The organism is Faecalibacterium sp. AF10-46 (genome assembly GCF_003604105.1).
Taxonomy (GTDB): Bacteria; Bacillota; Clostridia; order Oscillospirales; family Ruminococcaceae; genus Faecalibacterium; species Faecalibacterium taiwanense.
In genome coordinates, this window is sequence record NZ_QVGY01000007.1 from 1 (window position 1) to 114,202 (window position 114,202).

The 114,202-nt window shown below is 53.1% G+C and carries 115 protein-coding genes, 2 tRNA genes, 3 pseudogenes and 2 riboswitches (1 of these 122 cut by a window edge); of the genes and pseudogenes, 33 read left to right on the forward strand and 87 right to left on the reverse strand.

Annotated elements, in window-relative coordinates:
* The 4 genes from mobQ to DWV57_RS08585 all read right to left on the reverse strand — a co-directional run.
* Positions 1-1,417: MobQ family relaxase (gene mobQ, locus DWV57_RS08570; protein WP_243112325.1), on the reverse strand; the 1,417-nt coding region annotated here is incomplete at its 3' end.
* Between the two features lie 269 nt (positions 1,418-1,686).
* Positions 1,687-2,004: a DUF3847 domain-containing protein gene (locus tag DWV57_RS08575; protein WP_117472336.1), complete on the reverse strand. Its 318-nt coding sequence runs from the start codon at positions 2,002-2,004 to the stop codon at positions 1,687-1,689.
* 75 nt (positions 2,005-2,079) lie between these two features.
* Positions 2,080-3,348, reverse strand: a complete 1,269-nt coding sequence (locus DWV57_RS08580; protein WP_117472334.1) for a GHKL domain-containing protein — start codon at positions 3,346-3,348, stop codon at positions 2,080-2,082.
* Positions 3,345-4,043 (reverse strand): LytTR family DNA-binding domain-containing protein, encoded by a 699-nt coding sequence (locus DWV57_RS08585; RefSeq protein ID WP_117472332.1) that lies wholly within the window; start codon positions 4,041-4,043, stop codon positions 3,345-3,347. The genes DWV57_RS08580 and DWV57_RS08585 overlap by 4 nt, the downstream gene beginning before the upstream one ends.
* 179 nt (positions 4,044-4,222) lie before the next feature.
* Here DWV57_RS08585 and DWV57_RS08590 point away from each other — a divergent pair, with 179 nt between their 5' ends.
* From DWV57_RS08590 to DWV57_RS08625, 8 genes and pseudogenes are all read left to right on the forward strand, one after another.
* Positions 4,223-4,780: an accessory gene regulator B family protein gene (locus DWV57_RS08590; protein WP_117472330.1), complete on the forward strand. Its 558-nt coding sequence runs from the start codon at positions 4,223-4,225 to the stop codon at positions 4,778-4,780.
* A gap of 42 nt (positions 4,781-4,822) precedes the next feature.
* Positions 4,823-4,993, forward strand: a complete 171-nt coding sequence (locus DWV57_RS14525; RefSeq protein WP_165853685.1) for a hypothetical protein — start codon at positions 4,823-4,825, stop codon at positions 4,991-4,993.
* Positions 4,994-5,023: 30 nt separating this feature from the next.
* Positions 5,024-5,521 carry a hypothetical protein gene (locus DWV57_RS14345; RefSeq protein ID WP_117472328.1) on the forward strand — a complete coding sequence of 166 codons (498 nt, stop codon included), beginning with the start codon at positions 5,024-5,026 and terminating at the stop codon, positions 5,519-5,521.
* A 28-nt stretch (positions 5,522-5,549) separates the two neighbouring features.
* On the forward strand, positions 5,550-5,873 hold the full coding sequence (locus tag DWV57_RS08595; protein WP_117472326.1) for a hypothetical protein: 324 nt from the start codon (positions 5,550-5,552) through the stop codon (positions 5,871-5,873).
* Between the two features lie 765 nt (positions 5,874-6,638).
* A complete protein-coding gene (locus tag DWV57_RS14795; RefSeq protein ID WP_242985277.1) occupies positions 6,639-6,821 on the forward strand; it encodes a hypothetical protein in 183 nt (60 codons plus the stop codon).
* Between the two features lie 48 nt (positions 6,822-6,869).
* On the forward strand, positions 6,870-6,953 hold the full coding sequence (locus tag DWV57_RS08610) for a 23S rRNA methyltransferase attenuation leader peptide (RefSeq protein ID WP_001814874.1): 84 nt from the start codon (positions 6,870-6,872) through the stop codon (positions 6,951-6,953).
* 124 nt (positions 6,954-7,077) lie between these two features.
* Positions 7,078-7,815, forward strand: a complete 738-nt coding sequence (gene erm(B), locus DWV57_RS08615; protein WP_001038795.1) for a 23S rRNA (adenine(2058)-N(6))-methyltransferase Erm(B) — start codon at positions 7,078-7,080, stop codon at positions 7,813-7,815.
* A 169-nt stretch (positions 7,816-7,984) separates the two neighbouring features.
* A pseudogene (locus DWV57_RS08625) lies at positions 7,985-8,167 on the forward strand (topoisomerase DNA-binding C4 zinc finger domain-containing protein); the annotation flags it as partial.
* A 70-nt stretch (positions 8,168-8,237) separates the two neighbouring features.
* Here the strand turns inward: DWV57_RS08625 and DWV57_RS08630 are convergent.
* The 21 genes and pseudogenes from DWV57_RS08630 to DWV57_RS08725 form a co-directional block, all read right to left on the reverse strand.
* Positions 8,238-9,836: an IS66 family transposase gene (locus DWV57_RS08630; protein WP_165852602.1), complete on the reverse strand. Its 1,599-nt coding sequence runs from the start codon at positions 9,834-9,836 to the stop codon at positions 8,238-8,240.
* A gap of 69 nt (positions 9,837-9,905) precedes the next feature.
* Entirely contained in the window at positions 9,906-10,262 is a 357-nt protein-coding gene (tnpB, locus tag DWV57_RS08635) for an IS66 family insertion sequence element accessory protein TnpB (RefSeq protein ID WP_117472324.1), read from the reverse strand.
* Positions 10,256-10,600 carry a hypothetical protein gene (locus DWV57_RS08640; protein WP_117472322.1) on the reverse strand — a complete coding sequence of 115 codons (345 nt, stop codon included), beginning with the start codon at positions 10,598-10,600 and terminating at the stop codon, positions 10,256-10,258. Before DWV57_RS08640 ends, tnpB begins: the two co-directional genes overlap by 7 nt.
* A 54-nt stretch (positions 10,601-10,654) precedes the next feature.
* Positions 10,655-10,969, reverse strand: coding sequence for a DUF6061 family protein (locus tag DWV57_RS08645; protein WP_117472319.1), 315 nt, complete (start codon positions 10,967-10,969; stop codon positions 10,655-10,657).
* An 85-nt stretch (positions 10,970-11,054) separates the two neighbouring features.
* On the reverse strand, positions 11,055-11,375 hold the full coding sequence (locus tag DWV57_RS08650) for a toprim domain-containing protein (protein WP_112091634.1): 321 nt from the start codon (positions 11,373-11,375) through the stop codon (positions 11,055-11,057).
* A gap of 70 nt (positions 11,376-11,445) precedes the next feature.
* Positions 11,446-12,102 carry a DUF4366 domain-containing protein gene (locus DWV57_RS08655; RefSeq protein ID WP_120020538.1) on the reverse strand — a complete coding sequence of 219 codons (657 nt, stop codon included), beginning with the start codon at positions 12,100-12,102 and terminating at the stop codon, positions 11,446-11,448.
* On the reverse strand, positions 12,095-12,367 hold the full coding sequence (locus DWV57_RS08660; RefSeq protein WP_055187021.1) for a DUF4315 family protein: 273 nt from the start codon (positions 12,365-12,367) through the stop codon (positions 12,095-12,097). The genes DWV57_RS08655 and DWV57_RS08660 overlap by 8 nt, the downstream gene beginning before the upstream one ends.
* 11 nt (positions 12,368-12,378) lie before the next feature.
* Positions 12,379-14,334 carry a C40 family peptidase gene (locus DWV57_RS08665; RefSeq protein WP_120020539.1) on the reverse strand — a complete coding sequence of 652 codons (1,956 nt, stop codon included), beginning with the start codon at positions 14,332-14,334 and terminating at the stop codon, positions 12,379-12,381.
* 73 nt (positions 14,335-14,407) lie between these two features.
* Positions 14,408-14,728 carry a hypothetical protein gene (locus DWV57_RS08670; protein ID WP_120020540.1) on the reverse strand — a complete coding sequence of 107 codons (321 nt, stop codon included), beginning with the start codon at positions 14,726-14,728 and terminating at the stop codon, positions 14,408-14,410.
* Complete coding sequence (locus DWV57_RS08675) at positions 14,725-17,181, reverse strand: VirB4-like conjugal transfer ATPase, CD1110 family (protein WP_120020541.1); 2,457 nt, start codon at positions 17,179-17,181, stop codon at positions 14,725-14,727. The genes DWV57_RS08670 and DWV57_RS08675 overlap by 4 nt, the downstream gene beginning before the upstream one ends.
* Complete coding sequence (locus tag DWV57_RS08680; RefSeq protein WP_120020542.1) at positions 17,117-17,485, reverse strand: PrgI family protein; 369 nt, start codon at positions 17,483-17,485, stop codon at positions 17,117-17,119. Before DWV57_RS08680 ends, DWV57_RS08675 begins: the two co-directional genes overlap by 65 nt.
* 78 nt (positions 17,486-17,563) lie before the next feature.
* Complete coding sequence (locus DWV57_RS08685; RefSeq protein WP_330577007.1) at positions 17,564-18,400, reverse strand: VirB6/TrbL-like conjugal transfer protein, CD1112 family; 837 nt, start codon at positions 18,398-18,400, stop codon at positions 17,564-17,566.
* A gap of 65 nt (positions 18,401-18,465) precedes the next feature.
* Complete coding sequence (locus DWV57_RS08690) at positions 18,466-18,681, reverse strand: Maff2 family protein (RefSeq protein ID WP_113998658.1); 216 nt, start codon at positions 18,679-18,681, stop codon at positions 18,466-18,468.
* Between the two features lie 235 nt (positions 18,682-18,916).
* Positions 18,917-20,708: pseudogene (locus tag DWV57_RS08695) on the reverse strand (type IV secretory system conjugative DNA transfer family protein).
* Between the two features lie 98 nt (positions 20,709-20,806).
* A complete protein-coding gene (locus tag DWV57_RS08700; protein ID WP_120020543.1) occupies positions 20,807-21,304 on the reverse strand; it encodes a PcfB family protein in 498 nt (165 codons plus the stop codon).
* Between the two features lie 31 nt (positions 21,305-21,335).
* Positions 21,336-21,521: a hypothetical protein gene (locus DWV57_RS08705; RefSeq protein ID WP_055185257.1), complete on the reverse strand. Its 186-nt coding sequence runs from the start codon at positions 21,519-21,521 to the stop codon at positions 21,336-21,338.
* Positions 21,522-21,525: 4 nt separating this feature from the next.
* Positions 21,526-22,188 carry a phage antirepressor KilAC domain-containing protein gene (locus tag DWV57_RS08710; RefSeq protein ID WP_120020544.1) on the reverse strand — a complete coding sequence of 221 codons (663 nt, stop codon included), beginning with the start codon at positions 22,186-22,188 and terminating at the stop codon, positions 21,526-21,528.
* Between the two features lie 11 nt (positions 22,189-22,199).
* Positions 22,200-23,081 carry a DUF6017 domain-containing protein gene (locus DWV57_RS08715; protein WP_120020545.1) on the reverse strand — a complete coding sequence of 294 codons (882 nt, stop codon included), beginning with the start codon at positions 23,079-23,081 and terminating at the stop codon, positions 22,200-22,202.
* A gap of 388 nt (positions 23,082-23,469) precedes the next feature.
* Positions 23,470-23,643, reverse strand: coding sequence for a hypothetical protein (locus tag DWV57_RS14530; RefSeq protein WP_165853686.1), 174 nt, complete (start codon positions 23,641-23,643; stop codon positions 23,470-23,472).
* Entirely contained in the window at positions 23,640-24,302 is a 663-nt protein-coding gene (locus DWV57_RS08720) for a sigma-70 family RNA polymerase sigma factor (protein ID WP_120020546.1), read from the reverse strand. The genes DWV57_RS14530 and DWV57_RS08720 overlap by 4 nt, the downstream gene beginning before the upstream one ends.
* A gap of 410 nt (positions 24,303-24,712) precedes the next feature.
* A complete protein-coding gene (locus tag DWV57_RS08725) occupies positions 24,713-24,919 on the reverse strand; it encodes a hypothetical protein (RefSeq protein ID WP_097776605.1) in 207 nt (68 codons plus the stop codon).
* 284 nt (positions 24,920-25,203) lie between these two features.
* On the opposite strand from DWV57_RS08725, the gene DWV57_RS08730 reads away from it, so the two are divergent.
* Together DWV57_RS08730 and DWV57_RS08735 are read left to right on the forward strand one after the other, a co-directional pair.
* The gene (locus tag DWV57_RS08730; protein WP_055185268.1) at positions 25,204-25,605 is read left to right on the forward strand and encodes a helix-turn-helix transcriptional regulator; all 402 of its coding nucleotides are present in this window, start codon (positions 25,204-25,206) and stop codon (positions 25,603-25,605) included.
* A 45-nt stretch (positions 25,606-25,650) separates the two neighbouring features.
* Positions 25,651-26,205 (forward strand): hypothetical protein, encoded by a 555-nt coding sequence (locus tag DWV57_RS08735; RefSeq protein ID WP_133303645.1) that lies wholly within the window; start codon positions 25,651-25,653, stop codon positions 26,203-26,205.
* 71 nt (positions 26,206-26,276) lie between these two features.
* Here DWV57_RS08735 and DWV57_RS08740 read toward each other — a convergent pair whose 3' ends face one another.
* From DWV57_RS08740 to DWV57_RS08875, 26 genes and pseudogenes are all read right to left on the reverse strand, one after another.
* Positions 26,277-26,606 (reverse strand): hypothetical protein, encoded by a 330-nt coding sequence (locus DWV57_RS08740; RefSeq protein ID WP_120020548.1) that lies wholly within the window; start codon positions 26,604-26,606, stop codon positions 26,277-26,279.
* 315 nt (positions 26,607-26,921) lie between these two features.
* Positions 26,922-27,899 (reverse strand): alpha/beta hydrolase, encoded by a 978-nt coding sequence (locus tag DWV57_RS08750; protein WP_165852881.1) that lies wholly within the window; start codon positions 27,897-27,899, stop codon positions 26,922-26,924.
* Positions 27,900-28,226: 327 nt separating this feature from the next.
* Positions 28,227-29,612 carry a phosphoglucosamine mutase gene (gene glmM / locus DWV57_RS08755; RefSeq protein ID WP_120020550.1) on the reverse strand — a complete coding sequence of 462 codons (1,386 nt, stop codon included), beginning with the start codon at positions 29,610-29,612 and terminating at the stop codon, positions 28,227-28,229.
* 144 nt (positions 29,613-29,756) lie between these two features.
* The gene (locus DWV57_RS08760; RefSeq protein ID WP_120020551.1) at positions 29,757-30,452 is read right to left on the reverse strand and encodes an L-ribulose-5-phosphate 4-epimerase; all 696 of its coding nucleotides are present in this window, start codon (positions 30,450-30,452) and stop codon (positions 29,757-29,759) included.
* A 3-nt stretch (positions 30,453-30,455) separates the two neighbouring features.
* The gene (locus DWV57_RS08765; RefSeq protein ID WP_120020552.1) at positions 30,456-31,499 is read right to left on the reverse strand and encodes an NAD-dependent epimerase/dehydratase family protein; all 1,044 of its coding nucleotides are present in this window, start codon (positions 31,497-31,499) and stop codon (positions 30,456-30,458) included.
* An 11-nt stretch (positions 31,500-31,510) separates the two neighbouring features.
* Positions 31,511-32,221: an IspD/TarI family cytidylyltransferase gene (locus DWV57_RS08770; protein WP_120020553.1), complete on the reverse strand. Its 711-nt coding sequence runs from the start codon at positions 32,219-32,221 to the stop codon at positions 31,511-31,513.
* Between the two features lie 39 nt (positions 32,222-32,260).
* Positions 32,261-32,965 carry a LicD family protein gene (locus tag DWV57_RS08775; protein ID WP_165852882.1) on the reverse strand — a complete coding sequence of 235 codons (705 nt, stop codon included), beginning with the start codon at positions 32,963-32,965 and terminating at the stop codon, positions 32,261-32,263.
* 13 nt (positions 32,966-32,978) lie between these two features.
* Positions 32,979-34,379: an oligosaccharide flippase family protein gene (locus DWV57_RS08780; RefSeq protein ID WP_120020555.1), complete on the reverse strand. Its 1,401-nt coding sequence runs from the start codon at positions 34,377-34,379 to the stop codon at positions 32,979-32,981.
* Between the two features lie 10 nt (positions 34,380-34,389).
* Positions 34,390-35,088 (reverse strand): acyltransferase, encoded by a 699-nt coding sequence (locus DWV57_RS14945; protein WP_120020556.1) that lies wholly within the window; start codon positions 35,086-35,088, stop codon positions 34,390-34,392.
* Positions 35,078-36,340 (reverse strand): O-antigen ligase family protein, encoded by a 1,263-nt coding sequence (locus DWV57_RS08790; protein WP_120020557.1) that lies wholly within the window; start codon positions 36,338-36,340, stop codon positions 35,078-35,080. The genes DWV57_RS14945 and DWV57_RS08790 overlap by 11 nt, the downstream gene beginning before the upstream one ends.
* Before the next feature lie 16 nt (positions 36,341-36,356).
* Positions 36,357-37,388 carry a glycosyltransferase family 2 protein gene (locus tag DWV57_RS08795; RefSeq protein WP_120020558.1) on the reverse strand — a complete coding sequence of 344 codons (1,032 nt, stop codon included), beginning with the start codon at positions 37,386-37,388 and terminating at the stop codon, positions 36,357-36,359.
* Between the two features lie 19 nt (positions 37,389-37,407).
* Entirely contained in the window at positions 37,408-37,758 is a 351-nt protein-coding gene (locus DWV57_RS08800) for an acyltransferase (RefSeq protein ID WP_165852890.1), read from the reverse strand.
* A 184-nt stretch (positions 37,759-37,942) separates the two neighbouring features.
* On the reverse strand, positions 37,943-38,383 hold the full coding sequence (locus DWV57_RS08805) for a hypothetical protein (RefSeq protein ID WP_347562387.1): 441 nt from the start codon (positions 38,381-38,383) through the stop codon (positions 37,943-37,945).
* Complete coding sequence (locus DWV57_RS08810; RefSeq protein ID WP_120020561.1) at positions 38,355-38,954, reverse strand: acyltransferase; 600 nt, start codon at positions 38,952-38,954, stop codon at positions 38,355-38,357. The genes DWV57_RS08805 and DWV57_RS08810 overlap by 29 nt, the downstream gene beginning before the upstream one ends.
* Positions 38,954-40,135 carry a radical SAM protein gene (locus DWV57_RS08815; RefSeq protein WP_120020562.1) on the reverse strand — a complete coding sequence of 394 codons (1,182 nt, stop codon included), beginning with the start codon at positions 40,133-40,135 and terminating at the stop codon, positions 38,954-38,956. The genes DWV57_RS08810 and DWV57_RS08815 overlap by 1 nt, the downstream gene beginning before the upstream one ends.
* A 174-nt stretch (positions 40,136-40,309) precedes the next feature.
* Complete coding sequence (locus DWV57_RS08820; RefSeq protein ID WP_243112326.1) at positions 40,310-41,176, reverse strand: acyltransferase family protein; 867 nt, start codon at positions 41,174-41,176, stop codon at positions 40,310-40,312.
* Complete coding sequence (locus tag DWV57_RS08825; RefSeq protein WP_120020563.1) at positions 41,173-42,141, reverse strand: glycosyltransferase; 969 nt, start codon at positions 42,139-42,141, stop codon at positions 41,173-41,175. Before DWV57_RS08825 ends, DWV57_RS08820 begins: the two co-directional genes overlap by 4 nt.
* The gene (locus tag DWV57_RS08835; RefSeq protein ID WP_347562388.1) at positions 42,138-43,871 is read right to left on the reverse strand and encodes a glycosyltransferase; all 1,734 of its coding nucleotides are present in this window, start codon (positions 43,869-43,871) and stop codon (positions 42,138-42,140) included. The genes DWV57_RS08825 and DWV57_RS08835 overlap by 4 nt, the downstream gene beginning before the upstream one ends.
* A complete protein-coding gene (locus DWV57_RS08840; protein ID WP_120020564.1) occupies positions 43,868-44,998 on the reverse strand; it encodes a glycosyltransferase family 4 protein in 1,131 nt (376 codons plus the stop codon). Before DWV57_RS08840 ends, DWV57_RS08835 begins: the two co-directional genes overlap by 4 nt.
* 378 nt (positions 44,999-45,376) lie before the next feature.
* Positions 45,377-46,144 (reverse strand): annotated as a pseudogene (locus tag DWV57_RS08845) (nucleotide sugar dehydrogenase); the annotation flags it as partial.
* Between the two features lie 46 nt (positions 46,145-46,190).
* Positions 46,191-46,601 (reverse strand): sugar phosphate nucleotidyltransferase, encoded by a 411-nt coding sequence (locus tag DWV57_RS08850; protein ID WP_120020565.1) that lies wholly within the window; start codon positions 46,599-46,601, stop codon positions 46,191-46,193.
* 151 nt (positions 46,602-46,752) lie between these two features.
* Positions 46,753-47,193, reverse strand: a complete 441-nt coding sequence (locus DWV57_RS08855; RefSeq protein ID WP_347562389.1) for a glycosyltransferase family 4 protein — start codon at positions 47,191-47,193, stop codon at positions 46,753-46,755.
* An 89-nt stretch (positions 47,194-47,282) separates the two neighbouring features.
* Positions 47,283-47,681, reverse strand: a complete 399-nt coding sequence (locus DWV57_RS14980; RefSeq protein WP_207666248.1) for a hypothetical protein — start codon at positions 47,679-47,681, stop codon at positions 47,283-47,285.
* Between the two features lie 502 nt (positions 47,682-48,183).
* On the reverse strand, positions 48,184-49,215 hold the full coding sequence (gene gap, locus DWV57_RS08865) for a type I glyceraldehyde-3-phosphate dehydrogenase (RefSeq protein ID WP_005945602.1): 1,032 nt from the start codon (positions 49,213-49,215) through the stop codon (positions 48,184-48,186).
* A 198-nt stretch (positions 49,216-49,413) separates the two neighbouring features.
* Positions 49,414-50,199 carry a hypothetical protein gene (locus DWV57_RS08870; protein ID WP_120020566.1) on the reverse strand — a complete coding sequence of 262 codons (786 nt, stop codon included), beginning with the start codon at positions 50,197-50,199 and terminating at the stop codon, positions 49,414-49,416.
* Positions 50,199-51,569 carry a citrate synthase gene (locus DWV57_RS08875; protein WP_118526256.1) on the reverse strand — a complete coding sequence of 457 codons (1,371 nt, stop codon included), beginning with the start codon at positions 51,567-51,569 and terminating at the stop codon, positions 50,199-50,201. The genes DWV57_RS08870 and DWV57_RS08875 overlap by 1 nt, the downstream gene beginning before the upstream one ends.
* Positions 51,570-51,815: 246 nt before the next feature.
* Between DWV57_RS08875 and spoIID the strand changes: the two genes are divergently transcribed.
* The gene (gene spoIID, locus DWV57_RS08880; protein WP_120020567.1) at positions 51,816-52,820 is read left to right on the forward strand and encodes a stage II sporulation protein D; all 1,005 of its coding nucleotides are present in this window, start codon (positions 51,816-51,818) and stop codon (positions 52,818-52,820) included.
* Positions 52,821-52,873: 53 nt separating this feature from the next.
* Here spoIID and DWV57_RS08885 read toward each other — a convergent pair whose 3' ends face one another.
* Complete coding sequence (locus tag DWV57_RS08885) at positions 52,874-53,893, reverse strand: alpha-hydroxy-acid oxidizing protein (RefSeq protein ID WP_120020568.1); 1,020 nt, start codon at positions 53,891-53,893, stop codon at positions 52,874-52,876.
* 247 nt (positions 53,894-54,140) lie between these two features.
* Here DWV57_RS08885 and DWV57_RS08890 point away from each other — a divergent pair.
* The 3 genes from DWV57_RS08890 (at position 54,141) to DWV57_RS08900 (ending at position 55,443) form a co-directional block, all read left to right on the forward strand.
* Positions 54,141-54,232, forward strand: a tRNA-Ser gene (locus tag DWV57_RS08890).
* Positions 54,233-54,359: 127 nt separating this feature from the next.
* A tRNA-Ser gene (locus tag DWV57_RS08895) sits at positions 54,360-54,451 on the forward strand.
* 116 nt (positions 54,452-54,567) lie between these two features.
* Positions 54,568-55,443 carry a hypothetical protein gene (locus DWV57_RS08900; protein ID WP_165853687.1) on the forward strand — a complete coding sequence of 292 codons (876 nt, stop codon included), beginning with the start codon at positions 54,568-54,570 and terminating at the stop codon, positions 55,441-55,443.
* A gap of 63 nt (positions 55,444-55,506) precedes the next feature.
* Here the strand turns inward: DWV57_RS08900 and DWV57_RS08905 are convergent, their stop codons facing one another.
* Positions 55,507-56,235 carry a 4Fe-4S dicluster domain-containing protein gene (locus tag DWV57_RS08905; RefSeq protein ID WP_120020569.1) on the reverse strand — a complete coding sequence of 243 codons (729 nt, stop codon included), beginning with the start codon at positions 56,233-56,235 and terminating at the stop codon, positions 55,507-55,509.
* 86 nt (positions 56,236-56,321) lie between these two features.
* Here DWV57_RS08905 and DWV57_RS08910 point away from each other — a divergent pair, with 86 nt between their 5' ends.
* A complete protein-coding gene (locus tag DWV57_RS08910) occupies positions 56,322-56,972 on the forward strand; it encodes a Crp/Fnr family transcriptional regulator (protein WP_120020570.1) in 651 nt (216 codons plus the stop codon).
* A 71-nt stretch (positions 56,973-57,043) separates the two neighbouring features.
* Here the strand turns inward: DWV57_RS08910 and DWV57_RS08915 are convergent, their stop codons facing one another.
* Entirely contained in the window at positions 57,044-57,853 is an 810-nt protein-coding gene (locus DWV57_RS08915) for an RICIN domain-containing protein (protein ID WP_120020571.1), read from the reverse strand.
* 373 nt (positions 57,854-58,226) lie between these two features.
* Between DWV57_RS08915 and DWV57_RS08920 the strand changes: the two genes are divergently transcribed.
* The 4 genes from DWV57_RS08920 to DWV57_RS08935 all read left to right on the forward strand — a co-directional run bounded on the left by DWV57_RS08920 (position 58,227) and on the right by DWV57_RS08935 (position 63,093).
* Entirely contained in the window at positions 58,227-59,609 is a 1,383-nt protein-coding gene (locus DWV57_RS08920; RefSeq protein WP_120020572.1) for an MATE family efflux transporter, read from the forward strand.
* A gap of 141 nt (positions 59,610-59,750) precedes the next feature.
* The gene (locus tag DWV57_RS08925; RefSeq protein WP_120020573.1) at positions 59,751-61,370 is read left to right on the forward strand and encodes a DUF5046 domain-containing protein; all 1,620 of its coding nucleotides are present in this window, start codon (positions 59,751-59,753) and stop codon (positions 61,368-61,370) included.
* A gap of 23 nt (positions 61,371-61,393) precedes the next feature.
* On the forward strand, positions 61,394-62,392 hold the full coding sequence (locus tag DWV57_RS08930; RefSeq protein WP_120020574.1) for a substrate-binding domain-containing protein: 999 nt from the start codon (positions 61,394-61,396) through the stop codon (positions 62,390-62,392).
* A 95-nt stretch (positions 62,393-62,487) separates the two neighbouring features.
* Positions 62,488-63,093 (forward strand): transporter, encoded by a 606-nt coding sequence (locus tag DWV57_RS08935; RefSeq protein WP_243112327.1) that lies wholly within the window; start codon positions 62,488-62,490, stop codon positions 63,091-63,093.
* 66 nt (positions 63,094-63,159) lie between these two features.
* On the opposite strand, the gene plsY is transcribed toward DWV57_RS08935, so the two are convergent.
* The 8 genes from plsY to DWV57_RS08975 form a co-directional block, all read right to left on the reverse strand.
* Positions 63,160-63,822, reverse strand: coding sequence for a glycerol-3-phosphate 1-O-acyltransferase PlsY (plsY, locus tag DWV57_RS08940; RefSeq protein WP_005944253.1), 663 nt, complete (start codon positions 63,820-63,822; stop codon positions 63,160-63,162).
* Between the two features lie 27 nt (positions 63,823-63,849).
* Positions 63,850-65,193 (reverse strand): ribosome biogenesis GTPase Der, encoded by a 1,344-nt coding sequence (der, locus tag DWV57_RS08945; RefSeq protein ID WP_005944256.1) that lies wholly within the window; start codon positions 65,191-65,193, stop codon positions 63,850-63,852.
* Positions 65,194-65,223: 30 nt separating this feature from the next.
* Complete coding sequence (locus DWV57_RS08950) at positions 65,224-66,555, reverse strand: DUF512 domain-containing protein (protein ID WP_165852562.1); 1,332 nt, start codon at positions 66,553-66,555, stop codon at positions 65,224-65,226.
* Positions 66,556-66,648: 93 nt separating this feature from the next.
* Complete coding sequence (gene rpmF, locus DWV57_RS08955; RefSeq protein ID WP_005920250.1) at positions 66,649-66,828, reverse strand: 50S ribosomal protein L32; 180 nt, start codon at positions 66,826-66,828, stop codon at positions 66,649-66,651.
* Between the two features lie 26 nt (positions 66,829-66,854).
* A complete protein-coding gene (locus DWV57_RS08960) occupies positions 66,855-67,355 on the reverse strand; it encodes a YceD family protein (protein ID WP_097781644.1) in 501 nt (166 codons plus the stop codon).
* A gap of 141 nt (positions 67,356-67,496) precedes the next feature.
* Positions 67,497-67,901: a hypothetical protein gene (locus tag DWV57_RS08965; protein ID WP_005944262.1), complete on the reverse strand. Its 405-nt coding sequence runs from the start codon at positions 67,899-67,901 to the stop codon at positions 67,497-67,499.
* Between the two features lie 51 nt (positions 67,902-67,952).
* Positions 67,953-69,284: a glucose-6-phosphate isomerase gene (locus DWV57_RS08970; RefSeq protein ID WP_097775285.1), complete on the reverse strand. Its 1,332-nt coding sequence runs from the start codon at positions 69,282-69,284 to the stop codon at positions 67,953-67,955.
* A gap of 213 nt (positions 69,285-69,497) precedes the next feature.
* Positions 69,498-70,736, reverse strand: a complete 1,239-nt coding sequence (locus tag DWV57_RS08975; protein ID WP_120020575.1) for a D-alanyl-D-alanine carboxypeptidase family protein — start codon at positions 70,734-70,736, stop codon at positions 69,498-69,500.
* 215 nt (positions 70,737-70,951) lie between these two features.
* Here DWV57_RS08975 and DWV57_RS08980 point away from each other — a divergent pair, with 215 nt between their 5' ends.
* From DWV57_RS08980 to DWV57_RS09000, 5 genes are all read left to right on the forward strand, one after another.
* The gene (locus DWV57_RS08980) at positions 70,952-71,323 is read left to right on the forward strand and encodes a twin-arginine translocation signal domain-containing protein (protein WP_120020576.1); all 372 of its coding nucleotides are present in this window, start codon (positions 70,952-70,954) and stop codon (positions 71,321-71,323) included.
* Positions 71,324-71,500: 177 nt separating this feature from the next.
* Positions 71,501-71,854: a twin-arginine translocation signal domain-containing protein gene (locus tag DWV57_RS08985; protein ID WP_120020577.1), complete on the forward strand. Its 354-nt coding sequence runs from the start codon at positions 71,501-71,503 to the stop codon at positions 71,852-71,854.
* A 177-nt stretch (positions 71,855-72,031) separates the two neighbouring features.
* On the forward strand, positions 72,032-73,327 hold the full coding sequence (gene mtaB, locus DWV57_RS08990; protein ID WP_120020578.1) for a tRNA (N(6)-L-threonylcarbamoyladenosine(37)-C(2))-methylthiotransferase MtaB: 1,296 nt from the start codon (positions 72,032-72,034) through the stop codon (positions 73,325-73,327).
* A 250-nt stretch (positions 73,328-73,577) separates the two neighbouring features.
* On the forward strand, positions 73,578-75,128 hold the full coding sequence (locus DWV57_RS08995) for a 4Fe-4S dicluster domain-containing protein (protein ID WP_005944276.1): 1,551 nt from the start codon (positions 73,578-73,580) through the stop codon (positions 75,126-75,128).
* 208 nt (positions 75,129-75,336) lie between these two features.
* Positions 75,337-75,810: a pilin gene (locus tag DWV57_RS09000; protein WP_120020579.1), complete on the forward strand. Its 474-nt coding sequence runs from the start codon at positions 75,337-75,339 to the stop codon at positions 75,808-75,810.
* Between the two features lie 54 nt (positions 75,811-75,864).
* On the opposite strand, the gene DWV57_RS09005 is transcribed toward DWV57_RS09000, so the two are convergent.
* On the reverse strand, positions 75,865-76,068 hold the full coding sequence (locus DWV57_RS09005; protein WP_044954007.1) for a hypothetical protein: 204 nt from the start codon (positions 76,066-76,068) through the stop codon (positions 75,865-75,867).
* A 183-nt stretch (positions 76,069-76,251) separates the two neighbouring features.
* Here DWV57_RS09005 and DWV57_RS09010 point away from each other — a divergent pair, with 183 nt between their 5' ends.
* The 7 genes from DWV57_RS09010 to DWV57_RS09040 all read left to right on the forward strand — a co-directional run bounded on the left by DWV57_RS09010 (position 76,252) and on the right by DWV57_RS09040 (position 84,550).
* Entirely contained in the window at positions 76,252-77,088 is an 837-nt protein-coding gene (locus DWV57_RS09010) for a bifunctional hydroxymethylpyrimidine kinase/phosphomethylpyrimidine kinase (RefSeq protein ID WP_243112328.1), read from the forward strand.
* 14 nt (positions 77,089-77,102) lie between these two features.
* Entirely contained in the window at positions 77,103-77,609 is a 507-nt protein-coding gene (locus DWV57_RS09015; protein ID WP_005944287.1) for a tRNA (cytidine(34)-2'-O)-methyltransferase, read from the forward strand.
* Positions 77,600-78,490: a DegV family protein gene (locus tag DWV57_RS09020; RefSeq protein ID WP_118526286.1), complete on the forward strand. Its 891-nt coding sequence runs from the start codon at positions 77,600-77,602 to the stop codon at positions 78,488-78,490. The genes DWV57_RS09015 and DWV57_RS09020 overlap by 10 nt, the downstream gene beginning before the upstream one ends.
* A gap of 225 nt (positions 78,491-78,715) precedes the next feature.
* Positions 78,716-78,816, forward strand: a riboswitch (PreQ1-III riboswitch).
* 7 nt (positions 78,817-78,823) lie between these two features.
* Entirely contained in the window at positions 78,824-79,348 is a 525-nt protein-coding gene (locus tag DWV57_RS09025; RefSeq protein ID WP_120020581.1) for a QueT transporter family protein, read from the forward strand.
* Between the two features lie 19 nt (positions 79,349-79,367).
* The gene (locus DWV57_RS09030; RefSeq protein ID WP_120020582.1) at positions 79,368-80,018 is read left to right on the forward strand and encodes an HAD family hydrolase; all 651 of its coding nucleotides are present in this window, start codon (positions 79,368-79,370) and stop codon (positions 80,016-80,018) included.
* Between the two features lie 396 nt (positions 80,019-80,414).
* Positions 80,415-83,255, forward strand: a complete 2,841-nt coding sequence (gene secA, locus DWV57_RS09035; RefSeq protein WP_120020583.1) for a preprotein translocase subunit SecA — start codon at positions 80,415-80,417, stop codon at positions 83,253-83,255.
* Between the two features lie 77 nt (positions 83,256-83,332).
* Positions 83,333-84,550: a M20 family metallopeptidase gene (locus DWV57_RS09040; RefSeq protein WP_120020584.1), complete on the forward strand. Its 1,218-nt coding sequence runs from the start codon at positions 83,333-83,335 to the stop codon at positions 84,548-84,550.
* 62 nt (positions 84,551-84,612) lie between these two features.
* Here the strand turns inward: DWV57_RS09040 and DWV57_RS09045 are convergent, their stop codons facing one another.
* From DWV57_RS09045 to DWV57_RS09060, 4 genes are read right to left on the reverse strand one after another with little or no spacing between them, the layout of a single operon-like run.
* On the reverse strand, positions 84,613-85,527 hold the full coding sequence (locus tag DWV57_RS09045) for a hypothetical protein (protein ID WP_120020585.1): 915 nt from the start codon (positions 85,525-85,527) through the stop codon (positions 84,613-84,615).
* Positions 85,528-85,560: 33 nt separating this feature from the next.
* Complete coding sequence (locus tag DWV57_RS09050) at positions 85,561-86,880, reverse strand: competence/damage-inducible protein A (RefSeq protein WP_120020586.1); 1,320 nt, start codon at positions 86,878-86,880, stop codon at positions 85,561-85,563.
* Positions 86,881-86,887: 7 nt separating this feature from the next.
* Positions 86,888-88,087: a tRNA uracil 4-sulfurtransferase ThiI gene (gene thiI, locus DWV57_RS09055; protein ID WP_120020587.1), complete on the reverse strand. Its 1,200-nt coding sequence runs from the start codon at positions 88,085-88,087 to the stop codon at positions 86,888-86,890.
* 37 nt (positions 88,088-88,124) lie between these two features.
* Positions 88,125-89,276, reverse strand: coding sequence for a cysteine desulfurase family protein (locus DWV57_RS09060; protein ID WP_120020588.1), 1,152 nt, complete (start codon positions 89,274-89,276; stop codon positions 88,125-88,127).
* A gap of 134 nt (positions 89,277-89,410) precedes the next feature.
* A riboswitch (ZMP/ZTP riboswitch) is annotated at positions 89,411-89,497 on the forward strand.
* A 166-nt stretch (positions 89,498-89,663) separates the two neighbouring features.
* Here DWV57_RS09060 and DWV57_RS09065 point away from each other — a divergent pair.
* Positions 89,664-91,325, forward strand: coding sequence for a formate--tetrahydrofolate ligase (locus tag DWV57_RS09065; protein WP_120020589.1), 1,662 nt, complete (start codon positions 89,664-89,666; stop codon positions 91,323-91,325).
* Positions 91,326-91,376: 51 nt separating this feature from the next.
* Here DWV57_RS09065 and DWV57_RS09070 read toward each other — a convergent pair whose 3' ends face one another.
* On the reverse strand, positions 91,377-92,279 hold the full coding sequence (locus DWV57_RS09070) for a GDSL-type esterase/lipase family protein (protein WP_120020590.1): 903 nt from the start codon (positions 92,277-92,279) through the stop codon (positions 91,377-91,379).
* A gap of 240 nt (positions 92,280-92,519) precedes the next feature.
* Between DWV57_RS09070 and DWV57_RS09075 the strand changes: the two genes are divergently transcribed.
* Complete coding sequence (locus DWV57_RS09075; protein ID WP_118526302.1) at positions 92,520-92,804, forward strand: hypothetical protein; 285 nt, start codon at positions 92,520-92,522, stop codon at positions 92,802-92,804.
* A 42-nt stretch (positions 92,805-92,846) separates the two neighbouring features.
* Here the strand turns inward: DWV57_RS09075 and DWV57_RS09080 are convergent, their stop codons facing one another.
* The 19 genes from DWV57_RS09080 to dprA form a co-directional block, all read right to left on the reverse strand.
* Positions 92,847-93,437, reverse strand: coding sequence for a CD1247 N-terminal domain-containing protein (locus DWV57_RS09080; protein WP_118526304.1), 591 nt, complete (start codon positions 93,435-93,437; stop codon positions 92,847-92,849).
* 87 nt (positions 93,438-93,524) lie between these two features.
* Positions 93,525-94,082 carry an elongation factor P gene (gene efp, locus DWV57_RS09085; protein ID WP_005928281.1) on the reverse strand — a complete coding sequence of 186 codons (558 nt, stop codon included), beginning with the start codon at positions 94,080-94,082 and terminating at the stop codon, positions 93,525-93,527.
* Positions 94,083-94,201: 119 nt separating this feature from the next.
* Positions 94,202-95,068, reverse strand: a complete 867-nt coding sequence (locus DWV57_RS09090) for a TIM barrel protein (RefSeq protein ID WP_118526306.1) — start codon at positions 95,066-95,068, stop codon at positions 94,202-94,204.
* Complete coding sequence (locus tag DWV57_RS09095) at positions 95,065-95,568, reverse strand: YqeG family HAD IIIA-type phosphatase (RefSeq protein WP_118526308.1); 504 nt, start codon at positions 95,566-95,568, stop codon at positions 95,065-95,067. The genes DWV57_RS09090 and DWV57_RS09095 overlap by 4 nt, the downstream gene beginning before the upstream one ends.
* Positions 95,569-95,676: 108 nt before the next feature.
* Complete coding sequence (rpsU, locus tag DWV57_RS09100) at positions 95,677-95,853, reverse strand: 30S ribosomal protein S21 (protein WP_005928271.1); 177 nt, start codon at positions 95,851-95,853, stop codon at positions 95,677-95,679.
* Positions 95,854-96,074: 221 nt separating this feature from the next.
* Positions 96,075-98,624, reverse strand: coding sequence for a leucine--tRNA ligase (gene leuS / locus DWV57_RS09105; protein ID WP_120020591.1), 2,550 nt, complete (start codon positions 98,622-98,624; stop codon positions 96,075-96,077).
* Between the two features lie 96 nt (positions 98,625-98,720).
* Positions 98,721-99,104 (reverse strand): ribosome silencing factor, encoded by a 384-nt coding sequence (gene rsfS / locus DWV57_RS09110; RefSeq protein ID WP_118526312.1) that lies wholly within the window; start codon positions 99,102-99,104, stop codon positions 98,721-98,723.
* Positions 99,105-99,126: 22 nt separating this feature from the next.
* Complete coding sequence (locus DWV57_RS09115) at positions 99,127-100,500, reverse strand: LCP family protein (RefSeq protein WP_243112329.1); 1,374 nt, start codon at positions 100,498-100,500, stop codon at positions 99,127-99,129.
* Positions 100,501-100,638: 138 nt separating this feature from the next.
* On the reverse strand, positions 100,639-101,217 hold the full coding sequence (yqeK, locus tag DWV57_RS09120; protein WP_005944360.1) for a bis(5'-nucleosyl)-tetraphosphatase (symmetrical) YqeK: 579 nt from the start codon (positions 101,215-101,217) through the stop codon (positions 100,639-100,641).
* Positions 101,168-101,851 carry a nicotinate (nicotinamide) nucleotide adenylyltransferase gene (gene nadD, locus DWV57_RS09125; RefSeq protein ID WP_120020592.1) on the reverse strand — a complete coding sequence of 228 codons (684 nt, stop codon included), beginning with the start codon at positions 101,849-101,851 and terminating at the stop codon, positions 101,168-101,170. The genes yqeK and nadD overlap by 50 nt, the downstream gene beginning before the upstream one ends.
* 2 nt (positions 101,852-101,853) lie before the next feature.
* Positions 101,854-102,150 (reverse strand): YhbY family RNA-binding protein, encoded by a 297-nt coding sequence (locus DWV57_RS09130; protein WP_005944364.1) that lies wholly within the window; start codon positions 102,148-102,150, stop codon positions 101,854-101,856.
* Positions 102,151-102,472: 322 nt separating this feature from the next.
* Complete coding sequence (gene rdgB / locus DWV57_RS09135) at positions 102,473-103,165, reverse strand: RdgB/HAM1 family non-canonical purine NTP pyrophosphatase (RefSeq protein WP_120020593.1); 693 nt, start codon at positions 103,163-103,165, stop codon at positions 102,473-102,475.
* Positions 103,166-103,178: 13 nt separating this feature from the next.
* Positions 103,179-104,129, reverse strand: coding sequence for a signal recognition particle-docking protein FtsY (ftsY, locus tag DWV57_RS09140; protein ID WP_005944371.1), 951 nt, complete (start codon positions 104,127-104,129; stop codon positions 103,179-103,181).
* Between the two features lie 31 nt (positions 104,130-104,160).
* Positions 104,161-107,718 carry a chromosome segregation protein SMC gene (gene smc, locus DWV57_RS09145; RefSeq protein WP_120020594.1) on the reverse strand — a complete coding sequence of 1,186 codons (3,558 nt, stop codon included), beginning with the start codon at positions 107,716-107,718 and terminating at the stop codon, positions 104,161-104,163.
* On the reverse strand, positions 107,719-108,393 hold the full coding sequence (gene rnc, locus DWV57_RS09150) for a ribonuclease III (RefSeq protein ID WP_097776548.1): 675 nt from the start codon (positions 108,391-108,393) through the stop codon (positions 107,719-107,721).
* Positions 108,394-108,574: 181 nt separating this feature from the next.
* Complete coding sequence (gene plsX / locus DWV57_RS09155) at positions 108,575-109,591, reverse strand: phosphate acyltransferase PlsX (protein ID WP_120020595.1); 1,017 nt, start codon at positions 109,589-109,591, stop codon at positions 108,575-108,577.
* 15 nt (positions 109,592-109,606) lie between these two features.
* Entirely contained in the window at positions 109,607-110,980 is a 1,374-nt protein-coding gene (trmFO, locus tag DWV57_RS09160; RefSeq protein WP_120020596.1) for a methylenetetrahydrofolate--tRNA-(uracil(54)-C(5))-methyltransferase (FADH(2)-oxidizing) TrmFO, read from the reverse strand.
* 12 nt (positions 110,981-110,992) lie between these two features.
* Positions 110,993-113,077 (reverse strand): type I DNA topoisomerase, encoded by a 2,085-nt coding sequence (gene topA, locus DWV57_RS09165; protein ID WP_097776545.1) that lies wholly within the window; start codon positions 113,075-113,077, stop codon positions 110,993-110,995.
* A gap of 128 nt (positions 113,078-113,205) precedes the next feature.
* Positions 113,206-114,202, reverse strand: the 3' portion of a protein-coding gene (dprA, locus tag DWV57_RS09170) for a DNA-processing protein DprA (protein ID WP_118526324.1). 140 nt of this gene lie beyond the right edge of the window; the window shows 997 of its 1,137 coding nt (coding positions 141-1,137); the start codon falls outside the window, past its right edge; its stop codon occupies positions 113,206-113,208.

The following is a 114,202-nucleotide window of genomic DNA, read 5'->3' on the forward strand; positions in this document are numbered from 1 at the left end:
GGATATTTTTTAGTGCGGAGATATCCGGCTGCAAGGTTTCCAGTTGGCTGCGCAGCTCGGCGCTGCCCGATTGCAGCGCCGAAAATTCGGCATCCAATGCCGAAAAATCCACAGTTGTGCTGCCGTTCAGCTTCATCATAGTTCGGACAGCTTTATTGAAAGCGTCCAGTTCTTCCTTGTGCTGGCTGGCATAGGCATCTTTCGTCAGCTTGAAGTTCTTTTTTAGAAAGGTATCGTGGATGGGTTTCAGCTTTGCATGGATGGCAGCAGCATCCTTGATCTGGGCGATTGCCCGCATACGGTTTTCGTTCCGCTTCAACTGCCTGCGGAGAGGGGCGGCGGTCTGGTTTAAACTTTCAATGGCTTGGTTCAAGTCCTCGACAGTGTTCAGGGAATGGGCTTTCAGGTAGTCCACCGCCTGTTTAACTTCCTCAAAGTCCCGGACGGTGCATTTCAATTTTGCCTTGCCAGACCAATCGCTGCGTTGCTCATTGCGGAGGTTGAAGTAGTCCACCAGCAGATCGGACAGCGTGGGTTCCTTTGCTTGTTCCAGTGCATCCAAAAGAATCTGCTTCTTTTCGGTCAGGTCTGCGATCCAGCGTTGCAGCCCACGGATGGTGCTGCGGATGGACTGCATCAGGCTGTTGGCAGTGCGAATATCCCGATTGAGATTTCCGAGAAAGGTTTCGATTCCTCGCTTCTCCATCTGGTGAGCAGCGGGGCCGAGATGGACGGTCGGTATCTGCTGGATGCCCTGCCGCTCAAAGGAGCGCAGGTCAACACGTTCCGGTCTGCCAGCAGCTTCCAGATAGCGGTTGGTGATGGTCTCCCAGCCATGCCGCCAGACCTCGGCGTACTTCTGGTCGTTCCAGTCCACGGTGCTTTCCTTGTGGCATTTCCAGTTGCCGGAAGGGAGCCGGATGCGCTCGCCGTTCTCGTCAAGGTCGTATACCTTTCGGGCTTTCGGGAGCCACTTGCCGTGTTCGTCCATTGCTCGGAGCGTCAGCAGAACGTGGGCGTGTGGGTTGCCATCTCCCTTGTCGTGGATGGCAAAATCGGCTATCATGCCTTTGGAAACGAACTGCTCATTGCAAAATTCTTTGAGCATGGGAAGATACTGCTCTTTCGGAACTTCCACTGGGAGCGCCAGCACGATGCGGCGGGCAAGCTGCGAGTTCCATTGATTCTCCACGGCTTCCACGGCGTTCCAGAGGGTCGCCCGGTCTGCAAATCCGGGCGGCGCATGGGACGGCAGCATAATCTCGGCGTGGACAAGCTCTTTCTTTTTGTTGTAGAATTTTGTTTTCTGGTCGTACTCGCTGAACAGCCGTTCGCCGCTCTGGTAAGCGGCCCCGGCAACAGCGGACTGCCCTTGGCTGCGCTTGACGATGGTGATTTTGAAATGCGGACACGGCATAGGCATCACCCCCAAACAAAAAGACCGCCCAGCAAGATAACTCTTGTTGAACGGTCTGGAATCGTATTCGGTTGTACTCGCCGCCTTGGAACGGAGTGCTGTACGCTTCGGTCTTAGGCGGGAGCTGCAAAAGGATAGCTGCAACGCAGCGCAAGGAAAATGCAGTTTTCCTTGGGATGGAATCGGGCTGGCGCACAAACGCCAGCTTCGATTTCATCGAGCCGTCTGCAAGACCGCAATTTCACCGGAACGGTGTATAATTGCGCCCTTTATTCTAAAGGGTTTTGGACGTTGCTTCGTTCGTGAACGTCATGCACCATCTTTGCAAGCGCCAGCACGACTTCAGGTTGACGGAATGAGATCTTCAAAAGCTCCATCACCTGATCGTCGGTCAGTTCTCCCGGACAGACCAGAAAGCTTTCCAGCATTCCGGCACGAGTACAAAGACGGTGCACACGCTCTCTCCGGTTCAGCTCTGACATCCTGCGTTCAAGGATCTTTTCCCGGTGCTGGCAAGAGCGCAGCTTCTGCTCCGCTTTGGCTTTCTCGCTGCGGAGATAGGCAAGGTTGGTTTTCGGTTGGGTCATGGCATCACGCTCCTTTACAAAATAAAGAGCCAAACAATCAGTATAAAGGCTGATCATTTGGCTGTGGAAACATATTTAATTTTCGCAGTTCAGGCGGACTTGGACGGTAAACACACCGTCTTTCTTTTTCGTATAGAAGTCACCATGATTCTCCTGAACGATACGATTTATGTTCTTTAGTCCGTGACCGTGATACTCTCCGATGCGGATGCTACGGACGGTATCGCTGTATGGATTCTCAAGCCGATAAAAGAGACTGCGATACTGCTTGCGCAGTTGTAGATGAATGATTCTCTGTTCCGCTGGCAAGTCGCAACAGGCTTCAATGGCGTTGTCAAATGTGTTTCCGATAATGATGCTCAAAGACAACGATGAGATCGTCAGAACTTCAGGAATCGTCACATCCAGTTTGACCTTGATGTTATTCTTCTCTGCGATTCGCAGGTAATAATTTAAAAGAGCATCCACAACAGGGTTTCCGACAGCAGAAACATTTGTGGAACGCTCAAAAATATCCGTGGCAGCTTGTGCAATCTTGTGAAGTTCTTCGGTATCGCCGTGTTCTGCAACCGCCTGCATCGCCAGAATATATTTCTTCACATCATGCCGCAGGGAACGGACTTCTTCCTGACGTTCTTTGAGCTGCTGGTAGTATTCCATTTGAAGATTGTACTGCTGCTCGTTGAACTTGACTTTGAATTTTTCCAGTTCATTTTCCCGGAGAGCTTCCACATAGAACACAATCAGGATGTTTATAAGGAGAAGCACAGCCATAAGGCCGACCATATAATCCGGGAAATACTCATCCGCAGCATGATACTGTGCTACATAACAAACCGCGATGCTTGCGACTTGGATTGCAATGATTGGCAACAGCCATAGGATGCGCAGAGCATTTCCTTTTCGGCTGAAAAAATGTGAGACCAGGACTACGAGCAGAATTTGTATCAGGTTTGAAAAAACGACATAAATCAACCGTGCTGCCCCAGCTTGCATCAGAATGTCGGTGTCCGGGATGCGCAGTCCAATCAGGAGCATTGCAAACACTTCCACCAAAGCAGCCAGTGTAAAGAAAGCTCCACTTGCGAAAACCGCCTGCCATGGCCGCACTTCGTAGAATAGCAACGCAAGGAGGAATCCGCCAACCAAAAGATAGACTGTGCGCTGCGTCACCCAATTCGGAAATAAGCTCAAAGCACACTGCCCAGCGATAAAAAGTGCAACATACACATAGAACCATCTTGAAATGGGTTCCTTTTGAGGAAACAGCCGACCGATGAAAAGCAGCAACAGGGCGATGTTGGCAAAACTCCCTGCAAACTCAACGAAATAATAAAGCATCATCTTCCCAAATAAGCGTTGAAATTTTGATTGAACTCCTGACGCTTCCTCCTGCTGATCGGCAGCTGATGTCCGCTGGAAAGAAAAACAGCGGTTCCAGTAGCGTAAACAATGTGTTCCATATTGACAAGATAACTTTTGTGTGGCGACACGAAGCATCGTTTGGGAAGCTGCTCCAAGGCTTCAGGAATGCTCATTCTCAATGTAAGGTCTTGCTCCTTGCAGTGGATCAGAACTTTATGTCCGTGGCTTTCCAGAAAGTAAATGTCCGATGTTTCCAAGGACATGGTGACACCATCGTATTCAATCGTGAAATGTTTGGAGTTCAGTTCCTGAAGGACGGCATCCATCGCCGCAGCGAACAGCGTCTGATCCAAGGGCTTAACAAGATAACGGAATGCAATACCATATCCCTGCACAGCATATTCGTGCCGCTTCGTGACAAATACCACCAAGGGATGCTTCTCCATTTGAATCAGAGATTGTGCCAGCTGAAAGCCGTTGGATGGCATCTCAATGTCGAGCAGCAGCAAATCAAAGGATTTCTTCTGCATCTGCAATTCGCTCAGAAGTTCATTCCCATCCATGTAAGTTTCAATGTCAAAGCAACCTTGCACATCGTACTGCTGAACGCTTTGAACAATGCCATCAAGGTCTGACTTCTCATCATCGCAGACTGCAACATGGTACTTCAGCATTTCGACAACCTCCACAAAATAATGTCCTGCTACTATTATAGACTGTGCAAAGGCTCCTTACAAGTAGCCTGACCTACCACTTTTGTCACCAGAACGACCAGTTTTGCCAAACCTCTTGATTTTGTTGAAATTTATGATACAGTGAAGCAAAAATCAGAAGATAAGGTGGCGCAACTGCAATGTGGGAACGCACGCTGTCTCAGAAATTAGTCCGTCTTTTCTGCGAACAAAAAGTGGTAGACGAATCAAAAGCGGATGCGTATGTCTATGGGTACGAGTTGCTCATATCATCTGTTGTGAGCATTCTGCTTGTCATCCTCATCTCAATTATATGTGGTGATGTTCGGTACTCGCTTTCATTCTTGATCGGCTTTATCCCTCAGAGAATCTACATTGGTGGCTATCATGCAACGTCGCACACCAGATGCTATCTGGCATTTACCGGACTGGCACTTATCTGCATTTTGCTGAGTAAAGTAATTGCAGCAAATAACCTTTTTCGTATTATAACAACAGTAGCTCTTTTGGGTATCTCTATCTTTTTCTCTCCGATAGAAGCAACGAATAAGCCTTTGGGCAAAAAGAAGCGGTTAAGCTATAAGATGATCGTATCTGTTCTTTCGTCAATAGATTTCCTACTTGCCATTTTCAATGTGCTTCCATACACACGTCATGTGGTTTGCTACTATCTCTCCAAATGGGTGTTGATTGTATTCGCAATAATTCCTTTGATTTAACAGAAATTTAATGCCAACTTTTGTAGATAAGGAGGTGATAACATGAAAAAGAACAAATGGATGCTGCTTCTTGTCGCTTTTATTGCATTTTTTGTATTGGTTTATTTTATTGGTGCGCGCCTTAATGCAACGGCAGAGGCATTGACAATTATTTCTCTCTGCATCGGCATACTGGTCATTTATTTAGTCGTAAAAGCAATCAAATCAAAATGAAAATATGATCATTCATTTTGGAGGAATACTATGAAATCGGTGAAACACCTTTGGGCATCGTTACTAATTGTTATGGCGTTTGTAATTATCTGTCCGACAGCATTAGCGGCGACCGGTAACTCTTCGCAGATACATTCAAAAAATCCTGTGGATGCTTATCCTAATTCGACAGTTGGCGTCATTCATTTTTATATTGATGACGGAAAGCTGATTGTTTATGACCCTGACGAACGTACTAGCGTACGGGGCGATACAGGAACCGCAACGATTTACTGGACCATTCCGGGACAGGTTTTTTGGTCAATATCTTCTAATATTTCTGGGCCGATGGTGTTCTCTGGAAGTGTGAGTACAACAGCTGGTGATTATTGCCCGCTTAATGGCATTAGTTTTGATGGTTATGTTAGCGGTCTTGTAGATGTTCAAATGATGCCTGGTAGCAATTATGCAACATTGGAAGGATCAATGTTAGATATTCAAGGTGTTTCCTATGTGTTGCCGGGAGTCGAAGCGTATATGTATCATTGATTATCGGATAGAACACATGGAAAATCATATGGAAGATAATGACATTCCGAAATTTCGCACTTATCGTGGAGAAATCGAATTTGAAGGAACGTTAATACAGGCTGATATTTTTATTGACAATAAAATGCTTGAAGACAGAAACAGCTTTTTAATAAGTTTTTTGTGCAAATCTAATAAGATGTATAAAATGATTTGCAGAAATGTTTTAAAAAAGGAAGGATATTATATAAATCTAAAACTCAATGGTGTAAAATTGAAAACCCGTGTCCTTTCAGTGTCGCAAAGCTTTATTGATAGTAACTCGGAAACATATAGAATTGGCCTTATGTGTTCTAATGATTTGCGCATCTAAATCAAAAGACAGTCGATGGTACGGTTCGGAGCGAAGTATCAACAAATCAACAGCCCTCTATTTGCAACGACTGCAAATAGAGGGCTGTTTTGTTTGTTTTGGATATTTTAATTAAAGGTCAATCTTCTAATATGCGAAACCGTCAAGGCTGAAATGAATGGGCTGACGCCCGGCCTTGACCGTTCCCCGCCGCCCCGCTGGATGGGTGGACAAGGTGGCCAATCCCTAAAAGTGTTTGGCCGCACTCGTTCATTTTGGGGCCTTTCTTCTCCCAAAATTGAAATGGGCGGGAAAGCCCTAAAATGGCTTTCCCGCCTTGATTACCCATTAGCAAAGACGGGCGAGACTGTCAACGGCGGCGCTGAAAGCGCCGTTCATCTTGACCGTTGACTGGCTCGCCTGGCTTTGCTACTGCCCGTAAGAGATGGAAAAACAAGATGGAAAACAAGGTTAAAAATGGTTGACAAGTCTATCGGATGTGTGTTATACTGTGCGACAGTTTGAGATTGGAAGGAGGCTTACGTGTGTTAATTTGTGTACGCTAATAAGCAATAAAAAGTAGAAGTACCTTTCCACATGATGGTGGGCTTTTTTTGCGTGCGTATGCAAAGGAACACGTAGGTTTGACACGAGCAGTCTTTGAACTGTATCGTGGTGTTTTTTCGTGCTTTGTTGTTATGCAGGCGTCTGCCCTCTCTGTGGGACAACGCCTGCTTTTTATTGCAGAAACAAAGGAACAATGCAATAAAAAAGGAGGTTCGCATTATGACCCAAAACAACAATTCATGGAGAAAAACTTATTTTACACTTCTTGCCGGACAAGCAATATCCTTTATTAGCAGCGGTATTTTGGGAAACGTAAAAGAAGTTATGGAAATAAGACTTAGAAGCAAACTTAAGAGTGTGTTGATAGTGCATTATCTTAAAATTTTGTATAATAGGAATTGAAGTTAAATTAGATGCTAAAAATTTGTAATTAAGAAGGAGGGATTCGTCATGTTGGTATTCCAAATGCGTAATGTAGATAAAACATCTACTGTTTTGAAACAGACTAAAAACAGTGATTACGCAGATAAATAAATACGTTAGATTAATTCCTACCAGTGACTAATCTTATGACTTTTTAAACAGATAACTAAAATTACAAACAAATCGTTTAACTTCTGTATTTGTTTATAGATGTAATCACTTCAGGAGAGATTACATGAACAAAAATATAAAATATTCTCAAAACTTTTTAACGAGTGAAAAAGTACTCAACCAAATAATAAAACAATTGAATTTAAAAGAAACCGATACCGTTTACGAAATTGGAACAGGTAAAGGGCATTTAACGACGAAACTGGCTAAAATAAGTAAACAGGTAACGTCTATTGAATTAGACAGTCATCTATTCAACTTATCGTCAGAAAAATTAAAACTGAATACTCGTGTCACTTTAATTCACCAAGATATTCTACAGTTTCAATTCCCTAACAAACAGAGGTATAAAATTGTTGGGAATATTCCTTACCATTTAAGCACACAAATTATTAAAAAAGTGGTTTTTGAAAGCCGTGCGTCTGACATCTATCTGATTGTTGAAGAAGGATTCTACAAGCGTACCTTGGATATTCACCGAACACTAGGGTTGCTCTTGCACACTCAAGTCTCGATTCAGCAATTGCTTAAGCTGCCAGCGGAATGCTTTCATCCTAAACCAAAAGTAAACAGTGTCTTAATAAAACTTACCCGCCATACCACAGATGTTCCAGATAAATATTGGAAGCTATATACGTACTTTGTTTCAAAATGGGTCAATCGAGAATATCGTCAACTGTTTACTAAAAATCAGTTTCATCAAGCAATGAAACACGCCAAAGTAAACAATTTAAGTACCATTACTTATGAGCAAGTATTGTCTATTTTTAATAGTTATCTATTATTTAACGGGAGGAAATAATTCTATGAGTCGCTTTTTTAAATTTGGAAAGTTACACGTTACTAAAGGGAATGGAGATAAATTATTAGATATACTACTGACAGCTTCCAAGAAGCTAAAGAGGTCCCTAGCGCCTACGGGGAATTTGTATCGATAAGGGGTACAAATTCCCACTAAGCGCTCGGGACCCCTTGTAGGAAAATGTCCTAAGTGTGGCAACAATATTGTATTAAAAAAATCGTTTTATGGTTGTTCAAATTATCCTGAATGTAAGTTTACTTTAGCTGAACATTTTAGAAAGAAAAAACTAACCAAAACGAATGTAAAAGAATTACTGGAGGGAAAAGAAACCCTGGTAAAAGGAATCAAAAACGTAACCGTCAAATCTCCCGGCGCATAAAAAAGCATCTCTGGCTTAGCAACCGCAGCTGGGCCAGAGATGTTCATTCTTTTGGTATTCTGCATTCCTGGGGTGCACTGGCAGGCAAGAGTTGTTCGGCCCAAGCCTCGTCCATCTGGCTCATAGCGGGAGCATTCCGCAGAACCCAGAGCAAGTAACGGTACGGATCTAATCCGTTTTCTTTCGCTGTCTCAATCAGGCTGTAGATCACACTGCTGGACTGTGCGCCGCCCGGTGTATTGGCAAACAGCCAATTCTTGCGGCCCATAACAAAAGGCTTTATGCTGCGTTCAGCACGGTTGTTGCTCAGTTCCAGCCGCCCATCCTCCAGATAACGGATCAGGTATGGCCACTGCTCCAGCAGATAGTGCAGCGCCCTACCCAGAGCGGACTTTGGTGCCGCCTTGCCGCTGGCCGCATTTGCCCACGCCAATAGAGCGTCCAGAACCGGTTTTTCCTGTTCCAGCCGCTTAGCATGTCGTTCTTCTGGTGTCAGTTCTGCGAAAGACTTTTCCAACTGGAACAGCCTTGAGCAGTAGCACTCGCCGGCCGCTGCCAGAGAATCTTTTCGCTTTTCCTGCAGTAGCGTCTGCAGCGCCTCATCAAATTTTCGCCGCGCGTGGGCCCAGCAGCCAACCACCCGGATATTCTCCGGCAGCCTGTGGTAACCATGGTATCCATCCGCATGGAGCCAGCCGGAGAAGCCCTTTAAGAACTCCTCCGCGTGCTCTGCCTTCCGGTTCGGCTGGTATTCATACAGGACAATCGGATGCTCCGTACAGCCGCTGGTCCTGTACAGCCACATGTAGGACTTGCTGGTCGCCGCCTTCCCGGGTTCTTTCAGTACCTGCAGCGTCGTCTCATCGCCATGGAGAACTTTCTCCCTGCAGAGCTGCCGGTGCAGCACCTCGTAGATGGGCTGCAGCCAGGTATCAGAGACATTCAGCAGCCAGTTGGACATGGTCTGCCGGGAGAGCTTCAATCCCTGGCGGTGAAACTCCTGCTCCAGCCGGTACAGCGGGGAATACATCACAAACTTCTGTACCGCAATATGCGCTACCGCCTCCGCGGAAGCATAGCTGCCGGGCAGCAGCGCAGGCTCCTTCGGTGTTTTCAGGATGTTGGCCTCGCCGCTGTCCTGCTCGCACTTCCTGCAGGCGTAGGTATAGTAGACATCCTCTCGAATCCAGAACCGGGCAGGCTCCATTTGCAGGCTCCGGCGGACCTCTTTGCCGATCTCCTCCATTTTGCTGCCGCAGGCGGAGCAGATCAGCTCTTCTTCGCTCAGACGGTGCTCCACCACTTCAGTGGGTGTGCCCTCCGGAACGATCTCGGTCACGCTGCCGGACTGCTTCTTGCGCGCATGGGCTTTCACGGCAACCTGCTCCGGCGTAGCGGATTTGGTGCCATAGGCGTAGGCTTCAAGCTCATTGAAGCTTAGCGAAAGCTGATCCATCAGGCCCTCCTGCAACTTCTCGGAGGAGGAGCCGAATTGCCGCTTTTTCGCAAGACCCAACTGCTCCAGAAGCCATTGGTTCTGGAGCTTGAGTTCAGTGAGCTGAGTTTGCTGAGATTCATATTCCGCGCGTGAAATGGTCACCATTTCAGCGTTACTTGTGGCAATTCTCTTCTCGTTTTCCATGTGAAAATTATACCACAAAAAGTGTCAAAAAGCCAGTGTTTTCGATGCTTTTCGGAAATTTAATCTGCCTTATATTATGCTCAGCCCAGATACTGGGCGGTGGGCTTTTGGCTGCTCGATCTGTAAGCCTTCCATCAGCCAGCGGTACTGCTGCGGCGTTAGTGACCGTACTTCAGATTCACTTCTCGGCCACTGGTATGCACCCTGTTCCAGCCGCTTGTAGAGCAGAATAAACCCGTCCTTTTCCCAGTATAGTCCCTTGATCCGGTCTCTGCGCCGCCCACAGAACAGGAACAGCGTGTTGGTGAACGGATCCAATTCAAACTGCTGCTGCACCATCCGGGCCAAACCGTCTATGCCTTTACGCAGATCGGTATAGCCACAGGCGATATAGACCCGATCCGCTCCGGAAAAATCGTTCAGCATGGCCGCAGCGCCTCGACCAGGGCTTTCAGCAGGTCCGGACTCAGCTCTTGATAGAAGTCAATGCTGCTATTGCCGATCCGCAGCGTGGCGGAACATTCTGAAACGTTCCGATCCTGCTGTTTCGGTGCTGGTAACTCTGCAAACGCAGGTGCCCCGGGGAATTCCGGTGCCGCATCTGCGATGGACAGCACTTCCCGTTCCCAACGATAGTATGTAGATGGTGTGATTCCTCTTTGCTTGCACCACTGCCGTACCGGAAGACCGCTGCTTCTGCAATTCTGAATCGCTGCCACCCATTTCTGTTGTCGTGCCTGGTGCTTTAGCTCTGTTGATGTCATGGTGTCCTCCCTGATGTTAATAGTAGTGGAACGTCGCGAAACGTTCCACTACTATTATCCCATGGGTGTCCATCCGCCGGGAGATTTGACGGTTACTAATATGCCATGGTCACAGCCAAGTGAGAGATAATGCTCAATCTCACCACTCAGCACAAGCTGGACGTACTCTAAGGGCTTGTTATATAGTAGCCAGTCCAGTTCTGCTCGCTGCGCAGGGGTGTTGCCGTATTCGTCCTCAATGGAGATACAATCAATGGAAAGGGTGGTGCCATCTTCAAATCGGGCTTCCACCCGGTTGGTGTCCATGTTGTAGTGGCAGGAAAGCACTTTTTGAGAGTGATTATGGTCGAAATTCTGATTTTGTTTCATTTGAATAGCTCCTTTAATGACTTTGAAATTTGATTTTCAACAAAATGAGGTCTCTTTTTTCTTTTTCTTAAGTCACCTATCCGCACTATCCTGCATCGCAGGCGTTCACCACATAATCGAATTTCTTGCTGCGGAGCAGTTTGCGCAGAACATTGAACTGCGGCTTCTTGGTATTGTGTACCAGCAGTTTCCACTCAACAGGGAGAATCGGCAAATCCTCAAAACGCCAGTTTTCATAGCGTTCATCATAGTGTTCCGGGGCTGCATACTCTGCCAAATGCCCCAGACACCAGCTTACCACGCAATCCCCACCCTCCAGATACCCGTCCTCCTGCCGATATGCACCGATCACTTTTGCAATGGATTTCGATACGCTCGGTTTTTCTGCAATCACCAGATATTTCAACGCTTTCTCCTTTTTAAAAAAAGCAGGGATAGCCTTTCGACTACCCCTGCATCCTTATGTTACGGTTTTCTTATGTGCCATTTTCGTTGCCGGACTGATTATCCTCGTTCACAGTCGCAAGGCTCTGGTCGGTTTCCAGATTTTCACTCTGCGGCGTTTCTTCCTTCGGCTTCGGCTTATAAATGTAGAAGTAGAAGAAAGCACCTGCACCGCCCAGTGCCGCCACGAATACCAGCAGCAGAATCTTATTCATGCCACCGCTCGATTCCTCTTTCGGTTCTTCGATTTCCACATCCGGGGTAGGTTCGGGTTCGGGTTTAGTTTCGGGCAGAACTACCGCAGGCGTTTCTTCTTCCTGCTTGCCGTTCCGCTCTTCATCGTCCAGAAACTCCTGCAAATCGTACTCGTCGATCATGGAGAGCATATAGACGTTTTCGCTGTTTCGCGCCCGGTCGATCACCAGAAAGAATGTGTTGCCGCCCTTGGTCTTTACTGTGAAGAATTCCTTGCTGGGGTCATCTACGATATTATCCTCCACCTCGCCGTTGCCTGCGATGGTGAACGGGATTTTTTCTTCCTCGGTCGGTTCCTCTTCCTCGATCACCTGTGTCGGTTCCTCCATCACTTCAGTGGTGTCCACAAAGGCAAAGGCCGGGGTCGAAAAGCCCACTGCCATCAGCAGGGTCAGAATTGTGCTGGGGATAACAACTCCCAGCCGTTTAAGCATCTTTTTCAATCGCTTCCTCCGTTTCTGCTTCCTCCGAAGCGTTGTTTACAGCGGTCAGGAACGTCACGTTGCCCGCCTGAATGTTGTCCAGCAGAGCCAGCAGTTCGCGCCCGCCCATCTTGGTGCTGCGGATGGCACGAATGATCTCGCTGTCCTCTTCCTTTTTCTGTGCTGCCCGGATGGTTCTCAGCCGTTCTTCCAGTTCCGCGATCTGCTGTTCCGTCTTTTCGGCTTCATCCAGATATTTCTGTAATTTTTTGCCCATCGGCCCTCCTTTCAGTTGATGCGGCCAAAGCCTAAAAAGTGGCTCTGCCAGTAGGTCGAGTTGATGCTGGTATAGGAAATGGGGTCGCCGCAGTGGATCATCATGCCATTGCCGACGTAGATTCCAACGTGCGACGCGCCAACGGTGTTATAGGTTTTCTCAAAGAAAATCAAGTCACCAGGCTGTGCATCCGCAGGAGAGACATAGCTGCATTTTCCTCGCAGACCGTTGGCCGTTGTACGCCCAACGCTCCACCCATTGCCGCTGTTATTGATGACCCAGCAAACGAAGCCGGAGCAGTCAAAACTGGTGCTTGGGGAACTGCCGCCCCACACATACGGCATACCTAGATACTTTTCGGCTTCCTCAATCATCCTTGCGAACTTTTCATCCGAAAGGGCTTCCGATGGAATGTCGTACTTGAAGCCACCGCCGGAGCCACCAGCACCACCACCTGTGCCGATACTGCCCGTTGTGCCGCCGCTGTATGTCGGGGAGCCTGCACCGAACAGTTCCGGGCGGTTGCCGTAGGTCAGGTTATAGGCATCGTACCGTCCGGTCTGCTTCCGGTTCATGTTCTTCCGCGCGATGGTATCGAAGCCCTTATTTTTCAGCAGGACATTGAGGATTTTGTACTCATACTCCACTTCTTCCTGATAGGTATAGGTTTCCATGCTGACGTTTCCAAAAGCGTCAATCGTTGGCCGAACCCCTACTCTGGTTTCCATGCGAGTGCGAATCTCAATGGTTTCCCACACTTTCAGGAGATACTGCTGCTTGAACAGTTCCTTGATAACAGGCTTGACCTGTCCTCTGGTGAACTGCTCATAAACCGCAGTCAGATGGGAAATAAGCTGATACGGGTCATGCCCGATCTCGTCCAGCTGATAGCGGTATTCATCATAGCCCGGATGGGTGGATTCCATCTGCCGAATCTGTTTATCCAGTTCCTTTTCCAGTTCCAGATAATCCTCTTCCGCGCCTTTCATGTCGGCATCCTTGCTGGGATATGTCGTTCCCACAAAGGTACTGCCTGTTCCCTGAATCGCTGCACCACAGCTTGAAAAGGTTCCCAACATTACCATCACCAGCAGGATACCCACACCAATACTGACCCACAGGGTTTTATTCTGCAGGACGATCTCCTGCACCGCTGCTTTCGCTTTCTCCGTAATGGTGTTTGTTGCCGCTGCTGCCTGCTTGCTGGCGGCAGTTCCGGCTTTCTGACCGCGCTTGGCGGCTGCATAAGCATCCTTATACTGCTTTTTCTGGTAAAACTTCGCACCGACTGTTTTTGATTCACCTCCTGCGGCAGTCGGCGGTGGCTGGGGCTGTTTCTTTTTCAGCGGCGGTTCTGCTGCATTTTCTGCAGTACCGCCCTCGCTCTCGGAGAATTTCAGGCGGCTGGACTTCTGATCCTCGCCACCTCTTTTCTCTGCTCTGGCAGATTTGTCTTTGGGCTTTTTCCTGCCTTTGACAAAGTGGTGCAGGCGTTCGGCGGCTTCTTCCGACTTGTGAGCAGCTTCCACGCCAGAATTGTCCTTTTCTACCTGATGTACTTTCTGATGGGCGAACCCGGTGGCGGTGTCCACTCCTTTCTTGGCCACCTTCTTAACGCCCATTCCTACGCCACGGACAATGCTGCCTTTTTCATCTTCAAAAGAAAGTCGGCCTTTCTTTGTGGGCGGCTCTGCATCCGATTCCGCAGGCGCATCCTTCGGCTTGCCATCCTCCTGATGGGCTTTATAATAGTCTGTGCTCTGCTTGGCGGTGCTGTGATGCCGGGGCACATCCTCCTCCCCGTCCCCGGCATCCATGCACCGTTCTTCTTCCACGATAGGTTCTTCGTCGGCTTCCTTTTCCGCAGTTTCTTTTGCCGAATCTTCCTGCTCCGGCTTTTCTGCTGCGGTTGCGGACTTCTGTTCCCCGGTGCGGAGGTTTTCATCCACCAGACCATCCTTGGTCATTTTCTGGACGATTTTATCTCTGCCCCGAAACTTTTTGTCTGCTATGGAAATCACCTCCTTCCGGCTGGAGCCGTCATGCGAGCAGGGCTGCGTGGGTTTCCCACTTATCAAGCACCTGCTCCAGCTTCCGGGCAAAGGCGATCAGACGGGCATTCACTTCCTCACGGTCAAGATAACCGTGGGCTTCCATGTGAAAGCCGTCAGTCAGTTCATCGGCCAGTGTGCCAACGGCATAGAAATCTTCCAGCACCGTATGCACCACCGATTCTTCATCGTGGAAGTTGAGCGGCTCCACCTCACCAAAGGGCGGGCCGGAATCGCTTTCGTGCGGCTCCATGTCAGAGTGATGATGAATCTTGCGGCTCAGTCGGTCAAAAATATTCGATGTGTTCATGCTTCTTTTTTCTCCTTATATTTTCCCATCTCATTAGGCTTCGTTGTCATCAGGCTGTACAGTTTCAGCGAAGTATCAAACTTATCCTTGAACGGGATAATCGTATTGCCGTAGAACAGCAGCCCCTCGCCCTCGTTGCTGTTCGTAACATAGGAAAGCTGGAACGGCGAGATATTCAGCTGCTTGGCAAGGATTTGCCGATCGCCGGATGCCTGGTTAAGCATATAAATGAAATCGCTGTTCTCAAAGATGTTCTCGATTTCACGGCTGGCGAGCAAATCCTTGATGTTCTGGGTGATGCCTGTGGGTACGCCGCCCCATTTTCGGAACCGCTTCCAGATCTCGACGCTGTATGCTGCGGTCTGTTCCTCTTTCAGCAGGAGGTGGAACTCGTCTATATAGTACCGGGTGTTCTTTTTGCTGTTGCGGTTGATGGTGACACGGTTCCAGACCTGATCCTGAACAATGAGCATCCCCAGCTTTTTCAGCTGCTTGCCCAACTCTTTGATATCGAAACAGATAATGCGGTTATCCAGTTCCACATTCGTCTGATGGTTGAACACACGCAGCGAACCATTGACGTAGATTTCCAGTGCCGTGGCGATACGCTGCGCCTGCCGTTCCTTCTGCTCCCGCAGACAGTCGTACAGATCACCGAGCGTCGGCATATTCTCCGGCTTCGGATCGTTCAGATACTTCTGATAGACCAGCGGCAGGCAGCGGTCTATGACCGACTTTTCTTCCGGCTCCATGCCATCCCGTGCGCCCATAATCAGTTCGCACAGGGAAAGAATAAAGTCCGATTTCATGCCCAGCGGGTTATCATCGTCCGCATAGTTCAGGTTGATGTCCATCGGGTTGATGTAGTCCTTACTGGTGGACGAAATATGGATAACCTGACCGCCCAATGCTTCCACCAGCGGATAATACTCTCCTTCCGGGTCTGCAACGATAATATCGTCCGTTGTGGTAAAGAATACGTTCGTGATTTCACGCTTTGCACTGAACGACTTACCGCTTCCCGGTGTGCCGAGGATCAGACCGTTCGGGTTTTTCAGCTGCTTCCGGTCTGCCATAATCATGTTGTTAGATACCGCGTTCAGACCATAATAGAGGGAATCGCCCTCCATAAAAAGCTCCTGCGTGGTGAAGGGAACGAAGATGGCGGTGGAAGTGGTGGTCAGTGCGCGCTTGATGGGAACGAGGTTATTTGCCAGCGGCAGGCTGCTCATAAGACCCTGCTCCTGCAGATAATCCAGACGGTTCAGAGTGCAGTTGAACTTTTGAGCGATACCAGCAGTCTGAAACACAGCACTATCCAACTCCTGCTTGGTCTTTGCTGTATTAAGGAACAGCACCGTAACAAGGAACATACGCTCATTGCGGCTTTGCAGATCATCCAGAATCTTCTTGGCCTCGCCGCCATAAGTTGCAAGGTCACTCGGAATAATTTCCATATCATAACCAGACCTCACAGCTTTCTTCTGTTCCTCGATTTTCATACGGTCCAGGTCGGTAATTTTGCCTTTGATCAGTTTGATGGCTTTCAGCTGATCTACCGACTGCACATGAATGCTGACCACCAGATTTTTGTCCATGTCCAGAAATTCGGCCAGCACCTTATCCGTCAGTTCCGGGGCAAGGATGTTCAGATAGGATGCAGCACCATAGGTGTCACCCATCATAAAATCCTTTCCGCTCTTGAACAGGAAACTGGTCGGGGCAATGAAGTCTTTGGTCGTCATGCCGCTCTGCAGGATGCGGTCATAGCTGAAATCGAACTTCTGCTGTTCCTCCTGATGAAAGGTTTCGTACATGATCTGAAGCCGTTCCACGCCGTTCAGCGGGTAGGCTTTCACACCTAGCACCTTAAAATTATTGAGAATATCGGTTTCGATACGCTCTAACCGGGGCTTTGCTTCCCGGACACTTTTCGCTTCAATGCTGAATGTGATGTACTTCGTCCGAACCAGACCGTTGTTGCCCTTGGCAAGCTGCTGTTTCAACATCTGCGCATATTCCATACGCACATCGTCGAACTGGTCGTGCTGCGGCTCGATCTGAATGACCCTGTTGTACTCGCTCATATCGCTCTTGTGGTTGATGAACGACAACTGAAAGCGGATACTGGCATCGAAGTAGTTGAGGAAGTCGCACCAGCTTTCAAAGATAGTGTTCTTATCCTCGTTCTGTGCCAGCTGGTAGTTAATGTCGTAGAATCGGACGGTTTTGGAATACAGATGTTCCTCCACCCGGCAGATACCGTCGCGCCCCATTTCCAGATATGGAATGGAACGCTGCACGGTCAACCGTTGTTCCTTTTCGTTCCTTTCGGGTTTACGAAAGAACTTTTGGAAGAAGCCGCCGAACTGCAGTTTCTTCTTCGGTTCACTTTTTACCAAGGATGCCTCCTTTCTTCTGGATCGGTGCTGCGGTTTCCAGTTCTCTGTCATACAGATTTTCAATCTCGTAGCGGCGTACCGCAGGACGTTTGAAGCGGACGCTGATGAAATTCGTCAGGATGGTTTCAAGGTGCATCCCGTTTTTCTCGTACAGAGCAAAGAAAAACTCCGGCAGCATCAGAAGCACCATGCCTGCCGCCGCATTGCTGGTTCCCAGCGTATCACGCATAAGAAAATAGAACGGAACGCCGATGCCCGCCGCGAACCCCATACACACAAGCTGGCGTTTCGTCAGGTTCAGAAAGACTTTATTCTTCACTTTGGAAAGGTCTTTGGGAATCGTTACATAGGCCATGGATTACCAGAACAGCCAGACCGCCGCCGGGAAACGGCGTTGCCTGCTGTCTTTTCCTTTCATTGGATTTTCCCGGATTTAGTGACTGCCGAAGATCTGTTTGGACAGACTTCCCGTTTTGAGCAGCGAGAAACAAAGAATCACCGTGTAGGCCATTGTGCCGAACAGTGCCGAGTGAATATCCGAGGATACCCGGATGCTGCCGATGAGGGCTGCATAGATCGCCACGCAGACCATCATTAAAAACGCCTGAAATGCCAGAGCGAACAGCCCCCGGAAGTAGTTCGTACCCACATGACCCCATTCACGGTTACTCATGGTTGCAAACGGAATCGGAGCAAGCGAAGTGTAGAGGTAAATCTCAATCATTCTGCCGTACATAATTACCGTGATAACCACGGACAGAATTTTCAGACACCAGCTTACAACAAGGGTTTCCAATGCCAGCGTCACCAGTTCGCCAATCGCCATTGTTGCCATTGCCGCCTGCATCTGCATGGAAAGGGAACTAATATCAATGGCGGTATTGCCACGGATAATGCCGGAGGAAGAATTTACCACCGACTGTCCAATGTCAAATACCGCCATTGCAATATCGAACGTATGGCTGACGAGATAGACCGCGATCCACATCTTCACGAAATACTTGAAGAACATCCAAGTGTCTACATCGTGCAGATTGTTTCGTTCCGTCAGCATCGAGATCAGTTCGTAGCAGAGGATCAGCGTAATGATGATTCCTGCAATGGGGATCACCACCGAATCCGAAATGTTACGGATCATACTGAAAATGCTGCTGTTCCACCCTTGCGGTGTCTGCCCGACCTGAGCAGCGATTTCACTGGTCTGTTGGTTGACCGCTGTGAACATCGTACTCAGGTTGGACTCCACCATGCCGGAAAGAAGTTCCCTCATCCATTTTTCGATTGCTGCGAAAATATTATCGAACAATGGCGGGTTTTCCTCCTATCGCTTGTTGATTAGCCGAACAGACCAGAGAGCAGCGGGATCAGCTGGGTGCCGATGAGGATGACACCGCCGCCGGACATCAGCTGCTTCATGCCCTGCGACTTTGCGCCAGGGTTATCGTTTCCGTACCCTTCCATGAGGTTCACAACGCCCCAAACACCAAGGCCCGCGCCGATGGCAACAACGAGAGTCTGCAGAACGGTAATAGCCTGATTGAAGAATTCCATAGTCGTTTTTCGCCAGATTGCAGCATTGATAAAAAACACGATTCCAAAAGAAAAACAGGCTGGCACATCTTCGGTGCTGCCTGCTCCTGCAATTCTGGCTTCTCCTTTCATTTTCATAAAAAATCAGCCTTTTGGAATCGCAAAATGTAGAGATCAGTCGGGTGAATTTCCTGCCACGGGGTCTGCCCGGACAGGCGGGCGAGCATACTTGTTTCGGATAAGCACCTCCTATTTTTTATGCGGTTGCTTCTTCGGTTGCTGGGGTCAAATCCACCTCATAGCAATCAAATTCTTCATCCATCCGCAGCCTGAGTTCATGCTTCAGGTAGCGTTCCACATCGAAAGCGTTCTTCTTATCAAAGTCCGAAAGCTCCTTGTACCGCTTATGCTTGGTAATGTCGAATTTGTCGCTCAGGAATGGCCTGACTCCGCGCAGCTGCAGGATGCACTTGCTGCCATCCATGACAGAAAGCTCGTCCCGGCTCATAAGCTCCTTTCCGGTCTTTTGGTAGGTTGTACCAAAGGATGGGCTTTGACCGCGTGTGTCGGATGTGTTATATAGATCGATTGTTTCTTTTCCCAGCGTTTCGGAAATTTCTTTGAGGGTCGAACTTTCCTTGCCGCCGAGGAACAGCATGGTATCACAGTTACCGATAATGGTTTCTGCGGCATCCTTGTAGATGGTTTTCAACTGGCTCTGAGATTGCAGGATGATGGATGCCGAAATCTCGCGGCTGCGGATGGTGGCGATCAGTTTGTCGAACTTCGGGATCAGACCGATGTTTGCGAACTCATCGAGCAGTAGCCGCACATGATACTTTAACTGACCTCCGCATTGATCGTCTGCACGGTCACAAAGCAGATTGAAAAGCTGGGTGTACATAATGGACACCACGAAATTGAACGTATCATCCGTGTCGGAGATGATAACGAACAAGGCCGTGCGGCGATCCCCCAGCAAATCCAGTTCCATTTCATCGCAGGCCATCAGGTCACGCAGCTCCGCAATGTCAAATGGGGCTAATCTGGCACCGCAGGAAATGAGGATGGATTTCGCCGTTTTGCCTGCCGCCAGTTTGTATTTCTTGTACTGACGGACTGCAAAGTGCTCCGGTTTCTTCTGTTCCAGTTCCTCAAAAAGCTCATCCACAGGATTCTTAAACTCTTCGTCATCCTCGCGGGCTTCGCTTGCGTTGATGAACTCCAGCAACGTGGAGAAGTTCTGCTCCTCCTCCGGGGCTTCATACCAGATGTAGCCAATCAATGCACAGTAGAGCAGCCGTTCTGCTTTGACCCAGAAATCTTCGCCGGACTTCTCGCCATCCCCCTTTGTGTTGGCGATAATTGTATTGACCAGTTTCAGAATATCCTTCTCACTGCGGATGTAATGGAACGGATTGTATCGCATGGATTTTTTGAAGTTGATGGTATTCAGGACTTTGATCTTATACCCGGCATCCGAGAGCATCTTTCCGCACTCGATAATGATCGTACCCTTGGGGTCCGTTACGACATAGCTGACCTTTTGGGGCATCTGCATCAAGTTGGGCTTGACATAAAATCGGGTCTTACCGCTGCCGCTGCCGCCGATCACAATGACGTTTTTGTTCCGAGCATACTTCGGATGCTTTGGTCTACCACTCATCATCAGCCGTTCGGTCTGTGTGAGTATGACGTTGTTCTCGAATACCGGGTCAATAAAAGGTTCGATGTCCTTCTGGTTGCCCCATCGGGCAGAGCCATATTCTTCGCCTTGCCGATACTTCTTCGCGTTCTTCCCTTTGAAGTAGATTACTGCTTTCAGCGCAGCTGCGCCGACCAGCCCCACCATCAGGTCGAACGGGTGAAAACTGGGCAAGACACTTTTGTAGGCCAGACCAAATCATAAAAAGAACCATAAGCCTGTCCACCACGGAATCGCCATTGCAATGGCGGTAGAGCCATGCGGCCTTTTCCACCATGTAAAAGGCGATGATGTACGGAAAATTCAGCAGGATCAGCTTTTTCATGTCTGCTGCCTGCGCCATCCGGCTTATCTCTGCAGCCAGTTTTTTGCCCCATGCCGTACCGCCCGTCTGGTTGGACGGTGCTTTGCGCGGCAGGCGGGCAGGTGTTTTCGGATTTTTCATCGTATCGGTTCCTGCTCCCTCTTCTTTTCTTTCTTAAACTGACGGTGATTGGAAAGTTCCTCTTTCACCTTTTCCAGCTTCTGACGCACCGATTCACGCTTCTGCTTTTTCAGCGTTTCGCTGGTGTATTCCTTAAAGGCGGCAGTCATAACATCCACATCCTTGGCCTTAAAAAAGACCATGTACTCTGTTTTGCCATCCTGCTCCACCTTTTTCAGACTGTAATCAATGCCATACTTCCGGGCCACCCGATCGAAAGACTTGATATTATTGTCCGTAACCACGATGTTCGTGATCTGTGCGCCGCTCTTTTGCAGGCTCTTAATGCTCTGCCGACCTGTTTTCTTACATTGCCTTTTTTCTCCTTTCCCTCGCTGCTTTTTCTTATCCATCTCTGCCAGCAGCTTTATCAGGGCTGCTTTCAAAATCTGTGCCGTGATTTTCCCTCCTTTGATGCACAGCGAAATGGTTTTCTCGTTGACTTCTTCCTGCACGGCTGTTCACCTCCCATCTATCGCCACTGCATCAGGGGCGGACTGCCCCGGCTGCAGGCGGCGCGGTGTCGCCCAGAACCGAACGGAACTTCTTGCGACACTGGTGCAGCAGATAGCCGCACTCCCATTTGTGGCGGCAGTGCTTGCAGGGATGGCCGCTGTCCGTTCCCGGACGCTGGCGCATCATGCGTTCAAACGGATTGTCGGTAAAATTCATAGGCTCAACCTCCCTGTTCAGCCAGCGGCAGCACACCGCGCCGCTTTAAAGTGTGGTAAAGGAACTTCCGACCTTTCTGCGTCCATGCCGTGTGCAGCTTTTCCACTTCGGAACCATCGCTGCGCTGCAACTGGAACGTCAGGCTGGACGTATAGCCTTTGCCGTGATGTTCCGAATACAGCACCCACTGGCCGTTGACCCGGTACTGGATGCCGTGCAGATGCAGCAGCCGATTGAACACCTTGGCTCCGCAGCCGTACTCTTTGGCGATTTGCGTGGTTGTCACCAGCGAATCGGAATCGCTCAGCTGCGCTTCGTAGTTGCTTCGGCGTGGCGGCTTCTTATGCAGCAGGCCAAGCAGTGTATCCCAGTCAAACGGCTGCGGACGATACGCCGCGCCGACTGCCGTATGGTGCAGTTTGCAGAGCTTCTTTGCCATGTCCTGCGTAATACGGTAGTCTTTCACATACCGCTGGACCGTGCGCCCACCTTCATCCTGGAGCCGAACACGGGGCATATACTCGTAGTCGCGGCCCTCGATGAAACCATACTGGCACATACGCGGGAACCACTTGCGGAAATCGCTGCGAATGTGCATCTGGTCATACAGATCACGCGCCCACAGCGTAGAGGGCAGCGTGTCCATACTCATGAATACGATGTTCATGGGTTGTCCTCCTAGTTCTTATCTACTCTGCTGCCCCACCCAAATTCATGCCGAACCTGTGCGGAATAATAGCTATCCACGGTCACAGGTGCGTTATAGAGTGTTGCCAGCAGGTATTGCTTGATGTTCCGAATCTGAGTGCTGTTTTCTTTTAAGCACTCCAATATGTACTGGATATGCGAGGAATCCAGCTTCATCAGGCGGCTTTTCACCACCTCCTTCGGCTTATCCTCCCCGCAAATGCGCAGGAACTTCTTTCTGCTGGTGACGGTTTCCACCAGCAGTTCCAGAATCTCATACAGGACTGCTTTATCTGCCGGATAGCCCTGTTCCAGAATTTCCAGTTCCAGAGCTTTCTTGAAATAGCGGCGGTACTGTTCTTCTTCCTGCAGTTCAGCCGGATAGATAAGATCAGTTTCACTATTATCTGTCTTATTTATCTTCTCAGTATTACTTCCGTTTGATTTTGGAACTCCCGGAAGTTCGGTTTTCAAACCGCCGGAAGTATGATTTTCATACTTCCAGTAGTTCGATTGCGAAAGCCCCGCATAAAGGTCTTTCACATACAGCAGATTGGGTTTGCCAAGTCCCTGCCTGCGCCGCTCGATAAGCTGAAACTCCTGTTCCAGTTCATCCAGCAGTTTGACCGCCTTTTGTCTGGCACAATGAATAGAGTCCATGACTTCCTCTATCGTACAGATAATGTAGGCGTTGCCGTGCTTGTCCTGCCAGCCGTTCTTAATGGAAAGGCTCATACGATCCAGCAGCACAGCATACAGCAGCTTAGCGTCCCCGGACATCTTCTGGAATGGATCAGCCTTGACCAGTGCCTTCGGCACACGGTAAAAGCTGTATCGGTCTGCTTCCAGACCTTTGAAATACGGGTACTCCATGTAAATTCATCACCCCCTGTCGGATTGGATTTGCACTATTAGAAATAACAGTACATTCCTGCGGTGGAACACGTTTCCTTGCTCCACCGCAGTGTATCTGCTGTTATTTGAGCTTTGCCATTCTGCCCCAGCCCGTTCCTGCCCCATATTTCAGCGGCGTTTTCTCTGGTAAGACGCGCAGGATGCACATTCAGTGCCAGAAGTATCTCTCTGGGATGGCTTATTCAGTTGTCAAAGAACTTTTGTAAGATGTTCCTTTTGTGTACCCCTTACACTAATAGGAATCCGCAGGGCCGTTTTGGAATACAATTTTCAAAAAAAATTTTTAGAAATTTTTGATTTTTTCTCCAGATTATCAACTTTTTACGTAAAATCGAAAGTTTCGTTTTTATGTAATTTGATATTTTTCATTGAGATAGACCGCAATGCAGCTTTCCAGAGAACTGCTACCAGCAAATTCGACCTCGATGGTATACTCGCCACACCTATTTATATAAGGAGAACCGCTTGCACCGTCCTCTAACCGCTGTGAGTTCTTGTTCATCTGACGTTCCCCTCTCATGCCAAACCTCCTGCTGCCAATTCATAATGTGCTTCAAAATCAAATTTCCGGCGAATCCGTTCAAGAGCCTGATTGACCGCCCTCGTCACCGATCCACGCGACATTCCCATGTCGTCTGCAATTTCCTGATGGGTCTTGCCAAGAACAAAATGCTGATGGATGAGGTCACGCTGTTTATCTGTCAGAACAGCCAGCATCGCATGAACAGCTTCATTCTCAATAATCTTTTCCAACATATTGATCGTGCGGTCAGCAATCTCACTCCAGTCCTCCGATAATGCGTGGTAGGAAACGCACACATTACTTCGCCCTGCATCCTCGCACTTTGCCTGATTATCTTCCATCTTCCGCTCACCCTCAAACAAAGCACGGATATGCCACTCGCAGTTTTCAAAATACTCTTCCTCGATCACATCGCCCTTTCCCTCTGCTGCATCGTAGGCATAGTCGCCCTGGCAGTCATGGATATGGAACACAGTGTTTCGCTTCCCTGCAGAAAACAAAACATAGCCGCTGTTGTAGACCGTTAGATGACTGCCCTGATCAAAATCCCTGCGAAGCAGCACGATACCTTCCTCGAAAAGCATTTTGGGAGAAGGAGTGCGCTTTGCATGGGAAGGTGCTTCTACCAGTTCCTTGACCTTTTTCAATGTAAGCATTTTGTCCACCTTTCTGCCTTTCGGCTTCGGGTGAACTGAAAAAAGCAGCAAAAATCGTCTCAGATTCACCCGTTTTTTTTGAACGGGAATCTAAGATTCCTCTTGCTGCTTTCTATTTGTTGGGAAGTCCCTATACTAATAGGAATCCGCAAAGCAATTTTGGAATACAGTTTTTCAAAAAATTTTGAAAAATAAAAAAAGCCGGAACAGGATGAACTACTTGCAGGCGCACTACTGCGCTGCATTCGCTCATTCTGTTCCGGCCTATATCACATATTGCTACGGTATCGCTCTAACAAACAGATATTATGTTGTAGACCCAAAAGAACGTCTGGTGGAGCTGGTCGGCTAACCAGGTGCCGCCTAAGATTCCACCTCTGCGCTTTCAGTGTCCGATGAAGCACTCTGCTTCAGGCTTCTTTCCGTTGGTTCTCTGCTGTGAAAAATTCGATGCTCTTCACGGGAAGGCCGTGAATGCACTCCACCAGAGATTCAGCAGAAATATAATCTTCACAGCCACCACGCTTGATCTGAAGCATATTCTTTCCATCAACGACACTGCGATTCCCAATCCGCAGCCCCTTTGGGGTGCGGATTTCATGTTCTCCGTTGCTCATCTTCTCACGGCCTCCTTTGTGTTGGTTTAAGTTTCTTTTTTTCTTCTATTCAATTTCACCTTTTGAACTTCCGCTCTTTTTTCACTTTTTTCGGCTTGCATATTTACGATTTTTACGGTATAATAATCAAAAAGATGATAGAATATAGCATATATTATAAGCAAGTCGTGCCGCCGTGTCAAGAGGAAAATGTGAAAATTCGTTGCATCTTCCGGATTGAATATTTACAAATCCCGTTGCACATTGTTGCAGCACGATAACTACGCCATAGAAAGGTTGCAAACATGAAATTTGGAGAGAAAGTTCGCGATCTACGAAAGAAACATTCTTTAACACAGGACGAATTGGCACAATGTCTGGGTATCAACAAACGAACAATCATCGGATGGGAACGTGATGGCCGCTACCCTCGCAGTATTGAAATGCTTGAAAAGATGGCCGATATATTCCATGTACCTCTGACCTATTTACAGCCGGATCAGTCTTTATTTATCGAACGTGCCGCCGAAGCCTACGGAAAAAAGGGCAAAATAGAAGCCCAGCATCTCGCATTTGAGCTTACTGAGCTATTTGCCAGCGGAGAGTTGACCCCGCAGGATATGGACGGCATCATGTATGAAATGCACAAAGCCTATTTTAAGTACCGAGAACAAAAACGAGAAAAGGAACGAATAATGAACCTGTGAACCACTGTTCTATTCACTATGCTATCCCCGGAAGGAGATCACATTATGGATTCTGCATTTATTCACCAAGCTGCTAATGAACTTGTCCAAAATGTCGGAACTCGCAACATCAAACAGATCGCGCGCAGTTGCAGTCTGGACATCAGTGAAACATCTCGCATTAGAGATATGTTGGGTTTGCTTTCGCTCTATTTTGATAAGCCACTGATTCTTATCAATCGCCAGCTGGACAAACAGACAAAGCAGATGGTGTGCGGTTATGCGCTGGGACATTATCTGGAGCATCAGTTGCTCATGGACTTGCATACCCTGGACAAGTTTCTGACCATTAAGGACAAGCACATCCTTCTTTACGAGCATAACGCTTTCACATCCCACCTGATGCTGGACAGTGATGAAGTCTATCAAATGACGAAGTGCGGGCTGGATGCTGCTCAGATTGCCGCTGCTAAGGGAATCCACCTCAATCTGGTGCTGGTGAAGCTGCTGGAACTGCATCATCTGGGGTACGATCTGCGTCACTACCACGCCCAGCATCATGCGTTTATCAAGCAGTTCAACCTTCCGGCACATTTTCAGTTTGATGTGGCCGCCGGATGAACTTATGTTCTTATAACTTTAAAACCCGTAATGAACGGCGCGTTATGCCTGTCCATCACGGGTTTTTCGTGTCATTTCAGTTTTGCGAGGATTTCATCGGCACTCATGCCTTCGGCAAGCAGCTTTTTCAGAACGGACTCTGCTTCTATCTTTTTTGCTTCTTCTGCAGCTTTGGCATCTACCTTCGCCTTTTTTGCTTCCAGCTTGACAATCTCCTTGTCGATATCTTTCAGCGATGCTTTCTTCTCTTTCAGGTCAGCTTTCAGAGACTCCATGTTGGTGGTAATAGATGTGATTTCAGCAGAGAGTGCTTCTCTTGCAGACTGCTTCTCTGCAATCTGTGTTGCAAAATCGGCAGTCACCATCTTTGGCTTATTCTTGCTACCTTTTGTTCTGGGCATAGGATACAAACCTCTTTCCAATTATAATAACTAAAGTATATCACTCTGCGGGTCTACGAGCAATATCTATCATACCATCAAATTGGCATTTTCCTTAACCTTATTCAGTACCATATCCGATAAAGCACCTTGGCTATTCAGATGGATTGCTAAAATAATATATTCTGTCAAAAACATATCTGTATACATTTTAAATGTATCTTTGTTTGCATTGATGCTGTTCATTCGAGCCGCAACATTACCATGGAAATTGTTGCAACGAGAAGCATAGAGAACACCAAAAAGAACGAACGACATATTTTGTTCATTTTGCGTTTACGGTTTAGTACCAGGGGTCTGGCACTTTTTTTGTCGGAGCCTTTCTTCAATAAACTTTGTTACAATTTTCTCATATCCTCCCGGGTCTTTTCTATAATTTTCTGTATGATCTGCCCCATGAACTATATATAACTGCTTTTCACCATTACAACTATCGTATAGTTTATAAGCCATAGATAAAGGTGCCTTCATATCTTCGTCACCGTGAATGATTAAAAGAGGAATATCGGTATGTGCTAAAGCCTTACACGCATCTGCGTCTGACAAATCAAAACTCCCCCAAATCTTTGTTCCTACATTAAGCATAGTAGGAACTAGATTTTTGGGTATGTATTTTGATATTTGCTTGTTATTATTCTGCTTTATCACGTCCAATGTAGATGTAAAACCACAGTCATCAATAATTCCATATACTGAATCAGGCAACTCCAAATCACTGCTCATCATCACAATTGATGCTCCCATTGAAACTCCCATAAGAAAAATAGGATTTTTATCTCCAAAGCGATTTTGTGCCCATTCTACCCAATCAAGACAATCATATTTTTCTAGCACTCCTAATGTTGAGAATTCCCCTTCACTATCTCCCTGTGCGCGTAAGTCACATAGTAGAAGATTCCAATTGTGTTTTTGTGTAATTCTATATATTGGCACGCCATCCAAATAACTGTGCCCCCACAATCCATGAAAAAACACAATTAAAGGCGCACCTTTTTCTCTTTCATAATAATGACCTATCAGTTTTGTATTATCAAATGCTTGTATCATAACAGTTTCATTTGATTGATTTTTTATTTTATATGCATCTATGAGAATTCTATATTCATCATCGTCTGCAGTACCTAAATCTGACCATGGAGTAGTTCTTCTTTCGCAGGTTCGCTGAAATACCAATCGGCTTCCAAATATAACTCCGACCATGCATATAGCAAATCCAACAACAACTGTTATGAAGTATACTTTTTTTCTCTTCACTTTTGATTTCATTCCTTTTACATAACATTATTGCTTCATTTTTCGTGTTCAAATAGTTATTTTCGTAACTCAAGTTGGTATTTCTGGCAAATTTACAATTTATAAATACCTCCATCTATCACACAGCAATTTGAACTGTCCAAAATCTTTTTTACGTATATCCTCTATATTCCAGTTTAGACAGTCCATCCAGTAGGATCGGTGCTGCCTGTCGGTTTCCTGTAAAACCAACAATTCCACACATAGGTTTATCCCTCTCTTCTTTGTTTTACTTTCCCTCTATTATGCAAAACGGCTCTGGATTACTGCCCAGAGTCGTCCTTGACTTTACGCCTTATATCCCTTTTCGCAAATCACGTTGACCACTTCGTCAACATACTTCTGGCAGGTGTCGTGGTCAGGTGCTTCCACCATAACACGCACGACTGGCTCAGTGCCGGATTCACGAACCAGAATACGGCCAGTATCGCCCAGTGCCTCAGCAACTTTAGACACGGCTTCCTGCACGGCATGGTCATTCTGTGCAGCCTTCTTATCGGTCACACGGACATTCTCAAGCACCTGCGGATAAATCTTCAACGGTGCTGCCAGTTCGCTCATCGGCTTCTTCTTCGCCAGCATGACTTCCATCATCTTCAGACTGGTCAGAATGCCATCGCCAGTGCTTGCATACTTGGAGAAGATGATATGGCCGCTCTGCTCACCACCGATACGGCAGCCGTTCTTTGCCATGTACTCGTAGACATACTTATCGCCCACAGCGGTCTTGGCATAGCCGATGCCCTGTTCATCGAACGCTTTGTACAGACCAAAATTGGACATAACGGTCGTGACCACAGTGTTAGTCAGCAGCTTGCCGCGCTCCTTCATGTAGCAACCGTAAATGTAAAGGATATGGTCGCCAGTGATGACATTGCCTTTCTCATCCACGCACAAGCAGCGGTCGGCATCGCCATCGTATGCAAAACCGACATCCAAGCCCTTCTCCACAACAAACTTTTGGAGGCCCTCGATATGAGTGGAGCCAGCATTATTGTTGATGTTCAGACCATTCGGATGGTTATTGATGACGTAGGTATCTGCTCCGAGGGCATCGAACACAGACTTGGCGATGTTCCAGGAACTACCGTTGGCGCAGTCCAGACCAACCTTGACGCCCTTGAAAGAGTAGATACCCAGAGAGATCAGGTAGCCCATGTAACGGTTACGGCCAGAGATGTAATCCACAGTACAGCCGATATGCTCACGATGAGCAAAAGGCAGTTCTGGCCAGTCCTTATCGAACACATTGAGCTTGCCATCGATGTAATCCTCCACCAGCAGCAGGGTCTCTTCGGGCATCTTCTCGCCGTAGCAGTCGATGAGCTTGATGCCGTTGTCGTAGAACGGGTTGTGGCTGGCCGAGATCATGATGCCGCAGTCAAAGTCATCCACACGGGCGATATACGCCACAGACGGAGTTGTAGTGACGTGGAGCAGATAGGCATCTGCACCGGAAGCAGTCAAGCCTGCGACCAGACTGTACTCGAACATATAGGAACTGCGGCGAGTGTCTTTGCCGATGACGATACGGGCAGGCTCGTTGTTGCCGTTGCGCTCACGAAGAGCATTGTAGTACCAGCCGAGGAACCGGCCTACCTTGTAGGCGTGGTCGGCTGTCAAGGTAATTCCGGCTTCACCACGGAAGCCATCTGTTCCAAAATATTTTGACATTATTCTTTTCCTCAATTTTTAAGAGCTTGCATACGAATTAGATATGCTATTTTCCAAAGGGCTAATAGGTACATCTCTATTGCCTACAGAGAAATAGCATATTTGAGCAACATATCCATGCGCGTAAACACGGCCTATTTTTTATTATTTCTGCCCATAATAGGCATTCGGGCCATGCTTCCTCATATAATGCTTATCCAGCACATACTGAGCCATCGAGCTATCTGGATTAAGCAACAATGTTTTTAAATCCATTTCCGCTACCTTTTCCATGACAACTGCATTATATACAGCGTTCGCTGGACTTTTTCCCCATGCAAATGGCCCATGGTTTTTCACAACGATTCCGGGAACAGCCATAGGATCATAGTTACCGTTCTCAATGGTTTCTATAATCACCTTTCCTGTATTCGTTTCGTAGTCTTCCATTACTTCTTGTTTCGTAAGTTCTCTCGTGCATGGAATATCTCCATAGAAATAATCCGCATGTGTTGTCCCTAAAGCAGGAATTTTCATTCCTGCCTGTGCGAAAGCGACAGCATTAACTGAATGAGTATGGACAATACCATTTATAGAATTATATTTTCTATAAAGTTCCAAATGGGTTTTTGTATCAGAAGACGGATTCCATTTACCCTCTATACGTTCACCGCTTACAATATCAACAACAACCATGTCCTCAGGACTCATACCATCGTAGTCAACACCAGATGGCTTAATCACCATGTACTTTCTATCTTCAGATATGCCACTTACATTGCCCCACGTGTAGATTACCACGCCCTTAGCTACAAGATCTAGGTTTGCATCGCATACAGCTTTCTTCAATTTCTCCAACATATTTTACAATCCTCTCAAAATATTCAACGTATGACAAATTCCTTCCTCTACATCAAATGTTGGTTTCCAACCAAGCTTTTCAATCTTTGCTGAATTCAAGACCTGCTTCGGGATAGGGGATTGATTTGCTAAATCTACCGCATCAGGGATTTCAAAAACAACTCTACTATGTCCAGCGACAGCTATTTTTTTAGCCAACTCTGCAATAGTCAATTTAGAATGCGGGTTTGCCAAGTTATATGCCTCGCCGGAAATTCCTTGAATAAGCACACTCAATAGTGCCGCCGCACAGTCAGCCACATAGTTGTAGCTACGCATTTGTGTTCCTGCACTTTTCAGGATAATATTTTCTCCGTCAAGTGCATTGCGGAAAAACTGTGCATGAGCACGATTGTCTGTTTCCGTCATGTAAGGTCCATAAGTATGGCACGGGCGCACAATAACGCTTTCTACTCCGTATTGCTTCCAGTAACTACTGCAAAGATTTTCCGTCATTCGCTTACTGAGCGGATAGCATGAACGTGGAGACAAAACATCTAGATATCCTGAGTACAACTCATCAAAGGAATCTAGGGACACATCTCCTTGACCATAAACCTCACCTGACGACACATATAAAAGTCTTTTTCCTTCATGCAATCTTAGATATTCGAGTAATCTAAATGTGCTTTCTATATTTCCCATCGTTGTCCCAACAGGATTTCCATTAAATGCCGCAGGATGAGCATTCCCAGCCGCATGAATTATATAATCCACATGAACATTAAAGCCAATGGGAGCGTTCATATCATACTGTAAAAAATCCACATTCTTTTGAATGCCGAACTGGTGCCTCAGTTTTTCAGCATTTCGCCCGCCCAAATAAATAACGGTGTCGGCATTATTTTTCTGGCTATATCGAATCAGTGCATCAGCCACAAAAGAGCCAATTGTTCCTGTTGCTCCTGTCACCAGGATGCTTTTATTTCGCAGTGCCTCCATATCAACAACATGATCTAAGGCTCTATCTATATCTTCAAAATATAACTTACTCTGATGCAGATTCATCTCTTTCTCCTTTACTTTAGCCAATCGGATCTTTTTGCAATTAGAAGCGCTTTAAATATATCGATATCTTCTACTGTTGTCAGCTTAATGTTCTTTTCTGACCCCGCAGAAAAATACACCTGTTCTCCCATTTCAATCATCAGTGTGCAGGAGGCCACGGAATTTGTAATGCCCGCTTTCAATGCTCTTCTGTGCAAATCGCAAATTTTACCAATAGGAAATCCCTGAGGGGTCTGTGTTCTCTTCAAATTATCGCGTGGATAGCTTCCCGTCGAAACAACGCCGTCCTCAGTCTGCATCATTGCCTCTGCACAAGGGATGACCGTGATGGCATTACCATGTAGCTGAGTTACTCGAATACAATCCGAAATGATTTCTGCTGACACCATAGGGCGAATTGCATCATGGATTAGGACTATATCATCCGGAGAATGATGCTTTTCCAATTCAAAGACACCATTTCGAATAGAATCCTGACCATTCTTTCCACCCGGCACAACATACTTCAACTTCGTAATATTAAACTGGTTTGCATAAGCCCAAAGAACAGATTCCCAACCTTCAATGCAAACAACTGCAATCTCATCGATCTCCGGGTGATGCTGGAACGCTTCAAGCGTATACACAATAACCGGTCGCTCATTCACGGTAAGAAACTGTTTCGGGATATTCTGATGCATCCGTGCTCCAGAGCCACCAGCAATAAGTAAAGCAATATTCATTATTCTTTATCTCCTTTGATTTTATTCACTATTAACGCATCAGTTAATCACCTGATGCCCCACTTTTCCATTCAATAGTGTACTACATTTTCCACTATTGGACTTCCAATTCGGATTAGGAACTCTCCAATCCTCATTATAAATAGATGCTAAAATTTCCTCAGCATTATAAGGAACAGATACTTTTACTCCATCGGCCTCAATATACTTTGTTTTATCTACCCTCGGAAGTGTTACAAGATAAACACTATACTCTGAATTTGAAGAATACTTAACTCCATCCAATTTATCATACGAATACTGGATCATCTTATTTCCATCATAGAACTGACCAAAGAAATCTATTGTCAGCTTATCTACTTGATAAGTCTGCTCAGTAACAAGACCTTCAAATACGAATTCTCTTATTTTTCTAAAACCTGACTTTGCCATTACCTTTTGTAAATCACTCCATGAGAAATCTTCTGTAATGACCACTGCAAAATCAATATCTAAATCCCATTTGATGAGTTTTTTATCTCTTACAATTCCAAGTAATGTCCCAGCGTATGCATAGTACAGTCCACCAGACGTGTTCATTGTGTTTTCAACTAAGTTCAAATACTTAACACCATTATTTTGTATTTCTTCCTGTTGATGCTGCATTTTTCTTTCTATCTTTTTTTGTCCAACCAATTTTTCATAGTTGTCGCCAATAAATGGAATCGCTTTTATTTTATGCCATATCTGTTTTAGTTTCCTCATAACTAACTCCCCCTTAGTGAATAAACACATGCTTTATTTTAAAGAAAATTCTTTTTAACTCTTTTACATTAATAACAATCAGGATTGCCATTATTGCAATTTCAATAGGGACAATAGACAAATAGCTTTCCACAAACGCCTGAACAAATAATAGCATCCACGTTACTATAATTATAAAATAATCTTTAATCCAAATATCTTTACCTACAGCCCTTTTTCTTACCGCATATATAATATACGAGCAAATCACTGTTGCAATTGTAGCTCCTTGAATCCCCATCAAATAAACCAAAATGATGTTCATTACAATATTTGTGGCAGCACCGATTATAGCGGACCACATCATCGCTTTTGAATCTTTCTTTGCTGCCAATATCGGTCCTAACAAACCAGAAGCACAATTAAGCACAGAACTTAGCAGTAGAAAAGGAACGTACTGCCAAGCAACATAAAATTCTTTTGCGTATAATATATGAGCCAATGGTTTTGACAGAATAATCAAAAATGAACATGCTGCACACATTAGCAAATTAATAGATGAGAATGTATTTCCATAAAATTTCGAGGTATCCTCTTCGCCATATTCCTTAACCGCAGATATCTGCCATGCCTGTGTAAATATTCCTTGTAGAGTATTTATAATCTGTGGAATTTTATATGACACGGACAGCAGTCCATTTGAGGCCACTCCTAACATAAAGGCAACTACATATTTATCAGCTGCGCTATTAATCCACCATCCAACAGCAGTTGCAATCAAAGGAACCGAGTACATTAGCATCTCATGTTGAGTTTTTTTATCAATTTCTGTTACATCAATGCACTCCCACACTTTAATACGAATTGCTAAATAAATAGCCGAAATCATCTGAGCCAGAATACTTGAGAAAAAGAATCCAATTAATCCCCACTTTAAAACCAATAAGAATAGAATATTGGTTATTATTGTCACAAAAGTCCCAACTACCCCTGCTATTCCCATGTCTTTAACGCGTTCCAACCCTTTTGAAAATTGGATCAAGAGTTGGTTAACGGCATAGGAGGCATAATATAAGAATATGTATATTTCTAGGCCACTGATCCCGGGCAATAGATTTATACGCTTCAATATCCACATGCATATTCCAAAAAGAATTGCGCTAATAGAAATAAACTTCATTCCTATTGTTGCAATCGTTTTTTTATTGACTGCACAATCCATAGAGAACCGCATTACCGCATCAACGATATTTAAAGTTAAGATTGGGAAAAGAAGTGTAGCCGTTGAAACTGCTAAATCATACGAACCGTATTCAGTAGTAGAAAGAACGCTTGTATATAAAGGTACAAGTAAAAATACCAGTATTTTTGACGAAAAGTTTGCTATCATCAAAACGCCAATATTTTTAAATAAGTATTTGAATTTATTCTCCATCGAAGTTCCTTTAAGTATCTATGCTCCTCTTAAAATCATCAAAGCTTTCATAAATAGGCTTAACATTCTTTAAATCGCTGATAATTTCTGAAATGTTATCTCCATCCACTTTGATTCCAGCATAGATTTGATCCTTTCCTTCAAATTTCCATAGCTGGTTATACCAATTCATATCATTTTCCGTTAGTTCTCTTTGCAAATATGACTTGGTCCGCTTATAATATATTTTCGCATAACTATCAAGTCGTTTTATCTGACGTTCATAATAATCATCCAACGTACAAACAACTTTAGCCGGATTTCCTGCAACAACTACATTGTCAGGAATATTTCCTGATACAACAGCACCTGCCCCGATAATAACATTATTTCCAATTTGACTTCCCATCAAAATAATGGACTTCATCCCAACAAAAACATTATCACCGACTTTTGTAACTCCAGCCTTTCTTGGCATACAATGATATTCCGGACGTAAAACTGCATAACTATAGTCATGTGCTAAGATAATAACTTCTGCTGTAATTCTACAATTCTTTCCAATTTCAATAAATGGAAGGCTAGTTTCATCAACAACAGTATTCATTGGATTATAGAAGATTGTTCCTTCTCCTATCTTTGCCCCCCCCCGACGAAGGAAGTTAACATAAGCCTCAGAACAGTACTTATTAGGGTAAATTAGTTTTTTTATTGCTTCCTTAATTTTCACAATAGACACTCCTATTTTTTTCTTTCAAATATTCGGTTATCGGTATCAATAACAAAGCCACTTGGCAAACAAAGTAACTTTCTGTATTATCTGTTAAGTAGGTAATAAACAGATATAGAATCAACGCCATATATATTGTAGCGGCTTTTTTCCCATATTCATTCATAAATTTAACCGGAAAATAGATCAAATTAAGAGCATACCAAATCAAAGAACCAACAAATCCAAAATTGATATATATTTTAAGGATGTCATTATGAACGCCTCGCACCGCTGCCATATACATAACTTCGCTTCTATCCATATTTTCCACAACTTTTGCAACGCCTGCCATTCCCCATCCCATTTGTGTTGGTGAGAGTTTAGTTCTTCGGACAAAATATGCATAAATCAAATCTCGTCCCATATTGTTGATGCCATGTTCATTCAGTATTGCAAAGAATTCATTATTATATACTATAAACAAATATCCATAGCAGACCAAAACACCAACTATTCCAATTGTAAGCAATTTACGACGAGACAGTCCTTTTTTATGTACAAACAAGGAAAACAATCCCGCCGCCGCAATGCCTGCCATACCTATTCTTTTTGATCCCAAAATGAATGAAATAACAAGAAAGACTAATTTCCCTGTGTTATGTTTTTTTCTCTCGGCAAAAAACAAATAATATATAATGCACAGTCCTATGGCAAAAGTCAATTCATGAACTTCAAAATAATTTGATGCACCCTCACTAAATGCAAAAGCACCTAAAAAGCTCTCAACGATTCCAGCAACTCCTACATGAAAAATAGCACTTATAAAAATAAGAATTTCATCCACGATAAAAGTATTTGTAATACACTCTATCGCTTCATCTCCACACAGTTCCCATATTCCAATAACAACTGCATAAATGCAAAATCGATCCAAGAACGCTGCTAAAGATCTAGTCCAATATCTTATGCCATACATTGCCGGCACAGGACTTGTAAATACAGCAAAGCATTCTACCACTATCATCAACACTACAAGAGGCAAAAGAATTGTCAGAAGTCTTTTTACTTCATAATCGGAAACCTTTCTTGGGCGTGATAATGCATACGCCACTAGAAACAAAGCTGATATATATTTAGAGTAATACAACAATTGATATGCTGCTCCACCTGATATTCCAAACAATTTTGAACTTTGTCCAGAAAATAGGGTAAGTAAAAGCGTTATGGCACATAGCAAATGTGTTTTTTTAACTGTTAATCTACTTTTCATTTACGCTTAAACCCCTCTATGCTTTTAATCTAACCAACAGTTCGCAAACACTATATAATCGGGCCTTTAAAAACCAAATCAACAATCTTCGTGTAAATTTTTCTTTTTTGACTTCCACGCTATTTATTATTTTATGAAGTTGTTCATCCTTACATATAGCTTTGAACGCCGATTTCTTTTTATCATTACTCATATCCGCTTGAATAATCATTTTCATTGCAGCAATTGTATTAGAAATAAATGGACCCGAAAAGCGTTTTTTTACCTCATCGTTATAATTTAGTTCATCACATGCATCTATGCAGGCATTATAGAATCTCTTTATTCTATTGAATCGATCTGCCTTATACGTATGTGTCAATGACGTACTATTCTCACAATAGTAATAGAATGCCTCTGGAATTATAGTAACTTTTTCTACATTTCTGTACAATCGCAACAATGAATATACATCCTCAGATATAATGTCCCGTTCCGAAGTAAATCTCCAGTTGCTTTCTAATATCAACTTCATAGAATACATACAAAAACATGCGCTTAACCATAAATTCGTACTCTTCCCTGTTGCAGGATTATCAGAAACCAAATCAGGTAAAAGCACTTCTTGAACCTCAGAGCTCACATAGCTTTCTTTATCTATTGTAGGTATATACGTTCTGACGATTTTTCCTTGTGCATTAACATCGTAGTGGCCAAACAAAACCATATCACTATTGTTTTTCTGTGCGGTATTATATGCCTTTTCTATTGTACTTGGATCAATATAATCGTCGCTATCAAAAAAGCAAATGTATTCTCCAGAAGCATTTTCTATTCCCGTATTACGGGCATATCCAAGTCCTGCATTAGCCTTATGGATAACTTTTATTCGGCCATCTTTCTTAGCCCACTCTTCGCATTTTTGAGGGCAATCATCCGGTGACCCATCATCTACAAGAAGGATTTCTAGGTTTCTGTATGTCTGATTTATAACGCTCTCAATGCATCTATCAAGATACTTTTCCACATTGTATATTGGTAAGACAATGCTTACTAATCCTGCTTTCATTTATATATTCCTCGCTACATCAATTCTTCATGTTCTTAATCACTTTTGCCGGACTCCCAACTGCCACACAATAATCTGGTACGTCTTTAGTAACCACCGAATTGGCTCCAACCACGCAATGTCTGCCAATCCTCACATTGCCTACAATCACTGCATTGATTCCAATGTAAGAACCTTCTCCAATGGATACTTTCTGTCCTCTTTGTACAATTCCTTGATCAATCACTGGAACATCTACGTCACGGTACTCATGATCACAATCGGTTATGTACACGTTTGGAGAAAGGAGTACTTTTTCTCCAATTTCCAAAGAATTAGCAATAGAGATTCGGCATCGTTCACCAATTTCGGAGCCTTTGCCAATTCTCACTGTACCCCCCCCGACCAGATTTGGGCATATGGACGTACCGTCACACAATCTTCCAAGGTAATATGGTGTTTTCCTTTTAGGCTGCAATGCTTACCAATATAAACGCTCTGCCCAGCGGTTATGCCAAAGATTTTTGCTCGCATCAATCCAAGGATTTCCTTGGCTTTACCTTTAAGTCTCATCCTTAAGATACCTTTCTAATTAATTTATTCGGGTACAAGAAAAACTCCATCCACTTTGTTTTCTTCATAATCCATGCAGCTATAATCGGACCTGCAAAGCTAATTCCAAGTCCCAGCACCACATGTGCCACAGCATTCGTAACGCCAACCTTCAGTAGAACAGATCGCAGCGGTGCGGCAAACAATGTATGCATCAGAAAAATCGGCATTGTGTACTTTGCAAGAAAGTCCATACCCCTACTGAACATTTCCTCAAAATCAGCCACCATCAGGATAACCGCCACACAAGCCAATAATCCCATTATGAAAGAGATCATACTGCCGCTAATTTCCGCCGTATATACCACAATGCTCAGAATTATAAACAGCAACCCGAATATCGTCCCTTGTGCTCTTTTGCCCTTCATCTGCACATTAAACGTGCAAATACCCATACCGAGCACAAACCAGATTTCGTTTGAGAGAACCGTCGATACAGCGTAAATGCTGTACCCCCCCCCCAGTTAAAATCAAGACTTTTGCAGCCAGCGCAACTATCAATCCTACTGCAGATGCTTTCACATCGCTAAAAGTCGGCGTGACCAGAAAGATAAAAAACAATGCGTATAGATACCAATATGGAGCAGTCGGATGGAGGAACAGTGTATCACCGAGACCACCAATCTGGTCGTTAACACTACTTGAGAACACCTTTTTCAGCACCCACGTAGCAGTCGTAAAAGTGGCATAGGGTACGCCGAGTGCCAATGCTTTTTTTGCCACATTCTTGCACCAACTACCCACACTGTTTACCTTGCTGTACTTCTGATACAAGTATCCGCTACAAATAAAGAACAGCGGCACATGGAAGTAATAAATTGTCGTATTGAACCACTGGTATAAACCATTTTCAGGCAGAATATTTGACTTCGTCATGCTCTGGAAGAAATGGCCCAGTACAACCAATATACAGGCAATAACTTTTACATCATCGACCCATTTTTCTCTTGTTCTTGCCGCTGTCTTTTCACTCATTACTTCGTCTCCATCTGCTGTGCGATATCAGCATCCACGATTTCCTCGCCGGTCTTATGCTTCAGCTGTTCTTTGGAAGCCTCACTCAGACCGTTGTTGATCACACAATTCATATCGCAGGTGCTGCACTTGTCCAGTTCTTCCTTAGTGACCTTGCCATCACGGTAGTCACGGCAAATCTTCAGTTCGTACATGCTATACGGATGCTTGGTGAAGAAAGCCTTGAACTTGTGAACCAGAACCCAGGTAGCAGGTTTCCAGATGTACTTATGCATAGCAGGGCTGACAGAGCCAATCATCCAGCAGTCACGGTCGCAGCAACGAACCTTCTTGCGGACTTCCTCAGCCTGCGGACTGTTCCACAGTTCGTCCCAGCTCTGGGTATTCAGGTTGCCCATGACTTCTTTATCCTTGGTACCATTACAAGGCATAACATCGCCATACGGGTCGATGAAGAAGGTATCAAAACTCATGTCGCAAGGCAGCAGACGCTTCTGGCCGTAAATGTAGTTGATCAGACCGTGGTTAAAGTAGGCACGGAACCATTTTTTCGGGCTGTTGCTGCGGAGCAGTTCGTTGACCAGATTCTCGAAATTCTTTGCGACCATCGGACGGTCATGGATGATATTTTTTGCCTCAACAAAGTAGAAACTGTTATGCAGAGAAGCCGTGGCGAACTCCATACCCATCTCGTTGGAAATCTTGTACAGCGGAACCAGGTCAGGAGCATTCTTGTCCTGGACGGTCATACCAAAACCGACATCCTTCATGCCCATCTCACGCAGTTTCTTCAGCGTACCGTATCCACGCTGGTAGCCGTTCTGCAGGCCACGGATCTCGTTGTTGGTCTGCTCCAGACCTTCGATAGAGATACGAATACCAATCTGCGGAAACTCTTTGCACAGATCAACGATACGATCCGTAAAGAAACCATTCGTAGAAATAACGATACGGTCAGATTTCTTATACAGTTCACGCACAATATCCTTCAGGTCAGAGCGGATGAACGGCTCACCGCCGGTGATGTTCGTAAAATACATCTTCGGCAGTTTTTTGATGGTTTCGATGCTGATTTCCTCTTCCGGTTTGGAAGGTGCTTTATAACGGTTACACATAGAGCAACGGGCATTGCAGCGATAAGTGACGATGACCGTACCATTTAACTTCTTTTCTTCAGACATGATTAACTCTCCTAACTCTCTCTTTTAAGAATGTTTCGATTTTATTTAAGAACCACTTGGCACACACCGAGAACACAACCGAGCCACAAATAACTGCAACTGCTGTGAAGATATATGCCAGCAGACCATTTCCAAACAGATGAACAAGGTGTAACTTTTCAAGCACACGATAAATTACCATGTGGCACAGGTAAATCTCGAAGCAGATACCGCCAAGGAACTTGGCGACTGGATTGACCAGTACCCCCCCCCCCGATTGCATCCGATGGTATAGACCAGTGCGGCCACGCAGAAGAACAACATTGTAAGTGTAGAACTACCTATTGCAAAATAAACAACTGTAGCAATCAGCAAAAATATTCCGGCGATAACTTTGTACTTCGATGCAAGCTCGGACAACTCCTTTCGATAGAGGAAGATCAGTCCACCAGCAATGAAATAAACTGCACAATACAGAATGTTTGTCCTTGCACTGAAATTCACTAGCACTCTATCTGCAATGTGGCTTTCATCAAAGAAATATGTGCTGCATACGAAGTTGTAGATTACAGCACAGGCAAGTGCCAACCACGCGCGTTTCTTGTTTTCCAGCAGGAAGCAAAAAAACGGAAACAACAGATAAAATACGAAAATCACTGCCAACGTCCAACTTACACCGATAACCGATATGTTCATATTCGGCAAAAGACCCTGACAAAGTGTCAGGTTTGCAAAGACCTCATACAATGCACTTTTACTGGGTGACATTACAAAGTCCAGCGCACAAAGCAATGCGAAGTACGGCCAAATTTTACTGTATCTTTTGGCGTAGAACTCTCCCACACTGATTTTCTGATCCTTGAATTTCTGGTAATAGCCACAGCACATACCAAAGCCACTGACCATCATAAAAAGGAAAACGAGGTTTGTGAAAGACGGAATAAGCTGCTCAAACACAAATCCTCCTATCCCATATTCTCCATTTGTGAGGATGTGCATCAGCGCAATGCCGATAATGGCATACGCCTTCAAGCCATCTACTCCTTCATACCTTTCTTTCATTCCGCAAGCATCCCCCACAGTGTTTCGGTATACTTTTCCTCAGAGCACTCATTCTCAAGGAAATCCTTAAACTTTGCTGCACAGATATCTGCATCGTTTGTATGCAGAAGATAATACTGAATTTTGTCCACCCAGTCCTCTACGGTATTCTTACATAAGGCTCCGCATCCATCTGACAAATATCCTTCTGTCGTAACCGTATCGGATGTTATAATCATTTTATTATTTGCAGCCGCCTGAAAATAGACGGTCAATCCTGCCGGTGCTTCTGTATCCAGTGGCATGGCAATAAGTTGTGACTCGCACAAAAACTCCATAAATTCGCTTTCCGGGATATCCGTTTTAACGCAGACATTATCCCCCATAGCGCCTAAGAACTGTTCTTTCAGAGCACTCGGCATAACACAATTAAACGTCACCTTTGGAAGCTTTTTCGCAACTTCAAATAGCAGTTTCCAATCCCGGCCATTTCTACCACCACAAAAAACCGTATTTACCTTGGTTTCTACTCGCTTATTCAAAGTATAATTTTGATGATAGACATCATGCAAAAGCGTAAAATTCACTTTTGTATTCAAAATCTCATTAATATAGCGGCCGTACTCCACAGTCGTAACTGTTGCCGCAAAAGAATTTGAACACAACGCCTTTTTATAAAGATACTTTGCCACCTTGTTTTTCGTTGTATTTTTATCTTTCAACAAAATATTGATTGCTATAACTTTAATTTTCTTGTTGGTCAGTTTACTCAACCACCAACACAACACTCCCATAAAGTCATACCAGCATACAATGGTGTCACCTGATTTTGTACGTTTTACGGTTGTACTGCACACTGAGAGCATTTGCTTGATAGAAGTGCAGCGCCACTCGGGATAAATTTCCTTGTACTCTTTTTCAAATGCCGCAGTCAAAAACGACATATCTTCCAATTTCTTGGGTTTATCATATAAAACATAAATCATGCTTCACCTCTATAAACCTTCATAATTTTCTCGTAATACTCATCGATTGTATCGAAGCTGATGTCTTTGCAGTTCTTGCTATACTGCTCACACAGCTTCTTATCACCCCAGAGCTTCTGGACCTTCCTTTTCAGGTCTTCGGCATTGCCGCTCTCAAACAGTTCACCAGTTTTACCGACCTGAATCAGTTCCGGGATACCACCTATCTCAGAGCCTAGCACCGGCGTGCCGTACATTTGGGATTCCATCACGGAGAACGGACAGTTCTCATACCACTCAGACGGATAGATAGAGAACCGTGCCTCACGGATGAGTTTTTCCAGTGCCTCACCCCTCTGGAATTCTACATTCTTGATGTTGCTTACACCATTGATGGTATCTTCCAGCGGTCCAGTACCGGCAAAGACGAACTGCACATCCGGCAACTCCTTGCAGACCTTGATGAGTGTGCCAATGCCTTTCTCCTCGGAGAAGCGGCCAAAGTACAGCGCATAGTCCATTTGCTGATACTTACAAAGGGTTACCCCCCCCCCCAGATAAATCGGGACGAGTTTGTCGCAGTAAGCCTCAAGGTCGTCTCGTTCAAGGTTCAGACACGCCTTTGCATAGTTATCCGTCTCTTCCGGATTGTTCCAAAGTTCCCTGATAATCGAGGCCAGCTGCTTGGAATCTCGGCTTGTGAACAACCGTCCATCCACACCATCTGTGATCAACTCAGGAATACCACCAATATTTGCGCCGATGACAGGCGTGCCGCGCTGCTGACTCTCCATAACGGAGAACGGACAGTTTTCATAGACTTCCGAAGGACAGATAGAGAACTTTGCTTCTCGAATCAATTTGTCCAGTGCGCCACCCGTCTGGAAACCTACATTCTTAACATTTTTCAGCTGATTGACCTTGTTTTCCAGTGGGCCGGAACCAGCAAAAATAAACTGAATATCCGGCAACAGGTTGCAAGTCTCAACCAGTGTGTTGATTCCCTTCTCCTCGGAGAAACGGCCGAAATAGAGGACGTAGTCTTTCTTCTCAACGTCTTTAGGTTCTACCTTCTCCACGAAGTTGTGCATTGCAATCGTCTTGGTTGCAAACAGCGGATTGGTGTCCATCTTAGTTTTCAGGAACTCCGAGCAACAGATGATTTTGTCAATGTACTTGTATGCTCCGTTCCACTTCCAGAACTCTGCCTCCATCATGCCAACGATAGATTTTGCAGTAGAATCGTGAACACATTTTCCCTTTACACAATTCATGAAATGACCGCCGAGGCACTTCTCACAGTTCTCATGTGTGATAGGGTTCTTTAATTGATGGTTCGGGCAGACCAACTGGTAGTCATGTGCCGTGAAGATGATCTTACAATCTCTTCCGGTCTCCTTGCGCCACTTCACGATTTCCAGAATGATGGAAGGTGTCAGCTGGTAGTTGAAGTTGTTCAGGTGACAGACATCCGGCTTGAAGTCGTCCAGCACTTTCCGCAGCTGTACTCTTGCTTCCTTGCTGTAAATCGTCTTGATCGGGTAGGTCAGCTTGCTCAGTTTGCTGCCGCCGTGGAAGTCCATACCAGATGTATAAGCATTGACCCGGTTGCCCACGCAGCGGCCTTCATGCTCCATACCGAAGTACTGAACCTCATGTCCGTGCTGCTCTAGCGCCTCACCCAGCTTAAATATGTAGGTTTCTGATCCACCGTTTGGATATAAAAATTTATTTATTATCAATACTCTCATCTATTATTTCTCCTGTACAGTTTCATCGTTTCCTTTACAACTTCATCCCAGTTATATTTCTCGCAGATAAAATCAGCTGCCTGATTCTTCATTTTCATAACCATTTCTGGATGGTCACAGGCATCTTGCAATTTTTCTCGCAAGTCCTCCACATCTGACTTTTTGAAAATCAATGCCTTATCTTCCACAACCTCTGCGCACTCCGGAATATCCGAAACCAAACAGCAGTTGCCGTAGCTCATTGCCTCCAGCAGACTCAGGGGCATTCCTTCCAGATCAGACGGCAGTGTGTAGATGTAAGCGTTGCTGTATAGTTCATCCAGCATTGCTCCCTGCACAAACCCGGTAAAGAGAATCCGATCGTCACCCTTCGCCAGGTCTTTCAATTCCTCCATAAAGGAATCCGTATCGCTGGAGCCACCTGCGATGACCAGTTTTTTATCTGTCTTGACATTCTTGAAGGCCTCAACCAGATATCGAATGCCCTTCTCCGGCACCAGACGACCGAGGAACAATATGTAGGAATCCTTTTCCAATCCAAAATGATCCTTGATCAGATTTGCTTCCCGAACCTCTGGCCGATTGACACCATTAGGGATAAAATGCGTCTCCCTCCCGTACGTATCCATGAAGTACTTCTGAACGCCTTTGCTTAGAACGATGATTTCGTCCGCATATTTCACGGCGTTTTTTTCGCCGCCACGAATGAACTTGGATGCAACGCTTCCGCGCCACTTCTCGCGATCCCAGTCCAAACCGTGGATAGTGTTGACTACACGCTTGCCAAAAAGTTTTGGTATCCAGCAGAAAAAGGCAGGACCTTCTGCATGGATATGCACCACATCGTATCTTCCAAATGCACTATAAAGTGCTGCGAAAAAGGAAGAGCTTACCGCCGCAAGTCCCTTTTTCTCAATGGTCGGAACAACCTTTTGACGGATACCATCATATTCAATTGTTTTGTCATACTCTGCACCGCTCACATGATGACCTGCTCTATTGTAGCAAGTTATATCACAGCCATTCTGTGCCATTCGGGTGCATAGTTCTTTTACAACAATCTCTATCCCGCCTTCACGAGAAAGACGTTTTTGTCCGAAAACCGCAAGTCTGATTTTTCCTTCCATTACTTCTCTCCAACCTCTATTTCATGCTTTTATCTTTGCCTTATGCACAATCCAAGTAGTTCTTATCCTCAAATTGTCATGCTCGTTCTTTCACTATTCACCTTGCATCCTTTATTGCACGACAACAAGCCTGTATACAGATTGCAGTAGCAATCTATACGCAGGCTCGCCTTCGTACCTCCTTATTCTGTTTTCTGCTCTATCAGCTTTCGCTGTGGTGGGTTAAGTATAGAGCGCAACCAGAAGCCATTCGCACCTGAAATCACGCTTGCTGTAACGCACCATGACAGGCAGAAACAGGTTGAGGTGAAAAGGTCAAGCCGCGTAAACCCGCATGAAATCAGGCTTTTCTCTGGTTGCCCATATTATTTCACACTCCCCATAGCCGAAGCTGGGGTTATTGTAATGAGTACCAATGCGCGGATCAAGGCAGACACCGTTGATAATCTGCTGGGTATTCAGTCCCTTCATCTCTGCATAGGTATCCAGTTCGTTGAAGTAAGCAACACGAAGAGCCAGATATGTATTGGCAAACAATTTGACTGCCTCTGCCTCGGTGAAGCCCATGAACAGGGTGTCGATGTTCTCCTTGATGGCACCTTCCTGCAGCAGACCAGCAAACTCGTGTGCCGCCTCAACCAGACGCTCATCGTTCAGATCAGTGCCAACGATGATGCGAGAAGGGTACAGGTTATCATAGAGAGCCTTGGACTCACGCAGGAACTCCGGGCTGAAGATGATGTTCTTGCTGTTGAATTTTTCTCTTACACTTGCTGTGTAGCCTACAGGAATCGTGGACTTAATGACCATGATGGCGCTCGGGTTATATTCAATGACCAGCTTGATCACAGCTTCAACTGCAGATGTGTCGAAGTGCTGCGTGTGGCTGTCGTAGTTGGTAGGAGCTGCAATAACAACAAAATCTGCATCGCTATATGCCGCCTTTGCATCCAGTGTTGCAGTTAAGTTCAGTTCTTTCTCTGCCAGATACTTTTCAATGTATTCGTCCTGAATCGGAGACTTTTTGCTATTGATAAGTTCCACCTTTTCCGGCACAATATCCACTGCCATAACCTTATGATGCTGGCTCAGCAGCGTTGCAATGGAAAGTCCAACGTAGCCAGTTCCGGCCACAGCAATTTTCAAATCCTTAAAATCTCTCATGATTACTTTCTCCTCTCTCTTTGCGTTTTTATTTTGAAAACACACTCTTTACATACTCATAGCTGTTAATATCGCCAATGTCATACCTCTTACCCGGCATGACGTAAGCGTGCATCGGTGTCTGCTTGCTCAACCAAGCCGCAAAGCTACCCGGTGCGTCATAGCCGCAGCCGTTCTCCAGAGCTTCCTGAATCCGCTTTACATCACAGGCATGATAGCAGTAGAACGGCGGCACAGCCAGATTTCCTTTTGGTTCCTTTGGCTTTTCCTCATAGCTCGTAATCAGATCCGAGTTATCAAGCGTGATGATTGCTGTTTTCTGCTGCTTTTTCAGTTCGTTTTCCTCATGGCACATCACACAGGAAGCATTCTTTTCCTTGGCAAAATCAACGAACTTGGAAAGGCTGAAATACAGATTGCAGTAACAATCTATACGCAGGCTTGCCTTCGTACCTCCTTATTCTGTTTTCTGCTCTATCAGCTTTCGCTGTGGTGGGTTAAGTATAGAGCGCAACCAGAAGCCATTAGCACCTAAAATCACACTGGCCGCAACGCATTATGACAGGCAGAAACAGGTTGAGGTGAAAAGGTCAAGCCGCGTAAACCCGCATGAAATCAGGATTTTTTCTGGTTGTCCATATTATTTCACACTCCCCATGGACGGTAACTACAACTCTTTTCCCAAACATCTTCGGCAGCCATGCAAAGAACGCCGGCCCTTCGGCATGGATGTGCACCACATCGTATTTTCCAAATGCACTATAAAGTGCCGCAAATGCGGAGGAGCTGACTGCAGCAAGTCCGCGCCGTTCAATAGTCGGAACAGACTTCTGACGGATTCCCTCGTACTCCGTTTTACCAGCATCGTCATATTCTGCACCACTCACATGATGGCCTGCTCTGTTGTAACAGGTCACGTCACAACCATTCTGTGCCATTCGGGTGCAGAGCTCTTTGACAACGATCTCTACTCCGCCTTCTCTCGATAATCGCTTCTGTCCGAACATCGCAATCGCAAGTTTCTTACTCATAAATCTTTCCCGCAATCCCACTCAATTTCTTCATCAATATCTCAGCCAACACAAAGAGCGGATAGGCTCGCTTGCCTGTCCGCTGGCTGTCACCCCACCCTCATGGTCGAGATTTCTTTCTGGATGGCATTGCTGCCACCCAAAAAGATCAGTCGTTCATTCTTCGGGTAAGAAAATATGAACTTCGGGTTGCGGGGCCTTTCATTCTCTGCCGTACCCTTGTCCCTATTATGACAGCCGCGTATTATATCTCCATCCCCTCTCCGCTGAATGGTCGGAACATATTTCTGGCAGATTCCAGCGTATTCAATTTTACTGGCATCATCATATTCCGCACCGCTCACATGATGTCCCGATCTGTTGTAGCATGTCACCTGACAGCCCTGCTGCGCCATCCGTGTGCACAGCTCTTTTACCACGATCTCCACGCCGCCCTCTCTCGACCACCTTTTGTGGCCAAAAACAGCAAGCCTCAATTTCTCTTTCATTTTCCCTTTCCCGTCGCTTTCCCCATTTAGGGATCTCATCCCCATACCGTGCCAAACTCCGGCCCGGTTTCCTTTACATCACAAAAAGCCCGGACGCATTTACGCCCAGGTTTTTGACTGATTTACGCCGCAATTCATTGACATTTTATTTCCAGAATCATCAATATCAATTTCGTAAATGTATTTATCGACACTAAAAACATTTTACCATTTTTTCCTTTGGGATACAATACTTTTCAGCTGTATCATTGCCTGCTTCATGGCTAAGATTTCCGTACTTTATTCCGTCTTTTTGTTGCAACATATTCATTTTGGAAAGAAACTCGTTCCATTGCTTTTTTCAGCAAAAAAACACCCTTCCCCTCACGGAAACCCGCAAAAGGAAGGGTGTTGAACTCAATATCCTGTTGTCATGCCAATCACAGCATGTTCGTACCGGCAAAGCCGGTATCAACTGTTATTCAGCACGGCACCTCAAGCGCTTTTGAGCGTAGAGCTATGATTAGCAGTTCTCAGCGAAGTACTTAATGGTACGGACCATCTGAGAGGTGTAGGAGTTCTCGTTGTCGTACCAAGACACGACCTGAACCTGATAGGTGTCGTCGTCGATCTTAGCGACCATGGTCTGGGTAGCATCGAACAGAGAGCCGTAACGCATGCCGATGACATCGGAAGAAACGATCTGATCCTCGTTGTAGCCGAAGGACTCAGAAGTAGCAGCCTTCATAGCAGCATTGATGGACTCCTTGGTGACATCCTTGCCCTTGACGACAGCAACCAGAATGGTGGTAGAGCCGGTGGGAACAGGCACACGCTGAGCAGAACCGATCAGCTTGCCGTTCAGCTCGGGGATGACCAGGCCGATAGCCTTAGCAGCGCCGGTGGTGTTGGGAACGATGTTCTGTGCGCCAGCACGAGCACGGCGCAGATCGCCCTTGCGCTGAGGACCATCCAGGATCATCTGGTCGCCGGTGTAAGCATGAACAGTGGTCATGATACCGGAGACGATGGGGTAGGTCTTGTTCAGGGTGTTAGCCATGGGAGCCAGGCAGTTGGTGGTGCAGGAAGCAGCAGAAATGACCTGATCCTCAGCGGTCAGGGTCTTCTCGTTGACGGAGAAGACAATGGTCTTCAGATCGTTGCCTGCGGGAGCAGAGATAACGACCTTCTTTGCGCCAGCCTGAATGTGAGCCATGCTCTTCTCCTTGCTGGTGTAGAAGCCGGTGCACTCCAGAACGACATCAACGTTCAGTTCGCCCCAGGGAGCGTCCTTTGCGTCCTTAACAGCGTAGATCTTGATCTCCTTGCCGTCAACAATGATGGAGTCCTCGGTAGCCTCGACGGTGTGCTTGCCCTCGCCGATCTTGCCGCAGAAAGAACCCTGAGCAGTATCGTACTTCAGCAGGTGAGCCAGCATCTTGGGGCTGGTCAGGTCGTTGATTGCGACGACCTCGTAACCCTCAGCATCAAACATCTGACGGAAAGCCAGACGACCAATACGACCGAAACCATTGATAGCAACTCTAACAGCCATGTTAATAGTACCTCCTAATTATTTTACCCATAATCGGATAAATCACGGTATCTTTATTTTAGACCAAAACGCAGAAAGTTTCAAGTATCTGCCAAAAAATTAACAAGAGATTCACTGCATTTTTTGCTTTTGTACGATTTTAATTCCTTTCATTCCCTGCTTTTCGGCAATTGCGCCAACAGAGTGCCAACATTTTTGTCAGCTCTCCCCGTTCAAGCAGGCTGCAGCGCACGCTCCGCCAATGCCGCCCACGCAGCAAAGGCCCAGTCCGGCAAAGATCTCCGGCCAGACAGCCGGTGTGGCCCAGCTCAGGCCGCTCATCAAAACCAGTACGTAGGGCAGCTGCCAGCACAGGCAAAGTGCAAATGCGGCAAGCCCGGCTGCGCACAGTGTTTTGCCATTGCCCGGCTGCGGGACATGCAGCGCCCGGGCCAGCGCTGCCAAAAACACCAGTGCCGCAAGCGCCTGCCACACCGCCGCTGTAGGGGTCACGCGGTGCCAGCTGGAGCTGTTCTCCATAAAGCGCAGCAGCACGTTCCAGTAGAACAGCAGACTGCCCGCCACGGCCAGATACAGCCCGCCAAAGGGCTTTTTCCACTCGTTGGGGCTGAGCCAGCAGCGGCCCATGGTGCTGAGCCACGCGGAGCACAGGCATTCCAGAATGCACCGCACAAAGCCGCCCAGACCGGAAGCTGCGCCCAGCGCGATCTGTGCACCCGCTGCGGCCAGAAAACATACTGCACCGACAAAAGCCAGAATACCGGCCAGCGGCCTGCGGCTACGCACCGCTTCCGAGCGGGAAGGCTGTGTACGGCCCACAAGCACTGCAGCCAGCACCACGATACCCAGTGCCAGATAGCGCCACCACACCGAGCCGACCACGCACAAACCGGTGACGGCATCGGTGCCAAAGGCAAGGTCTGCCGCGCGCAGCACGCCCAGCAGAATGCTCAGGATAAAAACGAACAAAACAGAAGGATTCATCAGCGTTCCTCGATCGGCTTATATTTCTGGCGCACGCCCAGATACTTGTAAGCGGGACGAATGATACGGTTGGCGAATACCACCTCTTCCACGCGGTGTGCACACCAGCCGGGCACACGGGCAATGGCGAACAGCGGGGTGTAAATATCCTCAGAGATGCCCAGCATGTTGTAGATCAGGCCGCTGAACAGGTCCACGTTGGCGCACACCGGCTTGGTGCTGCCCTTTTCCTCGGCAAAGATGCCGGGGGCCAGCCGTTCGATGCTGCACAGCATATTATACTCTTCCTCAAAGCCTTTGTCGTAGGCCAGATGGCGGGCGCGCTGCTTCAGGATCACCTCACGAGGGTCGCTGATGGTGTACACCGCGTGGCCCATGCCGTAGATCAGGCCGGAGCCATCGCCCGCCTGCTTGCGCAGGATGCGGCGCAGATACTCGCGCACCTCATCGTCGTCCTCGGGGTTTTCCACATGCTTGAGGATATCCTTCAGCTGACGGTTCACCATCAGGTTGGCACCGCCGTGCTTGGGGCCCTTCAGTGCACCGATGGCCGCCGCGATTGCGGAGTAGGTATCGGTGCCGGAGGAGGACAGCACACGGGTGGTAAAGGTGGAGCAGTTGCCGCCGCCGTGGTCGGCGTGCACCAGCAGGCACATATCCAGCAGCTTTGCTTCCTCGTGGGTGAACTTCTGGTCCGGACGGTAGGTGCTGAGGATGTGCTCTGCCGTGCTCTGGCCGGGCTTGGGCAGGTGGAAGAACATGCTCTGCTTATCGTAGTAGCGGCGTTTCATCTGGTAAGCGTTCACCATCATGGTGGGCATGCTGGCGATCAGATTGATGCTCTGGCTCAGGATGTTCTCCAGACTCAGATCCTCGGCGTGCTCATCGTAAGAGTAAAGGCCCAGCACGCAGCGCTGCAGCTTATTCATGATATTGGGCGAGGGGGCGTTCATGGTGTCCATGAAGCCTTCCGGCAGGGCGCGGTGCTCTGCCAGGATCTCACAGAAATCGTCCAGCTGCTCCCGGTTGGGCAGACTGCCGAACAGCAGCAGCCAGATCACCTCTTCAAACACAAAGCGGTCATTGCGGTAGGCCTCGTCTACGATCTCGTTGATGTTCACACCGCGGTAGATCAGCTTGCCGGGAGTGGGGATCACATGGCCTTCCTGATCCTTTTTATAGCCCACAACGTCGCAGACGTTGGTCAGGCCGGCCAGCACACCAGTGCCATCCGGGTTGCGCAGGCCGCGCTTGACCCCCAGACGTTCGCTCGTCTCCGGATCGATGTAGTTGTTGGCAACATATTCCTCACACAAAGTCCGCATTGTGTTCGGGTCCAGCGTTGCCACCTCCGAATGTGCAAAATTCATAAGGGGAATTCTCCTTTCATCCTATTTATATACTTTCCCGCCCACCCTCAATGATGGGTATAATGCTATATTATCGCTTTTGACGAGTAAATTCAAGCATCAACTGCACCGTTCAGCGTACAAAAAGCCGGTTTGGTGCTTTTTTACGCTTGCACCACAAAAGGCTTTTTCCCTGTTTCGCATCTTTTTTCAGGGTATATCCGGTATTCTGATTAAAAAAACACCGCTGTCGGAGGGTTTGGGACTATGAAAAAGTTTTTTCTGCCAATCTTTGCGGTCCTGCTGGTGCTGGGCAGCATTCTGCCGCTGGCTGCCTACCGGATCACACGCGCCGTGCTCAGTGGGGCAGAGCCCGCATCTTCTGCCGTATCTTCGCCTGCAGCATCTGCGCAGCCGCCAAGTGCCGTGCCTTCTGCGGATGCCGAGACCTTTCTGGTGGAGGATCAGGCCACCGGACAGGTGTTGGAGCTTTCCCGTCAGGAATACGTTCTGGGTGCTGTCGCCGCCGAGATGCCGGTGAGCTGGCCGGACGAAGCGCTCAAGGCACAGGCCGTTGCCGCCCACAGCTATGCGCTCTACTGCCGGGATCACACCACCCTGCAAAGCGGCGCCTGGCTCACTGCCGACCCAGCCCGGCGGCAGGGCTACCTGACCGAGCCGGTGCTGCGCAGCTACTGGGGCACCGCCTACGAGCAGAATTACGCCCGCCTCTCCGCCCTTGTGGACGAGGTCTTGGATGAGATACTTTATTATGAGAATGCTCCTGCCTGCGCCAGCTACTTTGCCATTTCCAATGGGCAGACCGAGGCCAGCGAAAATGTATGGGGTTCCGCCCTGCCCTACCTCATTTCAGTGGACAGCAGCACCGACCGTTCCGCTGACAACTACGAATACACCGTCACCTTTTCCGCAGAGCAGGTGCAGCAGGCCCTTGCAGGCCTTGGCATTTCTGCCGACCTCGCCGCGCCGGAGGGCTGGTTCGGCCCGGCAGCGCTGACCAGCGCCGGATACACAAGAACCGTCACGGTCTGCGGGCAGACCGTTTCCGGCACGACCCTGCGCCGGGCGCTGGGCCTGCGCAGCACATGCTTTACGGTACAGTACCAGAGCGGGAATTTCAGCTTTACCACCCGGGGTTACGGCCACGGTGTGGGCCTGAGCCAGTGGGGCACAAAGGCCATGGCGGAGCAGGGCAAAAGCTATGCCGATATTCTGGCACACTACTACCCCGGCACGCAGCTGCAAGGATGAAAAAGCGGCCCGCACCGCAAAGGCACAGACCGCTTTTCTATTCACTCTTTTTCTTATACCCGCACCATATCCGGGGTGATCTCGGCCAGAGAATGCGCACCGCACATCTGCATGGTGTCGGCCAGCTCACCGGCCAGCTTATCAATGTAGCACTTCACGCCTTCCTCGCCGCCGCCATACACAGCCGTGACGAACGGGCGGCAGATCAGCACGCCGTCTGCACCCAGTGCCAGTGCCTTGAACACATCCACACCGGTGCGGATGCCGCCGTCCACCAGGATCTTCACGCCGGTGCCCTTGAGGGCTGCTGCGATCTCCGGCAGCACCTCGGCAGTGGCCGGGCACTGATCCAGCACGCGGCCTCCGTGGTTGGACACCACGATAGCAGCCGCACCGGCTTCCTTTGCCTTCAGTGCGCCCTTAACGGTCATAACGCCCTTGACGATGAAGGGGCGATCGGCCAGCTTGACGATCTCGGCAAGCTCTGCCACGCTCTTGCTGCCTGCGGGCGGAGTCATGTTCTTCAGGAAGGGCAGACCGGCTGCATCCACATCCATGGCCACGGCAAAGCAGCCGCTGGCCTTGGCCTCGGCCATCTTTTCCTTAATGGTATCAATGTTCCAGGGCTTGATGGTGGGCACGCCGCAGCCGCCTGCCGCGCCGATGGCCTTGGTGGCCATCTCCATAACGGTGGGGTTGGTGCCGTCGCCGGTAAAGGCAGCGATGCCGTTCTCTGCACAGGCGCGCACCAGCACATCATTATAGGTCATATCGGTATAGGCTTCAGAGTAGTGCAGGTTTACAGCACCCACCGGGCCTGCAAAGAACGGGTACTTGAAGCTCTTGCCAAACAGCTCAATATGGGTGTCCGGGGTGCCGCCCTCGCACAGGGTATCCATGTTCACGCGGATCTCGGCCCACTTATTATAATTGCGGATGGCGGTATCGCCCACGCCCTTGGCACCGGGGCCCGGGATCTGGTTTTTGCAGGCCACGCCGTTGCACACCGGGCAGGCCTTGCAGTATTTGCCAATGCACTCACGGGCATTGGCCAGCACTTCAGGATAAGTCATAAGAAAGCATCCTCCTTTTTTATTCCACTCTGCGGCCGCAAAGATTTCCCGCCGCAGTACTCTCCTGCTTCATCATAGTCCGGTTCAACCGCTTCGTCAAGGGTTTTTGCTGCATCCCTGAATTTTTTGCCGTTTTTTGCCTGCACAGAGATGTCGTTTTGAAAAAGCCCATTTTTTTCAAAAAATCCTTGACAAAAGCGGTTCTTTCAGGTATTATAGTGTGGCGCTGTGGCGTACAACCGAATATGGAAAGATGGCTGAGTTGGTCTAAGGCGCACGACTGGAAATCGTGTAACGTGTCAAAAGCGTTCTGGGGTTCGAATCCCCATCTTTCCGCCAGAAATCCGGAACCTTTGGGTCCCGGATTTTTTGTTTTATCGGCTCATTTTTCATTTTTAAAAAAGTGCTTGACAAATGCGCACCTTTCAGGTATTATAGTAGAGCGCTGTGACGCACAACTGAATATGGAAAGATGGCTGAGTTGGTCTAAGGCGCACGACTGGAAATCGTGTAACGTGTCAAAAGCGTTCTGGGGTTCGAATCCCCATCTTTCCGCCAGAAATCCGAAACCTTGCGGTTTCGGATTTTTTGTTTTTCCAGCGCTTCTCTGTTCCGCCTTGACTTTTGTCCGCTGTTCCGCTATGCTGAATAAAACATCTGAGGGAGGATTTTTTATGGCATCTTCCAAACGAAAAAAGCACGGCGCGGGCTATGTGGTCCTGATCGCAGTGCTCATTCTTGTACTGCTTGCAGTCGTGGCCGCTGTAACCGGGTACAGTCTGGTAGCCCGCCGGGTGAAAGCGCTGCAGGCAGGCGCGGCCTTTACCTTTGATTATGAGATCACATCCACAGTCGATTCCCCTGCCCTTTACACCATCCTGCAAAAGACAGGCTCCACCAAGGGCACCGTCAACGGCCTGTATGCGCCGGACGCACTGCAGCTGAGCATCTCGGCCCCGGATGCCGTTATCCCGGCAGGCCCGCTCACCCGGGTGTATATCAGCAGCAGCGAGACCTTATACGATGTCGGGCAGCTGTACAAAAATATCCGCTCTTCCATCACCGGCAGCTACCCGCTGGCGAGCCTTCTGCTGCCGGACTGGAGCCTTGGCAGTTATATCTCGCAGGCCCAGCTGGCAAGCCTACTGGGTGTGGACACCACAGCCACCAGCCTGCAGGACATGACCGAGTTTGAGCTGCCGCAGAAAAAGCTGCAGCGCGTACAGCCGGAAAACGCAAAGGATGGCTACCTTTATTTTCAGCTGGATACCGGTGATGCCAGCGCCAATGCACCGGTACTTGTTATCGGGCTGGAAAAGAGCAGGTTCTTTGCGGATGCCATCCCGGTGCACATCCTGCTCACCATCCCGGAACACGGGGTCAGCATCCAGCTCACTGGCACCGTGAGTGCCCAGACCGTGGTGCTCACTGCGCCCACATCCCGCATGAAGGACGAAGACATCCAGACGCTGGTGCAGATCCGCGATACCATCCAGAGCGTGCTGCAGTTCGTGCAGACCGCTGCCAACAGCGTACAGAACGCGGGCTGATCTTTCCGCAAACATCAAAAGCCAGAAACGGCAGCAGTCGTTTCTGGCTTTTGTTCTGTCATTTTACCGGTCGAGGATTCGGCCATCGGTGGAGAAAGTGACTACATTCCACGGGATGAACTTGCCGCTGTTCTTCAGAGCAGTGATGGCAGCGTGCTCCAGCCCGCCGCAGCAGGGCACCTCCATGCGCAGCACGGTCACGCTCTTGATATCATTGCTGCGGATGATCTCGGTCAGCTTTTCGCTGTAATCCACAGCATCCAGCTTCGGGCAGCCGATGATGGTCACATGGCCCCTCATGAACTCCTCGTGGATATTGGCGTAGGCATAGGCGGTGCAGTCGGCGGCGATCAGCAGCTTGGCACCGTCAAAGTAGGGCGCGTTCACCGGCACCAGCTTGATCTGGCAAGGCCACTGTGCCAGCTGGGACTGCATGGGCACTGCGGCTGCGGCAGGTGTGGTCTGCTCACGGTGGAACTGTTTCATCATGCTGCCCGGGCAGCCATGGAACGCCGGTGCAGCGGGCTGCGCCTGCTGCTGGGCGGCAGCGGCCTTTTTCTGCTTGTTTTCCAGCACAGCCTGCTCGTCATAAGCGGCGGCTTCGCGCTCGGTAAAGGTGATGGCACCGGTGGGGCATCCGGGCAGGCAGTCGCCAAAGCCGTCGCAGTAGTCGTCCCGCATCAGCTTAGCCTTGCCGTTCACAAGGCCGATGGCACCCTCATGGCAGGCGGTGACGCAGGCACCGCAGCCGTTGCATTTTTCTTCGTCTATATGAATGATTTTGCGGATCATGGAAAAATCCTCCTTGCTTTGATGTTCTGAGTATACTATAATCAGACCGTGCTTTCGGTTGTTATAACCACAGAAAGAGGATTTTTATGAAAAAGATCGCGTCGCCCCTATTTCAGGATCTTTCAGAAGCCGAGCTGGATACCCTTGCCGCTGCCGGGCACCTGCGCACCCGGCAGTTTGCAAAGCACGAGGTCATCTTCCACGCCGGAAGCTGCGTGCGGGAGATCGGCATTGTGCTGCGTGGTTCCGTGCACATTGAAAATCTGGATCTCTGGGGTACCAAAAGCATCCTGAGCAGCGTAGGTGCCGGGCAGGCCTTTGCCGAGACCTACGCCTTTTGCGGCGAGGCCTTGATGGTGGATGCTGTTGCGGCCGAACATTGCGAAATACTGTTCCTGCACACTGCCGCCTTTACCGATGCGCGGATCGAGCCAGCGCTGCAGGACAAGCTGCTGCGCCGCCTGCTGGCGGTGTCCATGCGCAAGAACCTCAGCCTTTCGCAGCGCATCTTCTGCACAACGCCCAAGACTGTGCGCGGACGGCTGCTGACCTATTTTTCCGCACAGGCAGCACGCTGCGGCAGGATGGAGTTCGAGGTGCCCTTCAACCGCCAGCAGATGGCCGACTACCTCAATCTGGACCGCAGCGCCCTCTCCAAAGAGCTGTGCAAAATGCGAGACGAAGGTTTGCTGGAATTTGATAAAAACCGCTTTGTTTTAAAGCAGCTTCCAGAATAACCAAAAGCGCCCGCCGGGCAGGGCTGGACCTCCGGCGGGCGCTTTCATTTTAACAAATCAACAGAACGAGATCAGACCGTCTCCTTCTTCTTACGGGGTGCGCACTTGCGCTTGGGCTTCTCCGCAGCGGGCTTTTCCTCTGCAGGTGCTTCTGCCTTTGCAGGCTCTGCTTTTTCGGCAGCCTTGGCGGCGGTCTTTTTTGCGGCGGTCTTACGGGCAGGCTTTGCGGGCTTTTCTGCCGGTGCTGCGGTCTCTGCCTTCCCCTCTTCTGCAGCTTCTGCCTTGGCGGCAGCCGCCTTTTTGGTGGTGCGGGGCTTGCGGGCCGCAGTCTTCTTGGCCGGTGCCTTTTCTGCAGCGGGCGCAGCTTCAGCGGCAGCCTCCACAGCAGGTGCCTCGGCCTTCTTGGCGGCACGCTTTGCGCGCTCCTTCACCTCGGCAATGGTCCACAGCTGGTCATCTGCGCCGGACACCTCCTGCCAGATCTGCAGCACGGTGCCAACCGCAGCGCCCATGCCAACGGTGTCCACGCACTTGCCGCCGGCCCAGGAAGAGCGCAGGCGCACAGTTCCTTCCGGGGTGGGCTGAACGGTCCACATCTGAGAGGTACCGCCCACATCCTCCCACAGGTGCAGCCAGGTGCCGTTGGCGGTGCCGGTCATGGTCAGGTCCAGCAGCTTGCCGGATGCGCGGTTGCGGATGCGGTAAACGCCGTCACCCACGCGGATAAAGCTCCACTCCTGCTCAGGCTTATGCTCGTACTTGCCCAGACGGACGGTACCGGCTTCCTTGGTGCCCTCCACGGCCTGAATGACGTTGCCGGTGTGCGCGGCAATGGTGTAAAAGTGATCGGCTTCGATCACGGTCTGTGCAACAGTTTTCATGGTTTGTTCCTCCTATGGATCGCAGTCGCCCGGCTCTGCCCGCGGCTGCCGCTTGTATTTTGTATGCAGCCTGTACAGATGCACAGGCTCTTTTGTTTCCCTTATGGTAAATGATACCACATATCGTGATTTTCTACAAGCAATTCGACCAGCCTTTAGCAAAACAGACAAAAACAGTCAAGCTTTCCGTCCGTTTTTCTCCCACTCCATGGGCATTTCAGGCACCATTCTGTGCCGGTTCAGCTCTCGACTTTTTGCCGCAGCTGCGTTATACTATGGAACGTGCATCCCGTGCACACATTCAAATTATCCGCCGCTCTGCTGCTGGGCGGCTTTTCTTGACCTATTCCTTATGATAAAAGGAGGTTCTTTCATGTCAGCAGACGAGCTCAACATTCAGCAATACAAAAAAATGACCGAGACACCCATTCCAAAGCTGATCCTCGGTCTTGCCGCCCCTACCATTTTAAGTATGCTCATCACCAGCATCTACAACTTGGCCGATACCTTTTTTGTGGGCCAGATCTCCACCAGCGCTTCCGGTGCGGTGGGCATTGTTTCCAGCCTGATGGCCATTATTCAGGCGCTTGGCTTTACACTGGGCCACGGCTCCGGCACCATCATCAGCCGCAGCCTTGGCAGCCGGAACACCGATGCCGCCACCCGCTTTGCTTCCACCAGCTTTTTTACTGCTCTGGCCGCTGGCGTGGTGCTGGCCGTTGTGGGCCTTGCCACTCTGCCCAGTTTCATGATGCTGCTGGGCAGCACCGAGACCATTCTGCCCCACGCCTGCGCTTATGCACGGCCCATCCTCATTGCAGCCCCGCTTATGATCTCCAGCCTTGTGATGAACAAGATCCTGCGCTATGAGGGCAAGGCGAACTTTGCCATGATCGGCCTTGTGACCGGCGGCGTGCTGAACATTGTGCTGGACCCCATCTTGATGTTCGGCTTGAGCCTTGGCACCGCCGGTGCAGGCATTGCTACGGCTCTCAGCCAGAGCATCAGCTTCTGCATCCTGCTGTCCATGTTCCTGCGGGGCAAAACCGTCAGTCAGTTCCGTATTACTGCCGTCACCCGTGAAGCGTGGGAGTTCGCCATGATCCTGGTGGGCGGCGCGCCCAGCTTTGGCCGTCAGGGCCTGCAGAGCATCGGCGGCATGCTGCTGAACATTGCCGCCCGCAGCTACGGCGATGCCGCTGTGGCCGGCATGAGCATCGTTTCCCGCATTTTCATGTTCATCATCTCGGTAGCCATTGGCGTTGGGCAGGGCCTGCAGCCGGTGGCCGCGTTCAACTACGGTGCGCGCAAATTCCGCCGGGTACAAAAAGCTGCAGTTTTTACCATGGGTGCAGCCTTTTGTATGCTGGTGGTGCTGGTGAGCCTGTGCTGGGTCAACAGTGATGCCCTCATCCGCCTGTTCCGCGACGACCCGGAGGTTACCGCCGTGGCTCTGCCCGCCTTCCACTATCAGTGCCTTGCCATTCTGCTGCAGCCGGTCATTGTGGTGGCAAACATGACCTTCCAGAGCGTGGGCAAAGCCGGGCGCGCCACCTTTCTGGCCTGTTGCCGTCAGGGCGTGTTCTTCATTCCGCTCATCCTCATTCTGCCCCGCACTTTCGGCCTTGTGGGCGTAGAGATCTGCCAGCCCATTGCGGATGCGCTCACCTTTATTGTTTCCCTGCCGTTCCTGCTGGCCTTCCTCAAGCAGCTGGACCGGATGGACGATGCTGAAAAAGCCAAAGCACAGTCCTGAACGTCTGTCATAAAACTGTAATCAACAGCCGTGTTTTCCTGCAATGGAATGCGCGGCTGTTTCGTATTATAATTGAACTGGAAAACCTTTCCGGCTTTCTTTTAAACTTTGTTCCCTTCCATACTGTAAGGAGTGATCTTTATGAAGCGTAACGTTTGCCGCATAGGCAGCGCTGCTGTATGCGCTGCCCTGTGCCTTACCCTTGGCTGCAGCTGCAGCGTGCTGCCGCCAGCTTCCGGCAAGCCTGCTGCTCCTGCTTCCTCAGTGCCCACCGATGCACACGGGGATCCGCTTTACGACAGCTCCCGGCTGGACGACGGAAAGCTGCGGATTCTTTACGGTTACGACAATTCCGGCAGTGCCTGCACCGTTCTGTGCGGCAGCAAGGTGCTGTACCAGTCTTTCCGCAGCGAGAACGTGAACCTTTTGCAGGACACCGTGACCGGTGAGACCAACTACTGGTTCCGCACCTGGGCCGACCCGGACGCTTATTGCGGACGGCGCAGCGGCCTGTTTGACAAAAACGGCAATGAAGTCATGACCTTTGAGGGGGAGCAGAACGCCTCCATGCAGAACGGTCTGCTGGTGCTGCAGGAAGCCCACGCCGTGAACGGCAGCTACGAAAACGGCTACGACGATTACGGCACCTGTCAGGTGATCGACCTTTCCACCGGCGAACGTCTGCCCGTGCCGGATGGCGCATACCGCTGCATCGTGTGCGGGGACAGGCTGGTGTTCACCTGCTATGCCCGCCCAGCAGACCTTGCCGAGGACGCATGGGACGATGAACCCGCCCTGCACAGCTGGGTCATTATACAGACGAAGGACGGTACACAGACTTACGGCGCAGATGCCACTACTGCCATAAGCCTTTCCTATGCACCGGACGTTCTGAACGACTGGGTAGAGCTGGACACCTGCCACGCCAGCGGCGAGCCAACGGACGAAACGCTCTATCATCCCGCCACCGGCGAAGGCTTCACCGGCTTCCGGCAGGTATGCGGCAATGGCACCGCCTGCTTTGTTGCCAGCGATGGCCGCTACGAGCTGCGGGATCTCGCCACCGTGGACCGCACCCTCATTGGCACCTTCGACGACCAGCCCAGCAGCTATTTCCCGGGCTATGTGGTCACATGGCGCACGAGCGGCGGCTTCGGCTATGATCTGCACGACCTTGTTACCGGTGAGGTGACACCGCTGTACGCTTCCAGCGTCATGAGCGACACCATCGCCCTTTACTATGAGGACGGACGGTTGAAGGTGTTCGACACCGAAACCGGCGATTTGATCACTGATACCACCGTGGAGCCAGTGGAGGGCCAGCAAAGCGTGATGATGGATAACAAGGGTGACGGCTACGTCTGGCTGGAGCTGCGGGATAACGATAACTTTGAGACCACCGCCACCCGCGTGTACGGCCCCGAGGGCCTTGTCTCCGACCTGACCCATCTGCAGGACAAGTATTATGCCCTGAACTATCTCATCACCACACCGGAGGGCAGGCCGCTGTACTGTGGCAACGCCAATGCGCCCAGCAGCAACGGCTCAATGTGTGACGTGCTGGATGAAAACGGCAACATTGTGTTCTATGGCCTTGGCAGCTGCTACAGCTACTACGACAACAGCCTGAACCAGCTGCCAGAACACGTGTTCGTTGCAAAACGCGGCTTTTACTACGGCTGGATGGATACGAACGGCAAATGGCTTTACTGCCAAAGCATCTTCTCTTCCATTAACGCCGACGATGAAATGGGCTACTGAGCCAGACTTTGGAGGAACGCCTTATGAAAAATGCTAAAATTTCCCGCCGCAGCTTTCTGCTTGGCCTTGCCGCCTGCTCTGCCGCAGGCATTCTCACTGCCTGCAAGGGGGATGACACCCCCGCCAGCAGCGCTTCCACCTCGCCGGAAGCACCCGCTTCTTCCGTGAGCGAGCTTGAACCCATCGGGCTGTTTACCGTGGAAGATTTTCCCAAGCTGGATGGCAGCACTGCCTGCATCCCGCTGATGGCCCAGATGATGGCCGATACCACCGGCATCGATCTGGAAGTAGCCCAGAGCGGCATTTCGGTCAGCACCACGGCCTATGCGTGGGAAAACTTCGGCCTGTACCCGGATGAGGAATACACTGCCAGGATGCTGGTGGTCTACGAAGCGCCGGACTACGTAAAGGAAGAGCTGAAAGAAGCAAACGCCCAGCTGGAACAGAAACCCATTGGCCGGGACGCACTGGTGTTCATCGTGAACGAGAACAATCCGGTCAAGAGCCTGACCCGGCAGCAGCTGAAGGACATCTATGCCGGTAAGATCACCAACTGGAAGGAAGTGGGCGGCGAGGATCTTGCCATCGTGCCCTTCCAGCGGGGCGAAGACTCCGGCAGCCAGACCCTGTTCCGCAAGCTGCTCATTCAGGGCGGCGAACTGATGGACCCGCCCACCGAGCTGGCTCCCGCTGCCATGGGTGAGCTGGTGGACAGCATCGCCGCCTACAACAACAGCGCCAATGCCATCGGCTTCTCGGTCTACTACTACATCGACCAGATGTACTCCCAGCCCGGCCTGCGTCTGCTGGCCGTGGACGGCGTGACCCCTTCCAACGACACCATCGCCAGCGAAAGCTACCCGCTGTGCAACGAGTTCTATGCCGTTCTCCATGCGGACGCTGCCGCCGACAGCCCGGAACGCCAGCTTTACGACTGGCTGGATACCACCGCCGGACAGGACTGCATCAAAAAATCCGGCTATGTAGCGGTGGCACCCGCCACCGGAACCACGGTGGATTGATCCTGCTGAATTGACACCTTTCTGCGTTTCTGCTACAATAAAGAAAAACTTCTGTCAAAAGTTTTGCAGCAGTTTACCGAAAGGAAGACCATTGTATGGAACACCCTGCAGAGCACTCTTCTACCGCAAACCATGTGGAAAGCCACTGGCGCACCCAGCTGCGCAACCGCATCATTCAGGCGTCCAGTCTGCTGGAAATTTTGCTCTCCGGCCTTGTGCTCATCGGCCTGCTGCTCAGCGCTGTGCCGCTCATCAAGTGGATGCCTGGCCTGCTGTTTGACGGTAACGAAGTGGAGATCCGCATTTTTCTGGAGCGGAGCCTTGACATCGTGATCGGCATCGAGTTCATCAAAATGCTGGCCAAGCACAGCCCCGGCAGCAGTCTGGAAGTGCTGCTCTACGCCATTGCCCGTCATCTGGTAGTGGGCCACGACTCCGCACTGGAAAACCTGCTCAGCGTGGGAGCCATCGCCCTGATTTTTATTGTGCGCAAGTTCTTCTTTGTTCCGGCCTTTGGTGCCCACCTGCCGGACGGCCATCCGGCACCGGATCTTTCTCCAAAGCAGAGCGGCATCCCGGCAGAGGAGTTTATCTCCCGTCTGAAAGACCGCGCCAAGGCCGAGGCGGCCGAGGCCATTCCTTCCGAAGAAGAGACTTTTGACGAGTACGATTTTGAGCAGGCCGCCCCGGAACCAAAATAACATAAACAAAAATGCCCCGCAGCACTGCCGGAAAACCAGCAGGCTGCGGGGCATTTTATAATGCTTTTATTTTTTATTGTGCTTTCCGAAGCGGTACTCTTTGCCCTCACGGATGCGCTGGATATTGGCGCGGTGCATATAGATCACCATGCCGGACATAAAGCCGGAGCCAATGGCGCACACTAGCATATCACCGGCGGCATAGCCCTGCAGGGAACCGTAAATGATCGTCAGCACCGGGTAGAGTGCTGCCATGGCCACGCTGCCCAGCGACACCATGCCGGTGGGGATCAGGCACACCAGAAAGATAATGGCCAGAAACGGCAGCAGCACCGGCTGGATGGCCAGAATGGCACCAGCTGCCACCAGCACGCCCTTGCCGCCTTTGAACCCGAAGTACAGCGGGTACAGATGGCCCAGCACTGCAAAGATAGCGGCCAAATAGACACCCAGATACGGCGAAACGCCGGCATCGGCGGGCAGCATGTGGAACAGCCACCGGCCGATGCACACGGCCAGCACGCCCTTGAGCACATCGCCTGTCGCGGTCATGGCGGCAGCCTTCTTGCCAAAGGTGCGCAGCATGTTGGTCATGCCGGCCGCACCGCTGCCATGATTGCGCACATCGTCATGATATACGAATTTGCTGACGAGGATGCCGGTATCCACACTGCCCAGCAGGTACGCCTGCAGGATGGTGGCTGCGGCGATCAGGATCGCTTTCATCATAGAAACGGATGCCTCCTTTGCGGGCGCTTACACGTCCTTTGCGCCCACTTCGCCGGAGCCGCGCTCGCGGATCACCAGACGGATGGGGGTGTGTTCCAGACCAAAGTTCTCGCGGATCTGGTTGATCAGATACCGCTGGTAGCTGAAATGGAACAACTGCTTCGAATTCACAAAGGCCACGAACGTGGGCGGGCGGGTGGATGCCTGAGTCAGATAGAAGATCTTCAGGCGGCGGCCCTTGTCGCTGGGCGGCTGCATCCGGGCTGTGGCGCGGGCCAGCATCTCGTTCAGCACGCCGGTGGGCACGCGGGCACCGTTCTGGCTGTCCACATCGCGGATCAGCTGCATGAGCTTGTTCACGTTGTAGCCGGTCTGAGCCGAGATGAAGATGATAGGAGCATAGCCCATAAAGCTGAAGCACTCGGCATAATCGCGGCGCTGCAGCTCCATGGTGTTGGTCTCCTTGCCTTCCACCGCGTCCCACTTGTTAACGACGATGATGCACGCCTTGCCCTGATCGTGGGCATAACCGGCCACCTTGCTGTCCTGCTCGGTAAAGCCGACGGTGGCATCCACAAGGATCAGCGCCACGCGGCTGCGCTCCACAGCGGCCAGTGCGCGCACTACCATATAACGCTCCAGACCGTCGGTGATGTTACTGCGCTTGCGCAGACCGGCGGTATCGGTAAAGATGAACTTGCCGTAAGCGTTGTCCACCGGGGTGTCAATGGCATCACGGGTGGTGCCCGCCTCGTTTGCCACGATCATGCGGTTCTCGCCCAGAATGCGGTTGGTCAGGCTGGACTTGCCCACGTTGGGGCGGCCGATGATGGCAACCGGGATGCGGTCCTCTTCCACCACCGTCTCGCTGAAGTCCAGATGGGCGCACACAGCGTCCAGCAGGTCGCCGGTGCCGTGGCCGTGCACGGACGAAATGGGCATCACCTCGTCAAAGCCGAGGTTGTAGAACTCGTACATCTCCATGGGGGCATCGCCCACCTTGTCGCACTTGTTCACGGCCAGAATGATGGGCTTGTGGCTGCGGCGCAGCATGTGGGCCACATCCTCGTCCGCGGCGGTCAGGCCGTCGCGCACGTCCACCACCATGATGATGCAGTCTGCAGTGTCAATGGCGATCTGGGCCTGCTCTCGCATGTGGGCCAGAATGCCCTCGGTAGCCTTGGGCTCAATACCGCCGGTGTCCACCAGCAGGAAGTCATGGCCGTTCCACTCGCAGTTGGCAAAAATGCGGTCACGGGTAATGCCCGGCGTGTCCTCCACAATGGCAAGGCGCTGACCGCACAGCTTGTTGAACAGGGTGGATTTGCCCACGTTAGGGCGGCCCACCACTGCTACGATCGGTTTGCTCATAGGGGTTCCTCCTTTCTATAACAAAAGGTTTTATGCTCTTCTTCTCCTTGCAATGTGCAGGCCGCTGCGCAGCAGGGCGCGGGCTTCGTCGCCGCCAGAGGTCGGCAGCACCTCCACCTTCACGCCAAGGCGCTGGGCCAGCTGGTCGGTGGTGATGTCGTCCAGAAAGGTGTCTTTTTCCTCCCGCAGCATCACGGCGGGCACGCCCAGCGTGCCGCTGGTCAGCTTGCCCTCGCACTGAGCAATGATATCGGTCGCCGTTACAAGCCCGGCCACACCCACATTGCCGCCGAAGAATTTGTTCTTGATGGTGTGCACCGTCACCTCAACCATGGGGTACTGGCGGTGCAGCTCGGCCATCATCTGGTGGATGAGCGGCGAAGCCATTTCGCCCGTGACCACGTCCATCTTTTTGGTGCCGTAAATGCGGTGGGGCTTTTCCAGCTCCGCCAGAAATTCCGAGGCATACAGGCGCATCATGCCCACGCCGTTTTCCAGCTGGTCGAAGTCCTCGTAGAACTCTTCCGGCGGGATGGGCCTGCCTGCCTTGAGGTACCATTCATCACTGGGGTAAATGATGCGCTTGCCGTGGCGGCGCTTGCACTCATCGCCGAATTCTTCCATGATGTCGATGACTTCGGCGCTGGTCTTTGCATCATACGGTGTCTGCTTGAACAGCTTCTCGCGGTAGTCCGTCACACCGCAGGGCACCGCCGCAATGCTCTGCACCATAGGGGTCAGCTCCAAAAGGTCGGAGAGGGTACGGCGCAGCTCGTCGCCGTCGTTGATGCCGCGGCACAGCACCAGCTGACAGTTGACGGCGATGCCGCCCTCCACCAGGCGGGGCAGATACTTGAGCACCTCGCCGCCGCGCTTGTTGGCCAGCATCCGCACACGGAGCTGCGGGTTCGTGGTGTGCACTGAAATGTTGATGGGCGAAATGTGCATCTTGATGATGCGGTCGATCTCGTGGTCCTGCATGTTCGTCATAGTGATATAGTTGCCGAACAAAAAGGAAAGTCGCTCGTCATCGTCCTTGAAGTAAAGGCTCTCGCGCATACCGGGGGGCAGCTGGTCGATGAAGCAGAACATGCAGTGGTTGGAGCAGGAGTGCTTCTGATCGCCCAGATAGGTCTGGAAATCGCAGCCAAAGGGGCCGCGCTCCGTGCGCTGCACATCCCACTCGCGGATGCCGTCTGCCACCCTTGCTTTCAGGTGGAAGCTTTTGCTGTCGGTGTAGAAATCGTAGTCCAGACTGTCGTTCAGCTCGTTTTCGTCCACGCTCAAAAGCTCGTCACCCGGGCCAAGGCCCAGCACTTCCGCTTCGCTGCCGGGTTCCACCCGTGCGATTTTCATTGCCACCGCATCCACCTCCTTTCAGACAGAACAAGAAGGGGAAGGCATGCGCCCTCCCCTTCTGTACATAACACCATTATGCCACCAATTACGCGCAAATTAGGCCTTCTTGATGACTTCCTCGCCCTTGTAGTAACCGCAGTTGCCACATGCCTGGTGGGGGAGCTTCAGAGAGCCGCAGTTGCTGCACTTGACCAGTGCGGGGGCCTCCAGCTTCCAAACATTGCTGCGACGCTTGTCGCGGCGGGCCTTGGAAAGATGTCTCTTAGGTACTGCCATATTTTTGCACCTCCTTGATGGGTTTATCAGTTCAGCAGTGATTTAAGGATTGCGAGCCTTGTGTCTACGGGAGCTTCGGCATGCTCTGCCGGCTGGCAAGTGCACTCCGCCTTCTTTTTGCCGCACACGGGGCAAAGCCCGGCGCAGTCGGCACTGCAAAGCAGCACCGTGGGAATCTGGAACATAAACTCCTGATTGAGCCATTCATCTACATCCAGATGTCCTTTTTCGTCCAGCGGAAGGTCAAAATCCGGATCATCCAGATCCCGTTCCTTTACCGTCCACTCCGTATCGACCGTCTCCTCCCGAATGACCGGGTCCAGACAGCGGGCGCACTCTCCGTGCACCGATGCGTTTGCCCGCAGTGTCATCCGGACCTCGTCGCCGTCCGTCTCCGCTTCAAAAACAGCGGTGACCGGCTGCGGGATCCTTGCCCCGGCATAATCATGTGCAGATAAATCACACTGAAACTCTGCATGATAGGGTTGTCTGCCGGTGGCGATAAACTTTCTCAGGTCAAATTGCATAGTACACCTCTAAAAGGCTGCTTTGTTAGTATAGCGCCAACGCAGCCCTTTGTCAACACCAAAACAGGCAGAAAACCGAAAAAATTTAAATTTCCCGGTTCTCTGCCTGTTCAAAGTAGTTCAGATCCCGATTTTCCGGAATTACAGGTACTTCTTCACATCGTGGGGCAGTGCAGCCTCGTCAGCGCTGACGGTAACGGTCACCTTCACGCTGTCGCCTGCAATGGCTGCCATCTCGTCCAGCACAACGCCCAGACGGTTGATGTCATGATCCAGCACCTTCAGGATGCCGTCAATGTACAGGTCGGTGATATCGTAGTTGCTTGCCATCAGGCCGGCAACAAAGCCGTACAGCATTTCGCCGCCGGAGATCTTGTACTCGTCCAAGTCGATCAGACGTGCAGCAGGAGCGATGTCGTAGGTGAGCTTCATGCCCTTTTCAACGACGACCACGTTGCCCTTGGAGGTCTTGACCGCATCATTGATCTGGTCGATCATAGCCTTGGTCTTGCCGGAGCCCTTGGTACCAACAATCAGTTTAATCATAGTTCAGTCCTCCTGTATTTTCCACGCCTTGCGGCGGGAGATCATTTTTATTTACTTCAGCTTTGCTTCCAGCTCGGCGGTCAGGCCTTCGTAGCCCGGCTTGCCCAGCAGAGCAAACATATTCTTTTTATAGCTCTCAACGCCCGGCTGGTTGAAGGGATTAACGCTGAGCAGATAACCGCTGCAGGCACATGCACGCCAGAAGAAGTAGATCAGGTAGCCCACATTGTAAGCGGTCAGGTCGTCCACCTCGATCAGCACTTCGGGCACGCCGCCGTCGGTGTGGGCGAGGATGGTACCCTCCATGGCCTTGCGGTTGACAACGCTCATGTTCTGGTTTGCCAGGAAGTTCAGGCCGTCAAAGTTGCCTTCCAGCGGGTCGATGAACAGATCCTGTGCAGGCTTCTTCACGTCCACGATGGTCTCGAACATGGTGCGGGAGCCTTCCTGAATGAACTGACCCATGGAGTGCAGATCGGTGGAGAAGATGCAGCTTGCGGGGAACAGGCCCTTGTTGTCCTTGCCCTCGCTCTCGCCGAACAGCTGCTTGTACCACTCGTTCATCAGGGCGAAGTCCGGCTCGTAGCACTCCAGAATTTCAACGCTCTTGCCCTTGCGGTACAGGATGTTGCGGATGGCAGCATACTTGTAAGCGTCGTTGTCCTTGCTCAGAACGGAGAAGCGCTCCATGGAATCGGCAGCGCCCTTCATCAGGTCGTCGATGCTGATACCGGCAGCAGCAATGGGCAGCAGGCCCACAGCGCTCAGCACGGAGTAGCGGCCGCCCACGTCGTCGGGGACCACGAAGGTGGGCCAGCCCTGTGCGTCGGCCAGCTGCTTCAGGGTGCCCTTGGCACGGTCGGTGGTGGCGTAGATGCGCTTGTTGGCTTCTTCCACGCCCATCTCCTTTTCCAGCAGTTCACGCAGCACGCGGAATGCCAGAGAAGTCTCGGTGGTAGTGCCGGACTTGGAAATGACGTTGATGGAGAAGCGCTTGCCCTTGCACAGGCTGATGATGTTGTTCAGGTAGGTGGGGCTGATGCTGTTGCCGCAGAAGTAGATCTTGGGGCCATTTTCCAGCTCGTTGTGGAACTGGCCCTTGACGGCCTCGATGACAGCGCGTGCGCCCAGATAGCTGCCGCCGATGCCGGCCACCACCAGCACATCGGAATCCTCGCGGATCTTTGCGGCGGCTTCCTTGATGCGGGCGAACTCTTCCTTATCATAATCACGGGGCAGATACATCCAGCCGAGGAAATCATTGCCCGGGCCGGACTTTGCTTCCAGCTGGTTATGGGCAGCTTCCACCTGCGGATAGATGGCTGCATATTCCTCTTCGCTGATAAAGCTGGAGAGGTGTTTGGTGTTCAGTGCGACACTCATTTTATTATAACCTCCAAACGATTTGCCGGGCCTTTGCCCTGCGAGGAAATATCTTGGTATAAGTGTACCGTTCCCTCCGGGCAAAGTCAAGGTCAAAATCCTTGGATTTCATACAATTTTAATAGTGTTTTTTTGTTTCTTCATCCAGAATTGTTCACACAGACAGTTCCACGCAGCTTACCGCAGCGCGCTTTTGTACGCTGAAGCGTGCATTCAGCTTTCGCAGCCAGTCAAAGCGTCCCACAACAGGCCGAATGCGGTGCCAAAGTCCATTTTTTCAGCATCGGCAGCGGAGCGCACCTCGTACTCGCCCAGCTGGGTCTCCCCGCTCAGGATGCGCACCGTGCCAACGGTCTGGCCCAGCTGCACCGGTGCTTCCAGCTCCTGCGGCAGATCCAGCTGCGCGGTGAGGGCAGCGGCGTTTTCCTTGGGCATCAGCAGCGTTTCGGGCAGAGCGGTGTAGTCCAGCGGTACGCTTTCCTCTGCGCTGCCCTTTACTTTTATAAGAAGAGGCCGGTCCTCCATGGCGGGCAGGGGCACGGCGGCGTAGGCCGCAAAGCCGTAGTCCAGCAGGGTGGTGGCCGCTGTGAACCGCTCCGAGCTGGAGAGCGACCCCAGCACCACGGCGATCAGGTCCAGCCCGTCGCGGGTGGCGCTGGCGCTGATGCACACGCCCGCGCCGCTGGTGGTGCCGGTTTTCAGGCCGGTGATGCCGTTGTAGCGCTTGAGCAGCTTATTGGTGTTCACCAGCTGGGTGGCACCGCCGCGCAGGGTGTCCGTCCAGATGCCGGTATAGTGCAGCACCTCCGGGCAGGTGTTCAAAATCTCGCGGCTCATGATGGCAACATCGTGGGCGGTGGAAAGATGCCCTTCGGTGTCCAGCCCGCAGGCATTGTGGAAGGTGGTGTTCACCATGCCCAGCTCTGCGGCGCGGGCGTTCATCATCTGCACAAAGCCCGGCTCGCTGCCGCCCACCAGCTCTGCCACAGCCACAGCGGCATCATTGGCAGAGGACACACAAATGGCTTTGATCATCTCGTCCAGCGTGAACTGCTCCCCCGGCTCCAGCCAGATCTGACTGCCGCCCATGTGGTAGGCGTGTTCACTTACCGGCACCAGCGTGTCCATGGCAATGCGGCCGTCGTGCACGGCTTCAAAGGTGAGCAGCAGGGTCATTACCTTGGTAATGGATGCAATGGGCATCTGCTGGTCGGCGTTCTTTTCATATAATATAGTGCCCGTCTGCTGGTCGATCAGGCAGGCGGCGCGGCAGGGCAGCTCCAAGGCAGGCTGTGCCGCCGCGGGCTGCACCGGCTGGGTCTGGTCTGCAGTTGCCTGCACCGCCGGGCTTTGCTGCCGCAGCCCATTGCCCTGCGCCGTGCCAAAGGCCAGTGCAAACAGCCAGAAGCACACCACCCCTGCACACAAAAGCGCCAAGTTTTTCCGCTCCATTTCGGTCCCTCCCTGCGCAATGTCTCTTGCTGAGAGAGTATGCAGGGGCCTTTTTGTTTAGAATATCCTGCGCCCGCACCGCAGCCTGCATTTTTTATTTTGTCTTTTTCTACAAAAGGGCTTGACTTTTGCCCTCCCTATCGTGTAAATTGGAGATGGCCCAAAAAGGCCGTATTGCTTTAACTTGTGGAATTATTTTTTAGGAGGATACTATTATGAATATCTCTCGTCGTTCTTTCCTGAAGATGGCTGGCCTGACCACTGTTGCTGCTGCGGGTGCTGCAATGTTCACCGGCTGCTCTCTGTACACCACCGTCAAGATGGAAATTGCCAGCGCTGACGGCTCTGTTGCCACTAATGTTCTGACCAAGATCAACAAAGAAGCTCCCGAAATCACCATTCCTTCCTTCGTTAAGGAGATCAACGGTGTTCTGAAGAATACTGTCAACGACGCTCTGCAGAAGGCATTTAAAGAGGCCAATTACACTCAGAAAGTCACCATCAACAGCATCAAGGTTGCAGATGGCAAGATGACCATTGATGTCACCGCTGATCCTAAGATTACCGAGGAAGAGGGCAAGGAGTAATCTTTGTACTTACGAGAGACGGGCAAACGCCCGTCTCTTTTTGTTTCTGCTTAAGTTTGGTCGTCTTTTGCAAAAACTCTTGACTATTTTTACCAAAAAGGCTACACTAAAGGTGGAATAGCCCTACTTTGGGCTGTATTGCTTCATTTGTGAATTATTTTTTAGGAGGATACTATTATGATTCTGTCTCGTCGTTCTTTCCTGAAGCTCGCTGGTCTGACTACCGTTGCTGCTGCAAGCGCTTCCATGTTCACCGGCTGCGGCAGCCTGAAGCCCGTTACCATCGTTTACATCTATGAGGGCACTGACAACGACATCAAGACCAAGGTCGAGAACCTGAACAAGGACAAGACCAAGACCACCTACATCCCGTTCATGTCCAGCACCGACTACGCAAAGGGCTTTGTTAGCAGCTACCTGAAGGGCACCGGTCTGGTCGTTGATACCGACGAGGGCAAGACCACTTACAAGGTTGCCACCGAGGGCGAAAACAAGGGCAAGCTGGTCATTTACGTCAAGGCTGCTCAGTAATCCCACCGAAGTTCTCTTTGAGAGACGGGCGTTTGCCCGTCTCTTTTTGTTTTGCCCGCTTTCCAGCAAAAAAGTGCCTGCTGCTGTGCATCCGGTCTTGCGCCGCACCGCCGCTGTGATATATAATAAGGAGTAATGCAAACACCACCCCGTTTTTTGTCGAAAGGATATCCCCTCATGCGAGTTTGTTTTTATACCCTTGGCTGCAAGGTCAACCTGAACGAGACCGGCGCGCTGGAACAGATGTTCCGCGCCAACGGCTTTACCATTGCGCAGGAGAACGAGCCTGCGGATGTTTTTGTGGTGAACAGCTGCACCGTGACCAACTTTGGCGACCAGAAAAGCCGCAAGTGGCTGCGCCGCAAAAAGCGCGAGAACCCCGGCGCGGTCACGGTGCTTACCGGCTGCTACCCGCAGGCTTTCCCGGAGGAAGCCGCCCAGTTCACCGAGGCCGACCTTGTGTGCGGCAACGGCGACCGCAAGGCCATTTTAGATAACGTTCTCAAACTGCTGGACGGCCATGAGCGCATTGTGGCCATCACGCCCCACCAGCGCGGCGAAAAATTTGAAGAGCTGCCCGTGGAGCGGTTCGAGACCCACACCCGTGCCTTTATCAAGGTAGAGGACGGCTGCAACCGCCAGTGCGCCTACTGCGTCATCCCACGGGCCCGCGGCCCGGTGCGCAGCCGCGACGAAGCCAGCATCCTTGCCGAGCTGCGCCAGCTGGCGGCTTCCGGCTACCGCGAGGTGGTGCTCAGTGCCATTTCCCTGCCCAGCTATGGTCTGGATACCGGCACCAACCTTGTGGAGCTGGTGGAGCACTGCGCTCAGGTGGAGGGCATCCAGCGCATCCGTCTGGGCAGTCTGGACCCGGATATGCTCACGCCGGAGTTCATCACCCGCCTTGCCGCCGTGGAAAAGCTCTGCCCGCAGTTCCACCTGAGCCTGCAGAGCGGCTGCACTGCCACCCTGCGCCGGATGCGCCGCGTGTACACCGCCGAGCAGTATGCACAGGTGGTGGACCAGCTGCGCGCCGCCTACGGGGAGCGCCCGGTCAGCTTTACCACCGACTGCATCTGCGGCTTCCCCGGCGAGACGCAGGCCGATTTTGAAGAGAGCTGCGAATTTTTGAAAAAAATCGGCTTTCTCAAGGTGCATGTGTTCCCCTACTCCCGCCGCAGCGGCACCCCGGCCTACGATTTTCCGGAGCAGGTGCACGAGCGGGAAAAGCAGGAGCGCAGCCGCGTGATGAACGCCATTGCCGAGGAGGTGCGCCGCGAAGTGCTGGCCGCCTATGTGGGCACCGAGGACGATGTGCTGCTGGAGACCCCGCTTTCCGGCACGCTGTTCACTGGCTACACCCGGCTGTACATTCCGGTGGTGGTGTCCGCCCCCGGCCACGAAAGCGGGCAGATCGTGCATGTACGCTTGGGCGAATACGACGGCGAGCGCGTGCGTGCAGCACTTTGCTAAGTTTCTGCGCTTAAAACTGTTGATTCTGTACACGAGGACGAATACAACAAATTTTTAACAAATTTTGCGTTTTATCCCTTTTCATCCGGCACGCTTTATGCTAAAATGAAAGTGGATCATCCCGGGCACAGCGCTGTTTGCAGCAGTGCGTTACCAATGTGCCCTGTAACGCGCCCGCCCTGCGCGGCAGAACGCTGTCGGCAGCCGGGTGCAGCCCGTTTGTTTTTAGCAAAGCAAGGAGAGAATTGGAATGAGTTTCAGAGGAATCAATACCACGGTCATCCAGATCCGCCGTCAGGTGTTCACCGAGGTGGCACGCATGGCTTACGCCAACGTCAAGGGCGAGCAGGCCAACCACCTGATGCGCAAGATCCCCTACACCATCATCCCCGGCGAGGAAGGCAAGCTGCGCAAGGACATCTTCCTGGAGCGCGCCATCGTTGAGGAGCGTGTGCGTCTGGCCATGGGCCTGCCCACCCGCCGCATGGACGAGCACAACAGCGTCGTCTCCGGTCTGGAGGATGCTTCCATCGCCGATAAGTATTATGATCCCCCGCTGGTGAACGTGATCAAGTTTGCCTGCAACCGCTGCCCGGAAAAGCTGGTCAAGGTCTCCGACCTGTGTCAGGGCTGTCTTGCCCACCCCTGTATGGAAGTGTGCCCCAAGAAGGCCATCACATGGGAGAGCGGCCGTTCCATCATCGATCAGGACAAGTGCATCAAGTGCGGCCGCTGCGTCGGCGTGTGCCCCTACAACGCCATCGTCAAGACCGAGCGTCCCTGCGCTGCAGCCTGCGGCATGGGTGCTATCCACTCCGATGAGCTGGGCCGTGCCGAGATCGATTACAGCAAGTGCGTTTCCTGCGGCCAGTGTCTGGTCAACTGTCCCTTCGGTGCCATTGCCGACAAGGGCCAGATCTATCAGCTGATCCAGGGCTTCAACCGCGGCGACCGCATCTACGCGCTGGTGGCTCCCGCCTTCATCAACCAGTTCCCGGGTCTGGCTTCCACCGGCAAGCTCAAGGCTGCCCTGAAGGCCGTCGGCTTCTACGATGTGGTGGAGGTTGCCATTGGTGCCGACCTGTGCACCGTGGACGAAGCACACGACTTCCTGGAGGAAGTGCCCGGAAAGCTCAACTTCATGGCAACTTCCTGCTGCCCGGCATGGAGCATGATGGCAAAGACCGCTTTCCCGGATCTTGCCAAGAATATCTCCATGACCATGACCCCCATGGTGTTCACCGCCCGCATGATGAAGCAGAAGGACCCCGAGGCCCGTATGTGCTTCATTGGACCCTGCGCCGCAAAGAAGCTGGAAGCTTCCCGCCGCACCGTCCGCTCCGATGTGGACTTCGTGCTCACCTTTGAAGAGCTGGCCGGTATCATCGAGGCCAAGGATGTGGACACCAGCCTGCTGGAAGTGGACGAGGCCGAAGCTCTGCACGCTGCATCCGCAGCAGGCCGCGGCTTTGCACAGTCCGGCGGCGTTGCCAAGGCTGTTGCCGATAAGATCAAGGAATGGCACCCGGATATGGATGTCAAGATCGCATCCGCACAGGGCCTTGCCGAGTGCAAGAAGCTGCTCATGCTGGCCAAGGCCGGCAAGTACAACGGCTACCTGCTGGAAGGCATGGGCTGCCCGGGCGGCTGCATCGGCGGCGCAGGCACCATTGCCGACCCCGCACGCACGGCCATCCAGCTGAACAAGTACGTCAAGGAAGCTCCCTTCGCCGACCCGGAGCAGAGCCCCTTTATGAGCGAGATCCATGTGCTGAAGGACGACCCCGACTTTGAACTTTAAGCGCTGATTTTTCAAGAACCGCTTCTCCTGCCGGAGGGGCGGTTCTTCGTCATCTTCGCCCACTATATTTTATCAATGTGCAACATTTCTGTGAAAGCTTCACGAAGCGGATTGACAATTTTGCACAGCCATGCTATTTTAGCATTGACAAACCGGTATTACCGCAATTGTTCAACGCCGCCTCTGTGGCAGGAAAGGCAGATCATTCATGACGAACACTTATAAGCGCGTAAGCGCCGCCCTGCTCTCAGTGCTGCTGCTGTGCATGTTCACCTTTGGTGCAAGCGCTGCTTCCAGCCTGAACGTAGGCATTAAATTCTGGAAAGAAAGATCCGATAAGGAATCCATGGCCAACACCGGCATCGATGCCAGCCGTGATGTCACCCTCACCCGCCAGTCCAACGGCACCTACACGCTCACCCTGCCCATCCAGCAGGTAAGCAAGATGGGTGTCACCGGCTATCTGTCCGGCCTGACCATTGGTGATGTGACCTATACCGGCACCGTCTCCGGCGATGTTGCCAAAGGCACCGGCGTGCTCACCATTAAGAACATGCCCGCCTCGGTGCTGACCGGCAGCGATGTGAACAAGGCACTCACCGTTACCTGCAACATTCAGATGGATCTGAGCGTGCTGGGCGAGATCAACACCACGGCCCGCATGTGCATCTGGAACAAGTAAGCTTTTTCAAGCAAAGAACGGCGTTCCTCACCGGAACGCCGTTCTTTGCTTTTATCACTCCATGTGCTTTTCCACAAAGTCGCCAACCATTTTGTCCAGCTGCAGCACAGCGTTCTCGGCACCCTTCATCACCTTGCGGGTGGTGCGGCGCAGCTGGCGCTGGTTCTGGGTGGCGGCCATCACGCCCACGGCACCCAGTGCCGCCCCCGCGGCCATGCCAAGCAGCATTCCGGAAGAACTGGTTGATTCATGTTTCATAGTAAAACTCCTTTCGGTGAAAAAGATCCGGTCTCCGGTGTTATTATTTCCTGTAAACTATCTGGTATCCGCTTTTTTTATGCAGAAGTTTGTGGTATACTGTTCTACGATGTTTTAATGGGCGGGTGTGCCCGGCTAAAAAGCGCACTGCTCATTCCGCATACTGGTAAGGAGGTTCCTTATTTGATACACCCTGTTGAACCCAAAAAAGTCCTTTGCATCCACGATCTTTCCGGCATGGGCCGCTGCAGCCTTGCAGTGATCCTGCCGGTGCTGTCGGTCATGGGCGTGCAGCCGGTAGCCCTGCCCACGGTGGTGCTTTCCACCCACACAGGCGGGCTTGGCACACCTGCACGGCTGGACGGCTGCGCCTACGGCGAACAGGCGCTGGAGCATTACCATGCGCTCGGCGTGGAGTTTGACTGCATCTATACCGGCTATCTGGGCGGTGAGGATCAGGTGGCACTGGCTGAAAAAGCCTTTGCCCTCTGGCCCGCAGCCAAAAAGATCGTTGACCCGGTCATGGGCGACAACGGCAAGGCTTACTCCACCGTAACGCCTGCTTTGATCGACCGCATCCGTGCACTGTGCGGTGCTGCCGATCTGATCCTGCCCAACTACACCGAGGCACAGATCCTGCTGCAGCGCCAGCCGCAGACCGAGCTGCTCACCGATGAAGCCGCACAGGCTCTGGCTGACGAGCTGACCGCTCTGGCCCCCGGGGCTGTCGTCACCGGCCTGCCGCTGGGCAAATACATCGGCTGTGCAGGCAGCGGAAAAGACCGCTTCCTCATCAAAAAGCTGCACATCAGCCGCAGCTTTCCCGGCACCGGCGACCTGTACGGTGCGGTGCTCATCGGCTCGCTGCTGCAGGGCAACGCCCTGAGTGCCGCCGCCGACAACGCTGCCGAGTTCGTGGCGCTTTCCATCCAGAACACGCCCGCCGTGCAGGATACCCGCTACGGGGTCTGGTTCGAGCCGCTTCTGCCGCGCCTGTGCCCGGCAAGCTCGGCAGAATAAGGGGAGGTACACCGATGAACGAAAAGCCAACCTTGAACATCGTTCTGGTGGAGCCGCGCATCCCGCAGAACACCGGCAATGTGGCCCGCACCTGTGCCTGCACGGCCTGTCGGCTGCATCTGGTAGGCCCCATGGGCTTTGCCATCGATGATAAAAAGCTCAAGCATGCGGGTCTGGATTACTGGCACTACCTCGACATCAGCTATTACGACAGTCTGGACGAGTTCTTTGCCAAAAACAGCGGCCCCTATTACTATTTTACCACCAAGGCACCGCAGCGCTACACCGATGTGAGCTACCCGGACGGTGCATACCTCGTGTTCGGACGCGAGGATGCCGGCCTGCCCGAAGCCTTGCTTGCCGCCAATCAGGAGCACTGCATCCGAATGCCCATGCGCGACACCTGCCGCAGCCTGAACCTTTCCAACAGCGTGGCCGTGGGCGTGTATGAAGTGCTGCGCCAGTGGGACTTTCCGGAGCTTTTGGACCACGGACACTTACGAGACTACGAATGGAAATGAGGGACATTATGAGCAAGATTGCGATCCTGACCGATTCCTCCTGCGATATCCCACAGGAGATGGCCGAGAAATACGGCATCGACATCATGAGCTTCCACATCCTGCTGGACGATGTGGACTATGTGGAGCGTGAAAGCTGCACCAACACCGAATTTTACGATAAAATGCGTGCCGCTAAGGGCGTGCCCTCCACTGCCGCCATCACCCCCATCCAGTTCTGTGAAAAATACTGCCAGTACGTGGACGAGGGCTATACCGATGTCATTCATGTACCCATCAACAAATCCGGCTCTTCCACCTACAATAACGCCCTCATGGCACAGGGGATGCTGCGGGAAGAGCGCCCGGAGCACCACTTGAAGATTCATCTGCTGGACCCCCACACCTATTCCATGGTGTTCGGCTGGTATCTGTGCGAAATGGCCCGCAAGCTGAAGAACGGTGCAGAGATCAGCCATGTGATCCGGGAGTTTGAAAAGCAGATGGACTGCATGGAGATCGTTCTGGGCCCCTACAGCCTGAAGCAGATGAAAAAGAGCGGACGCATCTCTGCCGCTGCTGCTGTTATGGGCGAGCTGATGGGCATTCGTCCCATCATCACCCTGATCGACGGCAAAACCAAGGTGGAAGCCAAGGTACGCGGCGATGACAAGGTGGTGCCCGCCATGGTGGAGCTGTGCAAACAGCGCAGCGAAGGCGTGGAGAACTTTGATTATATGATCGGCCACACCAACATCCCGCAGGCAGCGGATCTGGAAAAGGCCTGCCGCAAGGCCTTTGGCAAGCCGCCGCTGCTGGTGTTTGAGCTGGGCGGTGTCGTTTCCGCAAACACCGGCCCCGACACGGTGGCTCTGGTATACACCGGACACCCCAGAGGGTAACACACGATTTTAATAGCCTCCGCTTTCGCTCTGGCTATTTCAGCGGTAATTTTATTTTTATTTTGAGGTTCCGAAAAGCCTGCGGGCTTTTCGGAACCTCTTTTTTCACCGGAAGGGTCCAAACCAAAAACTGCATCTGTACCTGATTCTGCGAAAATTCGTTGCAATCTGCCAAAAATTATGCTATACTGCCTTTTGCTGTGCTTTTTGTGCGGCATCCTTTCAGAGCAACTTAGGATTTTAGGCTCCCCGGCGTGTCTCGAACCATGCCGGGCCAAACCCACAGGGGCTGGCGGCCCTGTGCGGTCAAAATCATCCCGCTGGAGTATTATCATGAATCAGAATTCTTCCGTCCGTAAACTGGTGCGCTGCGGCGTGGTCGCAGCCATTTATGTTGTTCTCTGCATGGCTCTGCAGCCGCTCTCCTATGGTGCGGTACAGGTGCGTGTGGCTGAGGCGCTCTGCCTGCTGCCGGTGTTCGGTGCCGAGTACATTGCCGGTGTGGTACTGGGCTGCTTTTTGGCAAACCTGCTGGGCTCCACCATCGTGGATGTCATCTTTGGCACCCTTGCCACCCTGCTGGCCTGCCTTGTCACCTACAAGCTGCGGAACATCCGCTTCAAGGGTCTGGCTGTGGCGGCTTCCCTGCCGCCGGTGCTGTTCAATGCCGTGATCATCGGCATTGAGATTGCCGTCATGTTCCCGGACCCCACCTCCAGCGCTCCCATCTGGCTGGCCTGCATCACCAACGGCATCTCCGTAGGGATCGGCGAGCTCATCAGCTGCACCGTTCTGGGTGTGCTGCTGGTGAAGGTCATCGAGAGCAGCAAGGCCCTGCGCAAAATTTTTGCAGCTTAATGACCGCAAGGAGGTTTCCATGCAGGCAAACGGAATGATCTTCTGGGACTGGAACGGCACTTTGATGGATGATGTTGATTTCACCCACAGCTGTCTCAACTGGATGCTGGAGACCCACGGTTATCCGCAGCGGTACGATCTTGCCGCTTACCGGGAAATTTTCGGTTTTCCCATTGAGGAATACTACACCCGCGCCGGTTTCAACTTTGCAAAGCACCCTTATGCAGAGCTGGCCGAGCGCTTTATGGAACATTATAACGCAGGTGTGGATGCCTGTCCCCCCTCTGCACACTCTGCCGAAACGCTGGCCGAACTTTCGCGCCGGGGCTGGCGGCAGAGCGTGCTTTCCGCCTCCCGCCGGGACTACCTGATCGAGCAGGTAGCCGCACGGGGCCTGCAGGCCTATTTTACTGAGTTGCTCGGCCTTGCAGACATCTATGGCGTAAGCAAAGTGCAGGTGGGCAAACAGTGGCTTGCACAAAGCGGCATCGCCCCTGCTGCCTGCGTGATGGTGGGCGACACCCAGCACGATGCCGAAGTTGCAAAGGCCCTTGGCACAAAATGCGTGCTCTACACCGGCGGCCACCAGTCCCGCGCGCGGCTCGAGGCTGTGTGCCCGAATGTCATCGACGATCTGGCACAGCTGCCGCAGCTGCTGGAAACCTTATAATGTACATCTGACCACTTCTGATTTGCAAAAATCAGAGGTGGTTTTTGTTTTAGCTGGCTCGCCCTCTCAGTCTCGCATTCGCTCGCCAGCTCCCCCAAAGGGGGAGCCTCTGGCGAAACCGGAAACTTTGCGTGGATTGCCAAGGCCTCCCACTTTGGGGGAGGTGGATGCGACCAGCGGGAGCAGACAGAGAGGGCGAGGCTGTTCGCCTCCACCACATATCTTTTCCTTTTATGAACCCTCTTCCAGCGCAAATTTACAGAAAATTCATTCAAAAACCGGCTAAAATAACCTTGCAGGTTTGACGCGTCTGCCGCTTTGGTGTATCATATATGTGTGTATTTATGTCTATCTCCGGGAAGCATTTTCCCGAATTTGATCTATGAGGTGTTACCAATGTCCCTTGTTGAAAAACTCTTTGGCAGCTTCTCGGACCGAGAGCTGAAAAAGATCAACCCCATTGCCAAGCAGGTGCTGGCTCTGGAAGAAAAATATGCCGCCATGCCGGATGCCGACCTGCAGGCACAGACCGCTGTGTTCAAGCAGCAGCTGGCCGACGGCAAGACCACCGATGATATCCTGCCCGATGCCTTTGCCGTCTGCCGCGAAGCCGCATGGCGCGTGCTGGGCATGAAGCACTTCCCTGTGCAGGTCATCGGCGGCATTGCCCTGCACCGCGGCGATATTTCCGAGATGCAGACCGGTGAAGGCAAGACTCTTGTGGCTACCCTGCCCGCCTACCTGAATGCCCTCACCGGTGAGGGCGTGCATGTTGTCACCGTCAACGATTACCTTGCCAAGCGCGACAGCGAGTGGATGGGCAAGCTCTACCGCTGGCTGGGCCTTTCTGTCGGCCTGATCGCACAGGGCATGGACGGCGATGCACGCCGCGCCGCCTATGCTGCCGACATCACCTACGGCACCAACAACGAGTTTGGCTTCGACTACCTGCGCGACAACATGGTGACCTATAAGGCCAACATGGTGCAGCGCGGCCATGCCTATGCCATCGTCGATGAAGTGGACTCCATCCTGATCGATGAAGCCCGCACGCCCCTGATCATTTCCGGCCGCGGCGAGGATTCCTCCAGCCTGTACACACAGGTGGACCGCTTTGTGCGCACCTTGCGCAAGAGCGTGGTGGTAGAGCTGGAAGATAAGGTCTCTACCGACGAGCAGACCGACGGTGATTACGTCGTGGACGAAAAGCACAAGACCTGTACCCTGACTGCCAGCGGCATCAAGAAAGCGGAAGCCTACTTCAAGGTCGAAAACCTTGCCGCCGCCGAGAACATGACCCTTGCCCATCACATCGATCAGGCCATCAAGGCTTACGGCGTGATGCAGCGGGACATCGATTACGTGGTCAAGGATGGTCAGGTCATCATCGTGGACGAGTTCACCGGCCGTCTGATGATCGGCCGCCGCTACAACGAAGGCCTGCATCAGGCCATCGAAGCCAAGGAGGGCGTGAAAATCGCCGCCGAGAGCAAAACGCTGGCTACCATCACCTTCCAGAACTACTTCCGCATGTACAAAAAGCTGTCCGGTATGACCGGTACCGCCAAGACAGAAGCCACCGAGTTCACCGAGATCTACGGCCTGAACATCGTTACGGTGCCCACCAACCGCCCCCGTCAGCGCATCGATTATCCGGATGCCATCTACAAGACGGTCAACGGCAAATACAATGCCGTTATCCAGCAGGTGCTGGAATGCCACCAGAAGGGCCAGCCCGTGCTGGTGGGTACGGTCAGCGTGGAAAAGAGCGAAACCCTTGCCAAGATGCTGCAGAAATACACCCGCGACTTCAACGTGCTGAACGCAAAGAACCACGAGCGTGAAGCCGAGATCGTGGCGCAGGCCGGCAAAAAGGGTGCCATTACCATTGCCACCAACATGGCAGGCCGTGGTACCGATATCATGCTGGGCGGCAACGCCGAGTTCATGGCCAAGGCCCAGATGCGCAAGGAACACTTCTGCGAAAACCTGCTGAACCCGGAAAAGCCCGAGGATGCCGACCCGGCTGCAGTGGAAATGCTGCTGACCGAAGCCAACGGCCACGGCGATACCGAGGATGCCAACATCCTTGCTGCCCGCAAGCGCTTCGATGATCTGTACGCCCAGTGCAAGCCCCAGATCGATGCCGAAGCTGAGCAGGTGCGCGCTGCAGGCGGCCTGTTCATCATCGGCACCGAACGCCACGAGAGCCGCCGCATCGACAACCAGCTGCGCGGCCGTGCCGGCCGTCAGGGCGACCCGGGTGCTTCCCGCTTCTACCTGAGCCTGGAAGATGACCTGATGCGCCTGTTTGGCGGCGACCGCGTCTCCAGCCTGATGGATACCCTCAAGATCGATGAGGACACTCCCATCGAGAACCGCATGATCACCAACACGCTGGAAAGCGCCCAGAAAAAGCTGGAAGGCCGCAACTTCGAGATCCGCAAGAACGTGCTGAAGTACGACGACGTGATGAACCAGCAGCGCGAGATCATCTATGGTCAGCGCCGCAAGGTGCTGGATGGCGAGGATATCAGCACCGAAATGCACAAGATGCTGCGCGAGAACATCGATTCCAGCTGCGACCAGTTCCTGGCCGGTGATGTGAAGGACGACTGGGACTTTGGTGCCCTGCGCCGCCACTATCTGGGCTGGCTGACCACCGAGGAAGACCTCCACTACACCGTGGCCGACTTTGACGATATCTCCCGCAAGGGCATTGCCGACCAGCTCTATGACCGCGGCATGAAGATCCTCGCCGACAAGGAGCAGCGCTACGGTGCTCCCATCATGCGTGAGCTGGAGCGCATCTGCCTGCTCAAGTGCGTGGACCGCATGTGGATGGACCACATCGACAACATGGACCAGCTGCGTCAGGGCATTGCGCTGCGCGGCTACGGCCAGAAGGACCCCGTTGTGGAGTACCGCATCGAGGGCTTTGACATGTTCGACCAGATGGTGGATTCCATCCGTGAGTCCAGTGTGAAGATGCTGCTGACCATCGAGATCCGTCAGGCCGGTGCTGCCCCCAAGCGTGAGCAGGTGGCAAAGCCCACCGGCGAAGGCTTTGTGCCCGGCAACGGTGCACCCGGTGCCAAGGGTGCACCCCACGGCCAGCCTGTGCGTGTCATCAAAATTGGCCGCAACGACCCCTGCCCCTGCGGCAGCGGCCTGAAGTGGAAAAAGTGCACCTGCGCCAAGTACCACCCGGAAGGCACATCGACGAACGAAAACTAAGTAAAAAAACCTCTCAGGCTCTGCCATAAGGCAGGGTCTGGGAGGTTTTTGATAAAATAGAGGGAGTTGATTTTGGAATGATCACACCAGAAAAACTGCTCGAATCCGCAAAGGAGCTGGAAACCCAGCTGCGCACATGGCGGCGCACCCTGCACCGCCACCCGGAGGTAGGCTTTGACCTGCCCGAGACAAAAGCGCTGGTCAAAAAAGCCCTGACTGAGATGGGCTATGCCCCGCAGGACTGCGGCAAATGCGGCGTGCTGGCGCTGGCGGGCGGCAAGCGCCCCGGCAAGACCATCCTGCTGCGCGGTGACATGGATGCTTTGCCCATTCAGGAGGAATCCGGCGAAGAGTTTGCTTCCGAGGTGCCGGGCAAGATGCACGGCTGCGGCCACGATATGCACACCGCCATGATGCTGGGTGCGGCAAAGCTGCTCAAAGAACACGAGGACGAGATCGAGGGCACCATCAAGCTGGAATTCCAGCCTGCAGAGGAGATCTTTCAGGGTTCGCTGGACATGCTGAAAAACGGCCTGCTGGAAAACCCGAAGGTGGATGCCGCGGTCATGTTCCATGTTCTGGCCGGGATGCCCCTGCCCGTGGGCACCGTGCTGGTGCCGGGCGGCGGCATCACCATGGCAAGCTGTGAGCAGTACCACATCACTGTACACGGCAAGGGCGGCCATGGCTCCATGCCCAACGCCTGCATCGACCCCATCACCGCAGCGGCCCACATCCACATTGCCCTGCAGGAGATCAACAGCCGTGAGCTGGACCCCGCCAAGTTTGGCGTGTTCACCACGGGCCGGTTTGAAGCTGGCAAGGCATCCAACGTCATCCCGGATTCTGCCGATATGTGGGGCACTATCCGCACGGTAGACCCCGAAGGTGCCGTGAGCGAGCAGATCCACCAGCGCATGACCGAGATCGCGCAGGGCGTGGCGGCAGCCTATCGCTGCACTGCTGATGTGGAGTTCAGCGACCACTGCCCCTGCATGGTGGTGGATACGCCTCTTGCCAAGAATGCCCTGACCTATATGACTGAACTGCTGGGCCGTGGTGCCATGGATATGACCGTCCTCACCGGCGGCAAGCCCGGCGGCGGCAGCGAGGACTTTGCCTTTGTCAGCCACGAAGTGCCCACCGTGGGCATGTTCCTCTCCGCCGGCAACGCCAAGGAGGGCTATGTTTACGGCCAGCACCACCCCAAGGTACGCTTTGACGACAGTGTGCTGTACACGGGTTCTGCGGCCTATGCCTATATGGGCCTGCGCTGGCTGAGCGAGCATCCGTAAATCTTTATTTAATATAAAAGGGAACGGTTCACTTCATTCAGATGAACCGTTCCCTTTTATTCTTATATCAGTTTTGCGCCGGAGTGCGGCAGGCTGTCGGCCCCAAGGCTTTGCAGCTGCTGCGGCAGGGCGGCGAGGTCGCCGCCGGTGTAATACCACGCAGCGGCAAACGCGGCCAGTGCCAGAATCAGCAGAAAAATCAGGGCATTCCGCACCCTGTGCCGTTTGCGCGGCGCTGCTGTCGGTGCATCCGGCTCCGGCTTGTCCGGCAGGCGCTGCGCCGTCAGGGCATCTGCCGGGATGGCCCTGCCATACTTCTGCCAGATCGTTCCCGCCGCCTGCGGCAGACCGGAGGCCGCCCGGCGGATCATATCCAGCAGCCACAAAGCAGGCGTATCTGCATTGGCCACCGTGCGCACCCAGCAGCCTTTCCGGCTGCCCAGAAACAGCACCGTGTCCTCGGCGCGCTCCAGACACCCGGCTGCAAAGTCTGCACCCACAAGGCGCTGCGCTGCCCGCACACGGGTAAGCTTTGCCGGCACCGGCCCGCCCTTGACCCGGCAGACCTTTGCGCTCAGCTTTTCCCGCACCTTTGCATCAGCATAGCTCATAGCTCCAAAATCAAACACTTTTTCTGCGCCGGCCACCGTTTCCATCCGGGCTTCCAGCAGAGTGCCTGCATCCGCATCACAGCATACCAGCAGCCTGCGGTGCGTTTCCAGCGCCTGCACCGCTGCATGAACAAGGGTCATCTCCCCTTCTCCGTACAGCTCTGCCGCAAAGCGGTCTGCCAGCGTTTTCCGCGCCTTGCTCAATGCCGCGGGCGTTTCTGCCTGCAGCGCAGCCAGTGTTTCTGCACCGCGGCTGCGGCACTGGGCAGCAAGTCCTGTCTGCTGCACTGCCTGTTGTACTGCCCACAGCGGTGCGCCAAACAACCGCAGCACACAGGTGGTCTGCGTTTTTTCTTCGTGTATCAACTGCTTCACCCCCGCGGCCCGGGGCCGCTCGTATTAACCCTTGAGGAAGGTGCTGTCCAGTTCCGTCAGAGCCGCAGCATCATGCCGGGCGCTTTTTGCCAGTGCCTGTGTATCTGCAGGAACTTTGCCCTGAGCCAGACGCAGCGCCAGTTCCAGTGCCGCCTGTGCCGCGCGGGCACGCACCAGCGCACGGTCGGGGCGGGAGACGAAGAGCTTTTTTACATAGACGGTCTCACCGCAGGCCGCACCCAGATACACCGTGCCCACTGGGCGGACGGCATCACCGCCGTTGGGGCCTGCCAGACCGGTGACGCTGACAGCGATATCGGCCCCGGCAGCTTCGGCTGCGCCCAGTGCCATCTGTACCGCCACCGGTGCAGACACCACATTGTACTTTGCGATCACCGCCGGGTCTACGCCGATCATCTTTGCCTTGGCCTGCTCCCAGTAGGTAACAAAGCCGAAGCCGAACACCTCACTTGCACCGGACACATTGGTCAGCCGCTGGGCGATCATGCCGCCTGTGCAGCTTTCTGCCGTGGCAATGGTGAGTCCCTTTTCCTTTAGGGTGTGCACCAGAGTCTCTTCCAGACCGGTCACATCCTCATCATACACCGCATCACCCAGCAGATCATAGAACTTTGTGGCGTATGCGCGGCACATTTTTTCGGCTGAACTGTCGGTTTCTGCCCGGGCAGTAATGCGGATCTCGCACTCGCCGGTCTTGCAGTAGATTGCGGCGGTGGGATTTGCGTTTTCCAGCAGATGCCGCACACGGTATTCGATATCGCTTTCGCCGCCCAGCACCCGCAGCGTTATGGAATGCAGGGTGCAATTCTGGCGGGCCAGCAGCAGGCCGCGCACGCTCTCCTCCCACATGGCCTTCATTTCGTGGGGCACGCCGGGCATCAGCACGGCGCAATGGCTATCCTGCTCGAACCATGCCCCGGGGGCAGTGCCGTGGTTATTGATGATCTTGTGGCCGTTCACCGGCACCATGGCCTGCTTGCGGTTGTTGGGGGTAGTCTTGCGCCCGGTGCGCGTGAAGAAATCTACGATCTTCTGCCATTCTTCCGGGTCAAAGGCCAGCATGTCGCCGTAGCAGCCAGCAACCGTCTCCTTGGTCAGATCGTCTGCAGTAGGGCCAAGGCCTCCGGTGAACACCAGCAGATCGCACCGCTGCTTTGCTTCGTTGACGAAATCCGCCAAACGGCCGTGGTTATCGCCAATGGTGCTCTCGCGCTGGACGGTGATGCCCAGAGCCGCCAGTTCCCGGCTGAGGTACTGGGCGTTAGTGTTCAAAATGTTGCCGAGCAGCAGCTCGGTGCCCACACTGATGATCTCTGCTGTCATGGCTGACTTACCCCTCAAATTCGACCTGATCGGTGATACGGATGCGGATGCGCTCGGCGCTCTCTGCTGCTTCGGCTTCCAGCGCGGCAAGGCCGGGCATGGCGGCTTCGGCTTTCAGAATTTCGGCCAGCTCCGGGCGGATCTTCGGGTGCGGCGGGGTGAAGATGGTGCAGCAGTCCTCATAGGGCAGGATGCTGGTCTCAAAGGTGTTGATGTGACGGGCCGTCTCCACGATCTCGGTCTTGTCCATGCCGATGAGCGGGCGCAGGATGGGCAGATCCTGCGCAGCATCGGTGCACTGCAGGGCCTTGACGGTCTGGCTGGCCACCTGTGCCAGACTCTCTCCGGTGATGAGGGCTTCGCAGCCCTGCTTCTTGGCAATAACGTTGGCAATGCGCATCATGCTGCGGCGCATCAGCACCGTGAACAGCACATCCGGAGCATTATCCCGGATGTACTCCTGCGGCTTGGTGTAGGGCACGACGAACAGATTGGAGCTGCCCGTATAGATGCTGGTGAGCTGCGCCAGTGCCTTCACCTTGAGCTTTGCGCGCTCCGAAGTGTACGGCGGAGACGCAAAGTGGATGTGGTCCAGTGCCAGACCGCGCTTTGCCATGCGGTAAGCTGCCACGGGGCTATCGATGCCGCCAGACAGCATGTTCAATGCACGGCCGCTGGTGCCCACGGGCAGACCGCCCTCACCGGGTATTTTCGGGCCGTGAATATACGCGCCGTAATCACGAATTTCTACGATCACCTTAAAATCCGGGTTATGCACATCCACCTTGAGGTAGTTGTGCTTGCCCAGCAGGTAAGCGCCCAGTTCCCGCATCAGCTCCGGGCTGGTCATGGGGTAGGTCTTGTCGGAGCGGCGGGCTTCCACCTTGAAGGTGCGGATGCCGTGCAGACTGGCACCGAGGTAATCCTCAGCGGTCTGGCAGATGGTGTCAAAGTCCTTGTCGCAGACCACGGCGCGGCTGAGCGCCGCAAGGCCGAACACCTTGCTCGCCCGGTCAAAGGCAAGATCCATGTCCACGTCCTCTTCCTCAGGCTCCATGTAAAAGGTGGACTGGGTGCAGTAGACCTTGAACTTGCCCACGGTCTTGAGCCGGTAGCGCAGAATTTTCATCATCGCCGACTCGAACTGGTTGCGGTTGAGGCCTTTCAGGGACATTTCACCCTGATAGCCCATAATGATTTCATGCATAAATGTTGTATCTCCTGATCGTAGGATTTGTTATTTTTCACTTTCTGATCTTCTGCAGATGCTTCATACCGTCCTCAAAGCGGTTGAGGAAAGCGTCCACATCCTCCGGGGTGTTGTCGCCGCAGAAGGACACGCGGATGGCCGTGTCGATGGCAAGCGGGTCTTTGCCCATGGCTGCCAGCGTGTGGCTGGGCTGGCCGCGGCCGCAGGCACTTGCCGAGGAAACATACACCTGCGCTTCGGCCAGCCATGCCAGCATGGTCTCGCTCTTGATGCACATCTCACTGAAGTTCAGCACCTCGGGCACCGCGTTCTCCGGGCTGTTGAGCTCTACCTCCGGGAAAGCTTTCAGGCCGTCCCGCAGACGCTGGTTCAGAGCCTTCATAGCGGTGTCACGGCTCTTCATGGTCTTGGCAAGACGGGTGGCGGCTGCGGCAAGACCCATGGCGTAGGGCAGGTTTTCGGTGCCCGGGCGCAGGCCGCGCTCCTGCTCACCGCCGAGGTACGGCGGCCGGAACGCCTGCACCAGACGGTCAGAAAGATACAGCGCGCCAATGCCCTTTGGAGCGTGGATCTTGTGGCCGCTCACCGACAGGGTGTCGATGTTCGTCAGCTTGATGGGCACACGCATCCACGCCTGCACTGCGTCCACATGGACAATGGTGCGGCTGTTGCGGCGCTTGACCTCAGCGGCAAGGCGTTCCACATCGTTGCGGGTGCCCACCTCGTTGTTCACCATCATGCAGGCCACGAGGATGGTGTTCTTGTCCACATGCTCCAGCATTTCGTTGATATTCAATGTGCCGTCCGGGCGGGGCTTGACCGCCGTGACATTGTAGCCCTGCTTCGCCAGCTCTTCCAGCGGGCGCTGGACGCTTGGGTGCTCAAAGCCGGACACCACGATGCCCTTGCCGAAAGTGCGGGTGCGCACCGCGCCCAGCAGGGCCAGATTGTTGCTCTCGCTGCCGCAGGAGGTAAAGTACAGCTCCTTTGGCTTGCAGCCCAGTGTACGGGCCACAGCGGCACGGGCGGCGTTCAGCGCTTCTTCACTTCTGGCCCCGGGGCCATACAGGCTGGACGGGTTTGCCCAGTGTTCCCGCATGGCCTTGTCGATGACATCCGCCACCTCGGGAGCCACCATGGTGGTAGCGGCGTTATCCAGATAATGCAATTCAGGGTTTTGCAGCATAAAAGGGATTCCTGCTTTCTAAATTTTCATAGTAAACCATGATAAGTATACCACAACAGGCTGTAGAACGCAAAATATTTGGTGCTGTTTTTCCTTGACAAACACCCCGGCATTGTGCTATCTTTACTGCATAGAGACCGTATCTCTGCTGACGGAACCTTGTGGAGCACCACAGTGCAGGGATGGCGGGAGAGTCAATGCCGACCGTCTGGGCAGCCTTGCGCAATTGCTGCGCAAAGCTGCCCTTTTTTCATTCCTTTCCGTCATCGCTGCGCAACTCCATTTCTCCCGCCGGGCGAGATTTCCGCTGTGAAAAGCTCCCCCTTCGGGGGAGCTGGCTGTGAACGAAGTGAACAGACTGAGAGGGTTTGTCAAGGAGGATGTCTGATGAAAACCGATATCGAGATCGCACAGGAAGCCAAAATGAGACCCATCACCGAGATCGCCGCCCAGCTGGGCCTTTCCGATGAGCACGTGATCCCCTATGGCCGCTACAAGGCCAAGATCGATCACCGCCTGATCCACGATGCCAAAAAGCAGGGCAAGCTGATCCTTGTCACTGCCATCAGCCCCACCCCGGCGGGCGAGGGCAAGACCACCACCAGCGTGGGTCTGGCCGATGCCATGAACGCTCTGGGCAAAAAGACCATGCTCTGCCTGCGTGAGCCGTCCCTCGGCCCCGTATTCGGCATCAAGGGCGGCGCAGCCGGCGGCGGCTACGCACAGGTGGTGCCCATGGAGGATATCAACCTGCACTTCACCGGCGACCTGCACGCCATTGGCACGGCCAACAACCTGCTGGCTGCCATGATCGATAACAGCATCCAGCAGGGCAACCCGCTGAACATCGACCCCCGCCGCATCACATGGAAGCGCTGCATGGACATGAACGACCGCCAGCTGCGGTTCATCGTGGACGGTCTGGGCGGCAAGGTGAACGGCACCCCCCGCGAGGACGGCTTTGATATCACCGTTGCCAGCGAGGTGATGGCAATTTTCTGCCTTGCCACCAGCATTTCCGATCTGAAGGAGCGTCTTTCCAAGATCGTATGCGCCTACACCTACGACGGCAAGCCCGTCACTGCCGGTGAGATCGGTGCTGCCGGTGCCATGACCGCCCTGCTGAAGGACGCGCTGGACCCGAACCTTGTGCAGACGCTGGAAAACAACCCCGCCATCATCCACGGCGGTCCCTTTGCCAACATCGCCCACGGCTGCAACAGCGTGCTGGCTACCAAGCTGAGCCTTTCTCTGGCCGACTATACCATCACCGAAGCAGGCTTTGGTGCCGATCTGGGCGCAGAGAAGTTTTTGGATATCAAGTGCCGCTACGCCGGTATCGCTCCCTCTGCCTGCGTGCTGGTGGCCACTGTGCGTGCCCTCAAGAGCCACGGCGGCGTGGCAAAGGCCGACCTGAGCCAGCCCAACCTCGAAGCCGTCAAGGCCGGTGCATCCAACCTCATCCGCCACATCGACAACCTGAAAAATGGCTTCGGCCTGCCGGTGGTGGTCGCCATCAATGCCTTCCCCACCGATACCGCCGAAGAGCAGGCCTATGTGGAGCAGGTGTGCGCCGAGCAGGGTGTTCCCTGCGTGCTGAGCGAGGTATTCGCCAAGGGCGGCGAGGGCGGCAAAGCTCTGGCCGAGAAGGTGCTGGAGGTGCTGGAGGATCGTCCCATCCAGTACACCTACCCGCTGGAAATGCCCTTGAAGGACAAGATCAACGCCATCGCCACCAAAATTTACCGGGCCGACGGTGTGAACTACAGCGCCGCCGCCAGCAAGACACTGGCCGAGCTGACTGAGATGGGTTACGGGAACCTGCCCGTGTGCATCGCCAAGACCCAGTACAGCTTCAGCGACAATGCCAAGCTCACCGGTGCCCCCACCGGCTTTACCATGGAGGTGCGCGAGGTGCGCCTTGCTGCCGGTGCAGGCTTTGTGGTGGTCATCTGCGGCAATATCATGACCATGCCGGGCCTGCCCAAAAAGCCCGCCGCTGTTGGCATCGATGTGGATGCCGACGGCAAGATCACCGGCCTGTTCTAAGTTTCAAGTAAAAAAATAAGAGGTTCGCTCAGTGAACGAACCTCTTATTTTTTATCCTTCTGTGTGGTTGCACAGATAATCCGTCCATGCGGCATACCCGGCGGGTCTCAGATGGTAGCCGTCCGGCTGGGCGTAGCTTTCGATCAGGTCGCCGTTTTCATCTGCCAGCACTTCCCACAGGTTGAGAAAATAGCAGTTCTTTTCCAGCGCAATGGCTGCCAGCTCATTGTTGATCTGGCACAGGCGGTCGCGGTTCAAGCCCTCATGGCCGGACTTCTGGCATACTTCCGGCCGCACCGGCGTAATGGACTGCACATAGATCTTTGCATTTGGCAGTGTCTGACTCAGCATGTCCAGCATCAGCCGGTAATAGGTCAGAAAGCTGCTATAATCGGTATCGCGGCCCAGCACGTTGGTGCCCAACAGAACATAAATAGTTCTGGGCTGCTGGGCGGTCAACGCTTCCAGCGGCACCTCAGCCACGCCGTCGGCGCGCTTGCAGGTGGTGCCGTTGACGATCACGTTCGGCCCAACACCCTTGTACGCACAGAACATGGCGTTCTGCATTCCTTCTTCGTACAGCTGCATGCCCTGCGTCAGGCTGTCGCCCACAAAGCTCACGTCATTGAACCATTCCTTGCCCACAGCCGTGCTGCTCTTTGGCAGCGCCGCCATACGGAAATCCAGCGCAGTGGCCGCGCTGTCTGCAAGCGTCTGCACCGTGAGCTGCCGCGCCACCGCGTAGGAGGCCGTGTTCCAAGTATTATCCTGTGTTACCTCCTGCAGGATGGTGTTCTGCCCAACGCCGGAGGGCCGCTGTTCCCGGTGCAGGCTCTTCCACAACATCCCGATGGCTCCCACCAGCAAAAGCAGCAGCAGCAGAGCTGCCGCCATGAACCGCCTGCGCCAGCGTTTGCGCAGCACGCGCCGCCGGTATTCCTGATAGTCTGCCATGCTGTCTCCCTCACTTTTCTGCCCGGGCTATGCTGCGGGCTTTCTCGTTCATAGTATACCATATCTGTGCATTCCGGCAAGACCCGTTTTCTGCTAGAGTGCCTAAAATTGCAGATTCTTTTGCACGCAGGCATGCCATTGTGTGCAAAAAGCCCGCCTTCTATCGGGTCAAAAGCTTGCATCCTGTACCATAGATGTGTTATACTGAACTGAACTACTATTGATAGGGAGGCTTTCACGATGGCATTTACTCCAAAACTGACTTATAAAGGCAAGCCCCTCGTCCGCAAGGACAATGAGCTGTACTACGGCAATATGACCGACCCATATGTGCTCTATCTGCAGATCATGACCACCAAGCCTGTGGGCGACCAGCAGGTTGCAGACAAGGTCCACCTGATGCTGCTCTCTACCGACACCACCAAGGCTCCGCAGGAGCGCGTGATGCGTCAGACCACCAAGATCGGCCTGTACAACGCTTTGGACATCGGCAGCATCTGGCTGCAGAAGGCAAACGCACAGTAAACAAAAAAGACCGCTGCACCGGAGTGCAGCGGTCTTTTTTGCTTATTCTTCGGTCACCTCAAAGTCGAGGGGTTTGCCGCAGTTCGGGCACTTGGGTGCGCCGTCCAGCAGTTCGTCTTCCTCAAACACGGCGGTGGTGCCACAGTCCGGGCAGGTCACTTCGTACTGCACGGGGCCATCCTCGGCATCCTCTTCGCCGTCCCCTTCCAGAGCGACCTCAAAGGTCACGCCGCAGTGCGCGCAGTTGGCTTCGCCTGCATCCAGATCATCCTCGCTGACGTAAACGGTCTCGCCGCAGTTGGGGCAGGCCACTTCATAGAACGGCTCGCTGGCGATGTCATCATCCTTGGCATCGTCGTCGCCATCGGTGTCCTCATCCTCAGCGTCCTCGCTTTCGCCGTCTTCGTCCTCCTCCTCGTACAGATCTGCTTCCAGATCTTCCAGCTCATCGCTCAGGTCGTTGATCTGGTCGTAGGCGCGGGAAAGATCTTCGTCCACGCTCTCGATGACCTCAGCCATTTCACCCAGCAGTGCGCTCATGGCCTTGATGATCTTGCCCTCTTTGGTGGTATCATCAATGCCCAGACCATCGACCAGACCCTGCAGATAAGCTGCCTTTTTGTTCAGTTCCATACGAATGCCCTCCTTAAAATAAGAAAAATCGGAGTTTTAAAAAACCGGGCAGACGGTTGCCCGCAGCCCGGTTTGGCGTTAAAGGGATTAGACGCGCTCCATATACTCGCCGGTGCGGGTATCGATGCGGATGTGGTCGCCCTCGTTGATGAACAGAGGCACACGAATCTCAGCACCGGTCTCGACGGTAGCGGGCTTCAGGGTGTTGGTGGCAGTGTTGCCCTTGACACCCGGCTCGGTCTGGGTAACTTCCAGCTCGATGAAGTTGGGGATCTCGACGCTGAACACCTTGCCCTTGTAGCTCAGCAGCTTACACAGCTCGTTCTCCTTGCAGAACTTGAAGTTATCGGGCACATCGGCTGCGTTGACGGGGATGTCATCGTAGGTCTCGTTGTCCATGAAGTGGTACAGATCGCCATCCTCGTAGCTATAGGTCACGTCCTTGCGCTCGATGAAAGCCTGCGGGAACTTTGCGGTCGGGTTGTAGCTGGTCTCAACCACAGAGCCGGTGATTACGTTCTTGGTCTTGGTACGGACAAAGGCAGCGCCCTTGCCGGGCTTCACGTGCTGGAACTCAACGACCTGAAGAACCTGGCCGTCCTGCTCAAAGGTCACGCCATTGCGAAACTCGCCTGCAGAAATCATAGGAATTCCTCCATTAGTTTAATCTCAAATGCTTAACGCATATCTCTATTTATTTTACCCAATCCGTTTGCATTTGGCAAGGGGTTTCGGCAAAAAAGACGATAAAAACACAAAATTTTTTACGTTTTGCACGCTGCATGGTACATCTGCTGCATAGCCCCGGCATCCTCAGCCTGCGTGCCTGCGCTCTCGCAGATGATGACCGGCTGCAGCTTCCGCTCAGCCAGCAGTTCCATCAGCGGCTGCGGCTCAGGGCCGAACTGGGTCTCGGCAAAGGTCCAGTGGCGCTTTTCGCCGCCCGCCGAATACTCGATGCGGGAAAAATGTACATGGAACCGTTCTGCCCGTTGGTCCCCCAGCTTTTCTGCCATGCGGTCAAGGATGGCAGCGTAGTCCTCTTTTGAGCGGATGCCGCCCAGAGTGCGGGCATTCAGGTGGCCGAAGTCGATGCAGGGCGTAATGCGCTTATCCACGCTGCACAGCGCCAGCACCTCGTCCAGTGTGCCCAGCTGGCCGATCTTGCCCATGGTTTCCGGGCAGAGAGTCATATCGGCAAAGCCTGCTTCGTCCAGCGCTTCCACGGCACGGCGCATGGTATCCAGCGCTTTTTCAAGGGCCGCTTCCCGGCTCTGCTTGCCGCAGCTGCCGGAGTGGAAGATGATGCGTCTGCCACCCAGCGCCTTGCACACCGCCGCACTTTGCAGCAGATACTGGATGCTGTTGAGCCGCTTTTCCTCTTCCAGACTGGACATGCTGATATAATACGGTGCATGCACGCTGAACAGGATATCCTTTGGCCCGGCCAGTGCGGCCATTTTTGCAGCCTTGTCCAGCCCCAGACGCACGCCGCGCCCGCACTGGTACTCGAAGGCGTTCAGTCCCATCTTTGCGGTGTACTCCGGCACATCCAAGCTGCTTTTGTAGCCTTGGGCGGCAAAGCTGTCGCTGGTGCCTGCGGTGCCGAACCGGATCTTCCAATCGCTCACAGGGTCTTGCCTCCCCGGTCATAGTATTTCTGCCAGTGTTTTTTCTCCCACTTACGCTTGAGAATGACCTGCGCACCGAGGTCCGGGCCGCGGGGCACCACCATCAGGCCCGGAATGCCGTACAGCGCTGCCGCCATGCGGTCGGCATAGAGCTGGTCGCCCACCATCGCCATCTGACGACGCTTCACGCCCATGCGGTGCTGCGCCGCCATCAGAGCAAAGGGCAGCGGCTTTGCGGAGCGGTACAGACACGCAAGGCCCAGCTTCTGGGCAAAGGGCCGCACCCGCTTTTCCGCACCGTTGGACACGATGGTGAGCCTGACACCCGCCTTGCGCATAGTGTCCAGCCACACGGCCACTTCTTCCGGCAGCTCCTGACTGCGGTCGGCGGTGAGGGTGTTATCGATATCCAGCACCAGCGCAGTGATGCCTTTTTCCGCCAGCCATTCCGGCATGATGTGGGTGACATCCTTGAAAACGTATTCGGGGGTGATGAGCATAGTATTTCTCCCTGCAATGAAAATAGGGGAACCTGCAATACAGGCTCCCCTACATCGGCGTTAGCAACGCGTATGAAATCTAAAGCAACAGCGACTTCAAGTGATCAATTACTTGAACTTGCGCTTGCGGGCTGCTTCGGACTTCTTCTTGCGCTTGACAGACGGCTTCTCGTAAGCCTCGCGCTTACGGACCTCTGCGAGCACACCGCTGCGAGCGGTGCTGCGCTTGAAGCGACGCAGTGCGCTTTCCAGCGACTCGCCCTCTTTAACACGAATTTCCGACATCTTATTCCCTCCCTTGGACCGTGAGGCAGGAATTTCGTTGTTACATGGTAACTAACAGTAGACAGTATAGCGCATTTTCTCCGGTTCGTCAACCTTTTTTTGAAAGTTTTTTGCGCAAAATCTTTGAAAAGATTTTGAATAAACGTTCCCGGGTGTTTTATGCGCCAGTCCGCCTCTGCGGGTAGTTGTATATCCAGCCTTTCGGCAGGGTATCGGTTGGTTTAGCCCTTGACAGCCAGATTGACCAGACGGCCCTTGACGTAGATCTCCTTGACCAGCTGCTTGCCTTCCAGAGCGGCAGCAACAGCGGGGTCAGCCTTGGCGGCGGCGATAGCGGCAGCAGCGTCAATGTCGGCAGCCACCTTCAGGCGGGCCTTCACCTTGCCGTTCACCTGCACAGCGATCTCCACTGTGCTTTCCACGCACTTGGCCTCTTCGTACTTGGGCCAGGGGTAGTAAGCCAGCTGCTCATCGTGGCTGTGGCCCAGCTTCTCCCACAGCTCTTCGGTCATGTGGGGAGCAAACGGGTTCAGCAGCTGAACAACGGTCTCCAGCTCGGCCTTGGTCGCGCCGCCGTTGTCGTACAGGGCATTCACCAGCGTCATGAGCTGGGCAATGGCGGTGTTCATCTTCAGGGTCTCGATGTCAGCGCCCACCTTCTTGATGGTCTGGTGCATCAGGGTCTCGACCTGCGGACGATAGCCCTCGCCCTCCACCAGCTTGTCGGACAGTGCCCACACGCGGTCCAGGAAGCGGTTGCAGCCTGCAATGGCAGAGGTCTGCCACGGTGCAGCCTGCTCAAAGTCGCCCATGAACATCTCGTACAGACGCATGGTGTCGGCACCGTACTGGTCCACCACCTCGTCCGGATTGATGACGTTGCCCAGAGACTTGGACATCTTCACGATGGGGTGGCGTGCCATTTCGCCGTACTTTTCTTCCAGAGCCTTTTCAGCGGCCTTCTGGCTGCCGTACTCCTTCAGCAGCTTATCCTGCTCCTCAGCGGGCAGGTTGACAAAGCTGTGGGGGTTCAGGCCCAGGATCATGCCGTGAGCGGTGCGCTTCTGGTAGGGTTCCGGAGAAGGCACAGCGCCGATATCATACAGGAACTTATGCCAGAAACGGCTGTACAGCAGATGCAGGGTGGTGTGCTCCATGCCGCCGTTGTACCAGTCCACCGGAGACCAGTATTCCAGAGCTTCCTTGGAAGCAATGGCATCCTTGCAGTGGGGGTCCATGTAGCGCAGGAAGTACCAGGAAGAACCGGCCCACTGGGGCATGGTGTCAGTCTCGCGGGTAGCGGGGCCGCCGCAGCAGGGGCAGGTAGTCTTGACCCAGTCCTTGTGGCGGGCCAGCGGAGATTCTCCGTCCGGACCCGGCTCAAAATCGGTGATGTCCGGCAGGGTCAGAGGCAGGCTGCTCTCGGGCAGGGGCTGCCAGCCGCACTTTTCACACTTGACCATGGGGATGGGCTCGCCCCAGTAACGCTGACGGCTGAACACCCAGTCGCGCAGCTTGTAGTTGACCTTATCGCAGCCCTTGCCGTTTGCCTCCAGCCAGTCGATCATCTTTTTCTTTGCATCGGTGACGGACAGGCCGTTCAGGAAGCCGGAGTTGACCAGCGTGCCGGTGGCCACATCGGTAAAAGCGGCTTCGTCCAGATTAGAGGGGGTATTGCCCTTGACCACCTCGATGATGGGCAGGCCGAACTTCTTGGCAAACTCCCAGTCACGGGTATCGTGAGCGGGCACAGCCATGATGGCACCGGTGCCATAGGTGGACAGAACGTAATCCGAAATAAAGATGGGGATCTCGGTATCATTGACCGGGTTGATGCCCATGACGCCTTCCAGCTTGACACCGGTCTTTTCCTTGTTCAGCTCGCTGCGCTCAAAGTCGCTTTTGCGGGCTGCCTCGGCCTGATAGGCCTTGACGGCATCGGCATTCTTGAGGATGCCCTTGTCCAGCCATTCCTTGACCATAGCGTGCTCCGGAGAAACGACCATGTAGGTGGCACCAAACAGGGTGTCACAGCGGGTGGTGTACACGGTCAGGGTATCGCCTGCGGTGGTGCCGAAGTTGACCTCTGCGCCGTGGCTGCGGCCGATCCAGTTCTTCTGCTGGGTGGCAACGCGCTCAATGTAATCCAGACCGTCCAGACCATCGATCAGCTTATCGGCATAAGCGGTGATCTTGAGCATCCACTGGCTCTTGACGCGGTGAACGACCTCGCTGCCGCAGCGCTCACACACGCCGTTGACAACTTCCTCGTTGGCCAGCACGCACTTACAGCCAGTGCACCAGTTGACGTTCATTTCCTTCTTGTAAGCCAGACCATGCTTATACAGCTGCAGGAAGATCCACTGGGTCCACTTGTAGTACTCGGGGTCGGTGGTATTGATCTCGCGGTCCCAGTCAAAGGAGAAGCCCAAAGCCTTCAGCTGGCTGCGGAAGTGGTCCACATTGTTCTTGGTAACAATGGCCGGGTGGATGTGGTTCTTCATGGCAAAGTTCTCAGTGGGCAGGCCAAAAGCGTCCCAGCCCATGGGATACAGCACATTGTAGCCGTTCTGACGGCGCTTGCGGCTGACCACGTCCAGCGCGGTGTAGCTGCGGGGATGGCCTACATGCAGGCCGGCACCCGACGGATACGGGAACTCGACCAGTGCATAGAACTTGGGTTTTTTGTGGTCGATCTCAACATGGAAGGTCTTTTCGTCCTCCCACACCTTCTGCCACTTGGCTTCAACAGCCTTGTAATCGTACTTCATGTTTGTAATCAGCTCCAGACTTTACTTTTGCATATACCGTAATTGGAATGATTTATGCTACAGGCTGCCTGCCGCAAAAGGCAGGGCCGTTCTGCCTTATTCGACAGTGCTATCCGGGGTAAGGTACTCGGAAATATCAATGGGTTCGCCGTCTGCCCACAGGTGCTCCAGATCGTAGTAGGTGCGGGTGTTGGGCACGAATACGTGCACGATGACGTTGGAATAATCCAACAGCACCCAGTTCTTGGAGTCGTAACCCTCCGTGCTGTAGGGCTCCAGACCCTTCTGGGAAAGCTCGTACTCCACCTCATCGGCCAGAGCCGCCACCTGCGTGGTGGAGGTGCCGGACGCGATAACGAAGTAATCTGTGAGCACGGTCAGGCTTTCCACCTTGAGCACGCGCACATCGTGGGCCTTTTTCTTATCCAGGATCTTTGCGATCTCAATGGCAAGCGCCTTGCTGTCGTTGAAGTTCTCCATATGTTTTTCCTTTCTGTCAGTTTCAGTTTGCGGAGCCTGCCGCCTGACCATCGGTGGTAACAGCGCCTTCAAGGTCTGTATCGCCGCTCAGGATGGCATCGTCCGACTCCTTATCGATGCGGCCCATATACTGCACGTTGGCATCGGTGGATGCACTGCCGTGGGGCCACTCGTCGGTGACAAGGTTCATTTCGCTCACATCAATGGGGCCGGTGTAGGTGCAGAAATACTGGTTGAGCAGGTTTGCAATGGAACCCGCATCCGGCACCACGCAGGAGTAACCGGCAAAGGTGTCGGTCTTGCCCACGTTGGGCACGCCCATGAACACCGGTGTCTGCGCCAGAATGATGTTGGAGCTGTCGAGCTTGAGGAAAGACACCACCAGCTTTGCAATGGTGGAAATGTCCATATCCGTCTTGATATAGTTCTTGAACACCAGCGGCAGCTGGTTCAGGATATCGGTAACGCCCATGGCGCGGGCACGCTTGAACAGGCCGGCATAGAAATAGCGCTGCATGTTCAGGCGGTCGATATCGGAATTGGCGTAGCCGTCGCCGTGGCGGCAGCGCACAAAGAACTCTGCCGATGCACCGTCCAGATTGCGGTAGCCCTTGAGCAGCTTGCTGCCGCCGTAGGACATATCGTGGGGGATATACACCTCAATGCCGCCAAAGTTATCCACCATATCCACCAGTGCCTGCATGTCCACCGTCACATAGTAATCGATGGGCAGCCGGAACTGATCGTAGATGACATCGGCCAGAGCGGCGATGCTGCCGCCATTGGAGATTGCCACCGAGTTGATCTGATAATTCGTGGCGGCGTAGGTCTTGCCATTGGAAAGGGTGATTTTTTTGTTCTTGGTGGTGACAAGGCTGTTGCGGGGGATCTGCAGCATCCGCAGTGCACCGTTCTTGATGTCGAACTGCACGTACAGGATCATATCGGTCATGCCATCATTGGAAGTGGGGTCGTTGGAATAACTGCGTCCCTCTTCATAGTCGATGCCGCAGACCAGAATGTTCACCACATCGCCCTTGTATTCCTCGGCTGTCTTGACCTCTTCCTCAATGGTAGGGGTGCTGTCGTCCGGGCGGATGCTGTCCTCCACCTTGTTTACAAGGCTGACTCCGTACACCACCACACCGGAGATCACCGCGATGATGGCCATGACCACTGCAAAAGGCAGCCAGAGGGGCATTTTCTTTTTCTTTTTGCGGCGGCGCGGCGGCTCCTGCCCTGCTCCCTGTGCCGGGCGGCGCGGCGGCTCATTGTGTGCACCGCCTGTGCTCTGCTTTGCATCCGTGCTGGACGCAGCGTGGCGCGGTGCGGCTGCTGCCGGATCCGGCCGGTTCAGAGAACGCGAAGTATTGATATGGCGTGGCGTCTGGCTCATGCTTTTTTGTATCCTCCAGATTTTCGCGGTCCTGCAAAAAAATGTTCCTGCAGACCTGTCATGCTCTTAAGTATAGCATTATCCGACGAAATCTGCAATCCGTTTTCTGTTTCCGCTTGTTTCAGAGCAGCTGTGCTCTCACCGTTCATTCTTCCCGCTGCGGGCCAGGATATCCTCATAGGCCGCCTTGGACATCGGGTCCAGAGGTTTTCCCTGCGAGAGCACGAAATCGTTGGTCTGCTTCAGCGCGGCCAGCATGGCGGCATCCAGATTCTTTTTTTCCAGCTTGCGCAGCTTTTCCACTCCGGGCCAGTCCCGCTCCGCGCTGGTCATATCGGCCAGATACAAAATTTTGTCAAGCCGGGTCATGCCGGGTTTGCCCGCCGTGTGGCAGGCAATAGCGCTAAGCACCGCTTCGTCGGTCACACCCCACTGGGTGCGGGCCAGAATGGCGGCGCACACGCCGTGCCACACCGGGGCCGGGCGCTCTTCGCCGCCCTCTGCATACTGGGGGTAAGCGCGCAGGATCTCGCGCATCTCATCCTTGCTGATCTCCTTGGCCGAGTCGTGCAGCAGGGCTGCCAGCGCGGCCCGCTCCTCGTCCTCACCGTAGATCTTTGCCAGCTTGACGGCCATTTTTTTCACATTCAAGGTATGCTCATAGCGCTTATCGCTCAAGCGGCCGCGCACAAGCTCCTTTGCCTGTTTGAGGTTCATTGGCTGATACTTCCTTTTTGTAGAGTTTCTCCCGGCGGATGACCGCCCGCACCGCCTCCGGCAGCTCAGCTTCACACCCTTCGCCTGCAGCCAGACGGGTGCGGATGTCGCTGCTGGCCATGGGCAGCGCCTGTACCGGTGCAAACAGGATACGTGCCCCGGTGGGGTCCAGCCGGAGAGCCTTTGCGTGCAGCTCGGGGTCGTCGCCCACATGGCGGCTGGTGACCACCAGATGGGCAAGGCGCAGGATATCCTGCCAGCGGTGCCAGCCGTCAAAGCTCAGCAGCATATCGCTACCAATGGCAAGGTACAGCTGTGCCCCGGGGTAGTCCCGGGCCAGTTTTTCCACCGTGAGCACCGTATAGTTGCGGTTTCCGGCAGCGGCCTGCTCGATCTCCCAGCCGCTGACCTCCAGCTGCGGGATCGTGTCCGCATCCTCTTCCAGTGCATGGAAGCAGCTGCACATTTCCAGCCGCAGTGCGCCCGGCGCAGAGGTCTTCTGCTTGAAGGGCGAAAGCCCGGCAGGCATCACCACCACCTTATCCGGTTGCACGCGGGCAGCGGCAGCGCGCAGATTGTTCAGGTGGCCGTTATGGGGCGGGTCAAATGTACCGCCGTAGAGAAGAACTTTCATTTTTACTTCAGCAGATCAGCGTAGGCGCTGTCCTTTTTCTTCTGCAGATACAGCACGAACTTGGAGCCGATCACCTGTACACAGTCGGCACCGGTGGCCTCAGCCAGCTTGACCGAAGCTTCACGGGCATTGTACATGCTGTTTTCCAGCACCTTGAGCTTGATGAGCTCACGGGCATCCAGACAGTCCTTCACGCCCTGGATCATGGTCTCGTCGATCTCGCCCTTACCCACGATGAAAACGGGGTCCATGGTGTTTGCCTTGCCGCGCAGAATGGCGCGCTGTTTGCTTGTCAGCATAGTTTTTCTCCTTTATTTTGAGGTTGATATTTCGATAAAGAAACGATTTAAAATTGTCTCCGCTTGCGCTCTGACAATATCAGCGGAATTTCTATGATTTTTTGTAAAATTGAAAAATCTGCGGATTTTTCAATTTTACTTTTTCACAGGATGGGGCGTATCTGCCAGCGTCCTCGCCCTCTCAGGCGCTTTCGCGCCAGCTCTCCCAAAGGGAGAGCCTCTGGCGAGGAGATAAAGTTTGTGGTTTTGCCAAGGCCTCTCCCTTTGGGAGAGGTGCCGAACAACGTGAGGCGGAGAGGGCGAGCCCGTTTCAGGTTTACAATCATTTCAGCCTGATCTCCACTTTTCCAGACACCTGTGCGATGACGCCTTCTTCCTTGGCTGCACTCAAAAACCCCGGCAGCTGCTGTTCCAGCGCTGCCAGCGCGTTGCCGCGGTGGCTGATGGCATCCTTTTCGTCCGGGGTCAGCTGGGCGTAGCTGCGGCCCTCTGTGTTGGGGCACTTATCGTGCTTTCCCACGCCGCAGTCGGTGGGGATGAACAGCGGGTCGTAGCCAAAGCCGTAGTCCCCGCATAGCCGCTCAAAGGCGATGCTGCCCGGGCACTCGCCCATACAGGTCAGATGCCGCCCATCCGGCAGGATGAAACACACCGCGGACACGAACTTTGCACCCCGCTGCCCGGCAGGCACAGCCTGCATGACATCCAGAAGCTTGTCGTTGTTGGCTTCGTCGTCGCCGTGGCGGCCGCAGTAGCGGGCGCTGTACACGCCGGGCGCACCGCCCAGCGCATCTACGCACAGGCCGGAGTCATCGGCGATGGTGGGCAGACCGCATGCCTTGCAGATGGTTTCAGCCTTGATGAGGGCGTTCTCGGCAAAGGTGGTGCCGGTCTCCTCCGGCTCGATGGTGATGCCCAGCTGCTTCTGGCTGACCACCTCGTGGCCCTGCGCTTCCAGAATGCGGCGCAGTTCGCAGAGCTTTCCGGCGTTGCCGGTAGCTGCACAAATTTTCATGCTGCGACCCTCCTTAGTGCTTCCACTGGCGCGGGAGCAGCTCTTCCACAAAGCCCTCCGGGGTAAAGGGCAGCAGGTCGTCGATGCCCTCGCCCACGCCGATGAAGCGCACCGGCAGGCCCAGACGCTGCTTGACCGCCACCACGCAGCCGCCCTTGGCGGTGCCGTCCAGCTTGGTCAGGATGATGCCGGTAGCATCTGCAGCCTTGCAGAATTCCTTGGCCTGACTGATGGCGTTCTGGCCGGTGATGGCATCCAGCACCAGCAGCGTTTCAAGGCTGGCTTCCGGGCTGGCCTTCTTGACGCTGCGGCTGATCTTGGAAAGCTCTGCCATCAGGTTTGCCTTGTTGTGCAGACGGCCTGCGGTGTCGGCAATGACCATGTCATAGCCGCGTGCGGTGGCAGACTTTACGGTGTCGAAAATGACAGCCGCCGGGTCTGCGCCCTCGCCTGCGCTGACGATGGGCACACCGGCGCGGTCGGCCCAGATCTCCAGCTGTTCGCTGGCTGCGGCACGGAAGGTATCGCCTGCGGCCAGCATCACCTTTTTGCCCTCGCGGGTGTAGTGATCGGCCAGCTTTGCAATGCTGGTGGTCTTGCCCACGCCGTTCACGCCAATGACCAGAATAACGGCCGGCTTGCCGGAAAGATCCATCTCGGCATCCGGTGTCATTTCCTCGGCAATGATGTCGCGCAGGGCATCCGCCGCCTCTTCGCCGGTCTTCAGGCCCTTTTCGTGCACACGGTCGCGCAGCTTGTCCACCAGACGCACGGCCACCTCGCCGCCCACATCCGCAAGGATGAGCTGCTCTTCCAGATCATCGTACATATCATCGTCGATGACGCTACCGGTGAGGGTGTTGAGGATATTGCCCCAGAAACCGGTGCGGGTCTTTTCCAGACCCGTTTTCATTTTTTCCTGTTCTTTTTCTTTGTTTTTCTTGCCAAATCCGAAGAACCCCATGGTGTCCTCCTATCTTTTTCTTTAATATATATCAGGAAACCAGCGTTGCGTCAACCTGTTCCAGATCAAGCTTGAGCAGCTTGGACACGCCGTCCTCCTGCATGGTAACGCCGTAAAGCACATTCGCGGCTTCCATTGTGCCGCGGCGGTGGGTGATGACGATGAACTGGGTCTTGTCGCTCACCCGGCGTAAGTACTGGGCAAACCGCACCACATTGGCATCGTCCAGAGCGGCTTCGATCTCGTCCAGAATACAGAACGGGGCCGGGTTGACCGCCAGAATGGCAAAGTAGATGCTGATGGCCACCAGCGCCTGCTCGCCGCCGGAAAGTGCTTCCAGATTCTTGATCACCTTGCCCGGCGGTGCCACCCGGATGCCGATGCCGCAGGAGAGCACATCGCTTTCATCCTCCAGCACAAGGCTGGCTTCGCCGCCGCCGAACAGCTCGGTAAATACACGGCCAAAGTTTTCGTTGATGGCGCGGAAGCTGTCGGAGAAGATCTCCCGCATCTGTGCCGAAAGCTTGGAGATCATGCGGGTCAGCTCATTGCGGCTTTCCTCCACATCGGTCACCTGATGCATCAGGGCATCGTAGCGGGCCTTGACCTCCTTGTATTCCTCGATGGCGCTCACATTCACGCTGCCAAGGGCGCGAATTTTGCCGCGCAGGTCGGCCACCTGTGCGCGCAGGGCCGTCAGGCTTTCAAACTCCACGCAAAGGTTCTCTGCCTGACTGACCGAGAGCTGGTATTCATCCCACAGCTTTGCCACGGTCTGGTCGTACTCGGTCTCGGCAGCGGCCTTGCGCTCTGCAAGGCGGGCCATCTCGCGCCCCATTTCCTCGCGGCTGTCGGAGGAAGTGCGCGCCCGGCTCAGTGCCGCTGTTTCAGCCTGCTGGCGTTCCAGCCGCTGTTCGGTGGCTTCCCGGATTGCCTTTTCTTTTTGGGCGATCTCGGTCTGGCTGTCGGACTTTGCCTGCCGGATGGCCGCAATTTCTGCCCGGCAGCTCTCGCTGCGCTGTGCCAGTGCCGCAAGGCTTTCTTCCAGCGTGGCGCGGCGGGCAGCGGCATCCTGTGCCCGCTGTTCCAGCGCCGCGATCTGGCTGTAGGCCAGCTCTGCATCCTTCTGGCGGGTCACCTGTTCCAGCCGCTTTGCGCTGAGCTTTTGGCTCAGTTCTGTCTGCTGGGCCACAAAGTTGTCGTCGCCTTCGGCAATTCGGTTCATCTCCGCCGTCAGCTGGTCGATCTTTGCCGTCAGCCGGGCCTGCAGGCTGGCAGCTTCCTCTGCTTTGCCGCGGCTCTCTGTCAGGGCCGCCTGCAAAGCGTCGATCTGCTGCTGGCCGTTGCTGCGGGCCGTTTCCAGCTGGGCGGCAGCAGCTTCCAGCCGCTTCTGCTCTGCTTCGGCGCGCACTTTGTCGTTGGCGGCTGTGAGCTGCTCACTTTCCGTGGCGGTCAGCTCCGCCTGCAAAGCGTCCACCTGCTCTTTGCAGCGGTCGGTCTTTTCCTGTGCAGCAAGGCAGTCTTTTTGTAGCTTGGCCGCTTTCACCCGCAGCTCTTCCATCTCCTGCTTGCGGGTGAACAGGCCCGCGCTGCGCTGGACGCTGCCGCCGGTAAAGCTGCCGCCTGCATTGATCACCTGACCATCCATGGTCACGACCTTGCTGCGAAAGCCGTTGTCCCGCGCCGCGCGAGAAGCTTCGTTGATGTCGTCCACCACGATGATGCGGCCCAGCAGGTTGGATACGATGTTCTCATACCGGCGGTCGGCCTGCACCAGACTGGAGGCAAGCCGTGCCGTACCGGAGAGTCGGCCACGGAACACGCCGGGCTGGACGGTATCCAGCGGCAGGAAGGTGGCGCGGCCCGCATTGTCATTGCGCAGCATGGCAATGGCCGCTTTGGCAGCGGCTTCGTTCTCTACCACGATGTTCTGCAGCGCACCGCCCAGAGCCGTTTCCACAGCCACTTCACAGCCCGGCTCCACCTTTAAGATGGCAGACACCGGCCCGATGATGCCCCGCAGGCGGCGTGCACCGGCAGCACGCATGACGGCCTTGACCGAGTTTTGGTAGCCGTCCATGTTCTTTTCCAGTTCCCGCAGCACGGAAAGGCGCTGGCGGGCCGCATCCAGCTCACGGCCAAGGCGCTGCTCTGCTGCGTCGGCATCGTCCAGCGCAGCCTTGCGGCCTTTCAGCTTGAGTTCCACGCCGGAACGGACATTTTCCAGCTGCTTCTCGTTTTCTTCCAGCATCCGGCGATACTTGATGGTGTCGTCCAGATCCTGCTTTGCTTCGTCCCGCTGGGCGGTGCTTTCCTGCACGCTCTGCTCAAGGGCAGGCAGGCGCTGGCGGGCTGTTTCCCCGGCAGCTTCGGCAGCGGCCTGCGCCACCTGTGCTTCGGTGCGCCGGGCTGTCAGGCCGGCAAGTTCTGCTTTCAGGGTATCCTTGCGGGCACCGCTGGCACTGCTGGCATCGGTCAGACGTGCGATCTCCGCGTTCAACGCTTCGATCTCTGCCGCCAGCTTTTCGCCCTCCGCTTCCATGGTCTTTGCCACGGCCCGGTGACGCTGCAAGGCGGCCTGTGCCTCGGTGCTGTCCTGTTCCCCGGCGCTAATCTCTTCCTGCAGGGATGCGGCGCTCTCCTCGTTTCGGAGGATGTCGTTTTCCAGCACAGCGATGCGGCTTTCCGACCCGCTGATCTGCTCGGTGATGCTGCGGATATCCCCATTCAGGCGCTCAACAGCAACCGTAAGCTGCTGTGCCTGCATCCGGATCTCCTCAGCCTCCTGCTCGGCGGCTTTCGTCTCCCGGTCAAAGCGCTCGTAGTCGGCCTGTGCTGTCTCGTAGTCCCGCACCTGCTGGCGCACGGCTTCGCGCGCGCGGTGCACACCGTCGGTCCACAGGGTCACTTCCAGCGTTTTGCGCTGTGCGGCCAACTCGAGGAACTTTTCTGCCTTGGCGCTCTCTTTTTCCAGCGGGCCTACCCGGCTTTCCAGCTCGCCAAGGATGTCCCGCAGGCGTTCAAGGTTTTCGCCCGCCGCAGCAAGGCGGCGTTCCGCCTCGGTCTTGCGGTAGCGGTACTTGGCAATGCCGCAGGCTTCCTCAAAGATCTCGCGGCGCTCACTGCTTTTTGCGGCCACGATCTCCGCAATGCGGCCCTGCCCGATCACCGAGTAGCCGTCGCGGCCAATGCCGGTATCCAGCAAAAGTTCGTACACATCCTTCAACCGGCACACCTGCCCGTTGATGGTATACTCGCTGTCGCCAGAGCGGTAATATTTGCGGCCAATGGTCACTTCGTCCGCATCCACATCAAAGGTGTGGTCTGCGTTATCCAGCGTCAGCCGCACCTGCGCAAAGCCCATGGCTCCGCGCCGCCGGGTGCCGCCGAAGATCACGTCCTCCATCTTGCCTGCCGCGCGCAGCTGGCGGGAGCTGGTCTCGCCCAGCACCCAGCGCACCGCGTCCGAAAGGTTCGACTTGCCGGAGCCGTTGGGACCCACCACACCGGTAACGCCTGCGTCGAACCGAATTTTAACTTTATCGGGAAAGCTCTTGAAGCCCTGGATCTCCAGTTCCTTGAATACCATTTACTTTTCCTTTATCACGCCCAGCAGCTTGAGCGCTTCTTTTGCGGCGCACTGCTCAGCGGCCTTTTTGCTGCGGCCTTCGCCACGGGCCACGCGGTCAGAGTTGAACCGCACAGCCACCACGAAATGCTTGTCGTGATCTGGGCCGGACTCGCTTTCTACTACATAGCTCAACCGCTCTTCCGGGTTCTGCTGCACGATCTCCTGCAGGCGGGTCTTGTAGTCGGCCTCGGCGTGCTTGCCCTCGGTGATAAAGGGCAGGATAAAGCTGCGGGCCACATCCATGCCGCCATCCAGATACAAAGCCGCGATCAGCGCTTCAAACGCATCGGACACAACGCTGGGGCGGTTGCGTCCGCCGCAGCGCTCTTCGCCGCGGCCAAGGCGCAGGTATTCGCCCAGATCGATCTCCTGCGCGAACTGGAACAGGGCCCCCTCGCTGACAAGGCTGGCGCGGATGCGGGTCAGATCGCCCTCCGGCCGGTCGGCATAGGCGTGGAACAGATAATCTGCCGAGACGATCTGCAGCACGCTGTCGCCCAGAAATTCCAGCCGCTCGTTGTGCTTGACCGGGGTGCGGCTCTCGTTGGCATAGCTGGTATGGGTGAGCGCGATCTCCAGCAGCTCCGGGTTTTTGAACTTATAACCAATAATTGTTTCCAACTGATGGCTCATATGTTTTAGCTCCCTTATTGATGGTCAGCATCCTCGCCCTCTCAGGCTCACGTCCGTTCGCCAGCTCCCCCAAAGGGGGAGCCCTTGGCAAATCGATGCAGTCTGCACGAACTGCCAAAGCCTCTCACTCTGGGAGAGGTGGCATTGCAAAGCAATGACGGAGAGGGCAAGCCCGCTTCCCTTATTCCTCAGTTTTCTGTGCCGCAGCCAGCTCGTCCAGCGCAGACTGCATGGTGCCGCACAGATCGTTCTCCACGCAGATCTTTGCCTGACGGATGGCGTTCTTGATTCCCTTGGCCTTGGAAGAGCCGTGGGCCTTGATGACCGGCTGCTTGGCCCCCAGGAAAGGTGCGCCGCCGTACTCCTCGCTGTCCATCTGGTGCTTCAGGTCTGCTACGCTGCCCTTGAGCAGCAGATAGGCCAGCTTGCCGCCGAGGTTTGCGAGGAACATTTGTTTCAGCATGCCCAGCAGCATTTTCGCCACGCCCTCGGTCAGCTTGAGGATCACATTGCCGGTGAAGCCATCGCACACCACCACGTCCACCTCGCCACCCGGCACATCGCGGGGCTCGATGTTGCCCACAAAGCGGACGCCGGGGGTGGTTTTCAGCAGCTGGTGTGCTTCCTTGAGCATGGGGGTGCCCTTGCTCTCCTCCGCACCGTTGTTGGCCAGCGCCACGCTGGGGCTGCAGCGGCCTTCCACCTTGTTCACATAGCAGCTGCCCATGACAGCGAACGCCGCCAGCATCTCGGGGCGGCACTCCACATTGGCACCACAGTCCAGCAGCAGATAAGCCTGCTTTTTGGCGGGCACCATGGTAGCCAGAGCCGGGCGCTTGACACCCTTGAGGGTGCGCACGATGAGACTTGCGCCCACATGCAGCGCACCGGTGCTGCCGGCGGAAACAAAGGCATCGCCCTTGCCGTCTTTCAGCATGTTCAAGCCCACCACGATGGAGGAATCCTTCTTCTGGCGGATGGCGCGGGCAGGCTCATCGCACATGTCGATGACCTCGGTGCAGTTCACCAGCTCAATGCCGTCCAGCGGGATGCTGTTTTCCTGTGCGGTTCTGCGCACCAGAGCTTCGTCGCCCACACCGACGACGGTGATGCCGTACTCTTTCACGGCCTGTGCGGCACCCTCCAGCACAGCCAGAGGGGCGTTGTCGCCGCCCATCATATCCACGATAATCTTCATAGCTTTTCTCCCTTCTTAAAGAGAAGTTTCATCCAGCCAGTACTGGAAGCTGGCAACAGCGCGCTGGGCCTGTGCCATGTAACGCAGGCGCTTGTCCCGCGGGCGGCTCTCCTCCGGCAGCGGAGGAAGGATGCCCATATTCGCGCCCATGGGCTGGAAGTGCTTGTTCTCGGTAGTCAGGTACTGCACCAGTGCGCCGCACATGGTGTCGGCAGGCGGGGCGGGCAGTTCCTTTCCTTCCAGCCGGGCATACAGGCTGCGGGCCGCCAGCAGGCCGCAGGCAGCGCTTTCCATATAGCCCTCAAAGCCGGTGATCTGGCCCGCAAAGAACACATTGGGGTGTTCTTTCAGGCACAGCTGGGCGCTGAGCACCCGGGGCGCATCGAGGAAGGTGTTGCGGTGCATGACACCGTACCGCACGAACTCGGCATTTTCCAGCCCGGGGATCATGCTGAACACCCGCTTCTGTTCGCCCCACTTGAGGTTGGTCTGGAAGCCCACGATGTTGTACAGGGTGCGTTCCTTATTTTCGGCCCGCAGCTGTACATTGGCCCACGGACGGTGGCCGGTGTTGGGATTCACAAGGCCCACCGGGCGCAGCGGGCCGAAGCGCATGGTGTCGGCACCCCGGGCGGCCATGATCTCGATGGGCATACAGCCCTCGTAGACCGTGACGGTGTCGGCCTTTTTGCCGTGGGCATCCGGGTCGGGCTGAGCAGACTGCTCGGCCCCGGTGTCAAAGTCGTGCAGCGGGGCACGCTCTGCCGAAGCGAGAGCCGCGTGGAATTTCTCGTACTCTTCCTTGTTGAAAGGGCAGTTCAGGTAGTCGGCCTCGCCCCGGTCATAGCGGGAGGCGGCAAACACCTTGTTGTAGTCCAGACTTTCAGCGGTGACGATGGGGGCCACGGCATCGTAGAAGTGCAGCCGCTCGTCACCGGTCAAGGCCCCGATCTCATCGGCCAGTGCGCCGTCGGTCAGGGGACCGGTGGCCACCAGAACGGGGGCAGTCTCATCAATGTGCTCCACCTGCTCCCGGTGGACGGTGATATTCTCACAGCTTTCCACCATGCGGGTCACTTCGGCGCTGAATGCGTCGCGGTCCACCGCCAGCGCACCGCCAGCGGCCACGCGGGCCGTCTCGGCGGCGTTGAGCAGCTGGCTGCCCATCCGGCGCATTTCTTCCTTCAGCAGGCCGGAAGCAGAGTCCAGCCGTTCGGCTTTCAGGCTATTGGAGCAGATCAGCTCTGCAAAGCCTGCGCTTTTGTGTGCGGGCGAAAAATGCACGGGCTTCTGTTCGTACAGGTCTACCTGCACGCCCTTGCCAGCCAGCCAGAGGGCGGCTTCACAGCCCGCAAGACCAGCGCCCAGCACGGTTACTTGATAGTTCATAGTTTTATCCTTTTAGTCCTTTTTCGGCACCGGCATCTCGTAGCCGCAGCCTTCCTTTGCGCAATACAGCTTGGAGCCTTTGCGGAACATGGTGCTGCCGCACTTGGGGCACTTGGTGGGCACCGGCATGTCCCATGTCATAAAGTCGCAGTCCGGGTAGCGCTCGCAGCCATAATAGATGCGGCCCTTGGAGCTTTTGCGCTCCAGCATACGGCCCTTGCCGCACTTGGGGCAGATGCCGCCGGTATCCTTGACCAGCCGCTTGGTGCCCCGGCACTCCGGGAAGCCGCTGCAGGCCAGGAACTTGCCGTACTTGCCCACCTTGATGACCATGGGCCGGCCGCACAGGTCGCACACCTCACTGGAAGGCTCGTCCGGCACCTTTACCTTTTTGCCTTCCATGTTCTTTTCGGCCTGCTCGAGGCTTGCCGCAAAGCCCTGATAGAAGTCGTCCACCGTCTTGTGCCAGTCAGCCTTGCCGCTCTCGATCTTATCCAGATTCTTTTCCATCTGGGCGGAGAAGTCCACATCCACGATGTGGGGGAACTGCTCCAGCATCAGCCCATCCACAGCCCGGCCCAGCAGGGTGGGCTTGAGCTTTTTCTGGTCGCGCTCCACATAGCCGCGGTCGATGATGGTGGTGATAATGGGTGCGTAGGTGGAAGGACGACCGATGCCGTTTTCTTCCAGTGCCTTGATGAGGGTCGCTTCAGTGTAGCGGGCGGGCGGCTGGGTGAACTTCTGCTCGCTCTTCAGGTCGCGCAGCTTCAGCACCTGACCCTGTTCCAGCGGGGGCAGGGCGGTCTCCTTCTTTTCCTTTTCGTCGGTGGCTTCCTCGTACAGGACGGTGAAGCCGTCAAAGGTAACGGTATAGCCGCTGGCCTTGAAACGGTAGTCCGCCGCGCTGACCGTGACGGACACGGTGTCCTGCTGGCAGTCTGCCATCTGGCTGGCCATGAAGCGGCTCCAGATCATGCGGTAGAGCTTTGCTGTGTCGCCGCTGATGCTCTTGTCCACCTCGTCCGGTGTCAGGGACGGCACCGAGGGGCGGATGGCCTCGTGGGCATCCTGTGCGGCAGTGGCGCTCTTGGTCTTCCATGTGCGCTTGTAGGGGCAGATATAGGCTTCACCGTAGGCCCCTGCGATATATTCCTTTGCGGCGGCAACGGCTTCATCCGAGATGCGCAGGCTGTCGGTACGCATGTAGGTGATCAGACCCATGGTGCCGTGGCCCGCAATGTCCACGCCTTCGTACAGGGTCTGGGCAGCGCGCATCGTGCGGGTGGCCGTAAAGCCCAAGCGGCGGGATGCCTCCTGCTGCAGGGTACTGGTGATAAAAGCCGGAGTGGGCTGCTTTGCCCGCTTGCCCTTTTTCAGCTCTGCCACCACGTACTCGGCCCCTTCCAGACCCTTTTCAATGGCGCGGGCCTCGGCTTCGTTTTTGGGCAGCAGCTTTTTGCCGCTGGCATCGGTGGCCAGCCGGGCGGTAAAACTCTTGTGGCCTGCGCCGAGGGTGGCATCCACATTCCAGTATTCGTCGGGCTTGAAGCTCTCGATCTCCTTTTCGCGGTCATCGATCAGGCGCACGGCCACGCTCTGCACGCGGCCTGCGGAAAGTCCCCGGCGCACCTTGCGCCAGAGGAACGGGCTGAGCTTGTAGCCCACCAGACGGTCCAGTACACGGCGGGCCTGCTGTGCGTTGAACAGATCTTCGTCGATGGCGCGGGGATGGGCCATGCCCTCCTTCACGCCCTTTTTGGTGATCTCGTCAAAGGTCACGCGGTTCGGCTCGTGGGGGTCCAGCCCCAGAATGTTTGCCAGATGCCAGCTGATGGCTTCGCCCTCACGGTCCGGGTCGGTTGCCAGCAGCACGCCGTCTGCGTGTTTGGCCTTGCTCTTCAATTCCTTGATGAGCTTTTCCTTGCCTTTGATGCTGATGTACTGTGGGGCATAGCCGTGCTCCACATCGATGCCCAGCTGGGAAGCGGGCAGGTCACGGATATGGCCCATGCTTGCGGTGACCTCGTAATCATCGCCCAGATACTTGCCAATGGTTTTCGCCTTAGCAGGCGACTCCACGATAACCAGTTTCGCCATTCGAGTTTACTCCCATTTCAAATTTTCTTTCTTCTCTATCAGGAACGCACCGTGCAACTGCACAGTACGGGATTCTCTATTTTTATATCATACCACAGCTGTTGTGTGCTGCGCCAGCAGAAATTATACTATTTTATCACATACCGCTTGCCCGGCATGCACAGCACCCGGCCGGAAAGCTCCAGCTTCATCAGGGTGCCCAGCAGCACCGCTGTGGGCAGGCCGCTGCGCACGCAAAGCTCCTCGATGCCAAAGGGCTGCGGCCCGATGCAGGAAAGCACCTTCCGCTCGTTCTCGCTCAGAGGCTCCGGTTGCTTTGCCGTCACCGCCGCTGCGCTCTGCCGGCGCAGGCCCAGCGGGCCAAGCAGGTCCGCAGCAGAACACACGGCACGCGCTCTGCCGTCCCGCAAAAGGCCGTTTGTGCCTGCGGAATTGGGCGAGTAGATGCTGCCTGGCACCGCGAACACCGGCTTGCCATAGCGTTCGGCGTGAGACACGGTGGACATGGTGCCGCTTTTTTCCTGCGCTTCCACCACCAGCAATGCAGAGCTGAGCGCCGCAATGAGCCGGTTGCGCTGCAAAAATCCATTTGGGCCAACGCCCTCACTGCGGGGCGGGTACTCACTGATCACGCAGCCCTTCTGCTCGATCTTGTGCCGCAGCACCACATTGGCCGCAGGATAGGTGCGGTCAATGGGCACGCCCATCACAGCAATGGTAGGGCAGTTGTTTTTGACAGCAGCGCGGTGCCCGGCGCTGTCCAGCCCGTCCGCAAGGCCGCTGACGATCAAAGCGCCGCTTTGGGCCAGTTCCCCGCCAATGTCCGCCGCTGCGTTCAGGCCGTATTCGGTAGGCTTGCGGCTGCCCACGATGCCCACCGCGCCCGGCTCGTTGAGCCAGAGCGGATCGCCGGTGCAGTAGAGCACCAGCGGCATATCCGGGATGCGGGAAAACGCCAGCGGATAGTCCGGGTCGTCAAACGGCAGGATGCGCACACCCAGATCATCGCACCGCATGACCAGTGCGTGATACTGTTCCGGGTCCAGCTGCTGTGCGCGAAGCGCGGCAGCATCCCCGGCTGCAGCACGGAATTCAGCGGTGTCCCGCGCTTCCCATGCTTCCTGT

Coding starts and splice junctions, on each gene's coding strand:
- DWV57_RS08575 (WP_117472336.1), bottom strand. CDS start 2,004: ATGACCCAACCGAAAACCAACCTTGCCTATCTCCGCAGCGAGAAAGCC.
- DWV57_RS08580 (WP_117472334.1), bottom strand. CDS start 3,348: ATGATGCTTTATTATTTCGTTGAGTTTGCAGGGAGTTTTGCCAACATC.
- DWV57_RS08585 (WP_117472332.1), bottom strand. CDS start 4,043: ATGCTGAAGTACCATGTTGCAGTCTGCGATGATGAGAAGTCAGACCTT.
- DWV57_RS08590 (WP_117472330.1), top strand. CDS start 4,223: ATGTGGGAACGCACGCTGTCTCAGAAATTAGTCCGTCTTTTCTGCGAA.
- DWV57_RS14525 (WP_165853685.1), top strand. CDS start 4,823: ATGAAAAAGAACAAATGGATGCTGCTTCTTGTCGCTTTTATTGCATTT.
- DWV57_RS14345 (WP_117472328.1), top strand. CDS start 5,024: ATGAAATCGGTGAAACACCTTTGGGCATCGTTACTAATTGTTATGGCG.
- DWV57_RS08595 (WP_117472326.1), top strand. CDS start 5,550: ATGGAAGATAATGACATTCCGAAATTTCGCACTTATCGTGGAGAAATC.
- DWV57_RS14795 (WP_242985277.1), top strand. CDS start 6,639: ATGACCCAAAACAACAATTCATGGAGAAAAACTTATTTTACACTTCTT.
- DWV57_RS08610 (WP_001814874.1), top strand. CDS start 6,870: ATGTTGGTATTCCAAATGCGTAATGTAGATAAAACATCTACTGTTTTG.
- DWV57_RS08630 (WP_165852602.1), bottom strand. CDS start 9,836: ATGGAAAACGAGAAGAGAATTGCCACAAGTAACGCTGAAATGGTGACC.
- tnpB (WP_117472324.1), bottom strand. CDS start 10,262: ATGCTGAACGATTTTTCCGGAGCGGATCGGGTCTATATCGCCTGTGGC.
- DWV57_RS08640 (WP_117472322.1), bottom strand. CDS start 10,600: ATGACATCAACAGAGCTAAAGCACCAGGCACGACAACAGAAATGGGTG.
- DWV57_RS08645 (WP_117472319.1), bottom strand. CDS start 10,969: ATGAAACAAAATCAGAATTTCGACCATAATCACTCTCAAAAAGTGCTT.
- DWV57_RS08655 (WP_120020538.1), bottom strand. CDS start 12,102: ATGCTTAAACGGCTGGGAGTTGTTATCCCCAGCACAATTCTGACCCTG.
- DWV57_RS08660 (WP_055187021.1), bottom strand. CDS start 12,367: ATGGGCAAAAAATTACAGAAATATCTGGATGAAGCCGAAAAGACGGAA.
- DWV57_RS08665 (WP_120020539.1), bottom strand. CDS start 14,334: ATGACCAAGGATGGTCTGGTGGATGAAAACCTCCGCACCGGGGAACAG.
- DWV57_RS08670 (WP_120020540.1), bottom strand. CDS start 14,728: ATGAACACATCGAATATTTTTGACCGACTGAGCCGCAAGATTCATCAT.
- DWV57_RS08675 (WP_120020541.1), bottom strand. CDS start 17,181: ATGACAGAGAACTGGAAACCGCAGCACCGATCCAGAAGAAAGGAGGCA.
- DWV57_RS08680 (WP_120020542.1), bottom strand. CDS start 17,485: ATGGCCTATGTAACGATTCCCAAAGACCTTTCCAAAGTGAAGAATAAA.
- DWV57_RS08685 (WP_330577007.1), bottom strand. CDS start 18,400: ATGAGGGAACTTCTTTCCGGCATGGTGGAGTCCAACCTGAGTACGATG.
- DWV57_RS08690 (WP_113998658.1), bottom strand. CDS start 18,681: ATGGAATTCTTCAATCAGGCTATTACCGTTCTGCAGACTCTCGTTGTT.
- DWV57_RS08705 (WP_055185257.1), bottom strand. CDS start 21,521: ATGAATTTTACCGACAATCCGTTTGAACGCATGATGCGCCAGCGTCCG.
- DWV57_RS08710 (WP_120020544.1), bottom strand. CDS start 22,188: ATGAACATCGTATTCATGAGTATGGACACGCTGCCCTCTACGCTGTGG.
- DWV57_RS08715 (WP_120020545.1), bottom strand. CDS start 23,081: ATGGAGTACCCGTATTTCAAAGGTCTGGAAGCAGACCGATACAGCTTT.
- DWV57_RS14530 (WP_165853686.1), bottom strand. CDS start 23,643: ATGAGAGGGGAACGTCAGATGAACAAGAACTCACAGCGGTTAGAGGAC.
- DWV57_RS08720 (WP_120020546.1), bottom strand. CDS start 24,302: ATGCTTACATTGAAAAAGGTCAAGGAACTGGTAGAAGCACCTTCCCAT.
- DWV57_RS08725 (WP_097776605.1), bottom strand. CDS start 24,919: ATGAGCAACGGAGAACATGAAATCCGCACCCCAAAGGGGCTGCGGATT.
- DWV57_RS08730 (WP_055185268.1), top strand. CDS start 25,204: ATGAAATTTGGAGAGAAAGTTCGCGATCTACGAAAGAAACATTCTTTA.
- DWV57_RS08735 (WP_133303645.1), top strand. CDS start 25,651: ATGGATTCTGCATTTATTCACCAAGCTGCTAATGAACTTGTCCAAAAT.
- DWV57_RS08740 (WP_120020548.1), bottom strand. CDS start 26,606: ATGCCCAGAACAAAAGGTAGCAAGAATAAGCCAAAGATGGTGACTGCC.
- glmM (WP_120020550.1), bottom strand. CDS start 29,612: ATGTCAAAATATTTTGGAACAGATGGCTTCCGTGGTGAAGCCGGAATT.
- DWV57_RS08760 (WP_120020551.1), bottom strand. CDS start 30,452: ATGTTGGAGAAATTGAAGAAAGCTGTATGCGATGCAAACCTAGATCTT.
- DWV57_RS08765 (WP_120020552.1), bottom strand. CDS start 31,499: ATGAATCTGCATCAGAGTAAGTTATATTTTGAAGATATAGATAGAGCC.
- DWV57_RS08770 (WP_120020553.1), bottom strand. CDS start 32,221: ATGAATATTGCTTTACTTATTGCTGGTGGCTCTGGAGCACGGATGCAT.
- DWV57_RS08775 (WP_165852882.1), bottom strand. CDS start 32,965: ATGAGGAAACTAAAACAGATATGGCATAAAATAAAAGCGATTCCATTT.
- DWV57_RS08780 (WP_120020555.1), bottom strand. CDS start 34,379: ATGGAGAATAAATTCAAATACTTATTTAAAAATATTGGCGTTTTGATG.
- DWV57_RS08790 (WP_120020557.1), bottom strand. CDS start 36,340: ATGAAAAGTAGATTAACAGTTAAAAAAACACATTTGCTATGTGCCATA.
- DWV57_RS08795 (WP_120020558.1), bottom strand. CDS start 37,388: ATGAAAGCAGGATTAGTAAGCATTGTCTTACCAATATACAATGTGGAA.
- DWV57_RS08810 (WP_120020561.1), bottom strand. CDS start 38,954: ATGAGTGAAAAGACAGCGGCAAGAACAAGAGAAAAATGGGTCGATGAT.
- DWV57_RS08815 (WP_120020562.1), bottom strand. CDS start 40,135: ATGTCTGAAGAAAAGAAGTTAAATGGTACGGTCATCGTCACTTATCGC.
- DWV57_RS08820 (WP_243112326.1), bottom strand. CDS start 41,176: ATGAAAGAAAGGTATGAAGGAGTAGATGGCTTGAAGGCGTATGCCATT.
- DWV57_RS08825 (WP_120020563.1), bottom strand. CDS start 42,141: ATGATTTATGTTTTATATGATAAACCCAAGAAATTGGAAGATATGTCG.
- DWV57_RS08835 (WP_347562388.1), bottom strand. CDS start 43,871: ATGAGAGTATTGATAATAAATAAATTTTTATATCCAAACGGTGGATCA.
- DWV57_RS08840 (WP_120020564.1), bottom strand. CDS start 44,998: ATGGAAGGAAAAATCAGACTTGCGGTTTTCGGACAAAAACGTCTTTCT.
- DWV57_RS08855 (WP_347562389.1), bottom strand. CDS start 47,193: ATGAGTAAGAAACTTGCGATTGCGATGTTCGGACAGAAGCGATTATCG.
- DWV57_RS14980 (WP_207666248.1), bottom strand. CDS start 47,681: ATGAAAGAGAAATTGAGGCTTGCTGTTTTTGGCCACAAAAGGTGGTCG.
- gap (WP_005945602.1), bottom strand. CDS start 49,215: ATGGCTGTTAGAGTTGCTATCAATGGTTTCGGTCGTATTGGTCGTCTG.
- DWV57_RS08870 (WP_120020566.1), bottom strand. CDS start 50,199: ATGAATCCTTCTGTTTTGTTCGTTTTTATCCTGAGCATTCTGCTGGGC.
- DWV57_RS08875 (WP_118526256.1), bottom strand. CDS start 51,569: ATGAATTTTGCACATTCGGAGGTGGCAACGCTGGACCCGAACACAATG.
- spoIID (WP_120020567.1), top strand. CDS start 51,816: ATGAAAAAGTTTTTTCTGCCAATCTTTGCGGTCCTGCTGGTGCTGGGC.
- DWV57_RS08885 (WP_120020568.1), bottom strand. CDS start 53,893: ATGACTTATCCTGAAGTGCTGGCCAATGCCCGTGAGTGCATTGGCAAA.
- DWV57_RS08900 (WP_165853687.1), top strand. CDS start 54,568: ATGGCATCTTCCAAACGAAAAAAGCACGGCGCGGGCTATGTGGTCCTG.
- DWV57_RS08905 (WP_120020569.1), bottom strand. CDS start 56,235: ATGATCCGCAAAATCATTCATATAGACGAAGAAAAATGCAACGGCTGC.
- DWV57_RS08910 (WP_120020570.1), top strand. CDS start 56,322: ATGAAAAAGATCGCGTCGCCCCTATTTCAGGATCTTTCAGAAGCCGAG.
- DWV57_RS08915 (WP_120020571.1), bottom strand. CDS start 57,853: ATGAAAACTGTTGCACAGACCGTGATCGAAGCCGATCACTTTTACACC.
- DWV57_RS08920 (WP_120020572.1), top strand. CDS start 58,227: ATGTCAGCAGACGAGCTCAACATTCAGCAATACAAAAAAATGACCGAG.
- DWV57_RS08925 (WP_120020573.1), top strand. CDS start 59,751: ATGAAGCGTAACGTTTGCCGCATAGGCAGCGCTGCTGTATGCGCTGCC.
- DWV57_RS08930 (WP_120020574.1), top strand. CDS start 61,394: ATGAAAAATGCTAAAATTTCCCGCCGCAGCTTTCTGCTTGGCCTTGCC.
- DWV57_RS08935 (WP_243112327.1), top strand. CDS start 62,488: ATGGAACACCCTGCAGAGCACTCTTCTACCGCAAACCATGTGGAAAGC.
- plsY (WP_005944253.1), bottom strand. CDS start 63,822: ATGATGAAAGCGATCCTGATCGCCGCAGCCACCATCCTGCAGGCGTAC.
- der (WP_005944256.1), bottom strand. CDS start 65,193: ATGAGCAAACCGATCGTAGCAGTGGTGGGCCGCCCTAACGTGGGCAAA.
- rpmF (WP_005920250.1), bottom strand. CDS start 66,828: ATGGCAGTACCTAAGAGACATCTTTCCAAGGCCCGCCGCGACAAGCGT.
- DWV57_RS08960 (WP_097781644.1), bottom strand. CDS start 67,355: ATGCAATTTGACCTGAGAAAGTTTATCGCCACCGGCAGACAACCCTAT.
- DWV57_RS08965 (WP_005944262.1), bottom strand. CDS start 67,901: ATGATTAAACTGATTGTTGGTACCAAGGGCTCCGGCAAGACCAAGGCT.
- DWV57_RS08970 (WP_097775285.1), bottom strand. CDS start 69,284: ATGAGTGTCGCACTGAACACCAAACACCTCTCCAGCTTTATCAGCGAA.
- DWV57_RS08975 (WP_120020575.1), bottom strand. CDS start 70,736: ATGGAGCGGAAAAACTTGGCGCTTTTGTGTGCAGGGGTGGTGTGCTTC.
- DWV57_RS08980 (WP_120020576.1), top strand. CDS start 70,952: ATGAATATCTCTCGTCGTTCTTTCCTGAAGATGGCTGGCCTGACCACT.
- DWV57_RS08985 (WP_120020577.1), top strand. CDS start 71,501: ATGATTCTGTCTCGTCGTTCTTTCCTGAAGCTCGCTGGTCTGACTACC.
- mtaB (WP_120020578.1), top strand. CDS start 72,032: ATGCGAGTTTGTTTTTATACCCTTGGCTGCAAGGTCAACCTGAACGAG.
- DWV57_RS08995 (WP_005944276.1), top strand. CDS start 73,578: ATGAGTTTCAGAGGAATCAATACCACGGTCATCCAGATCCGCCGTCAG.
- DWV57_RS09000 (WP_120020579.1), top strand. CDS start 75,337: ATGACGAACACTTATAAGCGCGTAAGCGCCGCCCTGCTCTCAGTGCTG.
- DWV57_RS09005 (WP_044954007.1), bottom strand. CDS start 76,068: ATGAAACATGAATCAACCAGTTCTTCCGGAATGCTGCTTGGCATGGCC.
- DWV57_RS09015 (WP_005944287.1), top strand. CDS start 77,103: ATGAACGAAAAGCCAACCTTGAACATCGTTCTGGTGGAGCCGCGCATC.
- DWV57_RS09020 (WP_118526286.1), top strand. CDS start 77,600: ATGGAAATGAGGGACATTATGAGCAAGATTGCGATCCTGACCGATTCC.
- DWV57_RS09025 (WP_120020581.1), top strand. CDS start 78,824: ATGAATCAGAATTCTTCCGTCCGTAAACTGGTGCGCTGCGGCGTGGTC.
- DWV57_RS09030 (WP_120020582.1), top strand. CDS start 79,368: ATGCAGGCAAACGGAATGATCTTCTGGGACTGGAACGGCACTTTGATG.
- secA (WP_120020583.1), top strand. CDS start 80,415: ATGTCCCTTGTTGAAAAACTCTTTGGCAGCTTCTCGGACCGAGAGCTG.
- DWV57_RS09040 (WP_120020584.1), top strand. CDS start 83,333: ATGATCACACCAGAAAAACTGCTCGAATCCGCAAAGGAGCTGGAAACC.
- DWV57_RS09050 (WP_120020586.1), bottom strand. CDS start 86,880: ATGACAGCAGAGATCATCAGTGTGGGCACCGAGCTGCTGCTCGGCAAC.
- thiI (WP_120020587.1), bottom strand. CDS start 88,087: ATGCATGAAATCATTATGGGCTATCAGGGTGAAATGTCCCTGAAAGGC.
- DWV57_RS09060 (WP_120020588.1), bottom strand. CDS start 89,276: ATGCTGCAAAACCCTGAATTGCATTATCTGGATAACGCCGCTACCACC.
- DWV57_RS09065 (WP_120020589.1), top strand. CDS start 89,664: ATGAAAACCGATATCGAGATCGCACAGGAAGCCAAAATGAGACCCATC.
- DWV57_RS09070 (WP_120020590.1), bottom strand. CDS start 92,279: ATGGCAGACTATCAGGAATACCGGCGGCGCGTGCTGCGCAAACGCTGG.
- DWV57_RS09075 (WP_118526302.1), top strand. CDS start 92,520: ATGGCATTTACTCCAAAACTGACTTATAAAGGCAAGCCCCTCGTCCGC.
- DWV57_RS09080 (WP_118526304.1), bottom strand. CDS start 93,437: ATGGAACTGAACAAAAAGGCAGCTTATCTGCAGGGTCTGGTCGATGGT.
- efp (WP_005928281.1), bottom strand. CDS start 94,082: ATGATTTCTGCAGGCGAGTTTCGCAATGGCGTGACCTTTGAGCAGGAC.
- DWV57_RS09095 (WP_118526308.1), bottom strand. CDS start 95,568: ATGCTCATCACCCCCGAATACGTTTTCAAGGATGTCACCCACATCATG.
- rpsU (WP_005928271.1), bottom strand. CDS start 95,853: ATGTCGGAAATTCGTGTTAAAGAGGGCGAGTCGCTGGAAAGCGCACTG.
- leuS (WP_120020591.1), bottom strand. CDS start 98,624: ATGAAGTACGATTACAAGGCTGTTGAAGCCAAGTGGCAGAAGGTGTGG.
- rsfS (WP_118526312.1), bottom strand. CDS start 99,104: ATGGAGAACTTCAACGACAGCAAGGCGCTTGCCATTGAGATCGCAAAG.
- DWV57_RS09115 (WP_243112329.1), bottom strand. CDS start 100,500: ATGAGCCAGACGCCACGCCATATCAATACTTCGCGTTCTCTGAACCGG.
- yqeK (WP_005944360.1), bottom strand. CDS start 101,217: ATGAACCTCAAACAGGCAAAGGAGCTTGTGCGCGGCCGCTTGAGCGAT.
- nadD (WP_120020592.1), bottom strand. CDS start 101,851: ATGAAAGTTCTTCTCTACGGCGGTACATTTGACCCGCCCCATAACGGC.
- DWV57_RS09130 (WP_005944364.1), bottom strand. CDS start 102,150: ATGCTGACAAGCAAACAGCGCGCCATTCTGCGCGGCAAGGCAAACACC.
- rdgB (WP_120020593.1), bottom strand. CDS start 103,165: ATGAAAATTTGTGCAGCTACCGGCAACGCCGGAAAGCTCTGCGAACTG.
- ftsY (WP_005944371.1), bottom strand. CDS start 104,129: ATGGGGTTCTTCGGATTTGGCAAGAAAAACAAAGAAAAAGAACAGGAA.
- smc (WP_120020594.1), bottom strand. CDS start 107,718: ATGGTATTCAAGGAACTGGAGATCCAGGGCTTCAAGAGCTTTCCCGAT.
- rnc (WP_097776548.1), bottom strand. CDS start 108,393: ATGAGCCATCAGTTGGAAACAATTATTGGTTATAAGTTCAAAAACCCG.
- plsX (WP_120020595.1), bottom strand. CDS start 109,591: ATGAAGATTATCGTGGATATGATGGGCGGCGACAACGCCCCTCTGGCT.
- trmFO (WP_120020596.1), bottom strand. CDS start 110,980: ATGAACTATCAAGTAACCGTGCTGGGCGCTGGTCTTGCGGGCTGTGAA.
- topA (WP_097776545.1), bottom strand. CDS start 113,077: ATGGCGAAACTGGTTATCGTGGAGTCGCCTGCTAAGGCGAAAACCATT.